Annotated in this window: 98 protein-coding genes, 1 riboswitch and 1 other annotated feature (2 of these 100 cut by a window edge); of the genes, 45 read left to right on the top strand and 53 right to left on the bottom strand. The window is 54.5% G+C overall.

Annotation, left to right across the window (positions count from 1 at the left end; all coding sequences use genetic code 11):
* On the bottom strand, positions 1-1,079 hold the 5' portion of the coding sequence (locus tag ABEH87_RS01470) for an EmmdR/YeeO family multidrug/toxin efflux MATE transporter (protein WP_346573268.1). It extends 352 nt beyond the left edge of the window; 1,079 of the gene's 1,431 nt are visible here — the first part of the coding sequence; its start codon is at positions 1,077-1,079; its stop codon lies off the left edge, out of view.
* 134 nt (positions 1,080-1,213) lie between these two features.
* Positions 1,214-2,110, bottom strand: a complete 897-nt coding sequence (locus ABEH87_RS01465; RefSeq protein WP_346573266.1) for a Kdo hydroxylase family protein — start codon at positions 2,108-2,110, stop codon at positions 1,214-1,216.
* Between the two features lie 176 nt (positions 2,111-2,286).
* Here ABEH87_RS01465 and ABEH87_RS01460 point away from each other — a divergent pair, with 176 nt between their 5' ends.
* Complete coding sequence (locus ABEH87_RS01460; protein ID WP_346573264.1) at positions 2,287-3,360, top strand: LacI family DNA-binding transcriptional regulator; 1,074 nt, start codon at positions 2,287-2,289, stop codon at positions 3,358-3,360.
* A gap of 53 nt (positions 3,361-3,413) precedes the next feature.
* Here ABEH87_RS01460 and ABEH87_RS01455 read toward each other — a convergent pair whose 3' ends face one another.
* From ABEH87_RS01455 to dacD, 4 genes are all read right to left on the bottom strand, one after another.
* Positions 3,414-3,731 (bottom strand): DUF496 family protein, encoded by a 318-nt coding sequence (locus ABEH87_RS01455; RefSeq protein WP_346573262.1) that lies wholly within the window; start codon positions 3,729-3,731, stop codon positions 3,414-3,416.
* Between the two features lie 161 nt (positions 3,732-3,892).
* Positions 3,893-4,951, bottom strand: a complete 1,059-nt coding sequence (locus tag ABEH87_RS01450) for an FUSC family protein (RefSeq protein WP_346573260.1) — start codon at positions 4,949-4,951, stop codon at positions 3,893-3,895.
* Positions 4,952-5,162: 211 nt separating this feature from the next.
* A complete protein-coding gene (sbmC, locus tag ABEH87_RS01445) occupies positions 5,163-5,633 on the bottom strand; it encodes a DNA gyrase inhibitor SbmC (protein ID WP_346573258.1) in 471 nt (156 codons plus the stop codon).
* A gap of 148 nt (positions 5,634-5,781) precedes the next feature.
* The gene (gene dacD / locus ABEH87_RS01440) at positions 5,782-6,957 is read right to left on the bottom strand and encodes a serine-type D-Ala-D-Ala carboxypeptidase DacD (RefSeq protein WP_346573257.1); all 1,176 of its coding nucleotides are present in this window, start codon (positions 6,955-6,957) and stop codon (positions 5,782-5,784) included.
* A gap of 314 nt (positions 6,958-7,271) precedes the next feature.
* Between dacD and sbcB the strand changes: the two genes are divergently transcribed.
* On the top strand, positions 7,272-8,699 hold the full coding sequence (gene sbcB, locus ABEH87_RS01435) for an exodeoxyribonuclease I (RefSeq protein ID WP_346573255.1): 1,428 nt from the start codon (positions 7,272-7,274) through the stop codon (positions 8,697-8,699).
* 125 nt (positions 8,700-8,824) lie between these two features.
* Here the strand turns inward: sbcB and ABEH87_RS01430 are convergent, their stop codons facing one another.
* Complete coding sequence (locus tag ABEH87_RS01430; RefSeq protein ID WP_346573253.1) at positions 8,825-10,189, bottom strand: APC family permease; 1,365 nt, start codon at positions 10,187-10,189, stop codon at positions 8,825-8,827.
* 466 nt (positions 10,190-10,655) lie between these two features.
* On the bottom strand, positions 10,656-12,074 hold the full coding sequence (locus tag ABEH87_RS01425; protein ID WP_346574540.1) for a glutamine synthetase family protein: 1,419 nt from the start codon (positions 12,072-12,074) through the stop codon (positions 10,656-10,658).
* Positions 12,075-12,293: 219 nt separating this feature from the next.
* On the opposite strand from ABEH87_RS01425, the gene puuD reads away from it, so the two are divergent.
* The 3 genes from puuD to ABEH87_RS01410 are packed head-to-tail and all read left to right on the top strand — an operon-like array spanning position 12,294 to position 14,912.
* Positions 12,294-13,058 carry a gamma-glutamyl-gamma-aminobutyrate hydrolase gene (gene puuD, locus ABEH87_RS01420; RefSeq protein WP_346573251.1) on the top strand — a complete coding sequence of 255 codons (765 nt, stop codon included), beginning with the start codon at positions 12,294-12,296 and terminating at the stop codon, positions 13,056-13,058.
* Positions 13,051-13,608 (top strand): HTH-type transcriptional regulator PuuR, encoded by a 558-nt coding sequence (gene puuR / locus ABEH87_RS01415; RefSeq protein WP_346573250.1) that lies wholly within the window; start codon positions 13,051-13,053, stop codon positions 13,606-13,608. Before puuD ends, puuR begins: the two co-directional genes overlap by 8 nt.
* A gap of 26 nt (positions 13,609-13,634) precedes the next feature.
* Complete coding sequence (locus ABEH87_RS01410) at positions 13,635-14,912, top strand: FAD-binding oxidoreductase (protein WP_346573248.1); 1,278 nt, start codon at positions 13,635-13,637, stop codon at positions 14,910-14,912.
* A 434-nt stretch (positions 14,913-15,346) separates the two neighbouring features.
* On the opposite strand, the gene ABEH87_RS01405 is transcribed toward ABEH87_RS01410, so the two are convergent.
* Positions 15,347-16,174 carry an SDR family oxidoreductase gene (locus ABEH87_RS01405; RefSeq protein WP_346573247.1) on the bottom strand — a complete coding sequence of 276 codons (828 nt, stop codon included), beginning with the start codon at positions 16,172-16,174 and terminating at the stop codon, positions 15,347-15,349.
* 178 nt (positions 16,175-16,352) lie between these two features.
* Between ABEH87_RS01405 and hisL the strand changes: the two genes are divergently transcribed.
* The 10 genes from hisL (at position 16,353) to ABEH87_RS01355 (ending at position 24,154) form a co-directional block, all read left to right on the top strand.
* Positions 16,353-16,400 (top strand): his operon leader peptide, encoded by a 48-nt coding sequence (hisL, locus tag ABEH87_RS01400; RefSeq protein ID WP_118665699.1) that lies wholly within the window; start codon positions 16,353-16,355, stop codon positions 16,398-16,400.
* Positions 16,376-16,494 (top strand) — a sequence feature (His leader region). Its footprint overlaps the gene before it by 25 nt.
* Positions 16,495-16,556: 62 nt before the next feature.
* A complete protein-coding gene (gene hisG, locus ABEH87_RS01395) occupies positions 16,557-17,456 on the top strand; it encodes an ATP phosphoribosyltransferase (protein WP_346573245.1) in 900 nt (299 codons plus the stop codon).
* Positions 17,457-17,460: 4 nt separating this feature from the next.
* Positions 17,461-18,768 (top strand): histidinol dehydrogenase, encoded by a 1,308-nt coding sequence (gene hisD, locus ABEH87_RS01390; RefSeq protein WP_346573243.1) that lies wholly within the window; start codon positions 17,461-17,463, stop codon positions 18,766-18,768.
* Positions 18,765-19,856, top strand: a complete 1,092-nt coding sequence (gene hisC / locus ABEH87_RS01385) for a histidinol-phosphate transaminase (protein WP_346573241.1) — start codon at positions 18,765-18,767, stop codon at positions 19,854-19,856. The genes hisD and hisC overlap by 4 nt, the downstream gene beginning before the upstream one ends.
* A complete protein-coding gene (hisB, locus tag ABEH87_RS01380; RefSeq protein WP_346573239.1) occupies positions 19,853-20,917 on the top strand; it encodes a bifunctional histidinol-phosphatase/imidazoleglycerol-phosphate dehydratase HisB in 1,065 nt (354 codons plus the stop codon). The genes hisC and hisB overlap by 4 nt, the downstream gene beginning before the upstream one ends.
* Complete coding sequence (hisH, locus tag ABEH87_RS01375; RefSeq protein ID WP_346573237.1) at positions 20,917-21,507, top strand: imidazole glycerol phosphate synthase subunit HisH; 591 nt, start codon at positions 20,917-20,919, stop codon at positions 21,505-21,507. The genes hisB and hisH overlap by 1 nt, the downstream gene beginning before the upstream one ends.
* A gap of 5 nt (positions 21,508-21,512) precedes the next feature.
* Entirely contained in the window at positions 21,513-22,250 is a 738-nt protein-coding gene (gene hisA / locus ABEH87_RS01370; RefSeq protein ID WP_346573235.1) for a 1-(5-phosphoribosyl)-5-[(5-phosphoribosylamino)methylideneamino]imidazole-4-carboxamide isomerase, read from the top strand.
* A complete protein-coding gene (hisF, locus tag ABEH87_RS01365) occupies positions 22,232-23,008 on the top strand; it encodes an imidazole glycerol phosphate synthase subunit HisF (protein ID WP_346573233.1) in 777 nt (258 codons plus the stop codon). The genes hisA and hisF overlap by 19 nt, the downstream gene beginning before the upstream one ends.
* Positions 23,002-23,613, top strand: a complete 612-nt coding sequence (hisIE, locus tag ABEH87_RS01360; protein ID WP_346573231.1) for a bifunctional phosphoribosyl-AMP cyclohydrolase/phosphoribosyl-ATP diphosphatase HisIE — start codon at positions 23,002-23,004, stop codon at positions 23,611-23,613. Before hisF ends, hisIE begins: the two co-directional genes overlap by 7 nt.
* Before the next feature lie 58 nt (positions 23,614-23,671).
* Positions 23,672-24,154 (top strand): YbaK/prolyl-tRNA synthetase associated domain-containing protein, encoded by a 483-nt coding sequence (locus tag ABEH87_RS01355; protein ID WP_346573229.1) that lies wholly within the window; start codon positions 23,672-23,674, stop codon positions 24,152-24,154.
* A 30-nt stretch (positions 24,155-24,184) separates the two neighbouring features.
* Here ABEH87_RS01355 and wzzB read toward each other — a convergent pair whose 3' ends face one another.
* From wzzB to wbaP, 30 genes are all read right to left on the bottom strand, one after another.
* A complete protein-coding gene (wzzB, locus tag ABEH87_RS01350; protein WP_346573228.1) occupies positions 24,185-25,198 on the bottom strand; it encodes an LPS O-antigen chain length determinant protein WzzB in 1,014 nt (337 codons plus the stop codon).
* A gap of 146 nt (positions 25,199-25,344) precedes the next feature.
* Entirely contained in the window at positions 25,345-26,751 is a 1,407-nt protein-coding gene (gndA, locus tag ABEH87_RS01345; RefSeq protein ID WP_346573226.1) for an NADP-dependent phosphogluconate dehydrogenase, read from the bottom strand.
* Between the two features lie 357 nt (positions 26,752-27,108).
* Entirely contained in the window at positions 27,109-28,482 is a 1,374-nt protein-coding gene (locus tag ABEH87_RS01340) for a phosphomannomutase CpsG (protein WP_346573224.1), read from the bottom strand.
* Positions 28,483-28,525: 43 nt separating this feature from the next.
* Positions 28,526-29,953: a mannose-1-phosphate guanylyltransferase/mannose-6-phosphate isomerase gene (locus ABEH87_RS01335; protein ID WP_346573223.1), complete on the bottom strand. Its 1,428-nt coding sequence runs from the start codon at positions 29,951-29,953 to the stop codon at positions 28,526-28,528.
* Between the two features lie 5 nt (positions 29,954-29,958).
* Entirely contained in the window at positions 29,959-30,927 is a 969-nt protein-coding gene (locus tag ABEH87_RS01330) for a hypothetical protein (RefSeq protein WP_346573221.1), read from the bottom strand.
* Positions 30,920-31,468 carry an acyltransferase gene (locus ABEH87_RS01325; protein ID WP_346573219.1) on the bottom strand — a complete coding sequence of 183 codons (549 nt, stop codon included), beginning with the start codon at positions 31,466-31,468 and terminating at the stop codon, positions 30,920-30,922. Before ABEH87_RS01325 ends, ABEH87_RS01330 begins: the two co-directional genes overlap by 8 nt.
* The gene (locus ABEH87_RS01320; protein ID WP_346573217.1) at positions 31,458-32,276 is read right to left on the bottom strand and encodes a glycosyltransferase family A protein; all 819 of its coding nucleotides are present in this window, start codon (positions 32,274-32,276) and stop codon (positions 31,458-31,460) included. Before ABEH87_RS01320 ends, ABEH87_RS01325 begins: the two co-directional genes overlap by 11 nt.
* Positions 32,273-33,349, bottom strand: a complete 1,077-nt coding sequence (locus tag ABEH87_RS01315; protein WP_346573216.1) for a glycosyltransferase family 4 protein — start codon at positions 33,347-33,349, stop codon at positions 32,273-32,275. Before ABEH87_RS01315 ends, ABEH87_RS01320 begins: the two co-directional genes overlap by 4 nt.
* Complete coding sequence (wzy, locus tag ABEH87_RS01310; protein ID WP_346573214.1) at positions 33,346-34,482, bottom strand: oligosaccharide repeat unit polymerase; 1,137 nt, start codon at positions 34,480-34,482, stop codon at positions 33,346-33,348. Before wzy ends, ABEH87_RS01315 begins: the two co-directional genes overlap by 4 nt.
* Positions 34,482-35,606 carry a hypothetical protein gene (locus ABEH87_RS01305; RefSeq protein ID WP_346573212.1) on the bottom strand — a complete coding sequence of 375 codons (1,125 nt, stop codon included), beginning with the start codon at positions 35,604-35,606 and terminating at the stop codon, positions 34,482-34,484. The genes wzy and ABEH87_RS01305 overlap by 1 nt, the downstream gene beginning before the upstream one ends.
* Positions 35,599-36,936 carry an O-unit flippase-like protein gene (gene wzx, locus ABEH87_RS01300; RefSeq protein ID WP_346573210.1) on the bottom strand — a complete coding sequence of 446 codons (1,338 nt, stop codon included), beginning with the start codon at positions 36,934-36,936 and terminating at the stop codon, positions 35,599-35,601. The genes ABEH87_RS01305 and wzx overlap by 8 nt, the downstream gene beginning before the upstream one ends.
* On the bottom strand, positions 36,933-37,751 hold the full coding sequence (locus tag ABEH87_RS01295; RefSeq protein WP_346573208.1) for an SDR family oxidoreductase: 819 nt from the start codon (positions 37,749-37,751) through the stop codon (positions 36,933-36,935). The genes wzx and ABEH87_RS01295 overlap by 4 nt, the downstream gene beginning before the upstream one ends.
* A gap of 1 nt (position 37,752) precedes the next feature.
* Positions 37,753-38,304, bottom strand: coding sequence for a dTDP-4-dehydrorhamnose 3,5-epimerase (gene rfbC / locus ABEH87_RS01290; protein ID WP_346573206.1), 552 nt, complete (start codon positions 38,302-38,304; stop codon positions 37,753-37,755).
* A gap of 1 nt (position 38,305) precedes the next feature.
* Positions 38,306-39,169: a glucose-1-phosphate thymidylyltransferase RfbA gene (gene rfbA / locus ABEH87_RS01285; RefSeq protein ID WP_346573204.1), complete on the bottom strand. Its 864-nt coding sequence runs from the start codon at positions 39,167-39,169 to the stop codon at positions 38,306-38,308.
* Positions 39,170-39,364: 195 nt separating this feature from the next.
* Entirely contained in the window at positions 39,365-40,447 is a 1,083-nt protein-coding gene (gene rfbB, locus ABEH87_RS01280; RefSeq protein WP_346573202.1) for a dTDP-glucose 4,6-dehydratase, read from the bottom strand.
* Positions 40,448-40,494: 47 nt separating this feature from the next.
* Positions 40,495-41,541: a UDP-N-acetylglucosamine--undecaprenyl-phosphate N-acetylglucosaminephosphotransferase gene (gene wecA / locus ABEH87_RS01275; protein ID WP_346573200.1), complete on the bottom strand. Its 1,047-nt coding sequence runs from the start codon at positions 41,539-41,541 to the stop codon at positions 40,495-40,497.
* A gap of 425 nt (positions 41,542-41,966) precedes the next feature.
* The gene (galE, locus tag ABEH87_RS01270; protein WP_346573198.1) at positions 41,967-42,980 is read right to left on the bottom strand and encodes a UDP-glucose 4-epimerase GalE; all 1,014 of its coding nucleotides are present in this window, start codon (positions 42,978-42,980) and stop codon (positions 41,967-41,969) included.
* A 45-nt stretch (positions 42,981-43,025) separates the two neighbouring features.
* Entirely contained in the window at positions 43,026-43,922 is an 897-nt protein-coding gene (galF, locus tag ABEH87_RS01265) for a UTP--glucose-1-phosphate uridylyltransferase GalF (RefSeq protein WP_346573196.1), read from the bottom strand.
* Positions 43,923-44,070: 148 nt separating this feature from the next.
* Positions 44,071-45,411: a lipopolysaccharide biosynthesis protein gene (locus ABEH87_RS01260; RefSeq protein ID WP_346573194.1), complete on the bottom strand. Its 1,341-nt coding sequence runs from the start codon at positions 45,409-45,411 to the stop codon at positions 44,071-44,073.
* Positions 45,408-46,631 carry a glycosyltransferase gene (locus tag ABEH87_RS01255; RefSeq protein WP_346573192.1) on the bottom strand — a complete coding sequence of 408 codons (1,224 nt, stop codon included), beginning with the start codon at positions 46,629-46,631 and terminating at the stop codon, positions 45,408-45,410. The genes ABEH87_RS01260 and ABEH87_RS01255 overlap by 4 nt, the downstream gene beginning before the upstream one ends.
* Before the next feature lie 4 nt (positions 46,632-46,635).
* The gene (gene wcaK / locus ABEH87_RS01250) at positions 46,636-47,886 is read right to left on the bottom strand and encodes a colanic acid biosynthesis pyruvyl transferase WcaK (RefSeq protein ID WP_346573191.1); all 1,251 of its coding nucleotides are present in this window, start codon (positions 47,884-47,886) and stop codon (positions 46,636-46,638) included.
* A gap of 195 nt (positions 47,887-48,081) precedes the next feature.
* The gene (locus tag ABEH87_RS01245) at positions 48,082-50,295 is read right to left on the bottom strand and encodes a phage tailspike protein (protein ID WP_346573189.1); all 2,214 of its coding nucleotides are present in this window, start codon (positions 50,293-50,295) and stop codon (positions 48,082-48,084) included.
* 90 nt (positions 50,296-50,385) lie between these two features.
* Entirely contained in the window at positions 50,386-51,420 is a 1,035-nt protein-coding gene (locus ABEH87_RS01240) for a glycosyltransferase (RefSeq protein WP_346573188.1), read from the bottom strand.
* Positions 51,421-51,438: 18 nt separating this feature from the next.
* A complete protein-coding gene (locus tag ABEH87_RS01235; RefSeq protein WP_346573186.1) occupies positions 51,439-52,191 on the bottom strand; it encodes a glycosyltransferase family 2 protein in 753 nt (250 codons plus the stop codon).
* A gap of 74 nt (positions 52,192-52,265) precedes the next feature.
* Complete coding sequence (locus tag ABEH87_RS01230) at positions 52,266-53,303, bottom strand: EpsG family protein (protein WP_346573184.1); 1,038 nt, start codon at positions 53,301-53,303, stop codon at positions 52,266-52,268.
* A gap of 123 nt (positions 53,304-53,426) precedes the next feature.
* Positions 53,427-54,332, bottom strand: a complete 906-nt coding sequence (locus tag ABEH87_RS01225) for a glycosyltransferase family 2 protein (protein ID WP_346573182.1) — start codon at positions 54,330-54,332, stop codon at positions 53,427-53,429.
* A 76-nt stretch (positions 54,333-54,408) separates the two neighbouring features.
* A complete protein-coding gene (wzc, locus tag ABEH87_RS01220) occupies positions 54,409-56,589 on the bottom strand; it encodes a tyrosine-protein kinase Wzc (RefSeq protein ID WP_346573181.1) in 2,181 nt (726 codons plus the stop codon).
* Between the two features lie 11 nt (positions 56,590-56,600).
* Positions 56,601-57,035 (bottom strand): protein tyrosine phosphatase, encoded by a 435-nt coding sequence (locus ABEH87_RS01215; protein WP_346573179.1) that lies wholly within the window; start codon positions 57,033-57,035, stop codon positions 56,601-56,603.
* A gap of 15 nt (positions 57,036-57,050) precedes the next feature.
* A complete protein-coding gene (locus tag ABEH87_RS01210) occupies positions 57,051-58,184 on the bottom strand; it encodes a polysaccharide export protein (RefSeq protein WP_346573178.1) in 1,134 nt (377 codons plus the stop codon).
* Between the two features lie 129 nt (positions 58,185-58,313).
* The gene (gene wbaP / locus ABEH87_RS01205; RefSeq protein ID WP_346573177.1) at positions 58,314-59,747 is read right to left on the bottom strand and encodes an undecaprenyl-phosphate galactose phosphotransferase WbaP; all 1,434 of its coding nucleotides are present in this window, start codon (positions 59,745-59,747) and stop codon (positions 58,314-58,316) included.
* Between the two features lie 809 nt (positions 59,748-60,556).
* On the opposite strand from wbaP, the gene ABEH87_RS01200 reads away from it, so the two are divergent.
* Positions 60,557-62,122 (top strand): TerC family protein, encoded by a 1,566-nt coding sequence (locus ABEH87_RS01200; protein ID WP_346573175.1) that lies wholly within the window; start codon positions 60,557-60,559, stop codon positions 62,120-62,122.
* Positions 62,123-62,188: 66 nt separating this feature from the next.
* Here the strand turns inward: ABEH87_RS01200 and asmA are convergent, their stop codons facing one another.
* The 3 genes from asmA to udk are packed head-to-tail and all read right to left on the bottom strand — an operon-like array spanning position 62,189 to position 65,297.
* Positions 62,189-64,036, bottom strand: a complete 1,848-nt coding sequence (gene asmA, locus ABEH87_RS01195; RefSeq protein ID WP_346573173.1) for an outer membrane assembly protein AsmA — start codon at positions 64,034-64,036, stop codon at positions 62,189-62,191.
* A 13-nt stretch (positions 64,037-64,049) separates the two neighbouring features.
* Positions 64,050-64,631, bottom strand: coding sequence for a dCTP deaminase (gene dcd, locus ABEH87_RS01190; protein WP_062742834.1), 582 nt, complete (start codon positions 64,629-64,631; stop codon positions 64,050-64,052).
* 24 nt (positions 64,632-64,655) lie between these two features.
* On the bottom strand, positions 64,656-65,297 hold the full coding sequence (gene udk / locus ABEH87_RS01185) for a uridine kinase (protein WP_346573171.1): 642 nt from the start codon (positions 65,295-65,297) through the stop codon (positions 64,656-64,658).
* Between the two features lie 246 nt (positions 65,298-65,543).
* Between udk and ABEH87_RS01180 the strand changes: the two genes are divergently transcribed.
* On the top strand, positions 65,544-66,173 hold the full coding sequence (locus ABEH87_RS01180) for a phosphatase PAP2 family protein (protein WP_346573170.1): 630 nt from the start codon (positions 65,544-65,546) through the stop codon (positions 66,171-66,173).
* 141 nt (positions 66,174-66,314) lie between these two features.
* Complete coding sequence (locus ABEH87_RS01175) at positions 66,315-69,650, top strand: diguanylate cyclase (protein ID WP_346573168.1); 3,336 nt, start codon at positions 66,315-66,317, stop codon at positions 69,648-69,650.
* Between the two features lie 11 nt (positions 69,651-69,661).
* Here the strand turns inward: ABEH87_RS01175 and ABEH87_RS01170 are convergent, their stop codons facing one another.
* Positions 69,662-71,065 (bottom strand): hypothetical protein, encoded by a 1,404-nt coding sequence (locus tag ABEH87_RS01170; RefSeq protein WP_346573166.1) that lies wholly within the window; start codon positions 71,063-71,065, stop codon positions 69,662-69,664.
* Between the two features lie 177 nt (positions 71,066-71,242).
* Here ABEH87_RS01170 and yegD point away from each other — a divergent pair, with 177 nt between their 5' ends.
* A complete protein-coding gene (gene yegD, locus ABEH87_RS01165; protein WP_346573165.1) occupies positions 71,243-72,595 on the top strand; it encodes a molecular chaperone in 1,353 nt (450 codons plus the stop codon).
* Between the two features lie 27 nt (positions 72,596-72,622).
* On the opposite strand, the gene ABEH87_RS01160 is transcribed toward yegD, so the two are convergent.
* Together ABEH87_RS01160 and ABEH87_RS01155 are read right to left on the bottom strand one after the other, a co-directional pair.
* The gene (locus ABEH87_RS01160; protein ID WP_346574538.1) at positions 72,623-73,786 is read right to left on the bottom strand and encodes an MFS transporter; all 1,164 of its coding nucleotides are present in this window, start codon (positions 73,784-73,786) and stop codon (positions 72,623-72,625) included.
* A gap of 259 nt (positions 73,787-74,045) precedes the next feature.
* The gene (locus ABEH87_RS01155; RefSeq protein ID WP_346573163.1) at positions 74,046-75,008 is read right to left on the bottom strand and encodes an aldo/keto reductase; all 963 of its coding nucleotides are present in this window, start codon (positions 75,006-75,008) and stop codon (positions 74,046-74,048) included.
* Positions 75,009-75,261: 253 nt separating this feature from the next.
* On the opposite strand from ABEH87_RS01155, the gene ABEH87_RS01150 reads away from it, so the two are divergent.
* The 13 genes from ABEH87_RS01150 to ABEH87_RS01090 all read left to right on the top strand — a co-directional run bounded on the left by ABEH87_RS01150 (position 75,262) and on the right by ABEH87_RS01090 (position 95,099).
* Positions 75,262-76,506 (top strand): MdtA/MuxA family multidrug efflux RND transporter periplasmic adaptor subunit, encoded by a 1,245-nt coding sequence (locus tag ABEH87_RS01150; RefSeq protein ID WP_346573162.1) that lies wholly within the window; start codon positions 75,262-75,264, stop codon positions 76,504-76,506.
* On the top strand, positions 76,506-79,622 hold the full coding sequence (locus ABEH87_RS01145; protein WP_346573160.1) for an MdtB/MuxB family multidrug efflux RND transporter permease subunit: 3,117 nt from the start codon (positions 76,506-76,508) through the stop codon (positions 79,620-79,622). The genes ABEH87_RS01150 and ABEH87_RS01145 overlap by 1 nt, the downstream gene beginning before the upstream one ends.
* Positions 79,619-82,693: a multidrug efflux RND transporter permease subunit MdtC gene (mdtC, locus tag ABEH87_RS01140; RefSeq protein WP_346573158.1), complete on the top strand. Its 3,075-nt coding sequence runs from the start codon at positions 79,619-79,621 to the stop codon at positions 82,691-82,693. Before ABEH87_RS01145 ends, mdtC begins: the two co-directional genes overlap by 4 nt.
* 4 nt (positions 82,694-82,697) lie before the next feature.
* Positions 82,698-84,104 carry a multidrug transporter subunit MdtD gene (gene mdtD, locus ABEH87_RS01135; RefSeq protein ID WP_346573157.1) on the top strand — a complete coding sequence of 469 codons (1,407 nt, stop codon included), beginning with the start codon at positions 82,698-82,700 and terminating at the stop codon, positions 84,102-84,104.
* Positions 84,104-85,489 (top strand): two-component system sensor histidine kinase BaeS, encoded by a 1,386-nt coding sequence (gene baeS, locus ABEH87_RS01130; protein ID WP_346573156.1) that lies wholly within the window; start codon positions 84,104-84,106, stop codon positions 85,487-85,489. Before mdtD ends, baeS begins: the two co-directional genes overlap by 1 nt.
* Positions 85,490-85,503: 14 nt before the next feature.
* On the top strand, positions 85,504-86,211 hold the full coding sequence (baeR, locus tag ABEH87_RS01125) for a two-component system response regulator BaeR (RefSeq protein ID WP_346573155.1): 708 nt from the start codon (positions 85,504-85,506) through the stop codon (positions 86,209-86,211).
* A gap of 124 nt (positions 86,212-86,335) precedes the next feature.
* Entirely contained in the window at positions 86,336-87,718 is a 1,383-nt protein-coding gene (yegQ, locus tag ABEH87_RS01120) for a tRNA 5-hydroxyuridine modification protein YegQ (RefSeq protein WP_346573154.1), read from the top strand.
* Between the two features lie 378 nt (positions 87,719-88,096).
* Complete coding sequence (gene yegS, locus ABEH87_RS01115; RefSeq protein WP_346573153.1) at positions 88,097-88,996, top strand: lipid kinase YegS; 900 nt, start codon at positions 88,097-88,099, stop codon at positions 88,994-88,996.
* 219 nt (positions 88,997-89,215) lie between these two features.
* The gene (manD, locus tag ABEH87_RS01110; protein ID WP_346573152.1) at positions 89,216-90,430 is read left to right on the top strand and encodes a D-mannonate dehydratase ManD; all 1,215 of its coding nucleotides are present in this window, start codon (positions 89,216-89,218) and stop codon (positions 90,428-90,430) included.
* Positions 90,431-90,440: 10 nt separating this feature from the next.
* On the top strand, positions 90,441-91,451 hold the full coding sequence (locus tag ABEH87_RS01105; RefSeq protein WP_346574536.1) for a Zn-dependent oxidoreductase: 1,011 nt from the start codon (positions 90,441-90,443) through the stop codon (positions 91,449-91,451).
* A 75-nt stretch (positions 91,452-91,526) separates the two neighbouring features.
* Positions 91,527-92,810 carry an MFS transporter gene (locus ABEH87_RS01100; protein ID WP_346573151.1) on the top strand — a complete coding sequence of 428 codons (1,284 nt, stop codon included), beginning with the start codon at positions 91,527-91,529 and terminating at the stop codon, positions 92,808-92,810.
* Positions 92,811-92,856: 46 nt separating this feature from the next.
* Entirely contained in the window at positions 92,857-94,320 is a 1,464-nt protein-coding gene (locus ABEH87_RS01095; RefSeq protein ID WP_346573150.1) for a mannitol dehydrogenase family protein, read from the top strand.
* 92 nt (positions 94,321-94,412) lie between these two features.
* Entirely contained in the window at positions 94,413-95,099 is a 687-nt protein-coding gene (locus ABEH87_RS01090) for a GntR family transcriptional regulator (protein WP_346573148.1), read from the top strand.
* Positions 95,100-95,242: 143 nt separating this feature from the next.
* Here the strand turns inward: ABEH87_RS01090 and fbaB are convergent, their stop codons facing one another.
* The 4 genes from fbaB to ABEH87_RS01070 all read right to left on the bottom strand — a co-directional run bounded on the left by fbaB (position 95,243) and on the right by ABEH87_RS01070 (position 98,797).
* A complete protein-coding gene (gene fbaB, locus ABEH87_RS01085) occupies positions 95,243-96,295 on the bottom strand; it encodes a class I fructose-bisphosphate aldolase (RefSeq protein WP_346573146.1) in 1,053 nt (350 codons plus the stop codon).
* Positions 96,296-96,449: 154 nt separating this feature from the next.
* Entirely contained in the window at positions 96,450-97,250 is an 801-nt protein-coding gene (gene thiD / locus ABEH87_RS01080) for a bifunctional hydroxymethylpyrimidine kinase/phosphomethylpyrimidine kinase (RefSeq protein ID WP_346573144.1), read from the bottom strand.
* Positions 97,247-98,038 carry a hydroxyethylthiazole kinase gene (thiM, locus tag ABEH87_RS01075; protein WP_346573142.1) on the bottom strand — a complete coding sequence of 264 codons (792 nt, stop codon included), beginning with the start codon at positions 98,036-98,038 and terminating at the stop codon, positions 97,247-97,249. The genes thiD and thiM overlap by 4 nt, the downstream gene beginning before the upstream one ends.
* A gap of 34 nt (positions 98,039-98,072) precedes the next feature.
* Positions 98,073-98,169: riboswitch (TPP riboswitch) on the bottom strand.
* A 79-nt stretch (positions 98,170-98,248) separates the two neighbouring features.
* Entirely contained in the window at positions 98,249-98,797 is a 549-nt protein-coding gene (locus ABEH87_RS01070; RefSeq protein ID WP_346573141.1) for an XRE family transcriptional regulator, read from the bottom strand.
* A 103-nt stretch (positions 98,798-98,900) separates the two neighbouring features.
* On the opposite strand from ABEH87_RS01070, the gene ABEH87_RS01065 reads away from it, so the two are divergent.
* From ABEH87_RS01065 to ABEH87_RS01035, 7 genes are all read left to right on the top strand, one after another.
* Positions 98,901-99,569, top strand: a complete 669-nt coding sequence (locus tag ABEH87_RS01065) for an AzlC family ABC transporter permease (protein ID WP_346573139.1) — start codon at positions 98,901-98,903, stop codon at positions 99,567-99,569.
* Positions 99,566-99,889 carry an AzlD domain-containing protein gene (locus tag ABEH87_RS01060; protein WP_346573138.1) on the top strand — a complete coding sequence of 108 codons (324 nt, stop codon included), beginning with the start codon at positions 99,566-99,568 and terminating at the stop codon, positions 99,887-99,889. Before ABEH87_RS01065 ends, ABEH87_RS01060 begins: the two co-directional genes overlap by 4 nt.
* 221 nt (positions 99,890-100,110) lie before the next feature.
* The gene (wrbA, locus tag ABEH87_RS01055; RefSeq protein ID WP_346573136.1) at positions 100,111-100,707 is read left to right on the top strand and encodes an NAD(P)H:quinone oxidoreductase; all 597 of its coding nucleotides are present in this window, start codon (positions 100,111-100,113) and stop codon (positions 100,705-100,707) included.
* A 150-nt stretch (positions 100,708-100,857) separates the two neighbouring features.
* Entirely contained in the window at positions 100,858-101,289 is a 432-nt protein-coding gene (locus ABEH87_RS01050) for a GNAT family N-acetyltransferase (protein WP_346573134.1), read from the top strand.
* A gap of 74 nt (positions 101,290-101,363) precedes the next feature.
* The gene (locus ABEH87_RS01045; RefSeq protein ID WP_346573132.1) at positions 101,364-102,617 is read left to right on the top strand and encodes an amidohydrolase; all 1,254 of its coding nucleotides are present in this window, start codon (positions 101,364-101,366) and stop codon (positions 102,615-102,617) included.
* 4 nt (positions 102,618-102,621) lie between these two features.
* On the top strand, positions 102,622-103,239 hold the full coding sequence (locus ABEH87_RS01040; RefSeq protein ID WP_346573130.1) for a TRIC cation channel family protein: 618 nt from the start codon (positions 102,622-102,624) through the stop codon (positions 103,237-103,239).
* A 39-nt stretch (positions 103,240-103,278) separates the two neighbouring features.
* The gene (locus ABEH87_RS01035; protein WP_346573128.1) at positions 103,279-103,527 is read left to right on the top strand and encodes a hypothetical protein; all 249 of its coding nucleotides are present in this window, start codon (positions 103,279-103,281) and stop codon (positions 103,525-103,527) included.
* 66 nt (positions 103,528-103,593) lie between these two features.
* On the opposite strand, the gene apbC is transcribed toward ABEH87_RS01035, so the two are convergent.
* Positions 103,594-104,706 (bottom strand): iron-sulfur cluster carrier protein ApbC, encoded by a 1,113-nt coding sequence (gene apbC / locus ABEH87_RS01030; protein WP_346573127.1) that lies wholly within the window; start codon positions 104,704-104,706, stop codon positions 103,594-103,596.
* Positions 104,707-104,891: 185 nt separating this feature from the next.
* On the opposite strand from apbC, the gene metG reads away from it, so the two are divergent.
* The 6 genes from metG (at position 104,892) to sanA (ending at position 111,812) form a co-directional block, all read left to right on the top strand.
* Positions 104,892-106,922, top strand: coding sequence for a methionine--tRNA ligase (gene metG, locus ABEH87_RS01025; RefSeq protein ID WP_346573125.1), 2,031 nt, complete (start codon positions 104,892-104,894; stop codon positions 106,920-106,922).
* A gap of 113 nt (positions 106,923-107,035) precedes the next feature.
* Entirely contained in the window at positions 107,036-107,431 is a 396-nt protein-coding gene (locus tag ABEH87_RS01020) for a CidA/LrgA family protein (RefSeq protein ID WP_346573123.1), read from the top strand.
* A complete protein-coding gene (locus ABEH87_RS01015; protein WP_346573121.1) occupies positions 107,424-108,116 on the top strand; it encodes a CidB/LrgB family autolysis modulator in 693 nt (230 codons plus the stop codon). Before ABEH87_RS01020 ends, ABEH87_RS01015 begins: the two co-directional genes overlap by 8 nt.
* 123 nt (positions 108,117-108,239) lie before the next feature.
* Entirely contained in the window at positions 108,240-109,130 is an 891-nt protein-coding gene (cdd, locus tag ABEH87_RS01010; RefSeq protein ID WP_346573119.1) for a cytidine deaminase, read from the top strand.
* A gap of 126 nt (positions 109,131-109,256) precedes the next feature.
* Positions 109,257-110,954: an NAD-dependent malic enzyme gene (locus ABEH87_RS01005; protein ID WP_346573117.1), complete on the top strand. Its 1,698-nt coding sequence runs from the start codon at positions 109,257-109,259 to the stop codon at positions 110,952-110,954.
* Between the two features lie 144 nt (positions 110,955-111,098).
* On the top strand, positions 111,099-111,812 hold the full coding sequence (sanA, locus tag ABEH87_RS01000) for an outer membrane permeability protein SanA (protein WP_346573116.1): 714 nt from the start codon (positions 111,099-111,101) through the stop codon (positions 111,810-111,812).
* A 98-nt stretch (positions 111,813-111,910) separates the two neighbouring features.
* On the opposite strand, the gene mglC is transcribed toward sanA, so the two are convergent.
* From mglC to mglB, 3 genes are all read right to left on the bottom strand, one after another.
* On the bottom strand, positions 111,911-112,921 hold the full coding sequence (gene mglC / locus ABEH87_RS00995; RefSeq protein WP_346573114.1) for a galactose/methyl galactoside ABC transporter permease MglC: 1,011 nt from the start codon (positions 112,919-112,921) through the stop codon (positions 111,911-111,913).
* A 19-nt stretch (positions 112,922-112,940) separates the two neighbouring features.
* Complete coding sequence (mglA, locus tag ABEH87_RS00990; RefSeq protein WP_346573113.1) at positions 112,941-114,461, bottom strand: galactose/methyl galactoside ABC transporter ATP-binding protein MglA; 1,521 nt, start codon at positions 114,459-114,461, stop codon at positions 112,941-112,943.
* 92 nt (positions 114,462-114,553) lie between these two features.
* On the bottom strand, positions 114,554-115,343 hold the 3' portion of the coding sequence (gene mglB, locus ABEH87_RS00985; RefSeq protein WP_062742875.1) for a galactose/glucose ABC transporter substrate-binding protein MglB. It continues 206 nt past the right edge of the window; 790 of the gene's 996 nt are visible here — the last part of the coding sequence; the start codon falls outside the window, past its right edge — the gene reads right to left on this strand; its stop codon occupies positions 114,554-114,556.

Genomic DNA, 115,343 nt, shown 5'->3' with positions numbered 1-115,343 from the left:
AACGGCACGGTCAGCAGCGCCAGAGCACAAAGGAAAAAGGTCGACATCCAGAAGATATAGCGCAGCTGACGCTCCGGCTGCCCTAACTGCCCGCGTCCGAGGCGGGTTCCGACAATAATCGTGGAGGCCGAGCCAAGCGCGTTCCCCGGCAGGTTAATCAGCGACACAATGGAGAAGGCGATAAAGTTCCCGGCGATCACGTCGGTTCCCATCCCCGCGACGAAGATCTGGGTTAACAGCTTGCCGCCGTTAAACAGCACCGATTCGATACTGGCGGGCACCCCGATGCCGAGCACTTCGCGCAGAATGTTCATGTCCAGGCGGGTGAAATAACTTTTGATCGAGATTTTCAGCGCCGGAACAAAGCCAATCACCAGCACGTAAATCACGGCGGCCGCACCAAGATAACGCGAGATAGTCAGCCCCAGGCCCGCTCCGACAAAGCCCAGCCCGTGCCACGAGAAACAGCCGTAGATCAGTACGCTGCTGATGACGATATTGAGGATGTTCATGCCGCCGTTGATCAGCATGGGAATTTTGGTATTTCCGGCTCCGCGCAGTGCGCCGCAGCCGATCAGGGCGATAGCCGCCGCCGGATAACTCCAGGCGGTAATTTGCAGGTAGGAGAGCGCCAGCGCTTTCACCTCTGGCTCCGCTTTACCGGCGATCAGATCGATGATCTGCGGACCAATAAACTCAATTGCCAGCGCCAGCAGAACGGCAAACACCGTCATGATAATCAGTGACTGACGCGCAGCCGATAGCGCACGTTCGCGGTTCAGTTTGCCCAGACTGAAGGCGACCACCACTGTGGTACCGAGATCGATAGCGGCAAAAAAGGAGATCACCACCATATTAAAGCTGTCGGCCAGACCGACCCCGGCCATCGCTTCTTTACCCAGCCAGCTGACGAGGAAAGTGCTTAGCACCCCCATCAGCAGGACGCAGAGGTTCTCAAAAAAGATGGGTACGGCCAGGGGGGTTATTTCACGCCAGAACAGCACCCGCGAGGAACGTCGTTTTGGATACCACGCAGTGCGCTTTATCGCCTGCTGCAGAGACACGCTGAGGTTTTGCAAAATTGTTCCAGTTTTTCACGGAGAAATGGGTCTGTGATTACCAGATGATGGTAAAAGACTGGAAAATATGCAAAGTCTTTTTATGTATCAAAATACGGCAAGAGAAGCGGCCCGTTGCGGGCCGCCCTGTGCGCTTACAGTAACGGCCGGTTGAACAGTTTTTCCAGCACTGACAGCGGTGCATTTTGCGGGTTTTTCATCCCTGACAGCGGCAGTAAAAAAGTCTGCTCCAGCATATACTGGCCGCTCATTGCCGCATGGGGCGTCTGGTCCGCAAAGCAGACCCAGCTGCTGCCGGGCGGCAGCGTCAGATTCACCTGCGGCGACTGCTCCTGATAGCGAATATCGGCTTTCATCGCATCGTGCAGGCGCAGCATGATGTGATCGTAACGCGTGCGGTAGGATTTCGTCATCCCCAGACGCTGTTGCAGCCAGCTGCTGAGCGCCGAATAGCCTTTCAGCTGCGACATAAAGCGCTGCACCAGCACCGGGAAGGGTTCACCGACGCGCCACTCGCGGCTTTCACCGTTGGGGTTAATATTGGTGAAAATACGCAGGATGCGCTCGCCGTGAATCGGACGCGAAGGGAACGCATCCACATGCAGGCGGCTGTCGTCTTTGCGCCACGAGGTGCTGTCGCGCCAGGCACCGATCGGATGCAGGCGCAGCGTATTCATCGGGGAATGAACGGCGTGGCTGTACTCCGGTAACAGCGTGCGGATAAGCTTAACGCAGTGCTGATAGTAGCGTTCCAGCAGGGCTTTCACCTGCGGCTCGCTCTCTTTACGCGCCATGCCATGCAGCAGATTTTTCAGCGGATCAAAGCTGATATTTTTACGTTTAGGGTCCACCAGCGCCGGGTCGAGTAGCGCAAGTTCTTCCGCTTTCAAATGAAAGGTGAGGTGGGGGAAAAAAAGCACGTTACCCTGCTCCAGCGAGGTGACGGCGGCGCACTCCTCCAGCGGTTCATCCCAGCGCACGGCGGGCAGTGTTCGAATGACGTGTTCCCTGGATAATGACTGTTCAGACACACTAATATCCTTATTGCCTGTGGCAAAATCATGTCAGTCTGGCACGGTGTCATCTCACCGGCCCAAAATAGAGTAAAACCCGGCTACCACGTTAAGGATGCTGTCGCGGCGGTGTATCGCAAAAGATGCGATGCCAATTTATTGCTACACTGCGCCATCGACTACAGGAGTGAACTATGAGATCGCGTTCCGTGACGCTGGACGATGTTGCCAGCGCCGCCGGTGTGTCCTATCAGACCGTATCGAGGGTGCTGAACCACTCGAGCCAGGTTGCCGAGCAGACGCGCAGCCGGGTGGAAGCCGCCATGCAGGCGCTGAACTACGTGCCTAACCGCGTGGCGCAGCAGCTGGCCGGTAAAAACACCCGTACGCTCGGGCTGGCTACCAGCGATCTGGCGCTGCTGGCCCCGGCTCAGATCGCCTCCGCCATTCAGCAGCGCACCAGCCAGCTGGGTTACCATCTGGTGATCGCGATGGCCGGCCAGGGTGGCGCGCAGCAGGCGGTCAGCGATCTGTTATCGCAAAGGGTGGATGCCCTGTTGATCAATGTGCCGCTGGAAGCGCAGGCTGCACAGGAGATTGAACGTATGGCAGGCTCCCTGCCCTGCCTGTTTCTTGATGTGGCCGACGAGGCGAAGGTCCCGGCCTGCACCTTCAGCGCCCGGATCGGTGCCCGTCAGGGTGCCCGACATCTGTTGCAGCTCGGACACCAGCAGATCGCCTTACTGAACGGCCCGCCAGATTCTGTCGCCGCCCGTGCGCGGACGGCCGCCTGGATTGAGGTATTGCAGGAGCATCATCTGACGCCGGTCTGCCAGCTGAGCGGCGACTGGAGTGCGCAGTCGGGTTATCAGGCGATGATGCGGCTGGCCGGACAGGTGCTGCCCACTGCGCTGCTGGTCGCCAACGATCAGATGGCGCTGGGGGCGATGCAGGCGCTGCACCAGATGGGCGTCGCCGTGCCCGCTGAAATATCAGTGGTGGGCTATGATGATACGGCCGACAGCGCCTGGTATCAGCCGCCGCTGACCACCGTGCGCCAGGATATGCGTCAGCTTGGGGAGTCCAGCGTTGACTGGCTGACCGGGCAGCTGGAACAGCCAGGCAGTGACAGCGTCCTGCCGCCGTTTGTTACGTCGCTGGTGGTGCGGGCCAGCACGGCGGCACCGCGCGGGGAAAAGCCGGTGGTTCACCCCGTAGCCGCAGAGTTACGCCGCCTGGCGCAGCAGCTGGATAATCCGCAGCCATAAAAAAGCCGGGCATCTCTGCCCGGCTGTTGCTGCTTCCACTGACGACCTGCGTATTACGCTTTTGGTTCGCCCAGTGATTTCAGTTTTTTCGAGATATCGCGACGTTCTTTCGACAGATCGGCATTTTTGATGATGTAGTCATCAACGCGATCTTCGTAATCGCTGCGCATGCTGGCGATAATTTCCTGAATGGCTTCAACGCTCATGCCCGGTTTGATGTACTCACCCAGGTTGTCGAGCAGCAGCACACGCTTCTGGTTATCACGGATTTTCTTTTCGTTGTCGACAATTTCACGTTGCAGCTTGTTCTTACGACGGAACATACGCACGAACTCCAGTACGTCCTGAAATGATTGTTTTGCATTTTCCATGAAGACACCTTTCGTTTGGGCCTGCGCATACAGGCATCATTATCGTGGCTACCAGCTTAACGGCGGGCCGCTGCCGATGGCAATTTTAAACTGACAAAACCGGATTGCGCCTATCTTACCCTGAAGCGAGTCAGCTCGCAGTAAGTTGTTGCTGAATCATTCTATTTTCGCAGCGCCAGGCGGATCAGTTCGGTCAGTCTTTCCAGCTGACTGGCCATTTCCAGGCTCAGCCAGACATATCCGTGAATAGGGGTTTCGACCAGATCGTCGCTGTCTGACTCGGCAATCAGCTGCCGCAGTTCACGGGTGATCTCCGCCAGTTCTTCGCTGTTTGCCGCTATTTTCCCGGTATCCCCTTCCACAATTACCTTCGACAGGGCGCGCAGCGTATTTTCCGTCATCTGCTGGGTGCGACGCAGCGCGGGGGCATTCAGCATAATCAGGTGGCTCTGGCGCGACGCCCACCAGGCATTGAGCTGTAGCTCCAGAGTACACACCAGATTGCGGTTCAGGGTCTGGATCCCTTCAAACACCGAGCGCGGCGTGCGGGTCTCTTTGCTGGAGGGCTCGATCAGCGCACGCATTTTGATCACGTTACTCAGCAGGCGCTGCAGCGGACGCGACAGGCGCGGTTTTTCCACCAGATTGGGCGAAAAGCCGGCATGATAGATACGTGCGGTTTCCAGCAGCAGGTCCGACAGCTGGATGCGCCAGTGGGTATAGGCCTTCTGCGGATAGATGCTGGTAAACAGCAGCGCCAGCAGTGAGCCGAGGATCACATCCCCCCCGCGCCACAGCGCCGTGGTCATATCCCCCGGAATGCCCCCGCAGATCACCGCCAGCGTGATGCCGATCAGCAGCGCCATGTAGGGGTGACGCCCCAGCGTGAGGAAACCGCTGATAAACATCACCGCCGCACACCATATCAGCATGGCCGGCAGGGAAATCAGCTCAAGCTTGAGGGCAATCAGCCCGGAGATCGACCCGAAGATCGTGCCGCCAATACGCTGCACCGCGCGCGGGAAAACGTTGCCCCACGAAGAGATCGGCCCCATCACCACCACCAGCGTGATGAGCGGCCAGCTGCCTTCCGGGATCTCCATCAGCCGCACCAGCAGGAACGTCAGAATAAACGCCAGGGCAATCCGAACGCCGTGCACGATACGGTAATTGCGGTACAGGCTGAACTCAAAGGCCGACAGCGGCTTGTCCGGTCGCAAAGGTGGCTCCGAAGGAAGAGAGAATAAGCGGGATATGATACCTGAAGGGCACATCGGGAACAGGCGTTGAGACAAGATTTTGTCGCCTTTTTGTCACTCATTTCAGCGGGGCAGCAGCAGAAAACACTCAGCTTACCCCGCTGATACAAACGATTAATCAGCTATTCTCTTCCTGCTGATCTCATTCACCATTTTGTAACAACCCACCCCATCAGGCCGGATTTTTTTCCAGCGGAACGCAAATCAGAAACGTCCAGATCCCGCTTTCCGTGCCGTCATTCAGGTAATGATCAAAGCAGAGCCCTGCCGCACGCCGGTAGCCGCTGGTGGGTAACCACTGATCAAAAAAAGCCAGCCACGGGGTCGAAAAGTCCCCGTCGGTTACCGTCACCTGCGCCACGCCGTAGGTCCCGCCCGGCACCGGTCGCAGCGCCATCCCCTCGCTGTCAGCCGGCAAAATAAAATCGTCCGGAACGCTGATGGCGGTATCAATGCGCAGCTGTTCAGGGGGAACAACCTCAGGGTTATCGTAATAGAGTGCCATCCAGTCACCCGTGAGCTGATGGCGATCCACCCATGCGCTGAGCAGGGCAAAGCCCTGCGGGGCGGTTTCATGCCACGGACCGGTAAGACGCACCGCCGCCACCTGGCGGGCTTCAAGATGACGAATTTCAACCTGCATAATTCTCTCCTTGTGAAATGACTGCTGTATAAATAACCATGATCAACGGCGTTTTACCAGCGTCATCAGCAGCAGTTGTCGGATCTGAGGAGAAGAACACAAAAAGAGGGGCTGACCGCCGCGATGAACGGCCAGCGCATTACGAGGATTAGAGCTTCAGCTTGATATAGTCGCTGATGCGGGTAAAGATGCCCGCCTCTTCAACCGGCTGCAGCGCCACCAGCGGATAGCTGGCCAGCGTTTTGTCGCCTTCAACCAGCTGGATGGTGCCCACCTGCTCGTGCAGCTTGATCGGCGCTTCCAGATCTTTACGTTCGATAACATATTTGGCTTTCACCTTCTGCACGTCCTGACGCGGCAGAGCGAGGAAAACGTCTTTATCGCTACCCAGTGAGATACGGTGCGGATTACCGTACCACACGGTTTCATGGCCGATCTCTTTACCGGCGTGGAACAGCTGTACGGTATCAAAATTACTCTGCCCCCAGGTCAGCAGTTTACGCGCCTGCTCTTCACGACCTTTCGGGCTTTTCCCGCCCATGATGACGGCAATCAGGCGGCGCTGGCCGTCAACGCTGGAGGCGATAATATTGAAACCGGCACTTTCGGTATGGCCGGTTTTCAGGCCGTCAACGTGCAGCGTTTTATCCCACAACAGCCCGTTACGGTTCTGCTGGGTGATGCCGTTCCAGGTGAGCGACTTCTCGCTGTACATCTGGTAGAAGTCCGGTTCACCGCTGATGATGGCGCGCGAGAGCTTCGCCAGGTCACGTGCCGTGGTGAACTGCCCCGGCGCATCCAGCCCGTGTACCGTTTCAAAATGGGTATTACTCAGCCCCAGCTTCTCCACGTACTGATTCATCAGGGTGACAAAATTCGCCTGGCTTCCGGCAACATAGTCGGCCAGCGCCACGCAGGCATCGTTACCGGAGTCAATAATCACTCCCCGGCTGAGATCGCGCACCGACACTTTTTCTCCCGGTTTGAGAAACATCAGTGAAGAGCCTTTAAATACCGGGTTGCCTGCAGCCCAGGCATCTTTACCCACGGTAACAATATCGTCACGGGTAATACGCTTCTGGTCGATGGCGCGATCCACCACGTACCCGGTCATCAGCTTGGTCAGGCTGGCAGGGTTACGGCGCTCGTCGGGGTTGCCTGACGTGAGGATCTGGCCGGTGGTCGCGTCCATCAGTACCCAGGAGGCGGCATCAATCGCCGGGGACGTTAACGGGAACACCAGCGCATCCGGCTGGCCTTCGGCAACGGCGGCGGTACTCAGCGCCATGAGCACACAGAAACTTGCAAGCTGATGCTTTTTCAACGATCAATCCTCAACATATCCAGAATAAAAAAACTGCGCATGTTGTACGGGATCCCCGATGTTTTTGCGTGAATAAATTGCAAGAAAATATGAATAATTCAGCGAATTAGCGTTATTTTTGCGCGATGTGACTGATGACACTTTTCCTGAGGCACGACGAGCCGGAAATCCGGATATTGTCGCCGCCCTGAAAACGATTCAACGCGGCGCAAGACGGGGCTGCCACTTTATGTCTATGAGGATAGCGTTTACACTGCCAGGCTAAGATCTTATCTCCTCCGGCTCTAACGAACAGAAGTGAACAGAGAGAAACAGTGAAAGACACAGCTAACCAACCTACGTTCCTTTTCCACGATTACGAAACCTTTGGTAAAAGCCCGTCACTGGACCGCCCTGCCCAGTTCGCCGGCATCCGCACCGATATGGATTTCAACATCCTCGGTGAACCGGAGGTATTTTACTGCCAGCCTGCCGATGACTATCTGCCACAGCCGGAAGCCGTGATGATCACCGGCATTACTCCGCAGATTGCGCAGGCACGCGGCGTCAGCGAAGCAGAGTTCACCCGGCGTATTCATCAGCTGTTCAGCGAACCCAATACCTGCGTGGTGGGCTATAACAATGTGCGTTTTGACGATGAAGTCAGCCGCAATCTGCTCTACCGCAATTTCTACGACCCCTACGCCTGGAGCTGGCAGCACGGTAACAGCCGCTGGGATCTGCTGGATGTGATGCGTGCCTGCTATGCCCTGCGCCCCGAAGGCATTGTGTGGCCGGAGAATGAAGACGGCTTACCCAGCTTCCGGCTGGAACACCTGACGAAGGCTAACGGCGTCGCTCACGAGAACGCTCATGACGCGATGTCTGACGTGTATGCCACCATCGCCATGGCAAAGCTGGTGAAAGAGAAGCAGCCGCGCCTGTATGACTTCCTGTTCAGCCACCGCAACAAACAGAAAATCAGCGCGCTGGTCGATATCCCGCAGATGAAACCGCTGGTGCATATCTCCGGCATGTTTGGCGCGGCACGCGGCAACACCAGCTGGATTGCTCCACTGGCCTGGCACCCGGATAACCGTAACGCCCTGATCACCTGCGATCTCGGTGGGGATATGACCCCGCTGATGACGCTGGATGCCGACGCGCTGCGTGAACGTCTGTACACCCCGCGCAGCGAGCTGAACGGTGCGCCTGCGGTGCCGCTCAAGCTGGTACATATCAATAAATGCCCGGTCGTCGCCCCGGCCAATACGCTGCGCCCGGAAGACGCCGAACGCATCGGCATTGACCGCCAGCGCTGTCTGGATAATCTTGCGCTGCTGCGTCAGCACCCGGAAGTGCGCGAAAAAGTGGTGGCGCTGTTTGCTCAGGCAGAACCTTTTACGCCGTCGGAAGATGTGGATGCCCAGCTCTACAACGGCTTTTTCAGCGATGCCGACCGCAACGCGATGACTATTATTCGCCAGACCGCCCCGGAAAATCTGCCGGCGCTGGATTTAGCCTTTAATGATGCGCGTATTGAGAAACTGCTGTTCCGCTTTCGCGCACGCAACTTCCCCGGCACGCTGGACGACGCCGAACAGAAACGCTGGTTACAGCACAGACGTGAAATGCTGAACCCTGAGCGGGTGCAGCGCTATGTGCAGGAGCTGGAGATGCTGTTTAATCAGTACGAAGGGGATCAGGTTAAGCTCGACCAGCTGAAAGCGCTGTTTGAGTATGCGCGGGAATTAGTGTCCTGAAATAATGAGGGCTGACCGAAAAAGAAGGTCAGCCCCTACAAAAAAAGAAGGTCAGCCCCTGCGAAAAAATGCGCTAAATCGATCTGCAGGGGGCGACCCTGTTTTCCGGTCGCCCCGCATCGGGATTACAGCCCTTCTTCACTGCACTGCGGCACCGGGTTACGGAAGCTGCGGGTCACGAAGGCCAGATACAGCAGGCCAATAGCCGCCCACACCAGGCCCAGCACCATTGAACTCTCTTCCAGGTTAACCCACAGCGCACCGACGGTCAGCGCCCCCATCAGCGGCAGCACCAGGAATTTGATGTTGTCTCTGATGGTTTTATTACGCTTCTCACGGATCCAGAACTGCGAAATCACCGACAGGTTAACGAAGGTAAACGCCACCAGCGCACCAAAGTTAATCAGCGCCGTCGCGGTCACCAGATCGAAGGTGATGGAAGACAGAGCAATTACCCCGACCAGCAGCACGTTCAGCGCAGGTGTCCGCCATTTCGGATGGATATAGCCGAAGAAGCTCACCGGGAATACCCCGTCGCGCCCCATGACGTACATCAGACGCGATACGCCCGCATGTGCCGCCATACCCGAAGCCAGCACCGTGACACAGGAGAAAATCAGAATGCCGAACTGGAAGGCTTTGCCCGCCACGTACAGCATGATTTCCGGCTGAGACGCGTCCGGATCTTTAAAGCGCGAGATGTCCGGGAAGTACAGCTGCAGGAAATAGGACACCACGATAAAGATAACGCCACCAATCAGCGCGGTCAGGAAGATCGCTTTCGGGATCACCCGCTCTGCATCTTTGGTCTCTTCCGACAGCGAACTGATGCCATCAAAACCAAGGAACGAGAAGCAGAGTATCGTCGCCCCGGTGATCATCGGCACCACGTTGGCATTTTCCGACCAGAACGGCCTGCTGCTGACCAGCGTGCCTGCGCCTTCACCGTGCGCAACCCCCCAGACAACCATTGCCATGATGGCGACCATCACCACCACCTGCAGCACCACGATCACGCTGTTAAAGTTGGCAACCGTTTTAATGCCCTTGAGGTTGGAGAGGGTCATAAAGCCGACCAGCAACACTACAAAGATCCACGACGGAACGCCGGGAACCAGCGCTTCCCAGTATATTTTCGCCAGCAAGATATTGATCATCGGCATGAACAGATAATCCAGCAGCGAAGACCAGCCAACCATAAAGCCGACGTGCGGGCTGATGGCTTTCTGCGCATAGGTATAGGCCGAACCCGCAGACGGGAAACGACGGACCAACTGGCCGTAGCTCAGTGCGGTAAACAGAATAGCAATCAGCGCAAATGCGTATGCGGTCGCGACGTGGCCATCGGTCAGGCCAGAAACGATGCCAAACGTATCGAATAAGGTCATTGGCTGCATATAAGCCAGACCCATCATGACAACAGGCAGTAACGTCAGCGTTTTTTTCAGTTTTGCACGCGGTGCGGCTGGATTGAGGTTATCAAGCGACATGATTTAATCTCCCCACAGCATCAACCGTTCCGGGTTGCACCACAGGGGAGCTATACGTCGTGCGATAGCTTTTCAAGAGAGGATTCTGGGAATAACAGGCAGGTGTGAAGGTGTACCCTGCTGTGGCGCCGTAGTCATCGCGCTGGCGGATCCCAGCAAACGCTGGAGTAAGAAGGTGAAGCCCCATGGGTTATTTCCTCAATAAACACGTCAAAGTGTATTTAAAAGCGAATATCTATCCGGTTCTGGACCGGCCTCTTTAAAAGCGAAAAAGTTGCCTGCTAACCTACAAATAAAAAAATACCGCCGCCAGGAAATCAGCGTCGGTTTACAGGTATCGTTAATGCAGGGCGCGTATTCTGCACCAGAATAAGGCACGATGACAAGCCCCCGAGAGCTTCGGTTACAATTTACTGGCATCTGAACAGTAAGCCGGGCGTGCCAGGCACGCCCGCGCGCGCAGATCTCAGGCGTTTTTCAACATCCAGTCAATTTCTGTGGCGGTAATTAACCGTTCAAACTGCATCAGCTCATGGTGCTTGCACTGGTGCCAGACAAAGCCAAAACGTGTGCCGAGCAGCGCCTGCATCGCGTGGTTTTGTTCAAAGGCGGTGAGCGCATCGCTCTGACGAATCGGCAGCGGGTTGCCCTCCGCTTCGTGTCCGTTGCCCTGCACCGCAGGGGGCAACGGCAGCTGATTATCCAGGCCGTGCAGGATCCCGGCCAGGATGGCTGCCATCACCAGATAGGGATTAGCATCCGCCCCGGCGACCCGGTACTCAATGCGATGGTTCCGGGTATCCCCGCAGGGAATACGCAGGGCGACGGTGCGGTTGTTGTGGCCCCATGATGCCCGGAGCGGTACAAACGCATCCGGCACGAAACGACGATAGGCATTCACATTGGGAGCCAGCAGCGCCATCGACGCGGGCATCAGGTCAATCATCCCCGCCAGCGCCCGCTTCAGCAGCGGTGAGTCGCTGCCGTCGTCACAGGCAAAGGCATTATGGTCGGCGGCATCCAGCATACTGATATGTACGTGCATCCCGCTGCCCGCCCAGGCCTCATAAGGTTTCGCCATAAAGGTCGCGTTCATCCCGTGCTGCCCTGCCACCTGACGTACCAGGCGTTTAAGCTGAACGGCATGATCGCAGGCGTTAAGCACGTTGCGCGTGTGGTGCAGGTTGATTTCAAACTGTCCGGGAGAGGCTTCTGCCAGCGCGCCATCGGCCGGGATCCCCTGCATATGGGCCAGGGTGTCGATATCGCCCAGCACCGCAGAGAAGTGGTCCAGATTATCGACCGAATAGACCTGGTTCTGCCGGTTCCGTTCGTCGCTGCCCGGCGCGCACGGCGGCTGAATATCACCTTCCGCATCGCGCTGCTTATCGACCAGATAGAACTCCAGCTCTACCGCTACCACCGGAAACAGACCCCGATTGCGTAAACGCTGCCAGAGGTGATTGAGTACGTTTCGGGGTTCAACGTCAAAGGGAGTGCCATCTTGATTGCACATGGTCAGCAGAACCTGTGCGAGGTGTTGCGGGTCGGCGGCGGAGGGGGTGAGTGTGCCCTCAACCGGCAGACAAATATTATCAGGTTCACCCAGCGTCTGGCCGAGACCGGCCTCTTCAACGGTATTACCCAGAATATCCATAGCGTATACCGAAGCGGGGAAATAACAGCCTTGATCGAGCTTCATCAGGCTGGCGATGGGGATGCGTTTGCCGCGGAAAACGCCGTTGAGATCGTTGAGGAGAATATCGGCATACTGCGTTTCAGGATAGCGTTCCAGATAGGCTTTAACCTCATTCCGGAACGCGCTGGTTCGTTTCTCTTCACTGTGCCGCGTGAAGTCTTCTACTTCGACAATATTGGTCATCAGGTCACCCTTTCAGGTTGTTGAGAACTGCTCAAAATAACGGCCACTCTCTTAACATAGCGCCAACATAAAAGGTGTGCAAATGTAACCATGTGCTTTATTTCTGCGCTTATTGCGTTTGAATATTAAGCAACTGATTGCTAGATTGAAAACAGATTGCACACTTTCCGGTCATTCCGGCTCTGAACGGTTGATATATTGACCAGCAGCACAGGGGGTAAGATGGGCATTATTTTTGACAAGCCGTTGATTGGCGTAGTGATGTGCCAGATTGATAAACAGGGCCATCCAACCCAGATGGTACACAATAAATATCTTGATGCGATTATCACCAGCGGTGGCGTTCCACTGGCCCTGCCCCACGGACTGATGTCTTCCCCTCATCTATTAGAAAACGCTATGACGGTACTGGACGGAATTTTACTGACCGGCAGCCCGAGCAATATTGAACCCCGGCACTACGGCGAAAGCGGAACGGAGGCCCTGGCGGACCCCGGACGCGATCGGCTCTCCTTTGCGCTGATCGACTACGCGCTGGCGCACCAGACGCCGCTTCTGGCAATTTGCCGGGGATTACAGGAGCTGGTCGTCGCCACCGGCGGCACCCTGCATCGCCAGCTGCATCAGGTGCCGGGCCTGCAGGAGCACCGCGAGGATGAAGGGCTGCCTCTGGACCAGCAGTATGCCCCGGCCCATGAGGTCTGGCTGGAACCCGGCGGACTGCTGGCCCCGCTGGTGAACCACTGTGAGAAATTCTGGGTCAATTCACTGCATCAGCAGGGCATCCGTTCGCCAGGCGACAGCCTGCGCGTTGAGGCCCGCGCCGGAGACGGGCTGATTGAGGCCGTCAGTCACCTTCAGCATCCTTTTGCCCTTGCCGTGCAGTGGCACCCGGAATGGCACAGCGATTCTTCAGCCCTGTCACGTCAGCTGTTCGCGGGCTTTATCGCCGCTTGCCAGCGGGCGAAGGGGAACGCCCATGAGTGAATCCCCTCTGGCACCGGGCCGGCGCCTGGCAGAAATCCGCCAGCAGATGGGGCTGTCGCAGCGGCGGGTGGCGGAACTCTCCGGCCTGACGCACAGCGCTATCAGCACCATAGAACAGGACAAAGTCAGCCCGGCCGTCAGTACCCTGCAAAAACTGCTGAAGGTCTACGACCTGTCGCTGTCGGCGTTCTTTGCCGAGAAGGTGCAGGACACACCGCCGAAGGTGGTGATTGACGCGCATGAGCTGATCGATATCGGCAGTCAGGGCGTTTCACTGCGCCTGATTCACAACGGCAACCCGCAGCGCACGCTGGCGATGCTGCTGGAAACGTATGAACCGGGGGCCACCACCGGTGAACGAATTCGCCATCAGGGGGAAGAGACCGGCACCCTGCTGGAGGGGGAGATTGTCCTTACCATCGGCGGTCAGACCTATGCCCTGCATGCCGGGCAGAGCTATGTCATCGACACCAGTAAACCCCACAGCTTTACCAATGCGTCCACCCGGCCGTGCCGTATTATCAGCGCACATACTCCGGCCACATTCTGACTTTCGCCGGGATTCAAGGAGAGTGTATGGAACATATCAACAGCTACTACGCTGCCACCACTAACCCGCACCAGCCCTGGCCGGAGCTGGAGAGCGATATCCAGTGCGACGTCTGCATCATTGGCGGTGGGTTTACCGGGCTGTCATCCGCGCTGTTCCTGACCGAAGCGGGCTACGACGTGGTGCTGCTGGAGGCCGCACGCATCGGCTTTGGGGCCAGCGGACGTAACGGCGGCCAGGTCGTGAACTCCTACAGCCGCGATGTCGATGTCATTGAGCAGCGCTACGGTAAGGAGACGGCGCGCCTGCTGGGCAGCATGATGTTTGAGGGGGCGACGATCATCCGCGATCGCATCGATCGCTATGCCATTCAGTGTGACTATCGTCCCGGCGGCATTTTTGCCGCGCTGAACAACCGTCAGATGCAGCATCTCACCACCCAGCATCAGCTGTGGCAGCGCTATGGCAACCACGACGTTGAGCTGCTCGACCAGAGCGGCATCCGCCGGGAGATTGGTTCAGAACGCTATGTGGGGGGGCTACTGGACAGGCGCGGTGGTCATATTCACCCGCTAAACTTGGCGCTGGGTGAAGCGGAGGCGATTCGTCGTCACGGCGGGCGCATTTATGAGAACTCGGCGGTAACGGCGGTCAGCTATGGCAGCCCGCATCGTGTGCGTACTGAACGCGGCGAAGTCAGCGCGCGCTTTGTCATTTTTGCCGGCAATGCCTATCTCGCCCCGCATCTGGAACCGCGCCTGGCGAAAAAGAGCCTGCCCTGCGGATCGCAGATTGTCGCCACCGAACCGCTGTCTGCCGACCAGGCGCTGTCGCTGTTGCCCAACCATCGCTGCGTGGAAGACTGTAACTATCTGCTGGATTATTTTCGCCTGACCGCCGATAACCGCCTGCTGTACGGCGGTGGCGTGATCTACGGCGCACGGGAACCGCAGGACATTGATGCGCTGATCCGTCCGAAACTGCTGAAAACCTTCCCACAGCTGGCGTCAGTGAAGTTTGACTACGCGTGGAGCGGCAACTTTCTGCTTACCCTGTCGCGTATGCCGCAGTTCGGGCGTCTGGAAAACGGCGTGTACTATATGCAGGGTGACAGCGGCCATGGCGTGACCTGCACCCATCTGGCAGGAAAGTTAATCGCCGAAGCAATGCGCGGCGATGCAGAGCGTTTTGACGCATTTGCGACATTACCGCACCTGCCCTTCCCCGGCGGCCGCAGCCTGCGCGTGCCGTTAACCGCAATTGGCGCGGCGTGGTATGCGTTAAGGGACAGGTTAGGGGTATAGGCGACCGTCCCTACGTAGGGGCCGACCTTCTGTTTTGGTCAGCCCGCTGTCAATCAACCAGGGCCGACCGGAAAAAAAGGTCGGCCCCTACGGAAATAACCGGTCATCCCGCTGGCAATCAACACCGGCCGACCGTCCCTACGTAGGGGCTGACCTTCTGTTTCGGTCAGCCCGCTGTCAATCAACAAGGGCCGACCGGAAAAAAAGGTCGGCCCCTACGGAAATAACCGGTCAGCCCGCTGGCAATCAACACCGGCCGACCGTCCCTACGTAGGGGCTGACCTTCTGTTTCGGTCAGCCCGCTGTCAATCAACCAGGGCCGACCGGAAAAAAAGGTCGGCCCCTACGGAAATAACCGGTCATCCCGCTGGCAATCAACCAGGGCCGACCGGAAAAAAGGTTGGCCCCTACAGACATCTGCCGCCCGGTATTGATTACGCCAGCGGCATTCTGGCCGGGTCGGGGTACTGATATTCAAACCCCAGCTCACGGCAGATTTTGCTGCCGTCAATCAGCTTGCCGCTGTTGTTCGCGCTGTCGGCAACGAAGGTCGGCGGTTGCAGGCCCAGCTGGCGGGCCACCTGCGGGTAGAACTGGTTACGTGCAGGGTGCTGTGGAGCACTGAGATTATAAATATGGCCGCCTTTCGGCGTTTGCAGCAGCAATGAAATCGCTTCGATCACATCGTCCAGATGCACGAGATTCACCCCCTGCGCACCGTTAGTCAGATCGGTTTTACCGGCGAGAAAACGGCCCGGATGACGTCCCGGCCCCACCAGCCCCGACAGCCTGAGAATATCAACCGAGGTATTCGGCAACTGATGCAGCCAGCTTTCCAGATTCTGTAAGGTCTTACCGGCGATGGTGACCGGTTCCAGAACGCTGCTCTCTTTCGTCACCCCACTGGCATCGCCATAAACCGAGGTCGAGCTGGTAAAGATGATGCGCGGCACATTGTATGCCAGCGCACTGTCCACCAGCTGCTGCACCGCCAGCACGTAACTTTCCCCCCCGGAGGCGGTTCGGCTGGCAGGCAGCGTAATCACCAGCGCATCGACGCTGAGCAGCGCATCAAGGTCATCCGACTCGCAGTTCAGCTCCGGCGTCAGCTCCAGCAGATAACTGTCAATTCCGCTATTGCGGGCGGCATTGACGCCATCAAGGGTCGTTTTGCTTCCGGTAACCTGCCAGCCAGCGGCTGTCAGCGACATGGCCAGCGGCATGCCTAACCATCCAAGACCGACAATTGCGACTCGTTTCATCCCTCAGCTCCTGTTTATGCAGACTTTCATCGCCTCAGGCTACGCCAGCCCCCGGTCGCTGACAACCGCCAGTTAATAAGAGAATTTTTCAACATTGACAAAAAAGGGTTGCGCCACGCGTCCATTCTCGTTAGGTTAATTGCCACGTAATGAATAGTCATTCATCCAAGAGAATTTTATGAAACGCGTTCAGTTCAATCACCATCATCACCATCACCCTGACTAGTCTTTCAGGCGATGTGTGCTGGAAGACGATCAGAATCTTCCAGTGGTGCAGAACGCAAACTCAGCCCCCGGAAGATCGCCTTCCGGGGGCTTTTTTTATGGCCTGAGATAAGCAGAACGCGGACACAACATACCGACTGGAATAAGGATAATAAGCATGTTAGATAACACCCGTTTACGCATAGCTATGCAGAAATCAGGCCGTTTAAGCGATGAATCACGCGAATTGCTCGCACGCTGCGGTATCAAAATCAATCTTCAGCAGCAGCGCCTGATTGCCTTCGCAGAGAACATGCCGATCGATATTTTACGGGTGCGCGATGACGATATTCCAGGCCTGGTGATGGACGGTGTGGTTGACCTGGGGATTATCGGGGAAAACGTGCTGGAAGAAGAGCTGCTGACCCGTCGCGCTCAGGGCGAAGACCCGCGTTACTTTACGCTGCGCCGTCTTGATTTCGGCGGTTGCCGCCTGTCGCTGGCGATGTCCGTTGATGACGAATACACCGGCCCGCAGTGCTTACAAAACACCCGTATCGCCACGTCTTATCCGCACCTGTTGAAAAAGTACCTCGACAAGCAGGGCGTCAACTTCAAATCCTGCCTGCTGAACGGCTCCGTTGAAGTTGCCCCGCGCGCCGGTCTGGCCGATGCCATCTGTGACCTGGTGTCCACCGGTGCCACGCTGGAAGCCAACGGCCTGCGTGAAGTGGAAGTGATTTACCGTTCCAAAGCCTGTCTGATCCAGCGCGACGGCGAGATGCCTGCCGCCAAGCAGGAGCTGATCGACAAGCTGATGACCCGTATTCAGGGTGTGATTCAGGCGCGTGAATCCAAGTACATCATGCTGCATGCGCCGAGCGAGCGCCTGGACGATATTATCGCCCTGCTGCCGGGTGCCGAACGCCCGACCCTGCTGCCGCTGGCCGGTGACAAGAACCGCGTGGCGATGCACATGGTCAGCAGCGAAACCCTGTTCTGGGAAACAATGGAAAAACTGAAAGCCCTGGGTGCCAGTTCTATCCTGGTACTGCCTATTGAGAAGATGATGGAGTAATCCGATGGCGACCCTGATGACCCCGATTGTCTGGCAGGACTGTAGTGCAGAACAGCAGCAGGCCCTGCTGATGCGCCCTGCGCTGCAAGCTTCTGACAGCGTCAGTGCCACCGTGCGTGGCATTCTCGACAAGGTTAAAAGCGAAGGCGACGCTGCGCTGCGTGAGTACAGCGCGACCTTCGATAAAACCGAGGTCGACGCGCTGCGCGTCAGCGAACAACAGATCTCCGACGCCTGTGCGCGTCTGGGTGACGAGATCAAACAGGCGATGGCTGTTGCGGTCGCCAACATCGATAAATTCCATCTGGCGCAGATCCTGCCAGCGGTGGATATTGAAACCCAGCCAGGCGTCCGCTGTCAGCAGGTGACCCGTCCTGTCGCCTCTGTCGGGCTGTATATTCCTGGCGGTTCCGCTCCGCTGTTCTCCACGGTGCTGATGCTGGCCACCCCGGCGCGCATTGCCGGATGTGGACGCGTGGTGCTCTGCTCGCCGCCGCCGATTGCTGATGAAATCCTTTATGCCGCACAGCTGTGTGGGGTGCAGGAAGTCTTCCAGGTGGGCGGTGCGCAGGCGATTGCCGCCCTCGCCTTCGGCACTGAGTCCGTCCCGAAAGTGGATAAAATTTTCGGTCCGGGTAATGCCTGGGTCACCGAGGCCAAACGTCAGGTGAGCCAGCGCATGGACGGGGCCGCCATTGATATGCCTGCCGGGCCCTCTGAAGTGCTGGTGATTGCCGATGAAGGCGCCACGCCAGATTTCGTCGCCTCCGACCTGCTGTCGCAGGCAGAACACGGCCCGGATTCTCAGGTGATCCTGTTAACGCCTTCGCAGACCATGGCCGAACAGGTTGCCGTGGCCGTTGAGCGCCAGCTGGCTGAACTGCCGCGCGCCGCCACCGCCGCGAAAGCGCTGGAGAGCAGCCGCCTGATGGTGATGCGTGACCTGCAACAGTGCGTTGAAATCAGCAACCGCTACGGGCCGGAACACCTGATTATTCAGACGCGCCAGGCGCGTGACCTGGTAGACAGCATTACCAGCGCCGGGTCGGTCTTTCTCGGTGACTGGTCACCAGAATCCGCCGGTGACTATGCCTCGGGCACCAACCACGTGCTGCCAACCTACGGCTATACCTCCACCTGCTCCAGCCTTGGGCTGGCGGATTTCCAGAAGCGTATGACCGTGCAGGAGCTGACGCCAGCCGGTTTTAAGGGGCTGGCCGCGACGATTGAAATCCTCGCCGCCGCCGAGCAGCTGACCGCGCACAAAAACGCCGTGACCCTGCGCGTTGCCGCACTGAAGGAGAAACCATGAGCAGCAGCATTAACGATCTGGCCCGCGCCAACGTGCGCGCCCTGACGCCCTATCAGTCGGCGCGCCGCCTGGGCGGCAACGGGGATGTGTGGCTCAACGCCAATGAATACCCGCTGGCGGTCCCGTTTGAGCTCAGCCAGCAGACGCTGAACCGTTACCCGGAATGCCAGCCAAAGTTGGTCATTGAGCGCTACGCCGCCTACGCGGGGCTGGCACCTGAGCAGGTACTGGTCAGCCGCGGTGCCGATGAAGGCATTGAGCTGCTGATGCGTGCCTTCTGCGAGCCGGGACGCGATGCGGTGCTGTTCTGTCCGCCGACCTACGGCATGTACAGCGTCAGCGCTGAAACCATTGGCATTGAATACCGTACTGTAGAAGCGCGCGAAGACTGGCAGCTCAACCTGCCGGCCATCGCTGAGCAGCTGGACGGCGTGAAGCTGGTGTACGTGTGCAGCCCGAACAACCCGACCGGTAACCTGATCAACCCCGATGACCTGCGTCAGCTGCTGGAAATGACTCAGGGTAAAGCGCTGGTGGTGGCCGACGAGGCGTATATTGAATTCTGCCCACAGGCATCTCTGGCTGGATGGCTGAAAGATTATCCACACCTGGTGCTGCTGCGCACGCTGTCCAAAGCCTTTGCCCTTGCTGGTCTGCGCTGCGGCTTCACCCTGGCGAATGCCGATGTGATTGCGCTGCTGATGAAGGTGATTGCGCCTTACCCGCTGTCGACCCCCGTGGCCGATATTGCCGGGCAGGCGTTAAGCGAACAGGGGATCGCCCTGATGCGCCAGCACGTCAGTGAGCTGATTGCTACCCGCGAGCAGCTGATTGCCGACCTGCGCACCCTGGCCTGTGTTGAACAGGTCTATGAGAGCGACACCAACTATATTCTGGCGCGTTTTTCTGCTTCAAGCGCAGTATTTAAGACGCTGTGGGATCAGGGTATCATCCTGCGCGACCAGAATAAGCAGCCCGGACTGGCCGGATGCCTGCGTATTTCAATTGGCACCCGTGAAGAGTGCGAACGCGCCGTTGCCGCACTAAGATTATTACCCGGCCCCCCCGTTTCTCAGGAGCAAGCATGAGTCAGAAAGTCCTCTTTATCGATCGCGATGGCACTATCATTTCAGAGCCACCGGAAGATTATCAGGTCGACCGCATGGACAAACTGGCCTTCGAGCCTGACGTGATCCCTGCCCTGTTGTCACTGCAGAAAGCAGGCTATCAGCTGGTAATGATCACCAACCAGGACGGTCTGGGCACCAGCAGCTTCCCGCAGGATGATTTCGACGGCCCGCACAATCTGATGATGCAGATCCTCAGCTCGCAGGGCGTGAATTTCAGCGATATTCTGATCTGCCCGCACCTGCCGGCAGACAACTGTGACTGCCGCAAACCGAAAACCAAAATGGTCGAAGCGTGGCTGGCCGAAGGGGCGATCGATACCGCCAACAGCTATGTGATTGGCGACCGTGCCACTGACGTGCAGCTGGCGCAGAATATGGGTATTACCGGCCTGCTGTATGGCAAAGAGCTCGGCTGGAGCGCCATTGAGCAGCAGCTGACGAAGCGCGACCGCTATGCGCTGGTGCAGCGCAACACCAAAGAGACGCAGATTAAAGTCGAAGTCTGGCTGGACCGCGAAGGCGACAGCAAAATTAACACCGGCGTTGGCTTCTTTGACCACATGCTCGATCAGATCTGCACCCACGGCGGTTTCCGCATGAATATCGACGTGAAAGGCGATCTGTACATCGACGATCACCACACCGTGGAAGATACCGGCCTCGCGTTGGGTGAAGCGCTGCTGAAAGCACTGGGCGATAAACGCGGCATCGGCCGCTTTGGCTTCGTGCTGCCAATGGACGAATGCCTGGCACGCTGTGCGCTGGATATCTCCGGCCGCCCGCACCTCGAATATAAAGCCGAGTTCAGCTACCAGCGCGTCGGTGACCTGAGCACCGAGATGGTCGAGCATTTCTTCAGCTCGCTCTCCTACACCATGGCCAGTACCCTGCACCTGCGCACGAAAGGTAAGAATGACCACCACCGTGTGGAAAGTCTGTTCAAAGCCTTTGGCCGTACGCTGCGTCAGGCGATCCGCGTGGAGGGTAATACCCTGCCAAGCTCAAAAGGAGTGCTGTGATGGATGTGGTGATCCTCGATACCGGCTGCGCCAACCTGTCATCCGTTAAATGGGCGGTACAGCGGCTGGGTTATGAACCGATCGTCAGTAAAGAAGCGGATGTGGTCCTCAATGCCGATAAGCTGTTCCTGCCCGGCGTAGGTACTGCACAGGCAGCCATGGATCAGCTGCGTGAGCGTAACCTGATCGAGCTGATCAAAGCCTGCACACAGCCGGTGCTGGGCATCTGCCTGGGTATGCAGCTGCTGGGTAGCGGCAGCGACGAGAGTGGCGGTATTCCGACGCTGAATATCATCGATCAGCCGGTGCAGCGAATGACCGATCACGGTCTGCCGCTGCCGCATATGGGCTGGAATCAAATCGCTTCCCAGGCGGGCAACCACCTGTTTCGCGGCATCGAAGACGGCGCGTATTTCTACTTCGTCCACGGCTACGCCATGCCGGTGAATGAGTTCACCATTGCCCAGTGCAACTACGGTGAGGCCTTTACCGCTGCGGTGCAGAAAGACAACTTCTTTGGCGTGCAGTTCCACCCGGAGCGTTCCGGTGCCGCAGGCGCGCAGCTGCTGAAAAATTTCCTGGAGATGTAACCGGCATGATTATCCCGGCATTAGATTTGATTGATGGCAACGTTGTTCGCCTGCACCAGGGCGATTACGGCCAGCAGCGTGACTATGGCAGCGACCCGCTGCCGCGCTTACAGGATTACGAAGCCCAGGGGGCGCAGGTGCTGCACCTGGTGGACCTGACCGGGGCAAAAGACCCGGCAGCGCGCCAGATCCCCCTGCTGACCAAACTGCTGGCGGGTGTCAGCGTGCCGGTGCAGGTTGGGGGCGGCATTCGGACTAAAGACGATGTGGACGCCCTGCTGAACGCCGGAGCCACGCGCGTGGTGGTCGGTTCAACGGCGGTGAAGCAGCCGGAAGAGGTGCAGGAGTGGTTTAAGCAGTACGGACCTGAGGCCATCGTACTGGCCCTTGACGTGCGTATTGATGCCAGCAACCGTAAAGAAGTCGCGATCAGCGGCTGGCAGGAAGCCAGCGGCATCACTCTGGAAGAAGTGATCGGGCAGTTTCTGCCATCTGGCCTGAAGCACGTGCTCTGCACCGATATTTCCCGCGACGGTACGCTGAGCGGCTCTAACGTTGAGCTGTATCGCGAAGTCTCCGCGCGCTACCCGACCATTGCCTTCCAGTCGTCTGGCGGCATCGGCTCACTGGAGGATATTGCCGCACTGCGCGGCTGTGGCGCACAGGGTGTGATCGTCGGTCGCGCCCTGCTGGAAGATAAATTCACCGTATCGGAGGCGATTTCATGCTGGCAAAACGGATAATTCCCTGCCTGGACGTGCGTGACGGCCAGGTGGTCAAAGGCGTACAGTTCCGCAACCACGAGATCATCGGTGATATCGTGCCGCTGGCACAGCGCTATGCGCAGGAAGGCGCGGACGAACTGGTGTTTTATGATATCACCGCCTCCAGCGACGGCCGCGTGGTTGATAAGAGCTGGATCTCGCGCGTGGCGGAGGTGATTGATATTCCCTTCTGCGTGGCGGGTGGAATTAAGTCGGTGGAAGATGCCGCCCTGCTGCTGTCGTTCGGCGCGGACAAAATTTCCATCAACTCCCCGGCGCTGGCCGATCCTGAACTGATCACCCGCCTGGCGGACCGCTTCGGTGTGCAGTGCATCGTGGTGGGGATTGACACCTGGTACGACAGTGAGAGCGGTAAATACCACGTCAATCAGTACACCGGTGACGAAAGCCGCACCAAAGTCACCACCTGGGAAACCCTCGACTGGGTGCAGGAAGTACAGAAGCGCGGCGCGGGTGAAATCGTGCTGAATATGATGAATCAGGACGGCGTGCGCAACGGTTATGACCTGATTCAGCTGCAAAAAGTGCGGGCTGTCTGCAAAGTGCCGCTGATTGCCTCAGGTGGTGCCGGCACCATGGAGCACTTCCATGAAGCCTTCCGTGATGCCGACGTGGACGGCGCGCTGGCGGCTTCCGTGTTCCATAAACAGATAATTAATATCGGTGAGCTGAAAACGTTCCTGATTGAAAAAGGTGTGGAGATTCGCGCGTGTTAACTGAAGAACAACTGTCCCGGCTCGACTGGGTGAAAACCGACGGCATGATGCCCGCTATCGTCCAGCACGCGGTCTCAGGCGAAGTGCTGATGCACGGTTATATGAATCAGGAGGCGCTGGCAAAAACGCTGGAAAGTGGAAAGGTCACCTTCTGGTCGCGCACTAAACAGCGCCTGTGGACCAAAGGCGAAACCTCTGAGCACTTCCTGAACGTCGTCAGCATCACCCAGGACTGCGATAACGATACGCTGCTGCTGCTGGTGAATCCCGTCGGGCCAACCTGCCATCTGGGCACGTCCAGCTGCTTCTCCCCGGCGGCCAGCGACTGGACGTTCCTGTATCAGCTCGAAGAGCTGTTAGCAGCCCGTAAGCACGCTGACCCGAAAAGCTCCTACACCGCCAGCCTGTATGCCAGCGGCACTAAGCGCATCGCGCAGAAAGTCGGTGAAGAAGGCGTGGAAGTGGCGCTGGCCGCTACGGTCAACGATCGCCATGAACTGACCAACGAAGCCTCCGATTTGGTTTATCATCTGCTGGTCCTGCTGCAGGACCAGGATCTGAACCTGTCAACGGTGATTGAGAATCTGCGTCAGCGTCACAAATAGCATTCATCACCTCTTCCTGTCAGGCCGGTTATCCGGCCTTTTTTATTGGAAACTGAAAATGACGACGTTTGATAAACTGAGCGCCCTGCTCGACCAGCATCATGCCCACTATCGGGTGATGGAACATGCGGCGACAGGAAAATGTGAAGAGGTCGCGGCACTGCGCGGGACCGAACTGGGCCAGGGCGCGAAAGCGCTGGTGTGCCACGTGAAGGGCAACGGCGTGAAGCAGCACGTGCTGGCGGTGCTGCCCGCTGACCAGCAGGCCGACCTTGCCCGGCTGGCATCGGCCCTCGGCGGTACGCGGGCATCCCTCGCCAGCCCGGCGGAAGTGGAGAAGCTGACAGGCTGTGTATTTGGCGCCATTCCCCCCTTCAGCTTTCACCCGGACCTGCTGCTGGTCGCTGACCCTTCGCTGTTCACTCGCTATCAGGAACTGGCGTTTAATGCCGGGCTGCTGGAGAAGTCGATGGTGCTGAATACGGCAGATTATCAGAGGATTGCGGGAGCGACGGTGCTGGCATTTTTGCGTGAGGCATGAAAAAGGCCGGGAATACCCGGCCTGTCTGGTTTAACTGTTTTTTCTTAAACGATAATTTGCGGCAGCACTGCGGCCAATAACCACGGCCGAACCAAACACTCCACCCAGAACAATCGCTAACAGCATCACTAAGGTCTTCTTAGGGCTGTCGCGGTGGATGGGTAAATCGGGCTCGGAAATATAGCGGTACGACTGCAAGTGACTGAGATCGATTTTCAGGTGGGTGACTGCAAGCAGCGCACTCTGGGTGTCATAGTATGATTTGTCCAATATCAGTGGCCTGGTGGACTCATTTTGTATCATTGAACCGAGTGCGCGCGTGCCCAGCAGATAGAGGGTATCGTCCGACAGATATTCAGCCTGATTGAGCTGCGAGTTGTTTAAATTCGAAGCTTCGGCAATCTTCATTGCCTCTCTGATGGCGTCCAGCCTCTGCTGTTTTTTATTAATCGCAACCTGCTCTTGCGCTTCAAGAGAGCTGGTCAGCTCAAGAGTTTTGACCCCTAAGGTCCGGCGCAGGTCTTCAGCGTAGCTGTCTACGATGCGGTCGTTCACCTGCAGGATGTACTTAGCAAGCTGTGCCTGAGCCTCTTTCGCCGTTTGTGCGCTAAAAGCAATACTGACCTGATCGTTGCTCCCTTTATTGACCTGATCAATTTTCAATGTCTGGGGGTTATCCTGATTTTGTAACGCGCCAGCCAGTGCACTCATTGATGCAGTGAAACGTCCAAAGAACTGCTGTTGCAGGTCAGGTAACGAAGTTTTGTCACGCGGGGTCTGAAGATAGAGCACTGTCAGTGAAGCGTTGTAGTTGGCGATCATCCCTGACGAAGGAAGTGTAACAATCGCTTTACTTGTCCAGGTCTCTTTAGCTAAAGCCAGATACGCTCCTGCCGCAATCATAAAAAGAATGACAACAGCAATAACGGTTTTTTTTCCATGCCAAATCAGAGCAATCACATCGAGTAAATCGATTTCATCGGCGGTATTCGATGATTTTTGACGAGACGGGGATTGCTCAACATTCTTATTATCGGGATTCATATAGTCAGTAACTCTGCGCAAAAGAAAAATAAGATAATACTTAGGCGATAGCTGACTAAATGTAGATGAGTTGGGGAAGAAACGCTATGGATAGATTCTGAAATGAGGTTAGAAACCTCCCGCAAAGCGGGAGGTTAGGATAAAACTTAGTCGAGCCACTCGGTGTGGAACACACCTTCTTTATCAGTGCGCTTATACGTATGCGCACCAAAGTAGTCACGCTGCGCCTGGATCAGGTTCGCTGGCAGTACCGCTGAGCGGTAGCTGTCGTAGTAGGCGATGGCTGCAGAGAAGGTCGGCGTCGGGATACCGTTCTGTACGGCATAGGCCACCACGTCACGCAGTGCCTGCTGATATTCATCGGCGATGTTCTTGAAGTACGGCGCCAGCAGCAGGTTAGCAATGTCAGCGTTGTCCGCATAGGCATCGGTAATCTTCTGCAGGAACTGGGCGCGGATGATGCAGCCTGCGCGGAAGATCTTAGCAATCTCACCGTAGTGCAGATCCCAGTTATTTTCCGTAGAGGCCGCCTTCAGCTGGGAGAAGCCCTGTGCGTAAGAAACAATCTTACCGAGGTACAGTGCACGCCGCACTTTCTCAACGAATTCGGCTTTATCACCGCTCACGGTCTGCACTTGCGGGCCGCTCAGCACTTTAGATGCCGCTACGCGCTGAGTTTTCAGCGAAGACAGGTAACGGGCGAAGACAGATTCAGTGATCAAAGACAGCGGCTCGCCGAGATCCAGCGAGCTCTGGCTGGTCCACTTACCGGTGCCTTTGTTGGCAGCTTCATCCAGGATCACATCAACCAGGTAGTTACCCTCTTCATCTTTCTTCGTGAAGATATCTTTGGTGATGTCGATCAGGTAGCTGCTCAGCTCGCCTTCGTTCCACTCGCTAAAGGTCTTAGCCAGGTCGTCATTGCTCAGATTCAGCGCGCCTTTCAGCAGTGAATAGGCTTCTGCAATCAGCTGCATGTCGCCGTATTCAATACCGTTGTGCACCATCTTCACATAGTGACCCGCACCGTCCGGCCCCATGTAGGCGACACAGGCTTCGCCTTCAGCGACGGCTGCAATTTCGGTCAGGATTGGAGCGACCAGCTCGTAAGCTTCTTTCTGGCCGCCAGGCATGATTGACGGGCCTTTCAGGGCGCCCTCTTCACCACCGGAAACACCGGTGCCGATAAAGTTAAAGCCCTGCTCAGACAGTTCGCGGTTACGACGAATAGTGTCTTTATAGAAGGTGTTACCACCGTCAATCAGGATATCGCCTTTATCAAGGTGCGGAGTCAGGGAAGCGATGGTTTTGTCGGTGGCTTCACCGGCCTGGACCATCAGAAGGATACGGCGAGGTTTTTCCAGAGAGTCAACAAACTCTTCGATACTGTAGTGCGGAACCAGTTTCTTGCCAGGGTTCTCAGCGACCACTTCATCGGTTTTTTCACGTGAACGGTTGAAGATAGAAACTGTGTAGCCACGGCTCTCAATGTTGAGTGCCAGATTACGGCCCATCACAGCCATACCTACAACGCCGATCTGTTGCTTGGACATACCTACTCCTGTCTGGGTGAGAAAACCAGCAGTTCTGTGACTGCGGTCAATGTTCCGAACATGTTAACTCAGGTTTGTACGATGTGGATAGTGATTGGTGCGATAGACTTACCAGAAAGGAGTAGTCACAATTTTGTGGTTGTTATTAAGTATTCATCGCCTGTTAAGGGCCTCAAAACCACAAAAAATCTATTGATTGCGTTTAAAAAAGCGGGTGAATAGTCGTCGATTAAGACCGGAGTGGCCGAAGGCAAGGGAAATTATGGGCGGGTGGCATAAGAGAGGATCTGCACCAGAATACTGATGCAGATAACAGTGGGCTTTTACAGTGACAACCAGAAAAAGGCCATCACCCCGTCAGGATAGTTGGAGTAAGCCTAAGATTTCTTCGGTTTTTTCGTTCATCAAAGCGACATCCGCTTTCGACTCAACATTAAGTCTGACCACAGATTCAGTATTTGACATACGTAAATTGAAGCGCCACTGAGTAAACTCCACGCTTAACCCGTCGGTTTTATCAATATGTACTGCGCCGTCACGATAGAAACTCTCGACTCTGGCAATCGCGGCCGCCGGGTCGGCAATCAAACGGTTAATCTCTCCGGATGAAGGATAAGCCGCGATCATATCGTTTACCAACTGCGACAAAGGCTGCTGATGAGTGGAAACCAGTTCCGCTACCAGTAGCCAGGGGATCATCCCGCTGTCACAGTATGAGAAGTCACGAAAATAGTGATGAGCGCTCATTTCACCGCCATAGACGGCATCTTCAGCTCTCATTCTCTCTTTAATGAACGCGTGGCCCGTTTTAGACTGTACGGGGATGCCACCGTGTTCGTTAACGATATCGATAGTATTCCAGGTCAAACGTGGGTCATGGATAATGCGCTCGTCAGCACTTTTTTTAAGAAACGCTTTCGCGATTAAGCCAACAATATAATAGCCTTCGACAAACTGGCCTTTATCGTCAAAGAAGAAGCAACGATCGAAATCACCGTCGAAAGCGATCCCCATATCCGCGCCATGGGCAATAACTGCATTCGCAGTGTCACTGCGGCACTCAGGTAACAGCGGATTGGGGATACCATGAGGGAAATGTCCATCCGGCTCATGGTGAATCTTGATAATTTCAACCGGGACATTTCTCTGAGAAAAAACCGCCTCAATACCATCAATAACGTGACCTGCTGCGCCATTACCCGAATTAATGACTAACTTCATCGGGGTCAGATTATCGGTGTTAATGTAGCCGAGAAGATGATCAACATAGTCATCAAAAACGCTGATTTTTTTATAGCTGCCAGACGGCTGGCCGTTAACAGCCGGGAATTCATTTTTTTCAGCCAGCTGCTGAATCTCTGCAAGACCATTTTCGCGACTAATTGGCCTGCTTTGTGGGCCAACCAGTTTCATCCCATTGTATTCGATGGGATTGTGGCTTGCTGTCACCTCAATGCCGCCATCCAGCTCAAGGGAAAAGGTGGCGTAATAGATCTCTTCAGTGCCCGCAAGACCAATATCAAGGACGTTCACGCCGCTATCCTGTAAACCCCGCGCCAGGGACAGCTTGAGGGATTCACTGGTCAAACGCACATCGCTGCCCACAACAACCGTTTTCGGATTGAGCAGTTGCCCGTAAGCCCTGCCGATACGGTAGGCAATATCTTCATCAATCTCGTCAATGAGTTTTCCGCGTATATCATACGCTTTGAAGCACGTTAACTTTTCCATAACTACCTTAGAGATTTTTTTGGAAAAAAAGTATCATTAGTAATCAAATTCGCCCATAGCGATCGGCAAAGCGAATAATATCATCTTCTTCAAGATAAGAGCCTGTACGCACTTCTATTATTTCTAAAGGAATTTTACCGGGGTTCTCGAGGCAATGTTTCACACCTGCAGGAATGAACACAGATTCATTTTCACCAATGATGGTCATCTCTTCAGCGATAGTCACTTTAGCGGTTCCGGAAACAACAACCCAGTGTTCAGCACGATGATGATGCAACTGCAAAGACAATGCTTCACCAGGTTTAACGGTTATATGCTTAACCTGATAATGTTCACCGGCATCTATAGAGTCATATTTACCCCATGGCCGATAAACTTCACGGTGCGTGTTATGCTCATAGCGCCCGGCAGATTTGATTTGCTCTACAATTTTTTTCACATCCTGGACTGAATGTCGATCGGCAACAAGCAAAGCATCTTTAGTCTGAACTATTATCAAATCTGTTATGCCAATAGTTGCTACAAGACCAGCCTCTGTGTGAATATAACTGTCAATGGTGTTGTGATTGATCACATCCCCACGAACAACATTCCCCTTCTGGTCCTTTTCACTGATATCCCAAAGTGAAGACCAGGAGCCAACATCGCTCCATCCGGCATCCATTGGGATCACTACCGCATCAGAGGTATGTTCCATAACAGCATAGTCAATAGACTCTTCAGGACACGACAAGAAGGCTTCTTCATTAACACGAATGAAATCAAGATCGGTATCCACAACATACATTGCTTCTTCACAGGCAGTCATAATATCGGGGCGGAATTTTTTAAGCTCTTCCAGATAACGTCTTGCGCTAAAAAGGAACATACCGCTATTCCAGTAATACTCTCCAGAAGAAACATATTTTTGTGCAGTATCAAAATCAGGTTTTTCAACAAACTGTGCCACTTCGAAAGCGGAGTTTACTGGTCCAATCAGGCTTGAAGAACCGCGTCGAATATATCCATAACCCGTTTCTGGTTTATCGGGGATAACCCCAAAAGTCACTAACTTTCCCTCATTAGCAAGGACAGTTGCAGTTTTAATGGCTGCAGTGAAAGCATGGACGTTGGTGATGACGTGATCAGCGGCGAGAACTAAGAGTAATTCATCCTTATCGGCAGACCGTAAGGCCGTCATTGCCGCTAAAGCGATCGCTGGGGCAGTATTTCTCCCTGCGGGTTCGAGAATAATATTCTGATTGAGTTTACCTATTTGCCTCAGTTGTTCAGCAACCAAAAAGCGGTGATCTTCATTACAAATAACAATAGACTCTGCAATGTCCAGGCCCTGTAATCTTTCAACGGTTTCTTGTAGCATAGACGAACTGCCGCTTAAATTCAGAAACTGTTTAGGGAGCTCGCTTCTGGACATCGGCCAAAGTCGGGTACCAACGCCACCGGCTAAAATGACTGCCTTAATGTTATTCATCTTAATTAGTCTCTTATAAAATCTTTAACCCACTGATCTACATGATACTTTTCATAAGTATGTTGATCAGTTGGAATATATTCTTTTCTTAAAAATGACGTAATGCTCTCAGGTGAGATTTTATCATTAATGATTAAAAAATTGGAATCATTATAAAAATCGTAATCGATGACATGCTGATTAGATGTTATTATCTTCTTTTGCGCACCCAGGGATTCTAATGTACGCATAGTTAATCCTCGCTGTTTCGGATGAGAGATATCAATAACAGCTTTTGAATTACGTATTACATCTACAACTTCTTTCTCGCTCATTGAGTGAAAAGAAACATCTTTATATTTTACATTTTTTATCTCTTTAATAATAAATCTTTTGTAGAGATAAATGAATATACCAGGACAATAAAAAAACACATAAGAATTGAACTGTTTTGTTAAAAATTTAACGATTCTATAGCGATCAGAGTGAACTGTTCCAACAAAAGAGATGTCATATTTTAATTCAGGGTAACTGACAAGATTGTAATATGAGGATGAAAAAAAAAGTGGTTTAAAGATCAGGTTGCTAGTCTCTGCATCCAAGGGATCGAAAGTAAAAAACTTGTCAGCACTTTCAATCAAAGATTTAGCCCCAGGCTTATTAAGGAATGAGTCCCACATATATATTACTACTTTTGAACATTTACTCCGGAAGAGTTTAATAGATTCAGGGGTAATACACTCAGGGTTAACAATTAGTAAAAAATCATAATCCGGAGACAGGTGATCATAAATGTTTTTATAATAGCTTTTTATTTTTGTCTGAGTTAATTTCCTCCATCCTAATCGCACTAATGATTTACCAATGACACCTTTAAATGCTCTTTCATCAAAAAGAGTTACTTGATATCCATTTTTTTCCAGTGACTTTTTAATAATCTTATCGTATGAAAAAAAACCCGTGCAAAAAAGTAATACTTTTTTTTCTTTAGACACGCTCCCACACTCCACTATCATGGTTATATTTTTTTACGATGCGAGCAGGAGAACCAACAATAACACAAAAGTCCGGGAATTCTCCTCTTACTACTGAGTTTGCGCCAACAACACAGTGCTGACCAAGTTTTGTACCCGCCTGAATTGCTGCCCCCATACCAATGAAGCAATTTTTACCAATTATAGTATCGTTTACTAACAATTTCTGTTCTGCCATTGGCATTGATATATCACGATAGTCGTGATCAATGGTAGTAATAAAAACATTCGCTGTAATTAAAGAATTCTCGCCAATAATCAATTTCGCGCCAGAGGTTAAATGTACATTTTGGGCAATTGATACGTTATCTTCTATAATAATTTCACCAACACCATGTGTCTCTAATCGACAACCAGGGAAAACTCTTACTTTCTTACCAACAGAAACACGATTCAATCCCTTAAAAAAAACAGGAAATGCGAAGTATGTCGGAAATTTTATTTTTTTTAGAAAAAAAGATAAGAAAATAGCACTAGTAAACCATTTTAATTTAAAGAGCATTATTGCGCCTCGATGATACGATTAACAACCTTCTGATAAATTTTAATTTATAAAAAGCCAGGAGACTGAGGTATGAAAGATAATTGATGTCACGTCTTTTATATGCTTTCCAAAGCATCAAACAAGAACCGCGTTGCATTTCGGGCAGGTTAGCAGAGAGCCCCTCATCACCGAAGTTGTGTTTACCGTTACCCGTGCTGACAGTAGATTCAGGATGATAATAAAACCGGCCTGATTTGGAACATATTCGCACCCAGAGATCTGCATCTTCACTGTGTGTCATCGTTTCGTCATAAAGACCACATTGTTGTAAAACTCCTTTTTTAACAACAGCTGTAGACGTTTGCGGAAAGACTTTTATCAGTAATTCTTTAGGAGAAGCCTGATGAACAGAAGTAATTTTACGACCTAAGATAGATAACGTTTCGTTGTTTCTCGCAGAACCTATAAAATTAGGCTCTGGCTTGATTGTATTGATATAGCTTGCCTGCAGCGACAGTTTGTTGTCAGACCAAACATCATCAGCATCTAAAAAAGCGATCCATTCGTATTGTGCATTTTTGATGCCAAAATTTCTGGCTTTAGAAACACCACCATTAGCAATGGTATAAATATGAAGATTATCAAGATAATTAAGGGACTTGTATTCATTAATCAGGGTAAGAGTATTATCAGTTGAACCATCATTAACAACGACCACCTCTAAAGTATGTTCATCAAATGAGAGTGTTTGTGAAAAAACAGAATCTAATGCTTTCAGAATACTCTTCTCACCGTTATAAACAGGAATTACAACTGAAAACCTCATTTGAAAACACTCTCCCAATTTTTTGTAATGACCTCATCTTTCCATGTCTGCGAAGATATAAACGAGCTGTTTATCATCATCTGTAGATGAGCAGGGTCGGCTATTAGCTGAACTAATTTATCCTGGAAGTCTTGTTCATCATTTTCATTTATTAGATAACCATTATCAGAATTGATGATATCACGAGGTCCAGATGGGCAATCAAAAGATACTACCGGCAAACCAAATGAAATAGCTTCAAGAAGGACCATACCAAATCCCTCACTTCTTGACGAAAGAGCAAAAATTGATGACTCCTTGTAGTACCTTTCAATTTCTTTATTAGCAGGAACGAGTTCTACATTATTTTCCATGCTATTGGCATGAATATACTCCAACAAAGCAGAATGTAGTTCACCACTACCAACTATTCTTAGTATCCAGTCGTTTGGGTATGTCTTACAAAGAGTTTTCCACATTTCAAGTAACTTTAGGTGTTGCTTATCCGGAGTTAAACGCCCTACAGTTAAAACGACTTTCGCAGAACCATCTACTTTTTTATATTCCATATCGGGACGGTAGTGCGGGGTATAATATACAGGAAACCCCATCTTCTTATAAATCAAACTATCGGTTTTGGTAGGGACACAATATGCATGACAATATTTATAGGTTCGATTCCTGATGAATCTATATAGCGAATTATAATTATTACTTGCTCCGTGCTCACTAATTACAATTTTTTTGTGATCTACACCAGCGAGCAATAGATAAAGATGCGTCAGAGGGTGCGTTACGTATATATAATCATAATGATTATTTTTAATATAGCTTCTTAGGGTATAAATTATTTTGACTGACAAGTTAAGCGTTTGGAAAACTCGAATTAGTCTGCTTTTCATATTCAAGTTAAAATCACAATTCAACGAGTCGCGTTGTACATTATCATTTACTGCATAAAACGATTCTTTTGAATCAAACGTTAAAATTGTTGGATGGTAAATATTTGATAACTTATTGGCAATAGTGGTAACTATACGTTCAATCCCACCTGCTGGTGACAGAGATGGAATCAAGAATAATATTTTTTTCATGATGTAATTTTTCTTCTTTTAACCAGCAAGAAAATAAGAACCCTCCAGATAATGACGGTTTGGAATGCAATTGATATTTCCCATATATCAAATGATAAAAGTGGGAAGAACATTACCAGAAAGAAAACACAGACTCTATTTTTCTTATCCACAACCGGAATCAGGAGATAAATTACTACAAATACTGAAGTTAGAAAGAGTAGGTTAAATATGGCTGTAAAAGCGTCACCGTTAAACAGGAAGAATAAGAATCCCGGCAGCCCCATAAAGATGCTATATGACTGACCAGCTCCAATTGTTTGCAAATTAAAAATATCAGAAGGCGTCACAGATCCAAATGAGCTTAGACCTATAAGTCGCTCACTTATTATTCCCAAACTGAAATAATCAGATATAGCGTTAAAATCAAAGCTGTTTGATTCTATAAATAACAACGATGAGGTAGTTGAAACCCTTCCAATCGCTAAGGACAATATCTCGTCAAGATTAAAACCAACGCCACGCATTTCATTTCTGATTGAATAAAGGTAGGAAGCTAAAGACAATACCGGTCCTGAAAATATGAAAGGTATTGCCAAAATCAAAATAAAAACAGATGTTTTTAGATTATAGTTTTTAATAATGAACACTCCCAGGCAAAGAAGCGTTATGAAATACCCCTGGAGTGACTCCTGTCTGTAACCATACAAAGCAGTCACTAATAAACAAATGAAAAATTTCTTAGTGCTAATTTTTGAAAATGCTATCAGAGGAAGCAAAGCTAATGGGTTTAATTTACCTGCTATTTTTATGAATACACCACTCAAGCCTGGGACGGGATCTTGTCCGATTTTATTTGCTCCAAAAAATATTGTCACAATCCCAATAAATATGAAGACCTTGAATAAAAATCCCTCTAAATCCAGATCAGAGAAGTCTTTAACTTTAACTCTATTTGTTATTTTAATAACCACGTAAAGCATAAGAAAAGGAACAAAATAAAATAATAAAACACTTATAATATCAATAGGGCTTAAACTGTACGAGAAGCTACGAAAATCACCAAGCAGATAGCCACTGACAGATATTAAATAAAGCGACAAAATCAATGGTGCAAAATATATGTATATTAAGTAAGCATTAATTTTCTTCATTACTTAATGATCTCATGGATTTTTTTCTGATGTTCTGATGCAGAGAATTGTTTTTTTATATTCATCATTGTTGATCTATATTTATTCAAAATATTTCTGTCAGCACTAATTTTTTTTACTGCATCTCTCATCTCGTCAATTGAATTACATAAAACCCCGAACTCACCATACTTAGTAAAGTAGGTTTCTAACTGTTTATTTTTCATAGCTACAACGGGAATGAGAAAAGCAATACAGTCAGAAAAGACGCCACTTGACACTAAGTCATACTTTTCCTCATCAGTACGCGTGCTATTGTTAAAGATGAGCGCCACATCGATTTTTGATACTGAGCTGAAAAAATCTTCTTTACTGATAAGAGCTTCTCTAAGCATCCCTCTACAGTAATGGGTTACGTGCTCAGACTGGTCGTATTGAAAAGAGCCGTCAGTAACCCCCACTGTCATTAGCCTTATAGTGTCATTTGAATCCATATCTAACAACTTTGTCAGACCATAAATTTTGTCACTACCTTTTTCTGCTGAATGTACACCGAAAGAGCCAAAATTTATCGATCCGCTTGGGAATTCACCCTTTTTAACAGGTTCTGTTTGAGCTGTAGGATGCTCTACAAATGAAAATTTTCTATCTGGGAAAAGTTTACTCATCGCTGAATGTACGGGAGAATTGATACAGATAAAGTTAACCTTACCAAACCTCAATGAGCACTTAATAAAAGATGCCCCTGCCTTTTGTCCTAAACCTACAGGGTTTTTCAAATAGCCTAATTCACCATGCATAAAAGCATATATGTCATTACTTTTAAAGCACGATATAAAGCTTGTTATTAGATATTGAAGAGGAGTTAATGATAATAAAAAAACAGGTGTTTTATTTAATTTAAAAAGCAATGAAGACAATCTAAGTGAGGAAACAACCCAATAATAAAACTTGCTATTCCTGATGGACAATTTATTAATTTTGGCTTTATCTTTAATATCATCAAGATAAGACACATCAGCTGAAAGCCAGCACTCTGCCCTATCATACAAATTTATTAAGCTATTTATTGTTATAAAATTAAAGGTATAGTGCTCTTCTTTACGGCGAATCAAGTCAATAATCGCAACTTTAGATCTAGACATTCTTGAAATCCTTATACACTTCCAGTGGCCAACGCCAGTTGTTATAAGCCATTTGTACCACTAACTGCGACAATACCACGCCTAAAAGGCCAGCATTCATGACTGATGCAGAAAAAAGCGATAATAATAGTATTGCCAGTCCACTCAAGAGAATGCTTTTTAAGAAAATGACTTTATTTTTTGTTGTGAGATATGTTGTACACAACGAGTAATTCATCTCAAACAACGCGGTCATCAAGTATATTAGTAAGATCCAAAATGGCAATAACCGAGTACTCTCGGTGAGATAGCTTAATAAAAAATCTCCTGCTATCAGTAAAATAAATGCTGAAAATATGTATATGATATTTGCAACAAAAATTGATTTTAAGAAAATATTTTTGACAACAAGTGTGTTTTTTAAAACCTGCTCTGAGTTCAATCGGGGTAAATTCAAACCGAAAAACATAGATGCAATAATAACCATAACCATCGTTATTTGTACGGTTAGCCCGTATGTTGCAGCTGCATCAAGCCCGACAAAACTGGATACAACAAGAATTCCGGACCTGACCGTTAAGTAATTACCTAACTGCACAAACCCCATATCTTTTGCACTAAGCCAAATGTTTTTACGCAAAACTTTCTGCTCATCAGTAATGACATTTTTTTTGTTGAGCATACAATCTTTTTTGAATACAGCTCTTCTGACAAGAACACGATCGACTATTATGGATAAAAAAGATGAAACTGCTAATGAAAATATTCCAAATCCTAATATCAACATTGGTATAGCTGATAATAGCAACACTGACTTTGTTGCAACAATAATTTTATTTAGTGCGGTCTGGTCACCACGGCCTTTCAATAAAGAATTGTAATAGCCGAAATATAGTTGTACAGCAATACTTACACCATAAAGTGTCCAACATGCAGCAAGCCAGGTATAATCAACGTCACTGTGTAATGTGTAAAGATAATAGTTGCCACCGATGAATATCGCGGCGATTGAAATAATTGCAATTTTTTTATAAATATATTTTGATGCATAAAAAACATCGTTTAATAGAGAGTAGTCGATTATATCTTTTTCACACTGAGGAATTTCATTATAATTTATTTTTTTAGCCCCAGAATAAACATAAGATACAAACCTTGATATACTAGGTAGAAGCCCGAACTCTAACAGTTGAATGAGTCCTGCCATCGCGATAAAAACATACCATAACCCTAACTCTTCTTTATCAAGGAACTTAAGAACAAAAGGGAGTAGCAATAAACTGGATGCAATATTGAGAAACTGGGAAAGATAGCCCCAGACTATATCTACATTTTTAACTGAATGGCTCATGATATTTCCGATTTAAACTCATCAATCATTATTGCTAAATCTTCAAGCACAGAGCGAGGTTTGTAACTTTTAAGAATGTTTCCTAATTTACTTATTTCAGTAACCGGGAATATTTCTTTTAAAGGGTAAGGGGTATTCCACTTAATTTCACATCCGGTTTTCTCTTCTAAAATATTACTTATCGACAATGCAGACGTATTATACCCTGAAGCTATATTAAATATCTCACCTACAGCCTCTTTCATTTGACTGAGTTCTAATATACTCTGAGAAACATCATTAACAGAGACATAGTCCTTCTCATATTCCTGACTCACAAACATGTTCACAACTTTTTTCTCGATTGCATCCCTTGTTATTTTTGGCAGGAATAAGGGGCTATTGAGAGCAAGGCCATAAACGTTGCTAGGCCTGACAATAATGGCATCACGCTTACTCTTCAGGCAAAGGTCTTCACCCGCCATTTTCGTCAAATTAAATAGTTTTCTTGGGTCATTATTTGATATTAATAAATCATCATTTTCGCCAGATGAATTATTATTCATGTAAAGCCTGGTTGATGATATATATACAATTTTGTCAAACTTAGAATTTTTCAGAATATTCGACAAAAGGGTGGTGTTTGATTCAAGTACATCAAAAGGTTTGTTTACGCAATCCCCTGCTCCAATACAATAAATTACAATACCCAAATTTTTGCTATAAAGGTCATCGCCTCTTTCAGGCACAAAAACTTCCATGTTATTTTTTAATAATAAAGAAACAATTTCCTTTCCTATGAACCCTTTACCACCTAATACTGTATACAATGACATTTTACCACCCGGATATAATTTGTTTTTTTATTTCATTAAAAGATGGTAAGATTTTATCTTTATCAGAAAGAATTGGTTCGGTAACAGGCCAGTCAATCTTGATATCAGGATCGTTCCAAATTATTCCAGCTTCATCAGCAGGGGAGTAGAAATCTGTACATTTGTAATAGAAGTCAGCAACTTCACTTATTACACAAAACCCATGCGCAAATCCCGGTGGTATGAAAAATTGTTTTTTGTTTTCTTCACTAAGTATAAGTGCTTCGTATTGACCAAAAGTTTCTGATCCGGGTCTTAAATCCACTGCAACATCGTACACTTCACCTTTAGTGACAGTAACGAGTTTACCCTGCGGATTTTTTTTCTGAAAATGCAAGCCTCTCATTACATTTTTGGTAGAACGTGAACGATTATCCTGAACGAATTTGTACTCTATACCTAGATTAGTGTATTTATCCTGATTATATAATTCATAGAAAAAACCACGCTCATCTGAATATATAGTAGGTTCAATAATAATTAAATCGCGAATCTTTGTATTAATAACTTTCATTTTATTTAACCAGTTCAAGAAGGTATTGTCCGTAACCTGTTTTCGAAAAAACCTTACCAATTTTTTCAACTTCAGTTTTATCCAGCCATCCATTCAACAACGATATCTCTTCTAAACAGGCAATCTTGTAGCCTTGTCTTTTTTCAACCGTCTGAACAAACTGAGCTGCTTCTAATAACGAATCGTGGGTTCCAGTATCTAACCAGGCGAATCCTCTACCCAGTGGCTCGACTTTAAGCTCACCCAACTTCAGATACTCTTCATTAATAGATGTTATTTCTAACTCCCCGCGAATAGAGGGTTTGACTTTTTTTGCAAAATCTACCACTCGATTATCATAAAAATATAATCCGGTCACGGCCCAATTAGATTTAGCTTTCTTAGGTTTTTCTTCTATAGAGATAGCATTAAAATCATCATCAACTTCTACAACACCAAATCTTTCCGGGTCCTTTACTTGATAACCGAAAACTGTTGCTCCATTGATATTTTCCATGGCATGAGACAATTGTTTTCTGAAAGACTGGCCAAAGAAGATATTATCTCCAAGCACCAGACATACATTATCTTTACCGATAAATTCCTCACCGATGATAAATGCCTGAGCCAATCCCTCTGGCTTTTCTTGCGCTAAGAAAGTCAGGTTAATACCAAACCGTTCCCCATTACCCAAAAGACGGACAAAGGCTTGTTGTTCATCAGGTGTCGTAATAATCAATACGTCACGAATACCCGCTAACATAAGAACGGATAATGGGTAATATATCATCGGTTTATCATAGATAGGCAATAGTTGCTTAGATGTACCGAGAGTGATGGGGTGTAACCGTGTTCCAGATCCACCAGCCAGTATAATTCCTTTCATTTGTTACTCTCTCATTTTCGTATAGCACGGCTAACTTTATAAAAAGCCATCCATGCATATAAAATATTATTCCGCAGTGCGCTATGATTCAGAAAATGGTTTACATTCTTACAAGGTAATTTATTGTCAATTAATTTTAAACTCTTTAACTTTGCTAAACACACAGTATGTACTTTGGTATACGCAAATCATTGTCTATTTACGATTGTAATTAGCATCAATCCAGGACTGATAATTTCCACTTTTCACATTCTGTACCCATTCACTGTTAGCCAGATACCACTGCACAGTTTTGCGAATACCACTTTCAAATGTTTCTTGCGGCTGCCAGCCCAATTCCCGGCAAATCTTATTTGCATCAATGGCATAACGACGATCGTGGCCAGGACGGTCGGTCACATAGCTAATTTGTTGACGATAGCTGCCCTTTTTTGGCACCAGCTCATCCAGCAAATCGCAGATTGTTTCGACTACCTGCAAATTCTGTTTTTCGTTATGCCCACCGATGTTGTAGGTTTCGCCAATTTTTCCCTGAGTCACCACGGTGTACAACGCACGCGCATGGTCTTCAACGTATAGCCAGTCACGGATCTGGTCACCTTTGCCGTAGATTGGCAGTGGCTTACCTTCTAATGCATTGAGAATGACAAGCGGGATCAGTTTTTCAGGAAAATGATAAGGGCCATAGTTGTTGGAGCAATTGGTGACTATTGTTGGAAAACCGTAAGTGCGTAACCAGGCGCGTACTAAATGATCGCTCGACGCTTTCGACGCAGAATAGGGGCTACTCGGCATATAGGGAGTAGTTTCTGTAAACAATGGCAGTTCAGCACCGGTCGGCACTTCATCAGGATGCGGCAAATCACCATAAACTTCATCGGTGGAGATATGATGGAAGCGGAAGGAAGTTTTGCGAGCGGCGTCCAGCGTGCTCCAGTAGCTGCGGGCTGCTTCCAGCAGGACATACGTGCCAACAATATTGGTTTCGATAAAAGCAGCAGGACCGCTGATGGAACGATCGACGTGACTTTCAGCCGCAAGGTGCATTACAGCATCAGGCTGATGCTGGTTGAAGACCGCATTCATTGCAGCACTATCACAGATATCGACCTGTTCAAACGCATAGCGGCTGTTACCGCTGACATCGGCCAGTGATTCAAGATTGCCTGCATAAGTCAGCTTATCGATATTGATTACGCTGTCAGAAGTGTTGCTGATAATATGGCGGACCACGGCAGAACCAATAAATCCGGCACCGCCGGTCACTAAAATTTTCACGCGAGTATTCTCTCTTTATTCATTCTATTACTGAGTCAGGTGAAACTTCATTTTACCGTTATGAAGCTATCAGCCGTTAGCTTTAACCTTGCAACCAGGCGAACGGCATACAACAGCGCGATAAAACTCAGGCAGAAAATACTAAACTGCCAGTGATCCGGTACACGGTAAGCTGAGAAGATAATTCCAAGCGTGCCGAAAATTAACTGCACGGTTGCCATGATAGCTAATGTTCTTCGCCCGTTGAAACCTGCGCGCATCAGAATATGATGCAGATGTTCGCGGTCGGGTCGAAACGGGCTGTTACCGCGACGAATACGGGAAATCATCACCCTGATCATATCCATTAATGGCAATGCAATGATCCACAGCGCCGTTACAGGTGCCACGACGGGTCTTTTCCCCTGCGTGGCAAGAATCAGAAGCCAGATGACGGTAAAACCAATCAGCATACTGCCGGCATCACCCATGAAAACTTTAAATTTACGTCCCCACGGCACACCGAGATTAAGCAGAATATAAGGCACACAGCACACGACCAGCGCCAGGCACCACATTCCCAGCTCAATGCGTCCGCCAAAGAAGAACACAATGCTTAATGTTGCAAACGCTACGCTTGCTAATGCACCCAGTAAACCATCAATGCCATCAACCATATTAAATGCATTAATCGAAGCTATCACGGCAAACAGGGTGATCAGATAGCCCAGACTGCCTAATAGCAGCGGGTAGCCGAAAAGCACGCTACCTAGATTGGTTATCGTTAAACCCTGCCACATCATGATCCCAGCCACACCGGCCTGCATTACCATGCGCGGCATCACCGGCAGGTCAAAGCGGTCATCAAATACGCCGACCAGTAACAGAAGAGTGACACAAATCATATAAACGGTGAAGCCGGGTAACCAGCCTGGCTGTAAACCATAAAGCAGCCACAGGGAAAAGTAGATCGACACCCCTCCCACCAGGGGGATATGGCCATGATGATGTTTTCGGGCATTCGGTTTGTCAACGAGGCCTACGCGTCGGGCGACTTTACGCGCAATGAACAACAGCGCCAGAGCCCCTAAAAAGAGGAGAACGATATCTTGCATGTTTTGTACCCGCGCTCACTGAGTATAAGTATGATTTTTCATGGACCCACGCTACCGCCCCTGACTATAGCTGCCAGATAGCTCTAATTGCAGTCGTCCGACATAAGCTTAGACGGACTATCTTGTGGAGGGTGCCCATTTTACCAGGAATACTCCCAGAAACAATTTTACATACATCATGATGTAATGCTCAGCTAATTCTCATACTTAGCCTACGGGCATACAAGCTTAATCTACTAAGATCATGACTAATCTTGCAATTAGCTAACTAAATGGGCAGTTAATACGCACAAATGGTTGTTTTTGATACGCATATCAGCCCGATACAGATAGCAGGAGTTTCTGTTTTTAATAGTGATCTTCACGCGGGGTAAACAAAAAACTCCCGACAAGCGGGAGTTTGTTTAATACAGTAGGGCAACTAATCAACGATAGCCGTTAGGGTTGTTCGACTGCCAGTTCCAGGTATCGCGCATCATCTCATCAATGCCGCGCGAAACACGCCAGTCGAGCTCTTTGTCCGCCAGCGAGGCATCTGCCCAGAATGCTGGGAGGTCGCCAGCACGGCGTGGAGAAATGGTGTAAGGCACAGGTTTACCCGCCGCCTTTTCAAAGGCTTTAACCATTTCCAGTACCGAGTACCCTACCCCGGCCCCCAGGTTGTAAGCTTTGTAGCCATCAACCGAGGCGATATGGTCCAGCGCCTTCAGGTGGCCTTCAGCCAGATCCATCACGTGAATATAGTCGCGCTCGCCGGTGCCATCTTTGGTGGGATAATCTCCGCCGAAAATGCCGAGTTTTTCCAGACGACCAATCGCCACCTGCGCAATGTAAGGCAGCAGGTTATTAGGAATGCCGTTAGGGTCTTCACCGATCAGGCCAGACTCATGCGCCCCCACCGGGTTAAAGTAACGCAGCGCGATGGTTTTAAACTCCGGGTTTGCCTGGGCATAGTCGCGCAGGATCTGCTCGACCATCAGCTTGGAGGTGCCATACGGGCTGGTCGTGCCGCCAATCGGAGTGGTTTCTACATACGGAACCGGCGCATCAGCACCGTATACGGTCGCAGAAGAGCTGAAGATAAACTGGTTCACGCCCGCGCTGCGCATCTCTTCCAGCAGCACCAGCGTACCGGTGACGTTGTTCTGATAATACTCAAGCGGCTTACGGGTGGATTCACCCACGGCTTTCAGGCCGGCGAAGTGGATCACCGCAGTGATGTTCTGGCTGGTGAAAATATCACGCAGGCAGGCACGGTCGAGGATATCCCCTTCACAGAAGGTTGCGGTCTTGCCGGTAAGTTTCTGCACGCGGTTAATGGACTCGCGTGAGGCATTGCTCAGGTTGTCCAGCACCACCACATCATCACCGCGCTGCAATAACGACAACACGGTATGAGAACCGATGTAACCTGCCCCGCCCGTTACTAAAATAGCCATCTTGACTCCCTCAGACCACGCCCGGCGCGGCCATCATCGTTAGGTTTATTTTGCCAGAATCTTTTGGATTTCTTCGCGGAATTCACGGCCCTGAGCGTGGTTACGCAGACCCCAGGTGACAAATGCCTTCATGTAACCCAGTTTACGGCCACAGTCGAAGCTGTCGCCGCTCAGCAGGTGCGCATCAACCGGCTGCTTTTTGTTAAGGTTGGCGATCGCATCGGTAAGCTGATAGCGGCCCCAGGCACCCGGTTCCAGGTTTTCCAGTTCTGACCAGATATCGGCCGACAACACGTAACGACCCACGGCGGCCAGATCGGAATTCAGCGTCTGTGGGTTTTCCGGTTTTTCCACGAAGTCGACAATAGAGCTGACTTTGCCTGGGAAGTCCAGCGGCTCGCTGGTGGTGATAACGGAATATTCAGACAGGTCGTCATTCGGCATATGGTGCGCGAGTACCTGGCTGCGGCCGGTCTCTTCAAAGCGCGCCACCATGGCGGCAAGGTTATAACGCAGCGGATCGGCGCTGGCGTTGTCCAGCAGCACGTCCGGTAACACCACCACGAAAGCCTGATCGTGCAGCATCGGGCGGGCACATAACAGGGAGTTGGCAAGACCCAGTGGCTGTGGCTGACGTACGTTCATGATCGTCACGCCCGGCGGGCAGATAGACTGCACTTCGCTCAGCAGCTGACGTTTAACGCGCGCTTCAAGCAGGGCTTCCAGTTCGTAAGAAGTATCAAAATGGTTTTCAACCGCATTCTTGGATGCATGGGTGACCAGAACAATTTCCTTAATCCCTGCGGCCACGCACTCGTCGATGATGTACTGAATCATCGGCTTGTCGACAACAGGTAACATCTCTTTAGGAATGGCTTTTGTAGCAGGGAGCATATGCATACCGAGACCCGCAACCGGGATAACTGCTTTAAGCTTGGTCATAGTGTTTCCATATAAATGAAGTAAAAACGTTCACTGATTATGCATTAAAGAGATGATTCACAAGTATAATCTTAATCTGAAAAATAAGCAGCCAGGTCCGATAATAAAAAAAGGCCACTCTCTGAGTGACCTTTTATTTATTACCGACTTACAGTATTCCGCTGAACCATTCGGGTCTGATAAACAGATTAAAATAATTCACCAGCGCCATGATCCCGACAAAGACCAGCGCCACCGACATCCACTGGCGGGCATAGGGGATAAACGGAATGCCAATCACTGGCTTAATGAAGAACGGATGGGCAAAGGCCGAGATCAGCACCTGAGAAATCGACAGCGTCAGCGCCACATACCAGACATTCGGCCAGATCCAGGTCGTGGCAAGGACCAGCACAACGATAATGCTCGCCACCACGTTCCACCAGAACTCGACGTTGGTGCGTCCGTTCGCCTGAGAAATCGCCCCCGTCAGACCGCCCATCGGGCGCAGCATGCCGAACAGCAGCATCAGCGGGATAAGCTGCCCCACCGCCTCATGGGCCGGTCCATACAGCACGCGTACCACCACCGGCGAAAGGATGCCGATGGAAAGGTACATCAGGCTGCTGAACAGCATAATCATGAAGGTGCCTTTCAGGAACAGCTTCTGTAGCTGAGCCGGTTCATGCTGTTTCTCGGCAAAACGCGGCAGTGCCAGACGGTTGATCACCGGCGTCACCAGCTTCAGGGGTTGCAGCACCAGCTCTTTTGCCAGGGAGTAAACCCCCAGCATCTCCGCGCCCATTACTTTACCGACAATCAGGGAGTCAGCCTGGGTACGCAGCTGGTTGATGGTCTGCGATCCGAGTTGATAAACGCCGTATTTCATCGAACTGAAGAACGTGGACTTATCAAACTCGAAGGTCGGCCGCCAGGACTTCTCACCAAACCAGATCATGCACAGAATGCGCATCGCCGCGTTGGCAAACAGGCCGAGGATCACGGCGGATACGTTAAGTGGCGAATAATAAAGCAGCCCGACCGTCAGGACAAATGCGAGGAACTTGGTGACCATTTCGATCTTTGCCAGCAGCACCATGCGTTTGGCTTTGACAAAATGCGCCTGATACTGAGACAGCGAACCGAGTACCAGAAAGTTGATACTGGTCAGCATGATCAGGCCGGTAAGTTCCGGGATATGGTAGAAATACGCAATCGGCCAGGCGATAGCAATCAGCAATAAACCGGTCAGCAGGCTGAGCAGCACGTTAACCCAGTAGATGGTGCTCTGCTCTTTACGGGTAATATCCTGGCGATGCACGATATAGCTGCTCATGCCCATGTCCTGCAGTACCATTGCCACTGCGAGAATGGCATTGATTATCGCCAGAATACCCAGTTCATGAGTCTCCAGCTTGCGTGCCAGCACCCCAAGCTGTACCACCTGTAACACCGCAGCGAAACAGGTACCACCAAACAGCCATACGGCCTGATTTTTTAAACTACTCACGCTAATTGCTCCAGAATCTCTGCCAGCTCACGATACGCAATATGCTGGTTAAATTCGGTTTCCACCCGCTGGCGGGCGGCCACGACGACAGGTGCCACATCGGCCTCTCCGCGCGACAGTTTTAACAGAATGGCGGCCAGCGCACTGGCATCACCTTCCGGGGCCAGCCAGCCGGAGACATTATGCTCTATCAGCTCGGGGATACCGCTGTGCTCGCTGGAAACTACCGGCAGTCCTACCGCCATGGCCTCCATCAGTGCGACCGGAATCCCTTCCATATCACCATCGGCGGCGGTCAGGGACGGCAGCAGGAAGATATCGGCCTCATCCAGATAGCGTTTAATCTCCTCCTGCGGTTTGAAGCCAACCATTTTCACGCAGTCAGCCAGGTCGGCCGCTGCGATAGTCGCCCGCAGCTCCTCTTCGAGGTCGCCGTTGCCGACAATGGTGTATTCAAACTGGCCGCCCTGCGCTTTGAGAATTTTGCAGGCGTCAATCGCCACGCCCAGCCCTTTCTTCTCGGTCAGGCGCGCCACGGACAGAATGCGTAACGGCTGATGCAGGGAGTCACGGACTTTAAGATTAAATTTCTCCGGCTCAATCCCCATCCGCGTAACGTGGATTTTCTCCGGCGGGCAGCCCATGCTTATCAGCTTGTTCTCCCACAGGTGGCTGATAGGCAGCAGCAGCTCAGTCTGGGTAAACAGGCGGGCATAGTCAGCTTTGTGCTCGTCAAGGATATGACGGCGCGAGATATCCGCCCCGTGGAAGACCGTGGCCTGTTTACCCTGCAGCACGTTCAGCTCGCGCAGCTTGTTGGCCAGGGCACCGGCATAGCCAAAGTGCACCAGGAACACGTCGGCCACGAAGGGCTTTTTGTTCGCCGCCACGATAGCCGGCAGCAGGAGCTTGCTGGACTGGGCGCCGTAACGCCCGATATTGAAGGATTTCAGCGTGGTGATGCTGAGAATTTTCGGCAGCACGATTTGCAGACGCTGCTTCAGTTTATCTGCGTTACTGACTTTCTCTTCCGGCAGCAGATAGTGGGTCTTTTCTGCCAGATTATAGCGGTCAAACGCGCCGTGACGGTTGACCAGATCGCCGGGAAATACGGAGATAATTTCAACGTCATAGCCAATATCAATAAAGTGCGTGACCTGGTTCAGGACAAAGGTTTCGGAAGAAACCGGGAATCGCATGGTGAAAAATGTCAGTTTCATAGGCTTACCCCAGGCGTTTAACCACGTCATCAGTGATGCGGTTACCCAGCACCCGCTCTTCTTCCACAGCGCTGTCGACCTGCTGTTTCACCGCATCGTAGTTATCCAGCACGCTATTCACTTTCGTGATAATGCTGCCGTCCATCAGACTCTTCACATCGCTGGCCATCTCAGGCAGCCCCAGCTGGTTCATCACGCCCAGTGATTTGTGCTCGTAGTTGATCGCCACAGCGGGCGTCCCAAAGTTCATCGAGATAATCGCAGAGTGCAGACGCGTACCGATGGTGAGGTGACACTGTCCAAGCAGGATGCCCAGCTCAAGGTCGTTAAACTCATCCATGATCACGTGATATTTGTCTTTCTGCTCGATGTGATCGCTCAGCGTCATTGCCACCATGCGGTCATCTTTGTTGTAACTGTCGATGCCGGTACAGGTTGAGAACGCCACGACCTGATAGCCGCGCGCAATCATGGCGTTGATCACTTTGCCAAACGCGGCTTCGTACTGCTGCTGGGTCACGCCCAGACGCTTGTCGAACGGTGCCAGTTCACGCACGGTGATGGCGATGGTTTTCTGCTGACCAATGACCTGCTGCCAGTGCACCAGGTTATGACCCGGCTCAGCCACCTCACGCGCGCGAACCAGGAAGGCGGTATCAGCACCTTTTACCACTTTCCCGGTGGTGATACCGCCCTGCTTCATCATCTCCAGGCTGACGCTTTCGCGCAGCACCAGACTATCGACACGGTCGAACACGAAATTAGCAATTTCATTAAAGCGCGGCTTCTGGAACGGGCCGACGCTGTGGCCAATCATATGGATAGGCTTTTTCGCCAGCAGGGCACACAGCGAGTGCTCAAACTGCAGCGGGCCGTACAGATCGACAAAGAACGAACCGCCAACCTGAATAATCGCATCGTACTGTTTAAGATTGTCGCTGAATTCCTGCAAATACTGCGGTACCGGGAACAGCTTGAAAATGCCGCGATTCGCGATGTGCGCCATCATGATTTTTGGCATCAGGCGGCGCATTACCTTATCAACAAACTTATTTTTGCCCTTTTTGGTCTGTAAAAAGAGCGCATCAGGCAGAATGTCTTGCTGGAGCAGATAACCAGAACTGGTGGGATAACGGCTAATAACATCAATATCAAGATCGTTCCTTGCCAGATTTAACGAATCAATAATCCCGCGTAAAATTGCGCCATCACCACGATTTCCACATGTATGATTGCCAACTAATAAAATCTTCATAACTACTCCAGAAAAATTTTTGTAATTTTTACAGGCATAATTTGCCAATAAGGGGTTATCTAATAAGTCTTATTGTTCTGAAAATGCCAAACTCCCATCAACCCAACTTAACCGCTAAAACAGGCTGCCTGTCCTGGTCCCGGAAAAACAGCCTGATAACTCTGAAATTGCCTGGTCTTAACTGAAAACTGTCACTTATTTAAGAGAAAAGTACGGTATGGCAACCTGCTTGCCATTCAGCACCACCGAGACAAACCCTTCCGGGTGGTCGGTATTGACCTGATCGGCCGTCAGTGGACGCGACGCCATCAGCAGATCGCCCGCTTCATTAGCACCAATCCCGGCTTTGCCGTTATGCAGGCTAAAGCGCTGGCTGGCCCGGCTGACGTCTTTCCCTGACGGCGCTGCACCAAACTTCATGCTGCTGTCGAAACGCGCACAGCGTCCGGTTTTAAAGCGGTCTTTGGCGGTGGTCTTGATCAGCACCCCGGCAGAGGCCACCCAGCCATCAATTTTGACAAACACCTGCACGTCGGTGTCATGCGGCGTGACGATCATCACGTCCAGCACCGGGCTGGCACCTTCTGCATGCCAGGCGGCTTCAAACTTATGGGTTTTGCGTTGCAGGCTGACAATGGCCCGTCCGCCGGTGGTTTTATCCCCGACCACTTTATTGAGCGGGGCGTTGCCGCTGCCGTTGCTGAACGAAGACTGTCCGAAGATTTCAATCTCCCAGGCATCGCCCACGTCCGGGGTATAGATGTTGCCCAGCTCTATCCACTTCTGCTGATTGCTGTTGTTTTCGATACGAAAACGCGAGGTCAGGTAGTTGTATTTCATGCTGCCATCAACCGCCACGCCGTAGGATTCGACGCGGGTTGAACCCCGTTCCCAGGCACCCAGCCATTCGCCTTCTGCCAGCGAATTATCAATCCAGCTTCCGGCCTGCAGGTTAGTCTGGCGCATGTTAAGCCGCGAGTTATGTGCGATCAGCGGGTTCTTACAGGTTTCCAGGCTCAGAGCATCAATGATCCACTGCCCGTTGGAGATATCGCCGGGAAACTCGGTGTGCTCAATCCAGCCGTTATGGATCAGGGACTGGCCGCAGCGTTGCAGGTTAAGCACTTTACCGTCGGTGCAGTACTGGGCGTTAAAGTTGGACAGTTCAATCGCCGTGCTGTGGTCCCATTTGCCCTTCGGCGCATTGGACCAGACGGATTTGATCACGTCACCGCTGCAGCGCAGCGCATACCACTGGTCAATTTTGCAGTCGAGGGTATCCATCAGGCTGATTGCCGTGCCGCCCACGCGTACAAAGCGCAGGCAGGCCCCGCGGAAGTACTGGCCGCCTTCACACTTGTTGTCGAAGAAGCCCTGCTTATTGGCCTGCGTATCGGTGCGGCCGTTAAACTGCAGGTTGCTGACTTCCACCCAGCGGGTGTTCACCTTAAAGACAAAGTCAGAGTCACCGTCCGACACAATGGTGGTCGCGGGGAAGTAGCCGAAGTTGACCATCGCCCCGGAAACGCGGAAAAAGCGCGTCTGCTGCTGCGAAAAGTCACAGCCGCTGACAAAGAAGGTACCGGCCGGGAACTGCAGACAGATCTGCTGGTTGGCATCCTGCGCCCACTGATACATCGCTTTAATTGCCGGAGCACTGTCGGTTTTACCGTCGGCAATTGCGCCGAAATCAAACAGCGTCAGGCGGTTGAAGTCTTCCACCACGCGTCGCCAGTGATAGTCAGCGCCAGAAGAGATCGTGACCCCACCATCGTCTTTAGCCGCTTCCAGCTGACCGATAAACTCGCCGCCTCCGACTTCCAGCCCGTCGTGCCAGCTTTTCAGCTTAATTTTTGCACCGCTGAACAGCGGGCGGGTTTTGCGCAGGTCGTCAACGGACGGAATTTCCCCGATCAGCTGATAACCGGCAGGCTGTGCCAGACGCTGACTGAAGTTATTAGCGCCGCGGGTGACATCCGGGATGTTAAACAGCGTATTGCCCGCATCGTCCACCACCGCCATCGAGTGCGACGGGTCAGCAATCAGCGCCGCGTTATCGGCAATAAACTGCTCAAAACTGCCCTTATTAAGCGCCACGGGCTGCTGCACCTGCGAAAGTTTGCCGGAGGCATCGCGCAGGTAAAGGTTAATCAGATTGCCGGACTGCGTCGGGTCAGCACCGGCCTTACCGATGTAGAGTTTGCCGCTGAAATTCTTCCAGAACTGGTCCGGCATGGTATAGACGTTTTCTGGCGTCAGAATTGGCACATCGCCCTTCGGCAATTCGCCGGGAGTAATGCCTTTTAAGGCCAGTGACGGATCGCTTTTTGCCGCCTGGCTGGAAAATGAACTTACAGAGAGCCCTGCAAGAATCGATGAGAACGCAGTAAGTAATTCTCTTCTTTTCATTGGTATTATCCCGTGGTCAATTTTTTTTGGCCTGTCATCCAGGCATGAAACAGATGTCCAGAGATACTGCCGGTGGAACCTGTACTGTCCTTACACCAGCGACAGCCAGCTCTCTTTAATCACTTTGCCATCAAACCTGAGGGCCGTTTTTTGAGTCGCGGCACTCATGGCATAGAACATCTCGTCGTCATGGGCGAGTCGGTTCATACTTTCGATAAAACGCGCTTTGTCGTTCATCGCCACCAGGAAACCATCCTGCTGATGATGAATAATTTCCTGCGGTCCGGTCGGACAGTCATAGGCGACCACCGGTAAGGACCAGGACTTCGCTTCCAGCAGCACCAGCGGCAGGCCTTCATAGCGTGAGGTCATCAGCGCCATATCGCTGTCGCGGTAGTAGTCGTTGATATTGCTGACGCGGCCAACAAAATTCACGCTGTCGCTGATATTCAGCCTTGCCGCCTGTGCCACCAGCGCGTCTTTCAACTCACCGTCACCGGCAATCACCAGCGTCCAGTCAGGATTGTTCACGACAAAGCCCTGCCAGATATCCAGCAGCAGGTCGAAGCCTTTCTGATGGTCGAGTCGCCCGACGGCCAGCGCCTGACGGTGGCGCGTGGTGCGCTGCAGATTTTTGTACACCACAGGATTGGGGATGGTTTTGCTGGCGATATTCCAGCCGTTAAAGACCTGATGGTCTTTGTCGGTCAGTACGATCACGCGGTCGTAATAACGCAGCGTCAGATATTTGAGGAGTTTGATCGGTTTACTGAAGGAGTTGATCGCCACATGTTCGCAGGCGTACACGCGGGCCGTTTTCTTTTTCAGGGACATCATGCTGTGCAGCGCGAACATCACGCTCAGACGCCCCATACTGATCAGGAAAACGCTGTCAAACTGCTGTTGATGGATCTGCCTGACGACGGCTTTCAGCGGATTTTTTTCGCCAGCAAAGCTGACGATTTGCTGTACCTGGCTGAAAGGATAAAACGGTTCTCCCGACCCTTCCAGCGAATAGACCGTCACTTCATGCTGCTCACCCAGGCATTCCGACATGAAGTTACAGATATTCTCAGTTCCGGCATAGGAATAAGCATCCTTAATCACCAGTACGATTCTTTTCATTCTCTCAGTCACCTCAGATTAACGATGCTTTAAGGTAAACAACACGCCGTTAACCATATACCAGACGTAGTAGTAATAAACTTTCAGCGGATTATTTTTATAAATGAACTTCAATAAATCCAGGTGCCACTTTGCCGCTTTATTTTTATTGCGCGACAGGGAGTCACCCATTTCGTAATAGGTCACCAGGTTTTTATCAATCACGCGCGCCTGTTTGTACTGGTCAAACAGCTCGTAGAGGAACAGGAAGTCTTCATGGCCTTTCTTTTTGAACAGCACCTGACGTGCCGGGCGGCGGTAGCAGACCGAAGAAAAACAGATGCGAAACTGTTTTTTAACAAAATTATCTTTCATCAGCAGCGGGCTACCGTAACGCACATCATAGGTTTTCGTGCGTGACTGATAGTGGTAATGGCTGATCACCAGGTCATCTCCGGCGGCCAGACAGGCGGTCTGTAACATAAGTTTATCGCTGGCCCACTGGTCATCGCTGTCGAGGAAGGCAATAATCTCTTCACCTGCCGCTTTTAATCCCACATTGCGTGTTTCTGCCGCACCGAGATTTACCTCATTGCTGAGAAGCGTAATACGCGGGTCCGTACAGTGCTCACGGACAAACTCCAGCGAGTCATCGGTGGATTTATCATTAATTAAATAGATGCGCCAGTCGGTATAGGTTTGATCAATCACCGACTGCACCGCCCGTAAAATGGTCGCGCGCGCATTGTACATGGGGATAATAATCCCGACCGTGCCGATTTGATTATTCATCTGATACCCTGAATCTGAGGTTAAATTTTAACAATATTCATTACGGCGGGTCGGGTATGTCCGACCCGCTGGTTTTAAAACAGTCTGAACAGCGGAGCAATGCTGTAACCATTAATCGACTGCACCGACAGAATGGTGTTATACGCCAGATAATACGACGTCATCGCGAACAGCAGGCCAAAGTTCAGCAGCGGATTCCGGATGCGCGTCATCAGGAACGCCAGCAACAGCGGTTCACAGTGCAGGAACAGGTTCCCCACGCGCCCACCGATGATCGAGAAGTCCGAGAAAATAATACGCACCGCCGCACCGGCGGAATAAGCAATAAACAGAATATAGGCGATACGGTCTTCTTCTTTAATCGGCCGGTTGAAATAGACCACCGTGAAGAAGGCAATAAAGGCAATATTCTTTAAGTTTGCCAGGCCAAACACCGGCGAGGCGGCATCAAACACCGTGCCGCTGTAGCCCATCGCACGGTCACCGATTACCGGCACAATCCCCAGCGAGTCAAGGAACAGCTTTTTACCGCCGATCAGCCCCAGCGGGATCGCCGCCAGCACCATCGCAATACCAAAGTATTTACGCTCTCTGAGGAACAGGAACGGTAATACCATCAGCACCGCATAGCCGGTTGAGTGTGACTGGGTGCTGAACGCCAGAAACACAAACGCCAGAAAATATTTCCGCCCGGCAGCCGAACAGAGACAGGCCACCGCAAAGGCGCTGGAAAGCCCGAAGCGGATCTGGTTCATGTCCTTGTTGATAAACAGGTGCGCGGAGTACAGGCACAGCGAGCAGAGGATCAGCGGTGAATACTTTTTAAATATCCAGGCGTTGGTCGACACTGCAATACAGGCGATAAACAACAGGAAAAAGTAACTTTCATGGGTAAACCAGGAGAGCACCCACGCCAGCAGCATAAACAGGTTTTCATAGCGGTAGATATCCGCCACGGTTTCATAACCACTGATACTGGTCTGACGCGAGAAGTCGTAGAAGAACCCCAGATACTGCCAGTCATCAATGCCGGAGTTCGGTCCCCTGAAGCCCGCAAACATGATCAGAGCCACCACCGCCACAAAGAAAAAGTAGGTGGTAACGCGCTTCATTTTTGGCTCATTCGCCTGGTTAATCGTCGCCAGCTCAAAAAAACACAAAATAAGTATGCTGTAACTGACTATCCAATATATTGCCATATTGTTTCCCACCAAATTATTATTCTTCTGCTCACATTACTTTCCCCCGATTCGCGCCCGGAGTTTGTCTTTGACGCGGTTGAGGAAGTAGGTGCGGTTATCTTTATTGGTTAAGAAAAAGTAGCGTGCAAAACTCAGGCTGGCCTGGAGCGATTTCCCGTCCATTTTATAGCGCAGCGGCAGCTTGTAGGCCTTATAGGTGTGAATATCACGCCGGGTGAGGTAAGGCTTCATATTGTCGAGCCAGAAGTAGGAATACTTCACCGACTCGCCTTTGTGCTTTGAGCCGAATTTGGTCACCAGGTGATAGTTCGCCAGCGGCTGGGCAATCATCACGAACTCGTAACCCAGCTTGTCGGCGCGGATGCAGAAGTCGTAATCCTGATGGCGGATATACTTCGGATCAAAGAGAATTTCCCGCGCATCTTCGCGCTTCAGCACGATGGTGCTGGTCTGAATAAAGCCATAGCAGCCAAACAGATACTCCGCCACGGTCTCCGTGCGGCTCACCGGCTGTAACGGCAGAACTTTGAGGAAGTGGCCATCCTGAATGATATTGACCTGGCTGTAGATAATGAACTTCTGTTTGCCCTGCCCTTCCAGTTGTTCAATCACCTTGAGGGTTTCTTGCAGCTTGTCCTTGTGCCACTCATCGTCGGCATCGAGGAAGCTGACGTAATCGCCGGTTGCCAGCTCAATGCCTTTGTTACGCGCGCCGGAGCCGTTAAGCTTCTCCTGCGACAGCACCAGATTAATCTTCAGCTGGCTGTAACGTTCTGACTGCACCAGGGCGGCCAGCTTGTCCGCATCGGCAGATTTGTCATCAATGATGATCACTTCAAAATTCTGATAGCTCTGCGCCGCCACACAATCCAGCGTGGTGACGATAGATTCGGATGCATTATATGCAGGAATGACGATCGAAAAGAGAATATCCTTCATTGCCAGGCACCTTATTCGTCCAAAACAAACGGTAGAAAAATTAAAGGAACCTTCAAAGAAGGTTCCTCAGGGTTAATTAGCTTTTTGCATCCTGCTTGTAGCTGTAGTCGTAATAGTCATAACCGTAGCCATAGGCATTGGCTGACTTACGCACCACGGCGTTGAGGATCACCCCTTTAATATCGATACCGTTCTGAGCAAAGCGTTTGTAGCTGATTTCCACTTCTTTAAGGGTGTTGGTTTCAAAACGCGCCACCATCAGAGAAGTTCCTGCCAGCTTGCCAATAATGGACGCGTCGGTAACGGCCAGAATCGGTGGGGTGTCAATTAACACCAGGTCGTAATTTTTGCTGGCCCAGTCGAGCAGCTCGTTCATGCGATTATGCATCAGCAGCTCCGACGGGTTCGGCGGCACCTGACCACGGGCGATGAAATCAAAGCCGAAATCACCGTGCTGGACCAGGTCCGGCGTAAACGGCGTTTTGCCTGACAGAATGTTAGACAGACCGGTTTTGCTCTCGGCCCCCAGCAGCTCGTGGGTATAACCACGGCGCATGTCACCATCGATAAACAGCACCTTCTGACCGGCTTTCGCCACCAGCGTGGCCAGGTTGGAACAGATAAAGGTTTTACCAATTCCAGGGCTGGCGCCGGTGATCATCAGAATGTTGTTTTTCGCTTCCATCATCGCGAAGTGCAGGCTGGTACGCAGGCTGCGGATCGCTTCGATAGAGAGGTCAGTCGGGTTGCCTAACGCCAGCAGGCTGTTATGCGGATCCACCTTGCCTTTGAGGTTGCGTTTCGCCAGGGCTTCCGCATCCTTTTTACGCTGCCATTCGGAAAGCGGCACGCTGGCATACACGCTCAGGCCCAGCTCTTCCAGCTGCTCCGGGTTATCAATCCCGTGATGGAACAGCGCCTTCAGCAGCACCACGCCCACTGACACCACCAGACCGGCAATCAGGCTGGCCGCGATCAGCAGCAGTTTTTTCGGTGCAACCGGCGCACCGGCGGTTTCCGCATGGTCGATGATGCGCACATCACCCACGGTGCTGGCCTTGCTGATGCTCAGCTCCTGCTGACGGTTCAGCAGCTGCATGTAAATCTCCTGCCCTGCCTGCACATCACGCGTTAAACGCACGATTTCCTGCTGGGTCTGCGGCATCTGGCTGATTTTACCATTCAGCTTTTTCTGCTCAGCTTCCAGCGTGGCGCGTTTTTCCAGCAGTGCGCGGTAGGTCGGGTGATCTTTCTTGAACAGCTGCGACACTTCCGCTTCACGGAAGGTCAGTTCGTTCAGCTGGGTCTGAATGCTGACCGAAGAGTCGAGCGCCGACTTGGCTTCCAGCGACACGTCAACAGAGTCATTCTGGCGGCGGAAGGTGTTCAGCTTGTCTTCGGCAACGTCCAGCTTGCTGCGAACTTCCGGCAGCTGGTCTTTCAGGAAGGCCAGACTCTTCTCGGCTTCTTCAGATTTGCGCTCAACGTTCTGATAGAGATAGTTATTGATGATCTGGTTCAGCACCTGGCTGATTAACACCGGGTCTTCACCGGTATAGGTCAGACCCAGCACGCCGGTGTCTTTGCCCATATCAGCAACGGTCAGGTTGTTATAAATCAGCTTGATCGCCTGCAGATCGCTCAGTTTTGTCACGGTGAAGCTGGTGCCTTCATCCGCTTTGATATCGCTGACCAGCATGGTGACGTCGCCGTGCTGTTCAAACTGGCCGACTTTACCTTTAAACAGCTCATCGCCATCTTTACTGACGGTGTAGCTGTCCGGGCCATTCACTTCGATGGTTAACTGACGTTTGTCCCAGATAGCCGGCACTTTCAGGCGAGAAACCGCAATCTGCTCCGGTTTGCTGCCCATCATGCGCGCCAGACCTTTACCAATCAGCGGCAGGTAGTCCTGCTGAATCAGCACATCCAGGCCGAGGTCGTCTACCGTTTTACCCAGTACCATGCGCGAAGTGACAATCTGCACTTCCGTCGCGGAAGCTGGCTGAGCGTTCGGCATCATCTGCGTCAGGTCATTCAATACCGTGTTGGCATTTTTCTGCTCGACCTGCACCATCGCATCGGCGCTGTAGATCGGTGTGGCAAACAGGCTGTAAAGGGTGCCCATCAGCATAAACAACGCGGTAACCGCGACGATAACCCAGCGATGGTCAATCAGCTGTCCCACAAGATGCGCCAGATCGAACCCGTTCGAATCGTCTTGAGGCGCTGACGGTGCCTTACTTTTTATTTTCATGGAGGTCCCAACTATCGGCTTAATGCGTTGACCCATTTCTGGGCAGCGTTTTCAAGGATTCCGTACACGGCCTCAAAGGCATCGCGGCTTTTCTTATACGGGTCGGCGATTTCCTGCTGATTGATCCAGTGTCCAAACAACATGGTTTTGCCACGTACGGAAGGGTTGATGCGGCAGACCTGGTCGACATGTTTTTTTTCCATCACCAGGATCAGATCATAATCCCGGCACATGCCTGAGGTGAGTTGCTGTGCCACATGCCCCTGCAGTGACACACCGTGTTCACCGGCCACGCTGATGGCAGTGTCGTCAGCAGCGTGGCCGACCAGAGCTCCCAGCCCGGCGGATGCGATATTCTTCTCAGGTAGTGCGGATTTCAGCAGCCGCTCCCCGGTCGGGGAACGACAGATATTTCCGATACAAACAACTAAGATTGAATTAATCATAATGTTTTCCGGCGGTTACCAGTTGTGAAGCGTCTGCACGGTACGTGTCGCATCGTAAACACCACTGATAGTAGGAACCAGCTGCGAAATAACGCGGTTCCAGCGGGCCAGCGGCGTTGAGGTGACATAAACGATGTCATACGGTTCTAACTGGAACTCGGTCCCCATTACCATCGCGGCGGCATCTTTAGTATTGAGCTGATAGATGTTGGCGATTTTGCTGCGGTTAGGTCCTTTAATCGGACGAATAACAAAGACGCCCGTTGCATCGGCAACGGTCTGGTCCATGCCCTGTGCATTACCCAGCGCTTCGGACAGCGTCATACCGCTGCGGTCCATTTTCAGCGTGGCCTGCTGCTTCACTTCACCCATCACGAACACTTTCAGATCGTCGTTACGCGGCACATACAGAATGTCGCCAGGGTAGAGCAGATGGTTTTGCGACAGGTCGCCATTCTGCATCAGTGCCTGCAGAGAGATAGGCTGTTCGCGTCCGTTGTGCGTCAGCACCACGTTGCGCCAGTCGGCAGCGGCGGTTAAGCCGCCTGCGGCGTTGATCGCATCCAGGATGGTCAACGGCACGTTGGTGATCGCCTGCTGACCGGAGGTGGTCACTTCACCGGTCACGTAGGTTTTCTGCGATTTGAACGAGGCGATGCTGACATCAACCTGCGGGCTTTCGATGTACTGGGCCAGGCGGCGCGCAATCTCGTCGCGCACTTCCTGCACGGTCCGTCCCGCCACGCGCACTCTACCGATGTACGGATAGAAGATGGTGCCGTCAGAATGTACCCAGTTGCCGGTATCGCTGGCGCTACGGTACTGACCGGCTGGCGTGGTCAGCTCCGGGTGGTCCCAGACGGTGACGGTCAGGACATCGCCCACGCCCACGCGGTACTCGTAGTTCTGCACCTCACGCTGTAAAGCATCATTCGCCTGAGCCACTACCGGCTTCGGCTTCATGCGCTCCACCAAGCTCGGCGTCAGCGGGAAGACGTTGACGTACTTATCGATATCAAAATCACTGTCCTGCTGTTTAACAACATCTTTACCCGAAGTGGAAAGGTGACTGCCCGGTTCGATAGTACAACCGGAAAGGAGCACTGCTGATACCAGCATGGGTATCAATTTAGTTTTCATTGTAATCATCTAGTTCATCGCTATCAGTAATGTGAATGATAGTGGCGAGACCGCCGCTGTGTAGCGTCTAAGAGTTGCTAATTGCTCAAATCAGGCACTGTATCTGTTGGTCATTATCTGTAAGCCCCCTGGCTTGTTTTAATAAGCCCCATCCCGTTTCAGAACCACACCCACAGTTTTGAACAAGATGGCGATATCGTTCCACAGTGACCAGTTTTTGACGTACCAGGAGTCGAAGTAAACGCGCGTTTCATAATCCACGTCGTTACGTCCACTTACCTGCCACAGACCGGTCATGCCTGGTTTAGCCATAAAGTAGTAATCAACATCACCCGCATAGCGTTCCAGCTCGGCTTCGATCACCGGGCGTGGCCCCACCAGACTCATTTCACCGCGCACCACATTCCAGAGCTGCGGCAGTTCATCAAGACTGGTCTTGCGAATAAAATGTCCCACACGCGTAATACGCGGGTCATTTTTCAGCTTAAAGTCTTTATCCCACTCTTCACGGGCGGCCGGGTCAGTGCGCAGCACTTCTTCCAGCACCTCTTTTGAATTCACCACCATTGAGCGGAATTTCAGACATTTAAATTTGCGGCCATTCATGCCAACGCGCTCATGACCATAAATCGGTGCGCCACCGTCGCGTGATACCATAAAGATCAGCGCGGCTAATGCCGGCAGCAGCATGGTAATAATGCTCAGTGCGCCAACAATATCGAAGGTACGTTTCAGGAAACGCGAGGTGCGCTTGGCGAGGTTATTATTAACGCGCAGTATCATCACTTCATGGCTGAAGATATAGGCCATATCCGTACCGTAAAGAGGTACGCCGCGTAATGAAGGGATCACCGAGACTGAACGACAATTATGTTTGGCCAGATTTTTCAACCACAGGTCGCGTGACTGACTCTGCTCATATTCCACGGCCACGATAAACTGCGTTTCGCTGTTGACCATCGCCCACAGTGCCTGCTCGTCTTTCAGTACCGGAACACCAAACAGTTCGTAAGCCGGCTGGCTGCCGTCAACATCGAAGAAGGCCACGACATCAAAGCCCATCACCTCTTCGCTCTGCAGCGCCTGCCACGCTTCTTCAGCGTTCTTACCGCTGCCCAGAATGATCGACTGTTTCTTCCACAGGTTATTGCGGTTAAGCACACGCTTCACCACCGCACGACCGACAGGGATCATCACCATAGCCAGCAGCCAGGTTAATACCCAAATCCAGCGGGATAATTCCCATTTTGATAATGCGCTAATCGACAGCGCAATTATTGAGAACACCAGGATAGTTCTGAAGACTTCTTTTAACTCAAACCAGAATGGCTTGCGATAGGTGTAATGCCGTAATCTCACCCAGAACCAACCTACGCACACAACAGACAGCATAATATGTGTTGCAATAGTCAGTTTGAAATCGACGGCTGGAATATCTGCCAGAACATCACCTGCAAAACTATTAATCAGCAATATGGCTAATGCCAGTGCTGCATTAAAACAGATGAGGTCTGAGAGAGCTAATGACAGTTTTATTAACAACCCTTTAAAGGTAAATTCAATATCGCGCATAGTTAACTCGTAATTTTTATCTTAGGAAGCCTGTGTTTTATTGGTCTCTGACCTGGTGAGATGAGTATTTAATCAACACATCAGTTATTACACAGGAAACTTATTTAGGGAGTCTGACAAAAAGGTCATCGAAGCTGGCATAGCGGCTAGAGATTTTGGCAAGAAAATCAACATGAACGTTTACTGTTCCGCGGCGCTTCCTGAACAGTCTCAAGACTCGTCAGGACACGCTACCGCCCCTGGCTTGTAGCTGCCAATGCGCTGTAAAATGTTGCCGTTTCATGTTGTTTTCCTGACTTCTCTTGCAGCAGGCTTTAACGCTGAGTTAGCGGATTGTGTGTTGATTCACATAAATCAACATTGGATCCGCCTTCACTGCGCTAAATTCAACATCCACGCAGACATTCAGTAACACGTTGCTATACTAGTTATAACTGGCCTGTTTACAAGAGGCTCCCCGCGCCCATACCTTCTTTTAGGATTAAGACTACGTTACTACTGTGTCAGTACCACTCATTGCCTAACTCCTCTCGCGGTAAAATTAAGATTAATGCCATGCGGTAAATAAGATTAATCTTACTACCCGGTATTCAGGCTATAAGTATCACTCTTTAATCATTCTGTCCCTATACGATTATTCCTGAAAAAAACAGTTTAAGATTTCCGGCAAACGGTGATTATTTATCCTGCTATCTGCCCTATTTCTGCGACGGTTAATGCTGCAAGGGGGATACAGCAGGATTACGGGTTGAAATGGGACCGATTCCGTCACATCATTGAATATTGCAAATGCTGTTCAGGTGGAAACAATGTTCGAATTGATCGCCGACCCGTCAATCTGGGCCGGTCTGGTCACGCTGGTCCTGCTGGAGCTGGTGCTGGGTATCGATAACCTGGTATTTATCGCCATACTGGCGGAAAAGCTGCCTCCGGCGCTGCGTGACCGTGCCCGCGTAACGGGCCTGATGCTGGCGTTAGTCATGCGCCTGCTGCTGCTGGCCTCTATCTCCTGGCTCTCTTCTTTAACCTCTGCGCTGTTTAGCATCAATGAGCACCCCTTCAGCGCACGCGATCTGATCATGCTGGTCGGTGGGGTATTCCTGCTGTTTAAAGCCACGATGGAGTTAAACGAAAGGCTGGAAGGAAAAGATGAGGAAGAAGGCCCACAGAAACGTGGGGCACGATTCTGGCCGGTGGTGGCGCAAATCGTGGTGCTGGATGCGGTGTTCTCGCTGGATTCAGTCATCACCGCCGTGGGCATGGTGGACCATCTTGCGGTGATGATGGCCGCCGTGATCATCGCGATTGTGCTGATGCTGCTGGCCAGTAAACCGCTGACGCGTTTTGTTAACGGCCACCCGACGATTATTATTCTCTGCCTCAGCTTCCTGCTGATGATCGGTTTCAGCCTGGTGGCTGACGGCTTTGGTTACGCTATCCCGAAAGGGTATCTCTACGCCGCTATCGGGTTCTCGGTGATTATCGAAGCCCTGAATCAGCTGGCACAGTTCAACCGCCGCCGCTTCCTGTCGGCAAAGTCACCGCTGCGTAAGCGCACCGCAGAAGCGGTATTACGGCTGCTGCGCGGCCACCATGAACAGGCGGAGCTGGATGCTGAAACCTCTTCGCTGGTTGCCGATAACGCCGGGCGTAAGGCGATCTTTAACAAGCAGGAGCGGATGATGATTGCCCGCGTGCTGGCGATGGGCCAGCGCAGCGTCAGCAGTATTATGACCTCCCGGCATGATACTGAGCACATCGACCTGGCTGAATCGCCGGATAAAATTATGGCGCAGCTCGATAATAATCAGCACACGCGCCTGATCATTACGGAAAACAGTGAGGAGCCTCTCGGCGTCGTCCATGTGATTGACCTGCTGAAGCAGGCGCTGCACGGTAACGATCTCGATCTGCGCGGGCTGATTCGCCAGCCGCTGGTGTTCCCGGAGCAGCTCAGCCTGCTCCCGGCCCTGGAACAGTTCCGCACGGCGCGTACCCACTTTGCCTTTGTGGTGGATGAGTTCGGTTCCGTCGAGGGGATTGTGACGCTGAGCGATGTGATGGAGACGATTGCCGGGAACCTGCCCAATGAAGGGGAAAAAATCGATCCGCGTTATGACATTCAGCAGAACGCCGATGGAAGCTGGACGGCCAACGGGCATATGCCGCTTGATGACCTGGTGATGCATCTGCCGCTGGAGCTGGATGAAAAACGCGAATACAACACCCTCGCCGGGCTGTTAATGGAGCACTTACAGGATGTTCCGCAGGAAGGGGAAGAAGTCCAGGTAGGCGACTATCTGTTCCGCACCCTGCAGGTCGAGAGCCACCGGGTACAGAAGGTGCAGATTATCCCGAATAGTCACGAAGGTTAATTTTGGCGGGTGAACCACCGGCACGGGCCGACCGGAAAAGGGTCGGCCCATGCCATCCGGCGGCAATTACAGGTCTTTCAGCACCTTTTTGACATCGCTGCTTTTGTCGCTGTCGGGGTTACGCTCTATCCACTGTTTCAGACGCTGGCGCGCTTCATCGCGAATCTGCTGACGCAGTACCTGATCCACCTTCAGGTTGTAATTAATGGCCGCCCACGGGCCATAAATATGCAGCGGCACCGGAGTCTGCTGCAAACGCTGTACCAGCGTACTGTCGCCACTCCAGCCCTGCGTCACCGTCACGCCAAAGCGAATATCCAGCAGCCTTTTCACCACGTCAATCGAGCCTGCCCCGGTGTAGTTCAGCGTGCCGGAACTGGCGTCGAGGTTGCCGAAATCAAAGACACCGTTTTTCAGCGCCAGCGTGCCCTGGATCTGCTGCAGATTCGACTGGCTATCACCGCTGTCACCGTGGACTTTACTGCTGTTATTTTCCACCGCGCGCTGGATCATCTGCTGGAAATTCAGCCCGGCAAACTGCGCATCCCGGATGCTCATCTCCGCCCTGCCCTGCCACTGCTGTTTAAACGCTGCCACGGTCAGGCCCACACCGCTGAAGTCGCCTTTGAGTGACAGCTTACCGCTGAGGGTATCCGGCAGATCGAACCCTTTCAGCAGGGGTAACAGCGCAAAATCCTGCAGTTCCGGTCGCAGCGTAACTTTGGTCAGGGCGGTGCGCACATCAATGGTGCCAGGCAGTGAGAAACGGCTATCCGCTGACTGCCCTTTGAAAGTACTGACCGTCAGCAAACCGCGCTCACTGGCGGCCACCAGCTGAACCGCATTAAACTGCATAGCGCGCCAGCTCAGCGTGTCGGCCTCCAGCGTGAGTTTTCCATCCATGGCATTGAGCGGAGAGTTCGCATTGTCATATTCTGGCAGAGCAGCAATCACCGGAGCAGGCCCCGCGCGACGATCGGCCACCGCTACGCCCGCAGCGGAGGTCTGGCTCAGGCCCAGCAGCGTATCAAGATTGAGCGTAGTGGCGTGTAACCGCCCTTCCAGCTGCGGACGCTCGCCAAGAGTACCGGACAGGCTTCCGGCGATCTGGCTGTCATTGGCGCTGAGGCTGATATTGTCAAGACTGAAGCGCTGCGCCGGAATATCCCAGCTCGCGGTCATCTGAGCCTGACCTTTAACGCCGTCCTGAGGAAGATCGGCCCCTTTAAGCTGATACTCCAGCTTATTGATCGCCGCGCCCAGGCGCTGCGGGTAGCCGGTAATATCCAGGTCGCTATTAATATTCAGCTGCAGCTCACGCTGGTCGCGGTTGATACGGCTGCTGAATTCAACATGGGCGCGGCGGGGCTGAGTCTGGTCCAGCGAAAGATTGAAATCGCGCACGTTCAGCTGTTCGCCGTTATTTTGCTGCCACACCAGCAGGCTGTCGGCAATACGCAGATGGGCAATATCGAATTTCCAGCCGCGCGTGACGTCAATCACCGGGGAGGTGTCGCTGCTGTCGGCAGGACCGATCGGCGCATCTGCCGGTCGCTGGCTTTCGCTGTCCGGCATCAGGCGCACGACGGCACCTTTCAGCATCACCTGTTTGACCGAAAGCTGATGGGAAAGTAGCGGCAGCAGGTCAACGTCCAGACGCATGTTCTGAGCGCTGACCACCGGCTGAGTGGCACCCGGCGCCGTCAGCGTGATCGGGCCAGAAAGGATGCTGAGCTGAGGCCAGACATGCCAGCGCAGGTCACCATTGATAGCCAGGCGGTAGCCGTTCTGCTGTTCCACCTGGCGAACCATGTAGGCGCGAAAATCATTAGGATTGACCAGCACGACCAGCGCGGTCATACCAGCCACCATCACCACCAGTAGAATGGCCAGTGTGGTAATAAATCTTTTCATGCCTTCTCCATGTCTAGTCTTTATCAATACGACTGGCGTCTGCGCCCTGTTGACCTTTGTATTTGGCATCCTGCCGACTGTTGTACGGGCGGGCCGCCGGGCCCGATAACGGTTCAAAACTGAGCGCACCAATCAGCATACCGGGACGCAGTGCCAGCGGTAGTTTACCTGAATTATAGAACTCCAGCACAATCCGGCCCTGCCAGCCGGGATCGATACGGTGCGCAGTGACGTGGACCATCAGGCCGAGGCGCGCCAGCGAAGAGCGCCCGTCCAGCCAGCCGACTAAATCGTCAGGCAGTGTCACCGACTCCAGCGTCACCGCCAGCGCCAGCTCACCGGGATGCAGATAAAACGCATCCCCTTCCGGCAGGACAATTTCATCACTCATTACGCGATCCAGCGCCGCACTCACTTCATCTTTCGGACCGCTTAAATCAATAAAAGGGGCCGTATGGCCGCGAAACGTGCGGAACTGATTGCCCAGACGCACATCAACGGTGGCACCATTAATCCGTTCCACCGGCGGGCGGGGATCAATCCCCAGTTTGCCATTATCGAGCCAGGCTTCTATATCGCGATCGCATAATCTCATCGGGTGCTCCAGCAGACACTTCGATTACTCGAAGAACTGATTAATTTTCGCTTTCAGAATATCAATGGCAATACGGTTCTTGCCGCCGCGCGGCACGATGATGTCAGCGTATTGTTTTGAAGGTTCGATAAATTGCAGGAACATCGGGCGCACGGTCTTCTGATACTGTGCCATTACCGAATCCATTGAGCGGCCGCGTTCATTAACATCACGCTTCATACGGCGCATCAGACAGATGTCCAGCGGGGTATCGACGAAAATGGAGAAGTTCATTTCCTGGCGCAGGCGCGCGTCGGTCAGCAACAGGATCCCCTCAAGAATGATCACTTTCTTCGGCTTGAGGCAGAGCGTCTGCTGGGTGCGGGTATGCTCAACATAGCTGTACACCGGCAGGTCAATCGGCTGACCGGCTTTTAACATCTGCAAATGCTGCAACAACAGGTTGTGGTCCATGGCGCTGGGGTGGTCGTAGTTGGTCTTGACCCGCTCTTCCATGGTGAGGTGACTCTGGTCTTTGTAGTAGGCATCCTCGGGGATGACACCAATATTTTCATCACCGACCCGATCGCGCACTTCACGATACAGCGTACTGGCAATAAGACTCTTTCCCGAGGCAGAAGCGCCTGCGATACCTACGATGACGCACTGATGCGACTTGTCAGTCATATATTAAAGACCTGATTCTGAGACAATATAAGGGTGAGCACACCCGGCAGATTTAGCGCTACAGACAGATTTGGCTGCCCGCTTGCCTGCAGCTTGAAAATGAAGGGTATAGCGGGCGCAATTATAGGGAGTTCGCCCTGCTGATGCCAGAAAAAAGCGCCTGCGGCCTTTTCAGACTTTCCCGTTAGGCGACAATAACTTTCCTCGTTAAACTGCTAAACAGAAAAACAGCAACAAGGAAAACGCGTGTCCTGGCATATTGTTCATATCTTGACCTACTTTGGTGACAGCATGTTGCTGATCCCCACTGCCGCCATCATGGCGCTATTGCTTTACTGGAAAAGCGACTCCAGACGCACTGCAGGATACTGGGTACTGGCTTTCTGTACGGCCGGGGCCGTGGTCAGCCTGTCTAAAATTGCCTTCCTGGGGTTTGGCATTGGCAGCGCACGCTTCAACTTTACCGGTTTTAGCGGCCACAGCGCGATGTCTGCCACGTTATGGCCTGTTTTACTCTGGCTGTTAAGCGGCAGTCTCGCGATTAACTGGCGCCGTGCAGCCCTTGCCGTCGGTTATCTGATCCCACTGATGGTGGGCGTGTCGCGCCTGGTGCTGAACTATCACTCGGTCAGTGAAGTGATCGCCGGTCTGACCCTCGGCTTCACCCTCAGCAGCATATATCTCTTCAGCCAGCGCCACATTCGTCTGCGCGGGTTTTCGCTGTGGCAGTTGAGTCTTGCCCTGCTGCTGCCGCTGCTGTTGATGGGGCACGGTCGCATCGCCACAACTCAGCAGTTCCTGCAGCGGCTATCCGTACAGATTGCCGGAATCGACCACGCATGGACCCGTGAGGAACTGCTTAAAACACGTCAGTAAGGCAAATTACGGTCGTCATCCGCGCTTCAATCGTCCGAATAAAGCGATCTTTTGATTTTGGCGCTGTATCGCTTATTTCTTATGCTAGCATGACATTAGATATTGAGATTACGCCTATAGCGGCGCCGTGCTGGATATGACATGACGACAGAAATTTTATCGCCTGTAGCCCCCTCCCGCCCACAGTGGTTTAACGGCCTGCTGTTGAGCATGTTGGGTTTTGTCGTCACTTTTTATTGCCTGGAACTGATTAAAATCAGCGGGCAGATCTCACCGCTGTGGTTTTCGACTGCCCTGATGACCATGGTGGTTTTTCGTAACCCACCGCGTGCGCTTCCCGTTCTTCTGCTTGGCTGTGTGACTGGCGTAGCCTGTGCCAATGCCGCCGTACTGGGCGCTTCACTGCCTAATCTTAAATTCCCGCTGCTGAACATGCTGCAGGCGCTGATCGGCGGCACCCTGCTGAGACGGCTGCTGGACCCGCGCGCGCCGCTGGACTCACTGTTCAGCTGGTGCAAAATGATGCTCACCGTGGGTCTGTTCACCCCGCTGATTGGTGGGCTGCTGGCAAGCTGGCTACTCCATGCGCACGGCCCGACGACGATGCGTTTCTTCGCCACCTGGACGCTGTCGGAAGTGATCGGGATGCTGGCCCTCGGTCCGGTGTGCCTGCTGTGGCAGCCGGGCTGTATGCGCAGCCACCTGCGCCAGAAGCTGCTGCTGGAAACGCTGGTGACCCTGATACTGACGCTGATACTGTGCTGGGTCGCCCTGCGCTATCTGCCCTGGCCGTTTACCTTCATCATCGTGGTGCTGTTTTACAGCGCCGTGCGTCTGCCGCGCTTTGAGGCATTTGCCATCTACCTGGCCACCATCTTGATGATGTCGCTGATGCTGGCTTTACAGCTGATCCCCAATGATACCAATAATGCGCAGCTGCTGATCTCAGCACCGTGGTTACCCTTCCTGATGGCGCTGATCCCCAGCCATATGATGACGCTGGTGATGCACTCCTTCCGCGAAAAGGGCAAACGTATCGCTGAGAGCGAAACGCGCTTTCGTCACGCGATGGAGTACTCCGCCATCGGTATGGCGCTGGTTGCGACCAGCGGCAAGTGGATGCAGGTGAATAAGGCACTCTCCCACCTGCTCGGCTACACGCCTGAAGAACTCTATGACCTGACCTTTCAGCATCTGACTCATCCGGAAGACCTTGAGGACGACCTGAACCAGATGAACGCTCTGCTGGCCGGTGACATTGCCAGCTACAGCATGGAAAAGCGCTACTACCGTAGAGACGGGCAGATCCTGTGGACGCTGCTGGCGGTGTCCCTGGTGCGCAACAGTGAACAGCAGCCGCTCTATTTTATTGCCCAGATCGAAGATATCTCCGACCTGAAAAAAACCGAGAAGGTGAATCAGCGGCTGATGGAGCGCATCACCCTGGCCAATGAAGCAGGCGGGATCGGCGTCTGGGAGTGGGATTTACAGACCGGCACCATGAACTGGGATAAACGCATGTTCCAGATCTATCAGCTGCCCGCTAACGCCCAGGCCAACTATCTGACCTGGACGAACAGCCTGCACCCTGCCGATCGCGACAGAGCCATCAGCGCATTCGACCATGCGGCGAAAACGGGGACACCCGTGGATGTTGAGTTCCGCATTGATTCCAATATCGGCGTGCGCCATATCCGCGCCCAGTGCAGCATCGTGCTGAATGATAAAGGGCACGTGGAGCGCATGCTGGGCATCAATCAGGACATCAGCGCCCTGCGCCAGCTGACCGATGCGCTGTATGAAGAAAAAGAGCGTATGCATATCACGCTGGATGCTATCGGGGAAGCGGTGATCAGCACCGATGAAGAGATGCGCGTCATCTTCATGAACCCGGTGGCCGAAAAGATGAGCGGCTGGCTGCAACATCAGGCCTCCGGTAAACCTCTCAGCGACATCCTGCGCATTACCCACGGCAGCCAGGGGCCACAGCGGGACAATCTGCTGCTGTGCGATTTACCTCTGCAAAAAACGCCCGGTGAGCTGGATGCCGAACTGGTACTGCACAACCGTAGCGGTGAGCAGTTTGCGGTGCATTACAGCCTGTCGCCGCTGAAGACGCTGTCAGGGGACAATATCGGCAGCGTGATGGTCATTCAGGATGTGAGTGAATCGCGCGAGATGCTGCGGCGTCTGAGTTACAGCGCCTCGCACGATATGCTGACGCGCCTGCCCAACCGGGTAAGTTTCGAACAGCAGCTTAAACGGCTGATCCTTACCTGTGCAGACCAGCAGCATGTCCTGGTGTTTATCGACCTTGACCGTTTTAAAGCCGTTAACGACACCGCCGGCCACGCGGCCGGTGACGCCCTGCTGCGGGAAATTTCCAGCGTGATGCTGCACCACCTGCGCAGCAGCGATTTTCTTGCCCGCCTCGGCGGCGATGAGTTTGGCATACTGTTACCGGACTGCTCGCTGGCGCAGGCCAGCGAGGCGATCGCGCGGATTATTAATGCGGTCAACGAACACGATTTCCTGTGGGAGGGGCGTCTGCATCGCGTCGGTGCCAGCGCGGGGCTGACACAGATCAGTGCGGACAATGCCAGCGCCAGTGAGCTGATGGCACAGGCCGACCTCTCCTGCTATAACGCCAAGCACAACGGGCGCAGTCAGCTATCGCTATACGAAAGTCATCTGCTTAAACGCCTCAAGCCGGTGATGAGTCGCCTTGAGAACGAGCAGATCATTGCCCGGCAGCCGATGCGCCTGCAAGTCTGGGCAGCGGCCCCGCCGGCAAAAATTTACGCCACCAGCTTCTGGCTGGCAGAGATGCAGCTGTTTACTCCGGAAGGCCACGAGATCGAAGAGCAGACCTTCCGGGCAGGCCTGCAGGACGCTGAACTTTTTGTCGCGCTGGACCGCAAGCTGATCGGCGAGTTTTTCCAGCACTACGCGCAGGGGACGCTCGCTAAAGGGCTGACGCTGGCGCTGCCGGTGTCCGGCTTCGGCCTGCGTGACCACCACTTTATCAGCGACACGCTGGCGCAGTTTGCGCGCTGTAACGTGCCCGCTAACGGCATCTGGTTTGCCATCAATGCCGATGTGCTGAGCCAGTATGATGAGGTGGTGCATCACAACATTACCCGACTGCGCGCTGCCGGAAGCCGTATTATTCTGCGTGATTTTGGCCGCAACCTCGACGCCTTTAACCAGCTACCGGCAGAGGACATTGATTATCTGATCCTCGCCAGTGAACTGGTGGCTAACGTCCACTGCAATCTGATGGATGAAATGATGGTATCGATTATTCACGGCCATGCGCAGCGGCTGGGGATTGCCACCCTCGCCGGGCCGGTAGAGCTTCCGGCGGCGCTGAATACGCTGTCATCGATTGGCATCGACGTGGTGTGGGGCGATACGATTGCCCCACGCCAGCCGCTGTCGGCACTGCTGGTGAACAGCTACTTCGCGATAAAATAACGCTAACACCATTACGGCCGCAGACAGGCCTCACTGACCCAGCGGCGGGCTTTCTCATCCTGCGCGGAGTCGGTCAACCGCTGCGCGCTGGCCGCCATTAGCGGGCCGCAGGCCAGGCCGGCTTTCAGCATCACCCGCAGCGTGTCGGGCTGGTCCTCATAGCGGAACACCTCCACCATTTGTCCGGGTGGCAACGTCGCGCCCTGAGCGATGGCGGTGGCAAGCACCTGCTGTAACACGCTGGGTGATTCCTCGCGGAAGCGCCAGTTACCGCGCGCCTCATCAATCAGCGTATTGGTCATCTCCTCTTTGCCGGGCTGGCCTTCGGGTTGCAGATAATGGTCCCAGCGAATCAATCCGCTGTTCAGCAGCGTCGTGCGGGTCGCTGGCGGTGCGTATTTAATCATCCACGCCATCAGCGTCAGGCTGCGCCCGGCACCTTCAGAGAAAGTTTGCTCCAGCTGTCCCGGCTGCTGGCGCAGGGCCGCCATCAGGGGTGCGGTATCTCCGTTCAGCGCCAGCAGCGCCAGGTGCCACAGGCCTTCGGGCGCGGGCAGGTAGGCCAGCAGGAAGTTGGCGCTCTCGGTGTTACCGTTGAAAATCGCCGTGGTCAGGTAGGACGGTTTCTGCTTATCGCGCGAGTGGATCCAGTCAGGGCGGGCGGCCAGCAGCAGGGCCATGCTGGCATAAAACGCCTGCTGCTGCGCCTCTCCCGCTGGCGGATCCAGGCGCAGATCGCGCAGCGGATCGTAATCAAAAGAGAGGGCCTGAATCTGTGCCGGACTGAGCACCGACAGGAACAGTCTCAGCGCCGCCGGATTATGGCTTTCAATCGCATTGCTTAAAGCGCTGTAACCATTGTCGCCTTTATCCAGTGGAGAAAGACCACGGCGGATAAAATAGCGCAGCGTCTGCTCGGGGTAATCTTTGGCCGCCGCGCGGTAAAACAGCTCGCGCGCGCTGTCGTCCGGCAGGCGGTTCAGCTGTGTTGTCGCCCCCTGCTCAAGCAACACCAGATTGTGCTGCATCTGCCGCTCGTGACGCGTCCAGTTCATGGTGCTCTGATGGGACGGATAGAACCAGAAGGCGGCGGTAAACACGCTAAACAGCAGCCAGCCGGTCGCCAGCGCCCTGACCGGCGGGGCGTCACGCGGCTGCCAGCGCGCCAGTATCAGCGTCAGCCAGGCCACCAGCGTCACCATCCAGCACAGGATTTCGCCTGAAAAATTGACGACCTTCAGCCCGCCCGGCCAGATTAACAGCGCCACGATCAGCGCCTGTGGCACTAATAACGCCAGCAGCACCCAGCGCGAACGGATCCGCCGCCAGCGCAGCGCGACGGCCAGCGCCGTCATGCCCAGAACCAGTGGGGCAATCATTAACCCCACCAACAGCAAAAGTACCGACCAGCTCATTTACCCCTCCCGGCCCGGTGCCGGATGGCAAGGCGGTTATTCCATTTTATGGGCGCGATTCTATACAAACCGGACAGATAAATAAAAGCGCTCTGCGTAAACACTATCTTGTTACTTGCACCGCTCACGCACTCAGGCTAAAGTCGCCCCCTTTTTTCACACTCAGCGGAGGAAACGATGTTTATCGGTTTCGACTACGGCACGGCAAACTGCTCAATTGCCATCATGGAAAACGGCGCCCCTAAGCTGCTGCCGTTAGAGCAGGGCTCGCCTTATTTACCCTCAATGCTGTGTGCGCCCACCCGTGATGCGGTCAGCGAATGGCTGTTCCGCCATCACCAGGTTCCGACCCCGCAGGCAGAAAACCAGGCGCTGCTGCGTCGCGCGCTGGCTTTTAACCGCGAAGAAGATATTGAGGTCCTGCCAGGCAGCGTAAAATTTGGCCTCGCCTCGCTGGCACAATATATGGATGACCCGGAAGACGTGTGGTTCGTCAAATCACCGAAATCCTTCCTCGGGGCCAGCGGGCTGAAGCCGCAGCAGGTCGCTTTCTTTGAAGATCTGGTATGCGCAATGATGCTGCATATCCGTCAGACGGCGGAAAGCACGCTGAACGACAGCGTGACTCAGGCGGTGATTGGCCGTCCGGTCAACTTCCAGGGTCTGGGCGGTGATGATGCCAACCAGCAGGCCGAAGGTATTCTGGCGCGGGCAGCCAGCCGCGCCGGGTTCCGCGATGTAATTTTTCAGTTTGAACCGGTTGCGGCCGGGCTGGATTTTGAATCAACGCTCACCCGGGAGACCCGCGTGCTGGTGGTGGATATCGGCGGGGGAACCACCGACTGCTCGATGCTGCTGATGGGGCCACAGTGGCACGATCGGGCAGACCGGGGTGACAGCCTGCTGGGCCACAGCGGCTGCCGCGTCGGCGGTAACGATCTGGATATCATGCTGGCCTTTAAAGAGCTGATGCCGCTGCTCGGCCTGGGGGGTGAAACGGTAAAAGGCACCGGCCTGCCTGCTCTGCCGTGGTGGAACGCCGTGGCGATCAACGATGTCCCGGCTCAGAGCGACTTTTATGCCACCGCGTCACGCAAACAGTTGCAGGATCTGATCCGCGACGCGGCGGAACCGGCCAAAGTCCAGCGCCTGCTGAAAGTATGGCAGCAGCGCCTGAGCTATCGCCTGGTGCGGGCCGCAGAAGAGAGCAAAATTGCCCTGTCGCAGCGTGACAGCGTAGAGACCGCACTGAGCTTTATCGACAGTGGTCTGGAAACCGGGATCACCGTAGCGGCACTGGAGGCGGCCATCAGCCAGCCGCTGGAGCGTATTCAGGAGCAGGTAACGCTGGCGCTCAACACCAGCGGCACACGCCCTGATGTGATTTACCTGACCGGCGGCAGCGCCAAATCTCCGGTACTGCGTGCGGCGTTACAGCAGCAGTTACCGGACATTCCGCTGGCCAGCGGAGATGATTTTGGTTCCGTCACGGCGGGGCTGGCGCGCTGGGCGCAGGTCATGTTCCGTTAAACCTTTACGGCCTGACCGGCCATCCGGTCAGGCCGGTGAACGCTCCCGTCCGGCCCGCCACCAGAGCAGCAGCGACAGCAAAGCAATCAGCCCCAGCACGGAAAACGCCACGCTGAACGAGTAGCGCGTGGCAATCCACCCCGCCAGTGCGGGACTGAAAGCAGCTCCCGCGCCCTGCATAAACATAATCATCCCCTGCCCCGCATTAACATGTCCCGACCCCTTGAGCACGCTCACCACATACCCCGGTAGCGCCACACCGAGGATCCCCGCCGCCAGTCCGTCCATGATTTGTACCGGGATCATCGCCAGCGGTTCTGCAAACCCGGCGGCGATGGCGGCGCGAAAGGGAAGCACCAGCAGTGCCAGCATAATCAGACGTCGGTAGCCATACTGCTCAATGCGCGCGGCGGTATACAGCGCCACCGGGATCATCACGCACTGAGAAATAACCACGGTGGCAGCGGCATACAGTCCCGGATTTATCGCCACGGAGCCCGTCGCCGAGGCAACGCGCATACTGAGCATGGGAAGCAGCGCCGCGTTCGACAGATGAAACAGCAGCAGCGTCAGGCCGGTGATAAGCAGCAGCGGATTTTTCGCCAGCACCGATAAGCGGGGAACGGGGGTGTTGTCATGAGCAGAGGCCAGACCACGGGCGACGGCATGGTCGATATCCTGTTCCCGGATGGCAAGCACCGCCACAGAGGTCAGCAGCGCCATGCCCGTCATCAGTACAAAGACGGCACCAATGCCGCTGTACCAGCTGGCTAATCCTGCCAGCACCGCAGCGGTCATATTCCCCGCATGGTTAAACGCTTCGTTGCGCCCAATCTGACGGTTGAAGCCTGCCTGACCGGTGATGCCGAGGGTGATCCCGGCCAGCGCCGGGCCGATAAACGCGGCCGCAATGCCGGTCGCTATCTGCGACAGCGTCACGGCAACCGGTTCAGGCCGATACCATAGCCACAGCGTGGCACAGGTGATCACCATGCAGCAAATCAGTATCCACAGGCGTTTGCGCAAGGTGGCATCAATCATCACCCCCGCCGGAAGGGTTACCAGCAGACCGGCCAGCCCCCCGGCCGTCATCACCAGGCCAATATCATCCGGCTTCCAGGCGCGTTCGGTGAGGAAAATGCCTAAAAAAGGCCCAAGACCATCACGAACATCGGCAAGAAAAAAACTCATCAGGCACAGCGCCTGAAGCGATCGTTGAGATTGGGACACGGTATTTCCCCTGGTCAGGCGGTCAGAGTGATAAAACATCACTGAATCATAAAAGTATCAGATTTTACTTATGATGCCTGAAAATGGCGATAAATCACTGAGCGGGATAGTAACGAATTGAAACTTGCGCAAAAAATTGTCCCCCAACGCGCTGACGAAAAAAAGCCCGCCAGAGCGGGCTGTTTTATGATCACGCGCTGAGCCAGCGGCTCAGCGGCGTTTAGTAGCTGCTGACTTCGGACAGCAGGCGCAGGTCCTCATCTTTCAGCTTCAGCACTGCGGCCTTCGCCAGCTCGTCCACCTGCTCCAGCGAGGTGGCGCTGACAATAGGAGCCGTAATGGACGGACGGGCCATCTGCCAGGCCAGTGCCACCTGTGCCGGCGAGGCGTGATGCGCTTCCGCCACCTGCACCAGAGTATGAATAATTTTCAGACCGCGCTCGTTGAGATATTTATCCACCACTCCCTGACCGCGCGCACTTTTCGCCGCATCCTCTTTGCTGCGGTATTTGCCGCTGAGGAAACCGCTGGCGAGAGAATAGTAGTTAATGACGCCCAGACCCTGCTCTTTCGCCACCTGTTCCAGCCCGCCTTCGTAACCTTCACGGTCATACAGGTTGTATTCTGGCTGCAGGGTTTCATAACGCGCCAGACCGTTGTCTGCACTGATCTTCAGCGCATCGCGCAGGCGATCGTCGGAGTAGTTAGAAGCACCGATTGCCCGCACTTTCCCTTCTTTGATCAGGGCATCAAAGGCGGCCAGCGTCTCCTGGAGCGGGGTATCAGCGTCGTCGCGGTGCGCCTGATAAAGATCGATATAGTCCGTTTGCAGCCGGGTCAGCGAAGCCTCAACCGCCTGACGAATGTATTTCGCTGACAGCCCGGTTTTGCCATCTCCCAGGTCCATGCCGACCTTGGTCGCCAGCACAATCTTGTCGCGTTTACCGCTTTTCTTCAGCCAGTTGCCGAGAATCACCTCTGATTCACCGCCTTGATTGCCCGGCGCCCAGCGGGAATAGACGTCCGCCGTATCGATAAAATACAGCCCTTTCTCGACCAGCGCATCGAGCAGGGTAAACGAGGTTTTTTCGTCGATGGTCCAGCCAAACACGTTACCGCCAAAGGTCAGGGGCGGTACCTGGATGCCAGAGCGGCCCAGCTGACGGTGTTCTAACTTACTCATAGTCATTCTCCTCATATGAAGTCATTAGCACGGGTGCGACAGTCTGTAAGCTTAGCAAACTCATTATTTCGCGCTCGATGTTTTGTGGCAAAAGATTTGCAATTTAAGTCACAACCAGGCAGGACAGAAGAAATCTAACCCGTTATCCTTAATTCCTTCATTTTTCAGCGGTTGAAATTCGCTATTCTTATAAAATTCGGGACACTTTTTTGTCCTGTCCGGGCATGTGCCAGATTTACCGAGAGCAAAAAACATGAAAAAACCGCGTCGTTTTCCCCTGATCCCCCTGGTCATCGCCGTTGCGCTGGTTGCCGGAGGGGGTTACTGGTGGTACAGCCACAGCAGCGAATCTCAGGCTCAGCCCGCAAAAGGGGCAGCGCAGCCGGGGGGTAAAGGCCATCGCGGCGGTGGGCGACCGGGCGGCATGAGCGGCGTCGCGGCACCGGTACAGGCAGCGGAGGCAGTACGCCAGAGCGTGCCGCAGTATCTTTCCGGGCTGGGGACGGTGACGGCGGCGAATACCGTCACGCTGCGCAGCCGGGTTGACGGTGACCTGATGGCCATCCACTTTAAGGAAGGCCAGGAAGTGAAAGCCGGGCAACTGCTGGCGGAGATCGACCCGCGTCCCTATGAAGTGGCGCTGATGCAGGCCGAAGGACAGCTGGCGAAAAGCAAAGCGACGCTGGCGAACGCCCGGCGCGACCTGGCACGCTATGAAAAACTGGCCAAAACCAGCCTGGTCTCGCAGCAGGAGCTGGATACTCAGCGCTCGCTGGTCAGTGAAACCCTCGGCACCATCAGGGCCGATGAAGGTAGCGTAGCCAGTGCGCGGCTCAACCTTACCTACAGCCGCGTGACCGCGCCGATTGATGGCCGCGTGGGGCTGAAACAGGTAGATGTGGGCAACTACATTACCAGCGGCGATACCAACGGCATTGTGGTGATCACCCAGACTCACCCCATCGACCTGGTGTTCAGCCTGCCGGAAAAAACCATTTCCGCCATCCTCAGCGCCCAGAAGCAGGGTGACGTGCCGGTAGAAGCCTGGGACCGCAGCAACAAAACGCTGCTGACCAGCGGGATGCTGCTGAGCATGGATAATCAGATCGACACCACCACCGGCACCGTCAAGCTGAAAGCACGCTTTACCAACCAGGATGACAGCCTGTTCCCCAACCAGTTCGTCAACGCACGTCTGAAGGTCAGCACCCTGAAAGATGCGATTGTCATTCCGCCGGCGGCGCTGCAGATGGGGAACGAAGGCAGCTTCGTCTGGGTGGTGAACAGTGACAGTAAAGTGAGTAAAAAAATCGTCGAAGTGGAACTCCAGGACAGCGAAAAAGTGGTGATTAAAGCCGGGCTGGAAGTCGGGGAAAAAGTGGTCACCGACGGGCTGGATCGCCTGACAGAAGGGGCGAAGGTAGAAGTGGTTGCCCCACAGGCCACGCCGCTAACCTCCGGTAAGGTGGCACAGCCGGCGAAGGGAGCCAGCGACTGATGCAGGTGATGCCCCCTACTCCCGGCGGCGGGCCATCCCGCCTGTTTATTCTGCGCCCGGTCGCAACCACGCTGCTGATGATCGCTATTCTGCTGGCCGGGATTATCGGCTACCGCGCCCTGCCGGTCTCCGCCCTGCCGGAGGTGGATTATCCGACCATCCAGGTGGTGACGCTGTACCCTGGCGCCAGCCCGGACGTGGTGACCTCGGCCATTACCGCCCCGCTGGAGCGCCAGTTCGGTCAGATGTCCGGCCTGAAACAGATGGCCTCACAAAGCTCTGGCGGTGCCTCTGTGGTGACGCTGCAATTCCAGCTGGAACTGCCGCTGGATGTGGCCGAGCAGGAGGTACAGGCCGCCATCAACGCCGCCACGAATCTGCTGCCCGGCGATCTGCCCAATCCGCCGGTCTACAGCAAGGTTAACCCGGCCGATCCCCCGATTATGACCCTCGCGGTCACCACCACCAGCCTGCCGATGACGCAGGTGGTGGATATGGTGGAAACCCGCGTCGCACAGAAGATCTCACAGGTTTCCGGAGTGGGTCTGGTCACCCTTTCCGGCGGCCAGCGCCCGGCGGTACGCGTCAAACTCAATGCACAGGCCCTTGCCGCGCTGGGAATCACCAGCGAAACGGTGCGCACGGCCATCGCCAATGCCAACGTCAACTCGGCGAAAGGCAGCCTGGACGGCCCGGAACGCTCAATTACGCTGTCGGCTAACGATCAAATCAAGACGGCAGAAGGTTACCGCCAGCTGATTGTCACCTTCCTGAACGGAGCGCCGGTTCGCCTGGGGGATGTCGCCACGGTGGAGCAAGGTGCAGAGAACAGCTGGCTCGGAGCCTGGGCCAATCGCCAGCAGGCGATTGTGCTCAACGTGCAGCGTCAGCCGGGGGCAAATATCATCGCCACCGCAGACAATATCCGCCAGATGCTGCCCACCCTCACCGCGTCGCTGCCGAAGTCAGTGGACGTTCAGCTGCTGACGGACCGCACCACCAACATCCGCGCTTCCGTCCACGATGTGCAGTTTGAGCTGCTGCTGGCGCTGGCGCTGGTGGTGATGATTATCTATCTGTTCCTGCGCAATGTGGCCGCCACCATTATTCCGGCGGTGGCGGTTCCGCTGTCGCTGATTGGCACTTTTGCCGTGATGTATTTCTTTGGCTTCTCGGTGAATAACCTGACGCTGATGGCGCTGACCATCGCCACTGGTTTTGTGGTCGATGACGCCATCGTGGTGATTGAAAACATCTCGCGCTATATCGAAAAAGGGGAAAAACCGCTGACGGCGGCGCTGAAAGGCGCGGGAGAAATCGGCTTCACCATTATCTCCCTGACGTTCTCGCTGATTGCCGTGCTGATCCCGCTGCTGTTTATGGGCGATATTGTCGGCCGCCTGTTCCGCGAGTTTGCCATCACGCTGGCAGTCGCCATTCTTATCTCAGCGCTAGTGTCACTGACGCTGACGCCGATGATGTGCGCGCGCATGCTGAGCGTGGAGTCGCTGCGCAAACAGAACCGCTTCTCCCGCGCCAGCGAAGCGCTGTTTGAGCGGGTGATTGCGCGCTACGGCCGTATGCTGCAAAAGGTGCTGAAGCATCCGTGGCTGACGCTGGGCGTGGCGATCGGCACCATGGCGCTGACGGTGCTGCTGTGGCTGGCGATCCCGAAAGGCTTCTTCCCCATCCAGGATAACGGTATTATCCAGGGCACGTTACAGGCCCCGCAGTCGGTCTCCTACAGCAATATGGCCCAGCGCCAGCAGGATGTCGCCTCGGTGATCATGAAAGACCCGGCGGTGCAGAGCCTGACCTCGTTTGTCGGTGTCGATGGCACCAACCCGGCGCTGAACAGCGGCAGGCTGCAAATTAACCTCAAGCCGCTGGACGAACGCGACGACCGCATTCCGGCGGTGATTGCCCGCCTGCAACAGCAGGTCGCGAAGATCCCCGGCGTCACGCTCTGGCTGCAGCCGGTGCAGGATTTGACCATTGATACCCAGGCCAGCCGCACGCAGTATCAGTTCACCCTGCAGGCGGGGTCGCTCGAGGCACTCAGCCTGTGGGTGCCGAAGCTACAGGCTAAACTGGCCACGTTACCGGAACTGAAAGAGGTCAGCAGCGACTGGCAGGATCAGGGACTGGAAGCCTATATCCGCGTCGATCGTGACAGCGCCAGCCGGTTAGGTATCTCACTGGCCGACGTCGATAATGCGCTGTATAACGCCTTTGGCCAGCGGCTAATCTCGACCATTTATACCCAGGCGAACCAGTATCGCGTCGTGCTGGAACATGACACCGCCGCCACGCCGGGGCTGGAAGCGTTGCAGAGCATTCGCCTGAAGAGCACCGAAGGCGGCAGCGTGCCGCTGAGCGCGATCGCCAGCGTGGAGCAGCGCCATACGGCGCTGAGTATCAATCACCTCGACCAGTTCCCGTCCACCACCTTCTCGTTTGACGTCAGCCAGGGCTATTCGCTGGAGCAGGCGGTTAATGCCATCACTCAGGCCGAGCAGTCCCTTGCCATGCCGTCGGAGATCATGACCCAGTTCCAGGGCAGCACCCTTGCCTTCCAGGCCGCGCTCTCCAGCACGGTGTGGCTGATTGTGGCGGCAGTGGTGGCGATGTATATCGTGCTGGGCGTGCTGTACGAGAGCTTTATTCACCCGGTGACCATTCTGTCTACCCTGCCAACCGCCGGAGTCGGTGCCCTGCTGGCGCTGCTGGTCAGCGGCAGCGAGCTGGATGTGATCGCCATTATCGGGATTATTCTGCTGATCGGCATCGTGAAGAAGAATGCCATCATGATGATCGACTTTGCGCTGGCTGCCGAGCGTGAACAGGGAATGACGCCGTATGAAGCGATTTACCAGGCCTGCCTGCTGCGCTTCCGTCCGATCCTGATGACCACCCTTGCGGCGCTGTTTGGCGCGCTGCCGCTGATGCTGAGCACCGGGGTTGGCGCTGAGCTGCGCCGTCCTCTGGGGACGGCGATGGTCGGCGGGCTGGTCGTCAGCCAGGTCCTGACGCTGTTTACCACCCCGGTTATCTACCTGCTGTTTGACCGTCTGTCACGCGCCACGCGCCGCCTGACGAAGCGGGAGGCAGAGTGAAATTTTTCGCCCTGTTCATCCACCGCCCCATCGCCACCACGCTGCTGACGGTGGCGATCCTGCTGGCCGGGATCCTCGGTTTCCGCCTGCTGCCGGTTGCCCCGCTGCCGCAGGTGGATTTCCCGGTGATCGTGGTCAGCGCATCGCTGCCCGGCGCATCGCCGGAAACCATGGCGTCATCGGTGGCGACGCCGCTGGAGCGCGCGCTCGGCCGCATTGCCGGGGTCAGTGAAATGACCTCGACCAGCTCGCTCGGCAGCACGCGCATCATCCTGGTGTTTGATTTTGAACGCGATATCAACGGCGCAGCACGCGACGTGCAGGGGGCGATTAACGCCGCCCAGAGCCTGCTGCCGACCGGGATGCCCAGCCGCCCCACCTATCGCAAAGTTAACCCGTCGGACGCACCGATCATGATCATGACGATGACCTCCGACACCTGGTCTCCCGGCCAGCTGTATGACTACGCGTCTACACAGCTGGCGCAGAAACTGGCGCAGATTGATGGCGTGGGCGATATCACCATCGGCGGCAGCTCCCTGCCGGCAGTGCGCGTCGCGCTCAATCCCCAGGCGCTGTTTAATCAGGGGGTGTCGCTGGATGCCGTGCGCACCGCCATCGCCAGCGCCAACGTGCGTAAACCGCAGGGGGCGATTGAAGACCACCATCAGCGCTGGTGGCTAAAAACCAATGATGAGCTGCAAACCGCCGCCGAATATCAGCCGCTGATCGTCCATTACAATCAAGGCGCGGCGGTAAGGTTACAGGATGTCGCCACCGTCACCGATTCAGTGGAGGACGTGCGCAACGCCGGCATGTCGAATGCCCGTCCGGCGATCCTGATCCTGATCCGCAAGGCACCGGAAGCCAATATTATTGATACCGTGGACCGTATCCGCGCGGAAATCCCGCAGCTGAGTAACATCATCCCGGCCTCGATCAAGCTGGAAGTGGCCCAGGACCGTTCACCGACCATCCGCGCCTCGCTGCATGAAGTAGAGCAGTCGCTGGCGATCTCCGTCGGCCTGGTGATCCTGGTGGTCTTCGCCTTCCTGCGCTCCGGGCGCGCCACGCTGATCCCGGCGGTGGCCGTGCCGGTGTCGCTGATCGGCACCTTTGCCGCGATGTACCTGTGCGGATTCAGCCTGAACAATCTGTCCCTGATGGCGCTGACCGTGGCCACCGGCTTTGTGGTCGACGATGCCATCGTGGTGCTGGAAAATATTTCGCGTCACGTTGAAGCCGGAGTCAAACCGCTGCAGGCGGCGTTGCAGGGGGTGCGTGAAGTCGGTTTCACCGTGGTGTCGATGAGCGTCTCGCTGATTGCGGTGTTTATTCCCCTGCTGATGCTCGGTGGTCTTATCGGGCGCTTTTTCAAGGAGTTTGCCGTCACGCTCTCGGTGGCGATCGCCATTTCGCTGGTGATCTCCATTACTCTGACGCCGATGATGTGCGCCCTGCTGCTGCGCAATAAGCCACAACATCAGCAGCCGCGTATTCGCGGATTTGGCCGCGTGCTGCTGGCCGTTCAGCAGGGCTATGGCCGCACGCTGCACCGGGTGATGGACCACGCTCGCTGGGCGCTGCTGGTGTTTATCGCCACCATCGGGCTGACGGTGTATCTGTATATTTCCATTCCGAAAACCTTTATGCCGGAGCAGGACACCGGGCGGCTGATGGGCTTTATCCAGGCTGACCAGAGCATCTCGTTCCAGTCGATGCGCAGCAAGCTGGAAGACTTTATGCGCATCGTCCACGCTGACCCGGCGGTGGAAAGCGTGGTTGGCTTTACCGGCGGATCGCGCACCAACAGCGGTTCGATGTTTATTTCCCTGAAACCGCTCAGTGAACGCAGTGACACGGCCCAGCAGACAATCGCCCGTCTGCGCGGCAAGCTGGCTAAAGAGCCCGGTGCCAGCCTGTTCCTGATGGCAGTACAGGATATTCGCGTCGGCGGGCGCGAGTCGAACGCGGGTTATCAGTACACGCTGCTGTCAGACAGCCTGGACGACCTGCGCGAGTGGGAGCCGAAGATCCGCCGGGCGTTCGCCGCCCTGCCCGACCTGGCTGACGTCAACTCCGACCAGGAAGACAAAGGTTCTGAAATGGCGCTGACTTACGACCGCGCCACCATGTCGCGGCTCGGTATTGACGTGGCGGATGCCAATAACCTGCTGAATAATGCCTTCGGCCAGCGGCAGATTTCCACCATTTATCAACCGCTGAACCAGTACAAAGTGGTGATGGAGGTGGACCCGCGCTATACCCAGGATATCAGCGCCCTTGACCAGATGTTCGTGATTAACAGCGAAGGCAAGTCGATCCCGCTCTCCTCATTTGCCCGCTGGCAGCCGGCGAACTCGCCGCTGTCGGTTAACCATCAGGGGCTGTCTGCGGCATCCACCATTTCGTTCAACCTGCCGGAAGGGGTATCGCTGTCGCAGGCCTCGGACGCGATTGACCGCAGCATGACCTCACTGGGCGTACCGTCCAGCGTGCGCGGCAGCTTTGCCGGGACGGCGGCGGTATTCCAGCAGACGCAGAGCAGCCAGCTGTGGCTGATCGTCGCGGCGATTGCGACGGTCTATATCGTGCTCGGCATCCTGTACGAAAGCTATGTCCATCCGCTGACTATCCTCTCTACCCTGCCTTCCGCCGGGGTCGGGGCGCTGCTGGCGCTGGAACTGTTTAGTGCGCCGTTCAGCCTGATTGCGCTGATCGGCATCCTGCTGCTGATCGGCATTGTCAAAAAGAACGCCATTATGATGGTGGACTTTGCGCTACACGCCCAGCGCAACGGCGGTATGACGCCGCGCGAGGCGATTTTCCAGGCCAGCCTGCTGCGTTTCCGGCCGATCATGATGACCACGCTGGCCGCGCTGTTTGGCGCGCTGCCGCTGGTGCTGACCAGCGGTGACGGTGCCGAACTGCGCCAGCCGCTGGGGATCACCATCGTCGGCGGTCTGGTGATGAGCCAGCTGCTGACGCTGTACACCACGCCGGTGGTCTATCTGTATATGGACAAACTGCGGCGCAAACCACGCCTTAAAACTGTGAAAGAGGAAGGCTGATGCCATGACCTCGTCACCCGCTTCGGTGCGCTGGCAGCTGTGGATCGTTGCCTTCGGCTTCTTTATGCAGACGCTGGATACCACCATCGTCAATACCGCCCTGCCGTCGATGGCGGCCAGTCTGCATCAGAGCCCGCTGAATATGCATTCGGTGATTGTCTCCTACGTGCTGACGGTGGCCATCATGCTGCCGATCAGCGGCTGGCTGGCAGACCGCTTTGGCGTGCGTAACGTGTTCTTCAGCGCCATTGTGCTGTTCAGCGCCGGTTCGCTCTGCTGTGCGCTCTCCGCCACGCTGGATCAGCTGATCCTCTCGCGCGTCCTGCAGGGTATTGGCGGGGCGATGATGGTGCCCGTCGGGCGCTTAACGGTGATGAGGCTGGTGCCACGCGCTGAATATATGGCCGCCATGACGTTTGTCACCCTGCCGGGACAGATTGGCCCCCTGCTCGGCCCGGCGCTTGGCGGCGTGCTGGTAGAGTACGCCAGCTGGCACTGGATTTTCCTCATCAATATCCCGGTCGGAATTGTCGGGGCAATCGCCACGCTGACGCTGATGTCGAACTTCACGCTGCCAACCCGACGCTTCGATTTTAGCGGCTACCTGCTGCTGGCGGCAGGGATGGCCACGCTGACGCTGGCGCTCGACGGCCAGCGTGGAAGCGGATTCACCCCCCTGCTGCTGTGCCTTTTGATCCTGTGCGGCGTCTTCAGCCTGGTGTTCTATCTGCTGCACGCCCGTAATAACGATCGCGCCCTGTTCAACCTGAAACTGTTCGACAATCGCCTGTACGCCATCGGCCTGACGGGCAGCCTGACCGGGCGCATTGGCAGCGGGATGCTGCCGTTTATGACGCCGATTTTTCTGCAGATTGGCATGGGCTACAGCCCGCTGCATGCCGGACTGATGATGATCCCGATGGTGCTGGGCAATATGGGAATGAAGCGCATCGTGGTGCGCATCGTTAATCGCTTTGGTTACCGCAACGTGCTGGTGGGGTCCACCCTGGCGCTGGCGGGCGTTGTGCTGCTGTTTCCGGCCGTGGCGCTGCTGGGCTGGCACACCCTGCTACCCGTGGTGCTGTTCCTGCAGGGCATGGTCAATGCCATTCGCTTCTCGGCGATGAATACCCTGACGCTGAAAGAGCTACCCGACGAACTGGCCAGCAGCGGTAACAGCCTGCTGTCGATGGTGATGCAGCTGTCGATGAGTATCGGCGTCACCCTCGCCGGGCTGCTGCTGGGCACCTTCGGCCACCAGGCGGCCACCGGTAGCCCGCAGATCGCCCAGGCGTTTATTGACACCTGGCTGTGTATGGCGCTGATTATTGCCCTGCCCGCTCTGGTTTTCTGGCGTGTCCCTGAAGAGACGCCCCCTAATGCACTCGTGTCGCGCAGGAGAAAGTCTTAATGTTGGCCAGATTACGTATCGGCATTACCGCCAAGCTGTTCGCGGCAATCTTCTCGACCTGCATGCTGGTGCTAATCACCATGCACTGGGGCGTGCGGCTCAGCTTTGAGCACGGCTTTATCGACTATATCAAGCGCGGCAACGAGCAGCGGCTGATGATGCTGAGCGATGCGCTGGCCGATCAGTACGAACAGCACGGCAGCTGGGACTTCCTGCGTAATAACAACAAGCTGGTATTCAACATTCTGCGTTCGCTGGAGCAGAACCCGGATGCCAGCAACCAGCTGCCGCCCCACGGCTGGCGCACGCAGTTCTGGATCATCGACCAGCAGTATCATGTGATGATCGGCCCGCGAGCGCCGGTCCCCCAGGAGGGATCGCGGCGCAACATTACCACCAGCAGCGGAAAAGTCGTCGGCTGGGTGATCGGTTCGCCGTCTGAGCGCCTGACGCGCAGCGCCGATATCAACTTCGACCAGCAGCAGAAGCGCACCAGCTGGATGATCGTCGGGCTGACGATGCTGCTGGCTGCTGCCGTCACCTGGCTGCTGTCGCGCGGGCTGCTGGCACCGGTCAAGCGGCTGGTTGAGGGCACGCACCATCTGGCCGCCGGGCACTTTACCAGCCGGGTGCAGGCCTCCAGCCGCGACGAGCTGGGGCGTCTGGCACAGGACTTCAACCGTCTGGCCAGTACGCTGGAAAAAAATGAAAAGATGCGGCGCGCTTTTATGGCCGATATTTCTCACGAGCTGCGCACCCCGCTGGCCATTCTGCGCGGTGAGCTGGAGGCGATACAGGACGGCGTACGCAAACTCACCCCGGAATCGATTCTCTCACTGCAGGGGGAAGTGGCGACGCTGACCAAACTGGTGGATGACGTGCACCAGCTGTCGCTGTCGGATGAAGGTGCGCTGGCCTATCGTAAAAGCCAGACCGACCTGGTTCCCCTGCTGGAGCTGGTGTCCGGCAACTTCCGCCACCGTTACGCACAGCATCCGCTCACCCTGACGCTGACGTTACCGGACCAGGCGCCGCAGTTTGGCGATCCTGACCGCCTGATGCAGCTTTTTACCAATCTGATGGAAAACAGCCTGCGCTACACCGATCCCGGCGGCACCCTGCACATCAGCCTGCATCAGACCCCCGGCGGCAACGTCCTGCACTTTGATGACAGCACGCCCGGTATCAGCGACGCGCAGCGCGAACAGATTTTTGAGCGTTTCTACCGGGCGGAAGGGTCACGGAACCGCGCCAGCGGCGGCTCCGGGCTGGGGCTGGCGATTTGTCAGAATATTGTTGAAGCCCATGACGGCACCATCGTTGCGGAGCACTCCGATGCAGGTGGCGTCAGAATTACGGTACACTTGCCCGATAAGACTCACTGACAATGGTTAACGCTATGACACTGGATACTCCTGCTCCGCTGATTTTGATCGTTGAAGATGAACCCAAGTTGGGCCAGTTAATGATCGACTATTTGCAGGCGGCCAACTTCCGCACTCACCATCTGCTGCGCGGTGATGAAGTGCTGCCGTGGGTAAAACAGCACTCGCCGGATCTGATCCTGCTGGACCTGATGTTGCCGGGGCTGGACGGGCTGTCCGTCTGCCGCGAGCTGCGGAGTTTTTCCGATCTGCCGGTGGTGATGGTGACGGCAAAAATTGAAGAGATCGATCGCCTGCTGGGGCTGGAGATTGGCGCTGATGACTACATCTGTAAGCCGTTCAGCCCGCGTGAAGTGGTCGCCAGGGTCAAGACTATTCTGAAGCGCTGCCAGCGTACGCCAGAGGAAGCCCGCCAGGTTTCCCTGCTGAAAGTGGATGAAAAACGTTTTCATGCCAGCTGGGACGATAAGCCCCTTGACCTGACCCCGGCGGAGTTTCGTCTGTTAAAAACGCTGGCTCAGGAGCCGGGCAAAGTCTTCTCGCGCGAGCAGCTGTTAAATCATCTGTATGACGACTACCGCGTGGTCACCGACCGCACTATCGACAGCCACATTAAAAACCTGCGCCGCAAGCTGGAATCGCTGGACGCTGACCAGCCGTTTATCCGCGCCGTGTACGGTATGGGCTATCGCTGGGAAGCAGATATCTGCCGTTTGATTTAGATCAATTCCACCGAACTCCCGCCGCCTTACAATCCCCCGCCGTCGGGCCGATCGGAAAAATGATTGGCCCCTGCAAAAACGACCCCCTATCGCAATATCTGACCTGACATCAGACTGAGACATTATGTTTAAACCGGAACTGCTTTCTCCGGCCGGGACACTGAAAAACATGCGTTACGCTTTTGCGTATGGCGCAGACGCTGTGTATGCCGGTCAGCCTCGTTACAGCCTGCGCGTGCGCAATAATGAATTCAACCATGAGAATCTTGCCACCGGCATCCGTGAAGCCCACGCGCTCGGTAAGAAGTTCTACGTGGTGGTCAATATCGCCCCGCACAATGCCAAGTTGAAAACCTTTATCCGCGACCTGAAACCGGTGGTCGATATGCAGCCGGATGCGCTGATTATGTCCGATCCGGGGCTGATTATGCTGGTGCGCGACGCCTTCCCGCAGATGGATATCCACCTGTCGGTGCAGGCGAATGCCGTCAACTGGGCCACGGTGAAGTTCTGGCAACAGATGGGGCTGACGCGGGTGATTCTGTCACGCGAGCTGTCGCTGGAAGAGATTGGTGAAATACGTCAGCAGGTGCCGGAGATGGAGCTGGAAATTTTCGTTCACGGTGCCCTGTGCATGGCCTACTCCGGGCGCTGCCTGCTGTCCGGTTATATCAATAAACGCGATCCGAACCAGGGCACCTGCACCAACGCCTGCCGCTGGGAATATAACGTGCAGGAAGGCAAAGAAGACGCCATTGGCAATATTGTGCATCGCCAGGCGCCGATTGCCGTACACAACGTGGAACCGACGCTGGGTGCCGGTCAGCCGACGGATAAAGTGTTTATGATCGAAGAGGCGATGCGCCCCGGCGAATATATGACCGCCTTCGAGGACGAGCACGGCACCTACATTATGAACTCGAAGGATCTGCGCGCCGTGGCACACGTGGAGCGCCTGACGCAGATGGGCATCCACTCGCTGAAGATCGAAGGCCGCACCAAGTCATTTTACTACTGCGCCCGCACCGCTCAGGTTTACCGCCGGGCGATTGACGATGCCGCCGCCGGAAAGCCGTTTGATTCTGCCCTGCTGGAAACGCTGGAAGGCCTGGCGCACCGGGGTTACACCGAAGGTTTTCTGCGCCGCCACACGCACGACAGCTATCAGAGCTACGAAGCCGGTTACTCCGTATCCGACCGCCAGCAGTTTGTCGGTGAGTTTACCGGGCAGCGCCGGGGCGCGCTGGCACAGGTCGATGTGAAGAACAAATTCAGCGTTGGCGACAGCCTGGAGCTGATGTCACCGGCCGGCAATATTAATTTCACCCTGACGCAGATGGAAAATGGCAAAGCGCAGGCAATAGAGGTGGCTCCCGGTAACGGTCATCTGGTGTGGCTGCCGCTGCCGGAAGAGATGGATTTGCAGTATGCGCTGCTGATGCGCAACCTGGCAGGCACCACCACCCGCCATCCGCATGCGGTCGGGCTGGCAAAAGAAGTTACATGATGTAACTGATTTTAGAATCCGATCACATTACCGTCGCGCATTCCCCGTTATGATGCTCGCGCTCCTAACGATTAAATCCAAATAGCGCAGGATCGGGGCCATAAATTTCAGGTTGCAACAGCGCCGCAAGTAAACAAATCCCCCGGAGCTTACCCCCGTAAGTGACGAGAGTGAGTCAACGCAGCTAACGCCTCTGCAGCGCGAAAGATACTGGTCAGCACCACCTCGTTCGGCCCTTACGGCTCCCCCGTCTGGGCCATTTCTTTTTCTGCCCCCTCCCTTTTCAGAAAACTCCTCACGTTTTCGCCCGGAGTTAACCCTCTGCGGCAAGGTATGCTATATCTTGATGCAAACCACCAATGCCTTCAGGGATTAAAAATGGAAAAACATTCACTTACGCTGGCCATTTTAAATGGCAAAAGCGCCGGTAATGAAGAACTGCGCGCGGCGGTTGCCACGCTGCGCGAGGAAGGTTTCCCGCTGGAAATCCGCGTCACCTGGGAGCACGGCGACGGTGAGCGCTACGTGCATGAAGCGGTTACACTGGGCGCTGAGACGGTGATCGCCGCCGGAGGCGACGGCACTGTAAACGAAGTCGCCACGGCCCTGGCCCGACTCTCCCCGGAGAACCGGCCGGTTCTCGGTCTGGTCCCGCTAGGAACCGCCAATGATTTTGCCACCAGCGCCGGTATCCCGGAAGAGATGGAAAACGCGCTGCGCCTCGCCATCCGGGGTAAAGCCAGCGCCATCGATCTCGCCCGCGTCAATAATGACCGCTATTTTATTAATATGGCGACCGGCGGATTCGGCACGCGCATCACCACAGAAACGCCGGAAAAGCTGAAATCGGCGCTGGGCGGCGTCTCCTACTTTATTCACGGGCTGATGCGCATGGACACGCTGAAAGCAGATAGCTGTACGCTGGAAGGACCAGATTTTCACTGGCAGGGCGATGCCCTGGTGATCGGGATCGGTAACGGCCGCCAGGCAGGGGGCGGGCAGCGCCTGTGCCCGACGGCACTGATTAATGACGGCAGGCTGGAGCTGAGCATCGCCACCTCGCAGGAGCTGTTGCAGACGCTGGTGCACAAGCTGACCAGCGACGAAGAAAACCCCAATCTGATTACCGCTTCGCTGCCCTGGCTGACCATCCGCGCGCCGAATGAGATGACCTTTAACCTCGACGGCGAGCCGCTGACGGGGACAGAGTTTCGTATTGAGGTGATGCCCGATGCGCTGGAGTGCCGCCTGCCCCCCTCCTGCGAACTGCTGGCGTAACCGCCACGAGCAGGCGGCGTTGCCAACGCAACCACCGGACCAATGCGCTGACAGCCTCCCGCATTAACACTGATGAAAAGCGCCGACTGGCGCTTTTCTTCCCTTCCCTTCTCAACCCCACGAATGTGATCTCACTCGCGAATCCGGCACACGCAACTTGTATGGTAGTACGTTATCGGCGTATTTTTTCAGCATTGTTAGCGTACAAGGCGGTCCGGAATGAAAATTGTAAAAGCAGAAGTGTTCGTTACCTGCCCAGGCAGAAACTTTGTCACCGTTAAAATCACCACCGACCAGGGACTGACCGGTGTCGGTGATGCCACGCTGAACGGGCGTGAACTGCCGGTGGCGTCGTATCTGAAGGATCACGTCTGCCCGCAGCTGATCGGGCGTGATGCCCACCAGATTGAAGATATCTGGCAGTTCTTCTACAAGGGGGCTTACTGGCGTCGCGGCCCGGTCACCATGTCGGCGATCTCCGCCGTTGACCAGGCGCTGTGGGACATCAAAGGGAAAGCGGCCAATATGCCGGTTTACCAGCTGCTGGGCGGCGCATCGCGCACCGGAGTAATGGTTTACTGCCACACCACCGGGCACAGCATCGATGAGGTGATGGACGACTACGCCAAACACCGGGAACTGGGCTTTAAAGCCATCCGCGCCCAGTGTGGCGTGCCGGGTATGAAGACCACCTACGGCATGGCAAAAGGCAAAGGCGAAGCCTACGAGCCCGCCACCAAAGGCGCGCGCCCGGATGAGCAGCTGTGGTCAAGCGAAAAGTACCTCGACTTCACGCCGAAGCTGTTTGCGGCCATTCGCGATAAGTTTGGCTTTGACGAACACCTGCTGCACGACATGCACCACCGCCTGACGCCAATTGAAGCCGCCCGCTTCGGTAAAAGCGTGGAAGAGTACCGCCTGTTCTGGATGGAAGATCCGACCCCGGCAGAAAATCAGGAATGTTTCCGCCTGATCCGCCAGCACACCGTGACGCCGATTGCGGTCGGTGAAGTGTTTAACAGCATCTGGGACTGCAAGCAGCTGATTGAAGAGCAGCTTATCGATTATATCCGTACCACCATCACCCACGCGGGCGGCATCACCGGCATGCGCCGCATCGCCGATTTTGCCTCGCTGTATCAGGTGCGTACCGGTTCCCACGGCCCGTCCGACCTGTCACCTATTTGTATGGCGGCAGCACTGCACTTTGACCTGTGGGTGCCTAACTTCGGCGTACAGGAATATATGGGCTACTCCGAACAGATGCTGGAGGTGTTCCCGAACAGCTGGAGCTTCGACAACGGTTACATGCACCCCGGCGACAAACCGGGTCTGGGCATTGAGTTCGACGAAAAGCTGGCCGCGAAATATCCCTACGAACCGGCCTACCTTCCGGTTGCCCGTCTTGAAGACGGCACCCTGTGGAACTGGTGAGGAGATGAAGATGAAAAGCGTGGTGATTGAACGCCCCGGTGAACTGATGTTACAGGACCGCCCCCTGCCGGAACCGGCCGCCGGGGAAGTCAGAGTCAAAGTGAAATACGCCAGCATCTGCGGTTCCGATGTGCATATCTGGCACGGGCATAACCCGTTTGCGCGCTATCCCCGCGTGATTGGTCATGAGTTTTTTGGCCTGATCGATGCCGTTGGCAGCGGCGTCGACAGCGCGCGCCTCGGTGAGCGCGTGGCGGTGGATCCGGTGGTGAGCTGTGGTCACTGCTACCCCTGCTCCATCGGCCGTCCTAACGTCTGCAGCGAATTGCAGGTGATTGGCGTACATCGCGACGGCGGCTTCAGCGAATATGCCCTGGCACCGGCGGGCAATGCTTATACCCTGCCGGATGCCATTCCCGACACGCTGGCCTGCCTGGTTGAACCGTTTACTATCGCCGCCAATATCAGCGCCTTCCTCAAGCCGCAGCCGGATGATGTGGCGCTGATTTACGGGGCCGGGCCGATGGGCCTGACCGCCATTCAGGTGCTGAAAGGCGTCTATCAGGTGAAAAAGGTGATAGTTGCTGACCGGCTGGAAGAGCGGCTGGCAATGGCGCAGGCCAGCGGGGCGGACGTGGTGCTGAACAACGCCGACATCCCGCTGGCCGCACAGCTGGAAGGCGTGCAGCCTACGCTGATTATTGATGCCGCCTGCCATCCGTCGATTCTTGCTGAAGCGGCCGCGCTGGCCTCTCCGGCCGGGCGTATCGGCCTGCTCGGCTTCTCCGGCGAGGCCTGCACCGTGACGCAGCAGAGTCTGACCAGTAAAGAGCTGTCGCTGTTTACCTCCCGCCTGAACAGCCACCGCTTCCCGCAGGTGATCGCCTGGATGGAACAGGGGCTGATCCAGCCGGAGAAACTGGTGACCCATACGCTGCCGCTGGCCCGGATTGAACAGGCCATGACGCTGTTCGAGAAAGACCCGCGCAGCTGCTGCAAAGTGATTATCAGTATGTCTTAACGCCAGAACGCCGGGGTTATTCCCGGCACCCCCACGACCCTACAAATTAAAACCAGAACAAGCGGAGCTATTACAATGTTTAAAAACCTGCGCTGGACGATCGTTTTACTGCTGTTCCTTGTTTACATGATTAACTACCTTGACCGGGTGGCGCTGTCTCTGACCGTGCCAATGATTGAAAAAGACCTGATGCTGAATGCAGAAGAGTTTGGCCTGATCTTCGGCAGCTTCTTCTTCGGCTATGCCATCTTTAACTTTGTCGGTGGGCTGGCGACCGACAGGTTCGGCCCGACCATTACTCTCGGCGTCGCCGTGGGGATGTGGTCCCTTTTCTGTGGTTTTACCGCGCTGGCGACCGGTTTCTGGTCAATGCTGATCCTGCGCGTGCTGTTCGGGATGGCGGAGGGGCCGATCTGCGCCTCGGCGAATAAAGCGATTAACGGCTGGTTCCCGAAAAAACAGGCCGCCACGGCGATGGGGCTGTTAAGCGCCGGGTCACCGCTCGGTGGCGCCGTGGCAGGCCCGATCATTGGCTATCTTGCCCTCGCCTTCGGCTGGCGTCCGGCGTTCGCGATTATCTGTTCGATTGGTATTATCTGGATGGTGGTGTGGTTCTTTATTGCCGCCGACAACCCGCTGAAAAGCAAGTTAATCAGCGAGCGTGAGCGCGCCCTGATTGCCCAGCTGAAAGATGAGCAGCTGAGCCCGGAAGAGGAGCTGTCGCAGTCGCAGCACGGCCTTGGTTACTACCTGCGCCAGCCGATTATCCTGGTCACCGCCTTCGCCTTCTTCTGCTACAACTATATTTTGTTCTTCTTCCTGAGCTGGTTCCCGGCCTATCTGGTCCAGGCACACAACCTCGATATTAAGGCGATGAGTATTACCACTATGATCCCGTGGATCGTTGGTTTTGTCGGCCTGGCGCTGGGGGGCATCATCTCGGATAAAATCTTTAAAATCACCGGGAAGCTGCTGCTGTCGCGTAAAATCGTGCTGGTGGTCTCGTTAATGGCCGCAGCGATTTGTGTCGGTCTGGCGGGTACGGTAAAAGAGGTCACCTCGGCCGTCGGGCTGATGTCGGTGTCGATCTTCTTCCTGTACATCACCGGGGCGATTTACTGGGCGATTATTCAGGATGTGGTGCATAAAAGCCGCGTCGGCAGCATCAGTGGCTTTATCCACCTGATCGGCAGCCTGTCCGGGATTATCGGGCCGATCGTCACCGGCTATATCGTGCAGCATACCGGCAAGTTCGACAGCGCCTTTGTGCTGGCCGGCGTGGTCGCCGCGCTCGGAGCCCTGCTGGTGCTGTTTGTAATTAAACCGCCGAAGAAACTGGATACTCCGGTATCCATCTGATTATCGCGGGCGGGGCCAGCCCCCGTCCGTCACCTGAGGATGCATTATGTTGTGTTGCGATACCCTCCCACCCGACGTGCAGCGCCCGCTGTATAACCGCCAGTTACTGCGTACCCGCATGGTGCATATCGGTTTTGGTGCCTTCCACCGCGCCCATCAGGCGGTGTGCAGCGATCGCCTTGCTGCGGAACAGGGCAGCGACTGGGGCTACTGCGAAATCAATCTTAACAGCGGCGAGCTGATTGCCGCTCTGCGCCAGCAGGGGCTGTGCTACACCGTGGCCGAAATGGCAGATGATCGCCTGAATCTAAGGGTGACTGGCGTGGTGACAGCCGCCCTGCACGGCCAGTCCGACGGTATTGAAGCGGTACTGGAGGCGCTGAGCCAGCCCGATGTGGCGATTGTCTCCATGACCGTCACTGAAAAAGGCTACTGCCACCATCCTGCCAGCGGGGAATTAAATCTTGAACACCCCGGTATTGGCCACGACCTGGCTCATCCCGACACGCCGCAGACGCTGCCGGGCATTATTCTGGCAGCCATCCGCCGCCGTCGCGATCGCGGGCTGGCTCCTTTCAGCGTGATGTCGTGCGATAACATGCCGGAAAACGGCCGCGTCACGCGCCGTGTCATTGTTGAACTGGCGAGTCAGCAGTCGCCGGAGCTGGCGGACTGGATCGGGCAGCAGGTCACCTTCCCCTCAACCATGGTGGACCGCATTGTTCCGGCCATGACCGGGGAAACTCACCGTGCGCTGAGCGAGAAACTGGGCTGCGAGGATCCGGTGGCCGTGGCCTGTGAACCTTTCTTCCAGTGGGTGATTGAAGATAACTTTGTCAGCGGCCGCCCGCAGTGGGAGCTGGCCGGGGCAGAACTGGTCGCCGACGTGCTGCCGTTTGAAGAGATGAAGCTGCGGATGCTGAACGGCAGCCACTCGTTCCTGGCCTATCTGGGAAATCTGGCGGGCTATCAGCATATCAGCGACTGCATGGCTGACGCACACTTCCGCACCGCCGCGCGCCAGCTGATGCTCGATCAGCAGGCCCCCACGCTGCGTACCCCCGGCGTTGACCTGACCGCCTACGCGGATTCGCTGATTGCGCGTTACAGCAACCGGGCGATCAAGCATCGCACCGCGCAGATTGCCAATGACGGCAGCCAGAAGCTGCCACAGCGCTGGCTGGACAGCATTCGCTGGCACCTGGCGCACGGCAGCCGTTTCGATCTGCTGGCGCTGGGCGTGGCGGGCTGGATACGCTATGTCGGCGGTCGCGACGAGCAGGGACAGCCGGTAACCATCAATGACCCTCTCAGCGCTGAGCTGGCAAAACGCGTGGCGGAAACGGCGGAAGGGGAACCGCGCGTGGCGGCCCTGCTCGGCCTGAAGCATGTTTTCGGTGACGACCTGGCCGGTAACGCGACCTTTGTGGAGCAGGTGAACCATTATTACCGCCTGCTGTTGAGCCAGGGAGCGAAACAAACGGTGTATCAACTGGTTGCCCGCGTTTAACTCTGGCGCAGACGCGCCAGCCTGATTAGACTGAAGACTTTCACACCATGCGTGGGCGGGCCGTTGACCCGCCGCTAAAGGGAAGTTGCCGAATGTCGACTGTCTATACCATCACCGCCAGTGAGCCGGTCAATCAGCAGATTTATCGTTTTCTGCGTCAGGAGATCGTCACCTGTGCGATCCACCCCGGCTCCTTTCTGTCGGAAAAAGAGGTCTCCACGCGCTTTAACGTCTCACGTCAGCCGGTGCGTGAAGCCTTTATCAAACTGGCAGAAGCGGGCCTGGTGCAGGTTCTGCCACAGCGTGGCACCTTTGTGCGTAAAATCTCTGCGCAGCGCGTTGCCGACGGTCGCTTTATCCGTGAAGCCGTCGAGGTGGCGGTGGTGCGCCGTGCCGCGGCAGAAGCCACGCCTTTCGGTCTGGCCGCGCTGGAACACAATCTGCAGTTACAGGCGCTGGCGGCGGACCGCCATGACAGCCAGGCTTTTCTGCTGCTGGATGATGAGTTTCACCGCCTGATTGCCCAGAGCATTGGCTGTGAGCTGGCGTGGGAGACGGTAGAAAATATTAAAGCCACCATGGACCGCGTGCGCTTTCTGACGCTGAGCAAGGTCTCGCCACCGGAGAGCCTGATTGAACAGCACCGTCAGATTTACCAGGCGCTGTGCGCGAAAGATGCCGATGCCGCAGAGCAGGCGCTGCGGCGTCATCTGCAGGAGATGATTTTTTCGATTACGCCGATTGCCGAACAGAACAGCGAGTGGTTCGACGCGGTGTGACCGATGACGGGGCGACCGAAAAAAAGGAGGAACATGGGCACCCGCACGTAGGGGCTGACCTTCTGTTTCGGTCAGCCCGTCCGGTTCACAGCACGGGGCGACCGGAAAAAAAGGTCGCCCCTACAGGGTCACCCCGTTCACCGTCAGGCGATGGTGACGTTCTTCGCCAGATAAACGTCCTGCACCGAATTAATCAGCGCTACGCCGTCCTTCATCGATTTCTTAAACGCTTTACGTCCCAGAATCAGCCCCATTCCCCCGGCGCGCTTATTGATGACCGCCGTGCGTACGGACTCGGCGGTATCGGTATCCCCGGCCGCTGCGCCGCCGGAGTTAATTAACCCCGCACGGCCCATATAGCAGTTCGCCAGCTGGTAGCGCACCAGATCGATCGGGTTATCACTGGTCAGCGTGCTGTAAACGCGTTCGTCAGTGTGGCCAAATTTCAGCGCCTTATAGCCGCCGTTATTCTCCGCCATTTTCTGCTTAACGATATCCGCGCCGATGGTGGCCGCCAGATGGTTCGCCTGGCCGGTCAGGTCAGCGCTGGCGTGGTAGTCCACCCCCTCTTTCTTGAAGGCATCGTTACGCAGGTAAGCCCACAGCACGGTGACCATGCCCAGTTCATGCGCCCGTTCAAACGCCGCAGAGATCTCTTCAATCTGACGCCGCGACTGCTCCGAGCCGAAATAGATGGTTGCCCCGACGGCAACGGCACCAAGGTTAAAGGCCTGTTCGACGCTGGCATACAGCGTCTGATCGTACTGGGTGGGGTAACTCAGCGTTTCGTTATGGTTCAGCTTCACCATAAAGGGAATGCGGTGAGCATAGCGGCGGGAGACGGAGGCCAGCACGCCATAGGTGGAGGCTACGCAGTTACAACCGGCTTCAATGGCCAGTTCAACAATATTTTTCGGGTCAAAATAGAGCGGGTTCGCCGCAAAGGAGGCGCCGGCTGAATGCTCAACGCCCTGGTCCACTGGCAGGATAGAGAGGTAACCTGTCCCGGCTAAACGTCCGGTGTTGTACAGGGTTTGCATATTGCGTAACACAGCCGGGGGGCGGTTGTTATCCACCATCACCCGGTCAACATAATCCGCTCCGGGAAGGTAGAGGTTGTCCGCTGGAATAGTCATGCAGCGATGTTGCAAAAGAGAATCCGCTTCTTTGCCCAATAACTGTACGATGTCCGTCATGATAACTCCTGTTAAAATGTTCAGGACCCTTTTCAGGGCCCGCGCGTCAGTTTTTCTGACCCCAACAGGTTGAACCCATAACCCGCATTAAGGCAAATTGCTGACTCCATTTTTCAGAACGATCCGCACTAAAAGCCCGTGAAGTGTGAGCGGGTTACCACCATTGATGAAAATGGTGTACCGGCCCGTTTCCGTGGCCCACCTCCAGCGAATCGGCCTGCTCCAGCGCCCCCTGTAGCCAGTGTTTTGCCGCCTGCACGGTGGTGACCCAGTCATTATGACGCGGACGCAGCGCCGCCAGCGCCGCCGACAGGGAACAGCCGGTGCCGTGCGTATTGCGGGTATGGATGCGTGGCGCGGTAAAACGCTGCTCCAGCTGGCGGGTAAACAGCCAGTCGGGACTTTCCACTGCGCTGAGATGGCCGCCCTTCATCAGCACCGCCTGGCAGCCCAGCGCCAGCAGCGCACGGCCCTGCTGGCGCATTTCCCTTTCATCACGGGCGGGCGGGCACTGCAACAGCGCGGCGGCCTCCGGCAGGTTCGGGGTAATCAGGGAAACCTGCGGCAGCAGGCGCTCGCGCAGAGTAGCAACCGCGTCGGCACTGAGTAACGGGTCACCGCTTTTCGCCAGCATCACCGTATCCAGCACCACCCACGGCACGTTCGCCCCCTTCAGGCGCTCGGCCACCACATCGACAATGGCACTTTCTGCCAGCATGCCAATTTTAATCGTGTCGATACGCACGTCCGACAGAACAGAGTCCAGCTGCGCGGCCACGAACGCGGGCTCAATGCGGTAGACCGACTGAACGCCGGTGGTGTTCTGCGCCACCAGCGCCGTGATCGCGCTGGTACCGTAAGCGCCCAGCGCCGAGAAGGTTTTCAGATCGGCCTGGATCCCCGCGCCACCGCTGGGGTCGGTACCGGCAATCGTCATGGCATTAATGCGTTTCATCGCCACGCCTCCGGGTCCAGCAGATACAGAGCGTCGAGGAAGGCCGGGATAAAGCTGCCCGGCCCCCTCGCCTGCGCGGCGGCACGTTCTCCGGCGAGGGAGACGACGCGACAGGCGCTGGCAACATGGACCAGACGATCGCCCGGCAGCGTGGCAAAACCGGCCACCGCCGCCGACAGCGCGCAGCCGGTGCCAACCACCCGCGTCATCAGCGCCGAGCCGCCGCTGACGCTCAGGGTACGGTTGCCGTCGGTGACAAAATCTACCTCTCCCGTCACCGCCACCACCGCGCCGCTCTCCTGCGCCAGCGCCTGTGCCGCGTGCAGTGCGGCCGTCGAGGCGTGCTGGCTGTCAACGCCACGGCCGCTGACCGCCTGCTTTGCCAGCGCCATAATTTCCGAGGCATTACCGCGAATTGCGGCCGGTTTAAGCCGCAGCAGCTGGTGACAGAAGGCGGTGCGGAAATCCAGCCCCCCCACCGCCACCGGATCTAACGTCCAGCCGCGCCCTGCCGTACTGGCGGCGTGAACGGCGGCCAGCATCGCCTCACTGCGGCTGTGAGTCAGGGTTCCGACATTGATCAGCAGGGCATCGGCCATCGCGCTGAACTGCGCGGCTTCCTGCGCATCGATGACCATCGCCGGGGAGGCACCCAGCGCCAGCAGGACGTTGGCCGTAAAGGTCTGCACCACATCATTGGTCATACAGTGAATCAGGGGGGATCGCTGTTGGAACAGCGTCAGGGAATCGGCCACGTCGCTGTGGCTGAGGGGTTCAGGTTGGATCATTTTTGCTCCCAACCGGCGATCAAGAAGGCGATGCCGGTCGGGCATCTGACTTCCCTACGCTGGCATTATCCAGATCAGGTTATACGGGTATTTCTCAGCCTTCACAAAGAAGGGCACCCCGAGTCATTGGTCGTGTTTACTGTTTATTCATTACTGACTGAGCGGACAGGATAAGAGAGAAACGGTGATCCTGTAAACCCGTTTAGGCCGCTACCCCTGCTCTGCCACCAGCAGCGCCAGGGTATCCGCTTCCAGCGCTCTGAAAATATGCTCACGGTCAGCGGGATAACAGATGTAATCGCCGGGCAGCAGCTCCTCTGGCGCCTCTTTCAGCCCGACCAGCGCCCGGCCCTGGGTGACAATAATATGCTCTACCGATCCGGCATGATGAGGCAGTGACAGCCGGTCGGCCCCCGGCTGGGTCATCAGCAGGTAGATGTCACGGCGCGCGCCCGGCGGGCAGCTGGCCAGCAGGATCGCCTCATAGTTCGCTTCCCCGGCCACCACTTTTGCGCCTTCACCACGGCGGATCACCTGGGTTTTCTGTGGTTCCGGCTCCAGCAGTCTGGCAAACGGGATATTGAGCGCCACGCACAGCGCCCAGAGCGTCTCCAGGCTGGGGTTACCGTTGCCCGCTTCCAGCTGCGACAGCGTGGATTTTGCAATCCCCGCTCTTCTGGCCACTTCGGCCAGGGAAAGCCCGGCCAGTGTACGCTCGCGGGTTAAACTCTCTGCAATTACCGCAATGGGTTGGGTCATCGGCTGCCTCAGTGTTCGCTAAAACGAACGAAACGTTCGGGTTGATATTCAATGTTACTGCGTTCATTATAATGTCAATTTCGTTCGTTATGGTAAATATCTCATGATCGCCCGTCATTTTTCATCGCTCGCGCCGGATACGCGCAAAGCCATTTATTTGATCTGCCTCGCCGTTGGCGTGGTGGGCATTTCCTATGGCTCGCTGGCAACTGCCTACGGCTTCCCGCTCTGGGTGCCGCTGTTCTCCAGCCTGTTTGTACTGGCCGGGGCATCGGAATTTATGTTTATTGCCATTGTCGCCGCAGGGGGAAATCCGCTGGCGGCTGCGCTGGCCGGGCTGCTGGTCAACGCGCGCCATTTCCCTTTTGGCATTGCCGTGCGCGATCTGGTCGGGTCGCGTCTTTCCGCCCTGCTGGGCTGCCACATTATGAATGATGAGAGCGTGGTCTTCGGCCTGTCGCAGCCTACGCCACCGCAGCGCAAAGCCGCTTTCTGGCTGTGCGGGCTGGGGGTGGCCGTGGTCTGGCCCCTGGGCGCGGTGCTGGGCAGCGTGATTGGTCAGCTACTGCCGGATACTCAGGTCATCGGGCTGGATGCCGTGTTTCCCGCCATTTTAATCGCGCTGGTGATCCCGGCGCTGAAATCCCGCCTCACGCTGACGCGGGCCTCCTGCGGCGCGGCGCTGTCGCTGCTCGCCGTCCCCTTTACCCCGACCGGGTTGCCGGTTCTGTTATCGCTGGCCGGGCTGCTGGCCGGGAGGAAGAAATCATGACAGGCAACGTCACGATCGTCGCCGGGATTGTGCTGCTGGCCTGCGGCACCTGGCTGATGCGTTTTGCCGGAGCAAAACTGGGTAATCGTCTGGCGCTGTCTGACCATGCCCGTCAGCTGCTGTCCGATGCCGCCACCACGCTGCTGTTTGCGGTCGCCCTTGGCAACACCTTCTACGAAGGTGTTCAGTTTGCGGGGATTGCACGGGTCGCCGGCGTGGCGGTGGCGGTGCTGCTGGCGTGGCGCAAAACACCGCTGATTGTGGTGATCCTTGCCGCAGCGGCGGTCACCGCGCTGTTACGCTATGCAGGCATCCCCTAACCCCACCCCGGCTTTAATTCGGCGTTATGTGCAGGCGAAGCTAGAATTACAGAGATCGGTCGTCGCCTGCGTGATGAGATGCGCGGCAAACCGCAGCCCGCCTCCCTGCCTGTGTATCAACAAGGGGGCTTAAGCGCCTAAGCGGAGACCGTTCAGTGACTCTTTTTCATCGTTTTTTTCACCATGAAAAAAATGCTCACCACCTCAAAAAGGAAATGAAAATGCCGAAGATTTTAGTGCTTTATCACTCAATGTACGGTCATGTTGAAACGCTGGCACACACGGTCGCTGAAGGGGCTGCCAGCGTTGCAGGCGCGCAGGTTACGGTAAAGCGGGTGCCGGAAACCATGGACAGCGACGCTTTCAAAACTTACGGTGGCAAAACCGACCAGCAGGCTGATGTTGCCTCACCGGCAGAGCTGGCCGACTATGATGCGATTATCATCGGCACCCCCACGCGCTTTGGCAACATGTCAGCACAGATGCGTAACTTCCTCGACCAGACCGGCGGCCTGTGGGCGAAAGGCGCACTGGTCGGCAAAGTGGCCAGCGTGTTTACCTCAACAGGCACCGGGGGCGGGCAGGAAATGACCATCACCTCCACCTGGACAACCCTGGCGCATCACGGGATGATCATTGTGCCTCTCGGTTACAGCACGCCAGAGCTGTTTGATATTTCGCAGGTGAGTGGCGGAACACCTTACGGGGCGTCCACCCTGGCCGGCGGCGACGGTTCACGCCAGCCCGATGAGCGCGAACTGGCTATCGCCCGACATCAGGGAAAACACGTGGCAGAAATTGCCCTGAAACTGAAATAGCCCACCGGCCAGCGTCAAAGAGATGAGCCCTCCTCATCTCTTTTTTTTGCGCTTCGTTCCTCTGCGCGCTGCCTTTCGCTGTCAACGATACGCTTTTGCGCTACACTCTGCGCCGAAGCCACCCGGCGTATCTGTTGCAGGAGTTTGACCATGATAATTCGCCCGTTTACTGAAGCCGATCGGCCCTTTTTGCGCACCCTTTTTCTTGCCTCCCGCAAGGCTAACTGGACCTGGCTGGATGACGGCGAATGGCAGCTGGAGGATTTCGACCAGATCACGCTGGGCGAGCGGGTGCTGGTCGCGGAAGAGGACGGTCACCGCCTTGGATTTGCCGCCGTGCTGGACAACGATAATTTTCTGCACAGCCTGTTTGTTGACCCGGTCTATCAGGGGAGCGGTGCGGGTAGTGCTCTGCTACAGGCGGTTCAGAACAGTTTTACTTCAACCGGTGCGCTGAAGTGCCTGGCAGAAAACCTTCAGGCACAGAGTTTTTATAAAAAGCACGGCTGGCGGGTTGCGGCCCACGGCGAGAGCGATCAGGGCGAATACCTGTTGATGCACTACGTGCTCCCCTCCCGCTAAGCGCAGTTTCGCGCAAACCCCTGGCGCTAATCTTCACGCATTATTCGGAGACTTTTGATAAAAAGAGACCGAAAATGAAACAACGTTTAGCGCCATTATCCGACACCATTCAACGTCTGCTCCCTGAAATTACAAGCGTCTATCAGGATCTTCACGCGCACCCCGAGCTGTCGATGCAGGAGTTCCGCACCGCCGGGATCGTCGCCCACTTTCTCAACAAATTCGGCTACGACGTCAGCGAGAAAATCGGTGTGACCGGGGTGGTGGGTATCTTACGCAACGGTGACGGGAAAACCGTGATGCTGCGTGCCGATATGGATGCCTTGCCGATGGAGGAACATACCGGCCTGCCCTTTGCCAGCAAAGTTAGCGCTGAAACGCTGGAGGGGGTCAAAACCCCGGTGGCCCATATGTGCGGGCATGACCTGCACGTTGCCTGGATGCTCGGCGTGGCCAGCGTACTGGCGCAGCATCGCGACGCCTGGCAGGGTACGCTGATGCTGGTATTTCAACCCGGTGAAGAGACCGCTTCCGGCGCACTGGCGATGATTGCAGACATGAAAACGGATTTTCCGAAACCCGATATTATCCTCGGCCAGCATGTGATGGTGGGTGACGCCGGTACGGTCAGCTGCCGGCCCGGTGCCATTCTGACCGCAGGCGACAGCCTGCAAGTGAAGTTCCTCGGCAGGGGCGCACACGGTTCTAACCCGCAGAATGCGATCGACCCGGTGATGATGGCAGCGTTTACCGCCGTACGCCTGCAAACCATCGTCTCGCGTGAAACCTCCCCGCTCGACAGCACCGTGCTGACTATCGGGGCGATCCAGGGGGGCAACAAAGAGAACATTATTCCCGACGATGCGCTGCTTAAACTCAATATCCGCACCTGGGACGATGCCGTGCGCACTCGCGTACTGGATTCTGTGACGCGTATCTGCACCTGTGAAAGTCATGCTTCCGGTGCGGCGGACCCGGAGATTAGCGTGATTAGCCGCTATCCGCTCACCGGAAACGATCGCGACTCGACGGAACGGCTGGGGAAAAGCTTTACCACCTTTTTCGGCGGCAGGGCCTTGCTTGCTGAACCCGCGATGAACAGCGAAGACTTCAGCCATTTTGGCCGTAGCTGGAATGTGCCGTATGTTTTCTGGTTTGTTGGCGGCACGGAAAAGTCCGTCTGGGCTGAGGCGGTGAAAAAGAATACGACGCATCAGATCCCGGCCAACCACTCTTCGATGTTTAAAATCGAGCTGGATCCGTCGCTACAGACCGGCATTGAAGCGATGATCGTCGCGGCATTCACCTGGTTATCATGCTGCGGATGAAGAGATGTTAACGGCTTTTGATTTTGTCGACCTGATGGGCACCTTTGCCTTCGCGCTGAGCGGGGCGACGGCCGGGGTAAAAGAAGATTTTGACTTCTTTGGCGTCTTTGCTCTCACCACCGTGACCGCCGTCGGGGGCGGCGTCATACGTGATATCTGCATTTCTGACCTGCCCCCTGCGGGCCTGACCAGCATCCCTTGTCTGCTGGCTATTGTTGCCGCGCTGGTCTGTGTCTCCTTTTTTCAGCGGGTTATCCTCTCTTTTGAGAAAGCCACGCTGTTTTTTGACGCGCTGGGACTGGGTTTTTTTGCCGCGTTCGGCGCCAATAAAACCTGGCAATATAGCCATAATGTTGAATTGTCGATTCTGCTGGGCTGCGTCAGCGCATCAGGCGGGGGTTGCCTGCGCGATCTGCTGACCGGCAAACCCCCCGGTATCTTCAGCCAGGATATTTATGCCAGTGCGGCGGCGGCAGGCGCAGCGCTGGAGTTGTGCGGTTCTGCCGGGCTGGTGCCGCAGTCAGTCAGTGCCTGGGTGGCGGTGGCGACCTGCACCCTGATACGGCTGATTTCACTGAAATATAAAATCGGCTTGCCCTCGATTAAACACAACGGGCTATAATGCCGTTTTCGTCTACAGAGAATGGCAGCAGAAACCAGGATGAACAGCAGACCCCTTCACGAACAGGCTGGCGTGAGTAAAAACGCTTACGAGATGCTGCAATACCTGAAACGTATCGCGCGTGGCGATGCGGCGTTTACTCTCCAGGACACCCTGCTTAACCACCGCTGCAATGTCACGCCCGATAATGATTTCACCCTGATTAATCAGCTGTTTGATGCGGGGAAAATTGATTTTGACTATTCGATGGTGGACGGGTTTCAGCAGAGGCACGTGCGGCTGGCGTAACCCGCCAACAGCGGGCCGCCCCGAAAAGGGTCGGCCCCTGGGCCTTTTGTGACGGCCCGCCAGCAATTACAGCGCGCGGAACGCGATATCTTCCGGGATCACTTCCCCCTGCCAGTAAAGCTGCGCCGCCACGCGGTTCGCCAGCTGGCGATAAAGCCCGGTAAACTCACTTTCAGGCCGACGGATCACCGTGGGTTCTCCGTTATCCAGATCTTCGCGCAGGCTGATATGCAGCGGCAGCTGGCTCAGTAGTTGGGTATGGTACTGCTGCGCCAGTTTTTCCGCGCCGCCGGTGCCAAAGATCGCCTCATGGTGACCACACTCGCTGCAAATATGCATGCTCATGTTTTCCACCACGCCCAGCACCGGGACATTCACTTTTTCAAACATCACGATGCCTTTGCGGGCATCAATCAGCGCAATATCCTGCGGCGTGGTGACCACCACCGCGCCGGTGACCGGCACGTTCTGCGCCAGCGTCAGCTGAATGTCACCGGTGCCCGGCGGCATGTCCAGCACCAGATAATCCAGCTCCGGCCACAGCGTTTCATTTAACAGCTGCATCAGCGCCTTGCTTGCCATCGGCCCGCGCCACACCATGGCGTTGTCCTCTGTCACCAGATAGCCAATCGAGTTGGTCGCCAGGCCGTGAGCGATGATCGGGGCCATATGCGTTCCGTCCGGCGAGGTGGGACGCTGGTCTTCAACGCCCAGCATATCCGGGATGGACGGGCCGTAAATATCCGCATCCAGCAGACCGACTTTCGCCCCTTCGGCCGCCAGCGCCAGCGCCAGGTTGACTGCCGTGGTCGATTTTCCCACCCCGCCTTTGCCGGAGCTGATGGCAATAATGTTTTTCACACCGTTGACGCCCGGCCGGTTTTTAACCCGTTGCAGCGTCGCCACGTTGAGCGTTAAACGCCAGGCGATGGCCGCTGCGCCCGTCAGACGCAGCAGTTCGGCACTGGTGCTGGCTTTCAGCGCCTCGAACGGGGTCTGCCAGACAAAAGGCATACTCAGTTCAATATGCAGGGTATTGTCCATCAGGGCACAGTGATGCAGCGCCCTGAGCGTGGTCAGGTTATGCTGCAAAGTAGGATGCCCGAACGTGCTCAGCACGCCCATCACGATAGCGCGCAGCGCTTCAGGGGAATGATTTCCCTGGGATTGTGAAGTCATCTGGATTCCTTGATTATGCTGGTGGTTCTGTCGGTACTGATAGCCTGAAGCATATCAGATTCTGACTCAGGCTGACGTCAACCGCAGGAAAAATCCATCAGCGGCCCAAGCCCTTGTTTACGCAGGGTCCGGCAATCGGTTACCATCTAAACCCCCTTTTCAACAGGAATGAGCTAACTCTCCCTATGACTCAAGTCGCGAAAAAAATTTTGGTAACGTGCGCACTGCCGTACGCTAATGGCTCCATCCATCTCGGCCACATGCTCGAGCATATCCAGGCAGATATTTGGGTCCGTTACCAGCGAATGCGCGGCAACCAGGTTTACTTCATCTGTGCGGATGACGCACACGGTACGCCAATCATGCTGAAAGCTCAGCAGATGGGCATTGCGCCGGAGCAGATGATTGCCGATATGAGTCAGGAACATCAGACCGACTTTGCCGGTTTTGATATCAGCTATGACAACTATCACTCGACGCACAGCGAAGAGAACCGTGAGCTGTCTGAGCTGATCTATACTCGCCTGAAAGAGAACGGTTTTATTAAGAACCGCACCATTTCTCAGCTCTACGATCCGGAAAAAGGCATGTTCCTGCCCGATCGTTTCGTCAAAGGCACCTGTCCGAAATGTAAAGCGCCCGATCAGTACGGCGATAACTGTGAAGTCTGCTCAGCAACTTACAGCCCGACAGAGTTAATCGACCCGAAATCCGTGGTTTCCGGTGCCACGCCGGTGATGCGTGACTCTGAGCATTTCTTCTTCGATCTGCCAGAGTTCAGCGCGATGTTGCAGGCCTGGACCCGCTCCGGCGCGCTGCAGGAGCAGGTTGCGAATAAAATGCAGGAGTGGTTCGAATCCGGCCTGCAACAGTGGGACATCTCACGCGATGCGCCGTATTTCGGCTTCGAGATCCCCGGTGCGCCAGGCAAGTATTTTTACGTCTGGCTGGATGCGCCAATCGGCTACATGGGCTCTTTCAAGAACCTGTGCGATAAGCGCGGCGACATCGACTTTGATGCCTTCTGGCAGAAAGATTCCGATGCCGATCTCTACCACTTTATTGGTAAAGATATCGTCTATTTCCACAGCCTGTTCTGGCCGGCAATGCTGGAAGGCAGCAATTTCCGCAAGCCGACCAACCTGTTTGTTCACGGTTACGTCACGGTTAACGGCGCGAAAATGTCAAAATCGCGCGGCACCTTTATTAAAGCCAGCACCTGGCTGCAACATCTGGATGCCGACAGCCTGCGTTACTACTACGCGGCGAAGCTCTCCTCACGTATCGACGATATCGACCTGAACCTGGAAGATTTCGTGCAGCGTGTGAATGCCGATATCGTGAACAAAGTGGTCAACCTGGCATCGCGTAACGCGGGCTTTATCAGCAAACGCTTCGGCGGGCAGCTCTCCGCTGAACTGGCCGACCCGGCGCTGTACAACACCTTTACCGATGCCTCAGCCAGCATTGGTGAAGCCTGGGCCAGCCGCGAGTTTGGCCGTGCGGTGCGTGAAATTATGGCGCTGGCCGACGTCGCTAACCGCTACGTGGACGAGCAGGCGCCGTGGGTGGTGGCGAAGCAGGAAGGCCGCGATGCCGACCTTCAGGCCATCTGCTCGATGGGCATCAACCTGTTCCGCGTGCTGATGACCTGGCTGAAACCGGTAATGCCATCCCTGACCGAACGCTGTGAAGCGTTCCTGAATCAGGAACTGAGCTGGGACGGTATCGAACAGCCGTTGCTGAACCACACCATTGCCCCCTTTAAAGCGCTGTATGGCCGCATTGAGATGGATAAAGTGAACGGGCTGATCGAAGCCTCGAAAGAGGATGCGGCGGCGGCGAAAGCCCCAGCCAGCGGCCCGCTGGCGGACGATCCTATTCAGGACACCATCACCTTTGACGATTTTGCCAAAGTGGATATGCGCATTGCGCTGATTGAGAACGCGGAATTTGTCGAAGGCTCCGACAAGCTGCTGCGTCTGTCACTCGATCTGGGCGGTGAAAAGCGTAACGTGTTCTCCGGCATTCGTGCCGCTTACCCGGACCCGTCCGTGCTGGTAGGCCGTCTGACGGTCATGGTCGCGAACCTGGCACCGCGTAAAATGCGCTTCGGTCTCTCTGAAGGCATGGTGATGGCGGCAGGTCCCGGTGGCAAAGACATTTTCCTGCTCAGCCCGGACAGCGGCGCACAGCCAGGCCAGCAGGTTAAATAACCACCGTGCTTTGTAGGGGTTGACCTTCTTTACCGGTCAATCCGTTGTTAAGATGTCAGTCATCTGCACGGGGCGACCGCAAAAGGGTCGCCCCCTACTGTTCAGGACACTGAATGCATACCGCCCTCGTTACGCTATGGCAATATCTCCGCGCCTTCATCATTATTTATCTGTGCCTTTATGCCGGGCGTGGCCTCTCTGCCCTGCTGCCGGTCGCTATCCCCGGCAGTATCCTTGGCATGTTAATGCTGTTTGCTCTCCTTGCCTTTCAGCTTCTCCCTGTTCACTGGGTAAAACCCGGCTGTCATCTGCTGATCCGCTATATGGCGCTGCTGTTCGTCCCCATCAGCGTTGGCGTGATGAACGATATGGATATCCTCACCGCGCAGTTTGGCCCGATCGTTATCTCCTGTGTGGTCAGTACCCTGGTGGTGCTGGTCACCATCGGGCTGATGTCGCAGCGCCTTAACGACCGCCACCAGCGGCGAACAGGAGCGCAGGATGAGTGATATCTGGTGGTCCCTGCCGCTGACTATTCTGGTGTTCCTCGCGGCGCGCAAACTGGCAGCCAGAGCCAAAATGTCGATCGTCAATCCGCTGCTGATTGCCATGGCGGTCATCATCCCGCTACTGCTGCTGCTGCAAATGCCCTACACGCGCTACTTCCAGGGCAGCGCCCTGCTTAACGATCTGCTTCAGCCTGCCGTTGTAGCGCTGGCACTGCCGCTCTACGAGCAGATGCATCAGATCCGCGCGCGCTGGAAATCGATTATCAGCGTCTGCTTTGTCGGCAGTATCACGGCGATGGTGTCCGGTACGGCCATTGCTCTGTGGCTGGGAGCAACGCCGCAAATTGCCGCCACGCTGCTGCCGAAGTCGGTCACCACGCCGATTGCCATGGCGGTGTCAGGGACGCTTGGCGGCATTCCGGCCATCAGCGCCATCTGCGTACTGCTGGCGGGAGTGCTGGGCGCCGTTTTCGGCCATATGCTGCTTAATCTGCTGCGGGTGCGCAGCAAATCCGCACGCGGGCTGGCGATTGGCAATGCCTCGCACGCGCTGGGCACCGCCAGAGCGGCCGAACTCGACTATCAGGAAGGTGCGTTCAGTTCGCTGGCGCTGGTGCTGTGCGGCATTATTACTTCACTGCTGGCGCCGTTCATTTTCCCTCTGCTGATGGCGCTCTGGGGCTAAAACTTGCGATAAGTCTCGCAATTTGCTGATCAATTTCATTTATTACATTGATAGAGAGATTTAGATCACATATAACTGGCTGCCGGCCCGCTAGCATGGGCTGCTTTTTGCGAGAGGCTCACTATGCACCCACGTTACCAGCAGGCATTTGCCACACTTCCTGATCTGCTACAGAATGCCCTTCAGCCGATAATATCCGCTGACGATTTTGCCGGATTTATCACCGCCAGCCAGGCACAGCAGTTGAAACAACACTGCGGGCTCGACGACAGCGAGCTGGCCTTTGCCCTGCTGCCGCTGGCCGCCGCCTGCGCCGTGGCAACGCTGTCTGACTTTAAGGTCGGGGCCATCGCCCGAGGTAAAAGCGGAACGCTGTGGTTTGGCGCCAATATGGAGTTTTCCGGGGCGACCATGCAGCAGACGGTTCACGCTGAGCAGAGTGCCGTTACCCACGCCTGGCTGCGCGGCGAAAGCAGCCTGGAAAGCATTACCGTGAACTACACCCCCTGCGGTCACTGCCGTCAGTTTATGAATGAACTGAACAGCGGCAGCGGGCTGACCATCGAACTGCCTGGCCGCGCCGCCGCCACGCTGGGCCACTACCTGCCGGACTCCTTCGGGCCGCGCGACCTGGCCATCACCACGCTGCTGATGGACGATATCGATCACGGTTTCAGCGCCACGGGTGATGCGCTGGAACAGGCCGCAGTGGCCGCCGCCAGCCGCAGCCACGCGCCTTACAGCAAAGCCTGGAGCGGCGTCGCACTGCAAACCACCGGCGGCAGCCTCTTCGCCGGGCGCTATGCGGAGAATGCCGCCTTTAACCCCAGCCTGCCACCGCTGCAGGGCGCACTGAACCTGCTTAACCTGAGCGGCCATGCATTGAGTACTATTCAGCGCGCCGTTCTGGCCGAAGCGCCGGACGCCGCCCTCAGCCAGCAAAGTGCTACCGCTGCGACCCTGGCCGCGCTGGGTTGCACCCATTTCAGTACGGTTGCACTGGTTAAGGCGTAAGGAAAGTCACTGTAATTCGAGAAAGATCGCAGCTTTTGTTATTGCGTGTTAACAAAAGCTGTACTTTCAGATGAATTATTTTAGGATTGGCCCCACAACATCCCGATCCTAATAGAGTATGAATTCATGGAACTCGAATACGAAAGTAAACGACCGCTGTACATCCCTTATGCTGGCCCGATCCTGCTGGAATTCCCCCTACTGAACAAAGGCAGTGCGTTCTCAATTGAAGAGCGAAATGACTTCAACCTGAACGGCCTGCTGCCAGAAACGGTAGAAAGCATCGAGGAGCAGGCAGAGCGCGCATGGCGTCAGTTCCAGGACTTCAAAAACAATAACGATAAACACGTCTACCTGCGCAATATTCAGGACACCAACGAAACCCTGTTCTACCGTCTGCTCGACAATCATCTGGAAGAGATGATGCCAATCATCTACACCCCAACCGTGGGTGCCGCCTGTGAGCACTTCTCAGAAATTTACCGTCGCGCACGCGGTCTGTTTATCTCTTATCCGAACCGCGCCAATATCGAAGATATGCTGCAGAACGCCACTAAGCAGAATGTGAAAGTGATCGTGGTGACCGACGGTGAGCGTATTCTCGGACTGGGCGATCAGGGCATTGGCGGCATGGGCATTCCTATTGGTAAGCTTTCACTCTATACCGCCTGCGGCGGCATCAGCCCGGCGTATACCCTGCCGGTCGTGCTGGATGTCGGCACCAATAATCAGCAGCTGCTGAACGACCCGCTGTATATGGGCTGGCGTCATCCGCGCATCACTGGCGAAGAGTATGACAGCTTCGTCAATGAGTTTATCAATGCGGTGAAAAGCCGCTGGCCGAATGTGCTGTTGCAGTTCGAAGACTTCGCCCAGAAAAATGCCATGCCGCTGCTGGAACGTTACCGCGATGAAGTGTGCTGCTTTAATGATGATATTCAGGGCACGGCGGCGGTTACGCTGGGCACCCTGATTGCTGCCAGCCGCGCCGCAGGCAGCAAGCTGTGTGAGCAGAAGGTAGTGTTCCTCGGTGCCGGTTCTGCCGGGTGTGGCATTGCCGAGCAGATTATTGCGCAGATGAAGTCGGAAGGCCTGAGCGATGAAGAAGCCCGCGCACGTGTATTCATGGTTGACCGCTTTGGTCTGCTGACCGACAAGCTGCCAAATCTGCTGAACTTCCAGAGCAGGCTGGTACAGAAAAGTGAGAGCCTGGCGAGCTGGGACAGCAGCAGTGATTCGCTGTCACTGCTGGATGTGGTGCGTAATGCCCAACCCAACATTATGATTGGCGTATCCGGCCAGCCGGGTCTGTTCAGTGAAGAGATCGTGCGCGAGATGCATAAGCACTGTGCCCGTCCGATTATCATGCCGCTGTCGAACCCGACTTCACGCGTGGAAGCTACTCCGCAGGATATTATGGCGTGGACCGACGGTAATGCGCTGGTGGCGACGGGCAGCCCGTTCTCTCCGGCGGTCTGGAAAGATAAAACCTACCCGATTGCCCAGTGCAACAACTCGTACATCTTCCCTGGCATTGGTCTGGGCGTGATTGCTTCAGGTGCTACCCGCGTGACGGACAGCATGCTGATGGCAGCAAGCCGTGCGCTGGCGGATTGCTCACCGTTGGTCAATGACGGCTTTGGCCCGGTGCTGCCGGAAGTGAAAGACATTCAGGGCGTGTCAAAACTGATTGCGATGGCGGTCGGTAAAGCTGCGCAGCTGGCAGGCGTTGCCGTAGTTACTTCTGAAGATGTGCTGTCAAAAGCCATTGCGGCCAACTTCTGGCTGCCGCAGTATCGTAACTATCGTCGTACCTCAATTTAAGCCTCATCCCCCCTTCCCCGCCGTGCCGGTGAGGAAGGGGGATTGTGTGAAAACAAACCATTCAACACACTGTTACTTGCTTCACTCCCCCGCCTCAAGTAGCCTTGATGCCACTTTCCCCCGGCAACCCGAGCACCGTTCAGCATGTTGAAACGCCTGACTTATGGTCTGATCATCATCATCACCCTGGTGGTTCTGACCGCGCTTGGGCTCGATCGCTGGATCAGCTGGAAAACCGCACCCTACGTCTATGATGATATGAAGTCATTACCCCATCGTCAGGTCGGTGTGGTGCTGGGTACGGCTAAATATTACCGCACCGGCGTGATTAACCAGTATTACCTCTACCGCATGCAGGGAGCGATCAACGCTTACAACAGCGGCAAGGTGAATTATCTGCTGCTGAGCGGCGATAACGCCCAGCAAAGCTATAACGAACCGATGACGATGCGCCGCGATTTAATCGCCGCCGGCGTCGATCCGTCAGATATCGTGCTGGATTACGCCGGTTTCCGCACGCTCGACTCGATAGTACGCACCCGTAAGGTTTTTGATACCAACGACTTCATCATTATCACTCAGCGCTTCCACTGCGAGCGGGCGCTGTTTATTGCCCTGCATATGGGGATTCAGGCCCAGTGTTACGCCGTGCCTTCACCGAAAAATATGTGGAGCGTGCGGATGCGTGAAGTGGGTGCCCGTCTGGGCGCGCTGGCCGATCTGTATATTATGAAGCGAGAGCCGCGCTTCCTCGGCCCGCTGGTGCCAATCCCGGCGCGCCATGAAGTCCCGGAAGATGCCCAGAGTTATCCGGCGGTGACGCCAGAGCAGCTGCTGGATATTCAGCAGAAGAAATAAAAAGGGCCAACCCCAAAAGCGGTCGGCCCCTCAACTCTTTTCCCTTCGTCACCTTTTCCGGCCGACCTGTCTGGCCGACCCGAACGGTCAGGGTAAAATTATTTCTTACGTGCGTACTTCAGGGAATCCAGCGCTACCGCGAAGATGATGATGCCGCCCTTGATGATGTACTGCCAGTAAGGGTTAACGCCGATATAGGTCAGACCGTAGTTGATGACGGTGAAGATAATTACCCCGGTCACCACGCCTGCTACCGTACCCACACCACCGGCAAACGACACGCCGCCGACCACGCAGGCTGCAATCGCATCCAGCTCATACATAAAGCCGAGGTTGTTGGTGGCAGAGCCGATACGGCCCGCTTCCAGCATCCCGCCAAAGGCGTAGAACACACCGGATAATGCATACACCAGAATCAGGTTCCACGGCACGTTAACGCCAGAGACGCGCGCCGCTTCCGGGTTACCACCGATGGCAAAAATGTTCTTACCGAAGCGTGTTTTATTCCACAGGATCCACACCACGAAGATGGCGATAATCGCGTAGAAGGTAATGTACGACAGTTTGAAATCACCAAGACGCAGGAAGCCCTGAGCAAAAGTCGAGAATTTCTCGTCAAAGCCCGCTACCGGCGAAGCGCCCACGAAGTCGTAATACAGTGAGTTAACACCGTAAACGATGATCATGGTACCGAGCGTGGTGATAAATGGCGTCACCTTCAGGTAAGCAATGATCACGCCGTTAATCAGACCAATCAGTGCACCAATCGCACAGACAATGGCAATCACCACCGCAATCGGCATGGTTTCCAGATGCGGGAACACCTTGTTAGCGTTGTCCATCGCCTGCAACAGCGTTGCGGCAACCACTGCGGCCAGACCCACCTGACGCCCTGCTGACAGATCCGTGCCCTGGGTGACAATCAGACCAGCAACACCCAGCGCAATAATCACGCGCACTGAGGACTGAGTCAGGATGTTACTCAGGTTCATTAAACTTAAAAACGTTGGGTCCTGGATAATAATGATGGCCAGTAATACCATCAGCACCACATAAATCCCACCTTCTTTCAACCAGGTGAGTGCACTTTTCTTATTCACTGCTTTCATAGTAACAGCCCTTACATCATTAAAGGTGCAACGATGCCAAACGCAATATTTCGTTTTGCGTGGTTGTCTTCGTTTCGACAATGCCTGCAGCCAGGCCATTACTCATTACCAGAATACGATCGGTAACGCCCAACAACTCTGGCATTTCAGAAGAGATAATAATAATGCCCTTACCCTTCTTCGCCAGTTCTGAAATCAACTGATAGATTTCAAATTTCGCCCCCACGTCAATACCACGCGTGGGTTCGTCGAGCATCAGTATTTCCGGCTGGGTTAATAACCAACGACCGATAATCACTTTCTGCTGATTACCACCAGATAAAGAGCCAATCGACGTATGGTGACCCGGTGTTTTTACCCGCATGGAGTCAATCACCCACTGGGTGTCGCTCTTCATCCGGCTATTATCCAGCAGGCCGATACTGTTTTTATACTTGCTGATATTTGAAATCAGCGAGTTAAAACCAATATCCAGGTACGCGTAAATCCCGGTAGAACGACGCTCTTCCGTGACCAGCGCGAAGCCATGATTAATCGCTTCGTTAGCGCTGTGGTTATTAATCGATTTACCGTGCAGCTTAATCGTACCGCCCGATTTTTCGCGTATACCAAACAGAGTTTCAACGATATCGGTACGTTTTGCTCCGACCAGGCCCGCAATACCGAGAATTTCCCCTTTACGCAAATCGAAAGAGATATCACGGATCGACGGCTGACGCAGCGAGGTCAGATTACGTACCTCAAGGATGGTTTCACCCGGCACGTTGGTTTTATCCGGGAAGCGCTGATTCAGCGAACGTCCCACCATCATGGAGATGATCTTATCCATATCCAGCCCTTCAAGGGACTGAGTGGCAATCCACTGACCGTCGCGCAGGATGGTAATTTCGTCACACAGCTGGAAAATCTCTTCCATTTTATGCGAAATATAAATAATTCCGCAGCCGCGATCCTTCAGCTTACGAATAATCGTAAACAGATGGTTCACTTCTTTTTCCGTCAGGGATGAGGTCGGCTCATCCATAATGACAATTTTTGCATTATAGGAAAATGCTTTGGCAATTTCGATCATCTGCATTTGCGAAACAGAAAGCGAAATTACTTTATCCCGTGGGTCAATATCAATATCCAGCTCGTCGAAGATCGCTTTAGTATCGCGATACATTTTATCCTGGTCGACGAAAAAGCCTTTCTTTGGATAACGGCCCAGCCACATGTTATCCATTACCGTACGTTGCAGAACCAGGTTTAATTCCTGATGCACCATCGACACGCCATTTTCCAGCGCCTCTTTGGAGCTCTTGTAATTAACTTCCTCGCCCTGAAAAAGAATGCTCCCCGCATCTTTACTGTAAATGCCAAAAAGGCACTTTAAGAGTGTTGATTTTCCGGCACCATTCTCTCCCATCAGGGCATGAATCGAATGTGGACGGACTTTTAAATTAACATTATCGAGCGCTTTTACACCGGGGAATGACTTACTGACATCGGTCATCTCCAGTAAAAATTCGCGCTGTGTTTGCACGTTATCGCTGCCCATATTTCTACCCGGCTGAGTGGTGTGGAGTCAGGTCACCCTGACTCAACGCCTGAAAAAGGGTGCTGAAAATCAGCACCCGTATCAGATTGTACTTATTTCGGCAGGTCTGCCAGGTTGTCTTTATCGACCGGTACATAGGCAACGCGGACGACTTTACCGTCCAGTTTATAATCGGTGCCTTCGGTAGCAGGTTTACCCGCCGCCAGGTTGATCGCCATATCCAGCGTCGCTTTTGCCTGGTTTTTCGCATCATTCAGCACGGTGCCGGCCATTGCACCAGATTTCACCATCGCCAGCGCTTCTGGCAGGGCATCCACACCAAACACCGGAACAGATGACTTGTTGTGGGCTTTCAGCGCTTCAACTGCACCCATTGCCATCGCATCGTTGTTGGCGATAACCACTTCAATTTTGTTACCGTTCGGGCCAGATAACCAGGCATCCATCTTGTCTTTCGCCTGGGCGGTATCCCACATGGCGGTATCCAGATGCAGCTGCTGAGTTTTGATGCCGTCTTTGTTCAGCGTATCGATCACGTATTTGGTACGCGCTTCCGCATCCGGGTGACCCGGCTCGCCTTTCAGCAGAACGAACTGAATCTGGCCATCTTTGTTCAGATCCCAGGCCGCGTTCGCTTTCCAGTGTTTCTCAATCAACTCGCCCTGCTTCACGCCGGATTCTTTCGAGTCGGTGCCAACATAGTAAGCTTTGTCATAGCTGGCCAGCGCTTTTGCCGTTGGCTCTTTGTTAAAGAACACCACCGGGATGTCATTCGCTTTTGCTTTGCTGATCACCACTGCGGCAGCCGCCGGGTCAACCAGGTTGATTGCCAGAGCTTTCACGCCTTTAGCAACCAGAACGTCCACCTGGTCGTTCTGCGTT

Origin of the sequence: Erwinia sp. Eh17-17 (assembly GCF_039675725.1) — a bacterium.
GTDB lineage: Bacteria > Pseudomonadota > Gammaproteobacteria > Enterobacterales > Enterobacteriaceae > Erwinia.
Note: the sequence above shows the minus strand (reverse complement) of the source record. Positions and strands in the feature narration are given on the sequence as shown.

Bases quoted from the DNA above. Each gene is read 5' to 3' on its own strand.
- ABEH87_RS01460 (WP_346573264.1), top strand. From the start codon at position 2,287: ATGAGATCGCGTTCCGTGACGCTGGACGATGTTGCCAGCGCCGCCGGT.
- ABEH87_RS01455 (WP_346573262.1), bottom strand. From the start codon at position 3,731: ATGGAAAATGCAAAACAATCATTTCAGGACGTACTGGAGTTCGTGCGT.
- sbmC (WP_346573258.1), bottom strand. From the start codon at position 5,633: ATGCAGGTTGAAATTCGTCATCTTGAAGCCCGCCAGGTGGCGGCGGTG.
- ABEH87_RS01430 (WP_346573253.1), bottom strand. From the start codon at position 10,189: ATGTCGCTTGATAACCTCAATCCAGCCGCACCGCGTGCAAAACTGAAA.
- puuD (WP_346573251.1), top strand. From the start codon at position 12,294: ATGGGCATTATTTTTGACAAGCCGTTGATTGGCGTAGTGATGTGCCAG.
- puuR (WP_346573250.1), top strand. From the start codon at position 13,051: ATGAGTGAATCCCCTCTGGCACCGGGCCGGCGCCTGGCAGAAATCCGC.
- ABEH87_RS01410 (WP_346573248.1), top strand. From the start codon at position 13,635: ATGGAACATATCAACAGCTACTACGCTGCCACCACTAACCCGCACCAG.
- ABEH87_RS01405 (WP_346573247.1), bottom strand. From the start codon at position 16,174: ATGAAACGAGTCGCAATTGTCGGTCTTGGATGGTTAGGCATGCCGCTG.
- hisG (WP_346573245.1), top strand. From the start codon at position 16,557: ATGTTAGATAACACCCGTTTACGCATAGCTATGCAGAAATCAGGCCGT.
- hisD (WP_346573243.1), top strand. From the start codon at position 17,461: ATGGCGACCCTGATGACCCCGATTGTCTGGCAGGACTGTAGTGCAGAA.
- hisC (WP_346573241.1), top strand. From the start codon at position 18,765: ATGAGCAGCAGCATTAACGATCTGGCCCGCGCCAACGTGCGCGCCCTG.
- hisB (WP_346573239.1), top strand. From the start codon at position 19,853: ATGAGTCAGAAAGTCCTCTTTATCGATCGCGATGGCACTATCATTTCA.
- hisH (WP_346573237.1), top strand. From the start codon at position 20,917: ATGGATGTGGTGATCCTCGATACCGGCTGCGCCAACCTGTCATCCGTT.
- hisA (WP_346573235.1), top strand. From the start codon at position 21,513: ATGATTATCCCGGCATTAGATTTGATTGATGGCAACGTTGTTCGCCTG.
- hisF (WP_346573233.1), top strand. From the start codon at position 22,232: ATGCTGGCAAAACGGATAATTCCCTGCCTGGACGTGCGTGACGGCCAG.
- ABEH87_RS01355 (WP_346573229.1), top strand. From the start codon at position 23,672: ATGACGACGTTTGATAAACTGAGCGCCCTGCTCGACCAGCATCATGCC.
- wzzB (WP_346573228.1), bottom strand. From the start codon at position 25,198: ATGAATCCCGATAATAAGAATGTTGAGCAATCCCCGTCTCGTCAAAAA.
- gndA (WP_346573226.1), bottom strand. From the start codon at position 26,751: ATGTCCAAGCAACAGATCGGCGTTGTAGGTATGGCTGTGATGGGCCGT.
- ABEH87_RS01340 (WP_346573224.1), bottom strand. From the start codon at position 28,482: ATGGAAAAGTTAACGTGCTTCAAAGCGTATGATATACGCGGAAAACTC.
- ABEH87_RS01335 (WP_346573223.1), bottom strand. From the start codon at position 29,953: ATGAATAACATTAAGGCAGTCATTTTAGCCGGTGGCGTTGGTACCCGA.
- ABEH87_RS01325 (WP_346573219.1), bottom strand. From the start codon at position 31,468: ATGCTCTTTAAATTAAAATGGTTTACTAGTGCTATTTTCTTATCTTTT.
- ABEH87_RS01320 (WP_346573217.1), bottom strand. From the start codon at position 32,276: ATGAGGTTTTCAGTTGTAATTCCTGTTTATAACGGTGAGAAGAGTATT.
- ABEH87_RS01315 (WP_346573216.1), bottom strand. From the start codon at position 33,349: ATGAAAAAAATATTATTCTTGATTCCATCTCTGTCACCAGCAGGTGGG.
- wzy (WP_346573214.1), bottom strand. From the start codon at position 34,482: ATGAAGAAAATTAATGCTTACTTAATATACATATATTTTGCACCATTG.
- ABEH87_RS01305 (WP_346573212.1), bottom strand. From the start codon at position 35,606: ATGTCTAGATCTAAAGTTGCGATTATTGACTTGATTCGCCGTAAAGAA.
- wzx (WP_346573210.1), bottom strand. From the start codon at position 36,936: ATGAGCCATTCAGTTAAAAATGTAGATATAGTCTGGGGCTATCTTTCC.
- ABEH87_RS01295 (WP_346573208.1), bottom strand. From the start codon at position 37,751: ATGTCATTGTATACAGTATTAGGTGGTAAAGGGTTCATAGGAAAGGAA.
- rfbC (WP_346573206.1), bottom strand. From the start codon at position 38,304: ATGAAAGTTATTAATACAAAGATTCGCGATTTAATTATTATTGAACCT.
- rfbA (WP_346573204.1), bottom strand. From the start codon at position 39,169: ATGAAAGGAATTATACTGGCTGGTGGATCTGGAACACGGTTACACCCC.
- wecA (WP_346573200.1), bottom strand. From the start codon at position 41,541: ATGCAAGATATCGTTCTCCTCTTTTTAGGGGCTCTGGCGCTGTTGTTC.
- galE (WP_346573198.1), bottom strand. From the start codon at position 42,980: ATGGCTATTTTAGTAACGGGCGGGGCAGGTTACATCGGTTCTCATACC.
- galF (WP_346573196.1), bottom strand. From the start codon at position 43,922: ATGACCAAGCTTAAAGCAGTTATCCCGGTTGCGGGTCTCGGTATGCAT.
- ABEH87_RS01255 (WP_346573192.1), bottom strand. From the start codon at position 46,631: ATGAAACTGACATTTTTCACCATGCGATTCCCGGTTTCTTCCGAAACC.
- wcaK (WP_346573191.1), bottom strand. From the start codon at position 47,886: ATGAAGATTTTATTAGTTGGCAATCATACATGTGGAAATCGTGGTGAT.
- ABEH87_RS01245 (WP_346573189.1), bottom strand. From the start codon at position 50,295: ATGAAAAGAAGAGAATTACTTACTGCGTTCTCATCGATTCTTGCAGGG.
- ABEH87_RS01240 (WP_346573188.1), bottom strand. From the start codon at position 51,420: ATGAAAAGAATCGTACTGGTGATTAAGGATGCTTATTCCTATGCCGGA.
- ABEH87_RS01235 (WP_346573186.1), bottom strand. From the start codon at position 52,191: ATGAATAATCAAATCGGCACGGTCGGGATTATTATCCCCATGTACAAT.
- ABEH87_RS01230 (WP_346573184.1), bottom strand. From the start codon at position 53,303: ATGAAGCGCGTTACCACCTACTTTTTCTTTGTGGCGGTGGTGGCTCTG.
- ABEH87_RS01225 (WP_346573182.1), bottom strand. From the start codon at position 54,332: ATGAAGGATATTCTCTTTTCGATCGTCATTCCTGCATATAATGCATCC.
- wzc (WP_346573181.1), bottom strand. From the start codon at position 56,589: ATGAAAATAAAAAGTAAGGCACCGTCAGCGCCTCAAGACGATTCGAAC.
- ABEH87_RS01215 (WP_346573179.1), bottom strand. From the start codon at position 57,035: ATGATTAATTCAATCTTAGTTGTTTGTATCGGAAATATCTGTCGTTCC.
- ABEH87_RS01210 (WP_346573178.1), bottom strand. From the start codon at position 58,184: ATGATTACAATGAAAACTAAATTGATACCCATGCTGGTATCAGCAGTG.
- wbaP (WP_346573177.1), bottom strand. From the start codon at position 59,747: ATGCGCGATATTGAATTTACCTTTAAAGGGTTGTTAATAAAACTGTCA.
- ABEH87_RS01200 (WP_346573175.1), top strand. From the start codon at position 60,557: ATGTTCGAATTGATCGCCGACCCGTCAATCTGGGCCGGTCTGGTCACG.
- asmA (WP_346573173.1), bottom strand. From the start codon at position 64,036: ATGAAAAGATTTATTACCACACTGGCCATTCTACTGGTGGTGATGGTG.
- dcd (WP_062742834.1), bottom strand. From the start codon at position 64,631: ATGAGATTATGCGATCGCGATATAGAAGCCTGGCTCGATAATGGCAAA.
- udk (WP_346573171.1), bottom strand. From the start codon at position 65,297: ATGACTGACAAGTCGCATCAGTGCGTCATCGTAGGTATCGCAGGCGCT.
- ABEH87_RS01175 (WP_346573168.1), top strand. From the start codon at position 66,315: ATGACGACAGAAATTTTATCGCCTGTAGCCCCCTCCCGCCCACAGTGG.
- ABEH87_RS01170 (WP_346573166.1), bottom strand. From the start codon at position 71,065: ATGAGCTGGTCGGTACTTTTGCTGTTGGTGGGGTTAATGATTGCCCCA.
- yegD (WP_346573165.1), top strand. From the start codon at position 71,243: ATGTTTATCGGTTTCGACTACGGCACGGCAAACTGCTCAATTGCCATC.
- ABEH87_RS01160 (WP_346574538.1), bottom strand. From the start codon at position 73,786: ATGAGTTTTTTTCTTGCCGATGTTCGTGATGGTCTTGGGCCTTTTTTA.
- ABEH87_RS01155 (WP_346573163.1), bottom strand. From the start codon at position 75,008: ATGAGTAAGTTAGAACACCGTCAGCTGGGCCGCTCTGGCATCCAGGTA.
- ABEH87_RS01150 (WP_346573162.1), top strand. From the start codon at position 75,262: ATGAAAAAACCGCGTCGTTTTCCCCTGATCCCCCTGGTCATCGCCGTT.
- ABEH87_RS01145 (WP_346573160.1), top strand. From the start codon at position 76,506: ATGCAGGTGATGCCCCCTACTCCCGGCGGCGGGCCATCCCGCCTGTTT.
- mdtD (WP_346573157.1), top strand. From the start codon at position 82,698: ATGACCTCGTCACCCGCTTCGGTGCGCTGGCAGCTGTGGATCGTTGCC.
- baeS (WP_346573156.1), top strand. From the start codon at position 84,104: ATGTTGGCCAGATTACGTATCGGCATTACCGCCAAGCTGTTCGCGGCA.
- baeR (WP_346573155.1), top strand. From the start codon at position 85,504: ATGACACTGGATACTCCTGCTCCGCTGATTTTGATCGTTGAAGATGAA.
- yegQ (WP_346573154.1), top strand. From the start codon at position 86,336: ATGTTTAAACCGGAACTGCTTTCTCCGGCCGGGACACTGAAAAACATG.
- yegS (WP_346573153.1), top strand. From the start codon at position 88,097: ATGGAAAAACATTCACTTACGCTGGCCATTTTAAATGGCAAAAGCGCC.
- manD (WP_346573152.1), top strand. From the start codon at position 89,216: ATGAAAATTGTAAAAGCAGAAGTGTTCGTTACCTGCCCAGGCAGAAAC.
- ABEH87_RS01105 (WP_346574536.1), top strand. From the start codon at position 90,441: ATGAAAAGCGTGGTGATTGAACGCCCCGGTGAACTGATGTTACAGGAC.
- ABEH87_RS01100 (WP_346573151.1), top strand. From the start codon at position 91,527: ATGTTTAAAAACCTGCGCTGGACGATCGTTTTACTGCTGTTCCTTGTT.
- ABEH87_RS01095 (WP_346573150.1), top strand. From the start codon at position 92,857: ATGTTGTGTTGCGATACCCTCCCACCCGACGTGCAGCGCCCGCTGTAT.
- ABEH87_RS01090 (WP_346573148.1), top strand. From the start codon at position 94,413: ATGTCGACTGTCTATACCATCACCGCCAGTGAGCCGGTCAATCAGCAG.
- fbaB (WP_346573146.1), bottom strand. From the start codon at position 96,295: ATGACGGACATCGTACAGTTATTGGGCAAAGAAGCGGATTCTCTTTTG.
- thiD (WP_346573144.1), bottom strand. From the start codon at position 97,250: ATGAAACGCATTAATGCCATGACGATTGCCGGTACCGACCCCAGCGGT.
- thiM (WP_346573142.1), bottom strand. From the start codon at position 98,038: ATGATCCAACCTGAACCCCTCAGCCACAGCGACGTGGCCGATTCCCTG.
- ABEH87_RS01070 (WP_346573141.1), bottom strand. From the start codon at position 98,797: ATGACCCAACCCATTGCGGTAATTGCAGAGAGTTTAACCCGCGAGCGT.
- ABEH87_RS01065 (WP_346573139.1), top strand. From the start codon at position 98,901: ATGATCGCCCGTCATTTTTCATCGCTCGCGCCGGATACGCGCAAAGCC.
- ABEH87_RS01060 (WP_346573138.1), top strand. From the start codon at position 99,566: ATGACAGGCAACGTCACGATCGTCGCCGGGATTGTGCTGCTGGCCTGC.
- wrbA (WP_346573136.1), top strand. From the start codon at position 100,111: ATGCCGAAGATTTTAGTGCTTTATCACTCAATGTACGGTCATGTTGAA.
- ABEH87_RS01050 (WP_346573134.1), top strand. From the start codon at position 100,858: ATGATAATTCGCCCGTTTACTGAAGCCGATCGGCCCTTTTTGCGCACC.
- ABEH87_RS01045 (WP_346573132.1), top strand. From the start codon at position 101,364: ATGAAACAACGTTTAGCGCCATTATCCGACACCATTCAACGTCTGCTC.
- ABEH87_RS01040 (WP_346573130.1), top strand. From the start codon at position 102,622: ATGTTAACGGCTTTTGATTTTGTCGACCTGATGGGCACCTTTGCCTTC.
- ABEH87_RS01035 (WP_346573128.1), top strand. From the start codon at position 103,279: ATGAACAGCAGACCCCTTCACGAACAGGCTGGCGTGAGTAAAAACGCT.
- apbC (WP_346573127.1), bottom strand. From the start codon at position 104,706: ATGACTTCACAATCCCAGGGAAATCATTCCCCTGAAGCGCTGCGCGCT.
- metG (WP_346573125.1), top strand. From the start codon at position 104,892: ATGACTCAAGTCGCGAAAAAAATTTTGGTAACGTGCGCACTGCCGTAC.
- ABEH87_RS01020 (WP_346573123.1), top strand. From the start codon at position 107,036: ATGCATACCGCCCTCGTTACGCTATGGCAATATCTCCGCGCCTTCATC.
- ABEH87_RS01015 (WP_346573121.1), top strand. From the start codon at position 107,424: ATGAGTGATATCTGGTGGTCCCTGCCGCTGACTATTCTGGTGTTCCTC.
- cdd (WP_346573119.1), top strand. From the start codon at position 108,240: ATGCACCCACGTTACCAGCAGGCATTTGCCACACTTCCTGATCTGCTA.
- ABEH87_RS01005 (WP_346573117.1), top strand. From the start codon at position 109,257: ATGGAACTCGAATACGAAAGTAAACGACCGCTGTACATCCCTTATGCT.
- sanA (WP_346573116.1), top strand. From the start codon at position 111,099: ATGTTGAAACGCCTGACTTATGGTCTGATCATCATCATCACCCTGGTG.
- mglC (WP_346573114.1), bottom strand. From the start codon at position 112,921: ATGAAAGCAGTGAATAAGAAAAGTGCACTCACCTGGTTGAAAGAAGGT.
- mglA (WP_346573113.1), bottom strand. From the start codon at position 114,461: ATGGGCAGCGATAACGTGCAAACACAGCGCGAATTTTTACTGGAGATG.